The organism is Streptomyces sp. NPDC032091 (genome assembly GCF_055580265.1).
Map to the genome: position 1 here is coordinate 1 of NZ_JBVILR010000016.1, position 113,274 is coordinate 113,274.

The window sequence follows — 113,274 nt, forward strand, 5'->3', positions numbered from 1 at the left end:
CCCCCCCACACCCCCCCCCCCCCCCCCCCCCCCCCCCCCCCCACCCCATCCCCCCCCCCCCCCCCCCCCCCTCCCCCCCCCCCCCCCGCCCCGCTCGGCTCCGGACCGGCGCTCATGGCGGCGAACCCGTCCCCCCGCCGGATTCCGGAAGGGTCCCTGAAGGACAACTCGGTGTGTGGTACCGCCAGTTGGCCGCCCGCATTTTTTCGTCGCTTTTCGCAACGTCCCCACGAAAGCTACACACAGGCACCACCATGTGACGCGACGGATGCGTCGACGACTGGTTTCTGAGGGGGAGGCCGGCGTCGCGCAAGGGGGGCGTCCGCCGCTTCGTGCGCGCCGCGCTCACCCCTGCCCGGGGAGGGGACTTTCACCGCATGAAGCGAAGCAGGCGCAGCATACGTACCGCCGTCTTATCGGTGGGAGCGCTCATCGCGGCCGCCGGACTGCCGGCCGGCACGGCCCACGCCGCCGCCACCACGCCCCGCGTGGACCTGCGGGTCCTGGTCGTGGCCGACGGAGGCCCGGCCGTCCAGGCCATCACGGCGGAGCTGGACTCCGCGGGGACGCCGTACACGCAGGTCGACCTCACCCGGCCGGACCGGCCCACCATCGACGCGGCCTTCCTCGCCGACACCGTCGGCGGCCGGCCCCGCGCGAAGTTCCAGGCGGTGGTCCTGCCCAACGACAACCCGTTCGCCGCCGGCTCCGCCGAGATGGCCGCGCTCGCCGCCTATGAGCAGACCTACGAGATACCCCAGGTCGACGCCTACACCTACGCCCGCCCCCAGGTCGGACTCCAGTACTTCGTCGCCGGCGGCTACGCGGGCAGCGTCGACGGAGTCCAGGCGGGGGTCACCGCCGCCGGCCGCTCCGGCCCCTTCGGCTACCTCGAAGGCGCCGTGCCGTTCGAGGACAACTCGCCCACTGTCGGCGAGAGTTACGCCTACCTGGCCCAACCCGCCCCCGGGGCGGACTTCACCCCCTACGTCGACGCACCCATCCCCGGCACCGCCCGGCGCGGCTCCCTCGTCGGCGAGTACAAGCACGACGGCCGGCGCGAACTCGTCGTCACCTTCGTCTACAACCGCTACCAGCAGCAGTACCGGCTGCTCGCCCGCGGCATCGTCGAGTGGATGACCGGCGGCGTCCACCTCGGAGCCTCCCGCAACTACTTCTCCGTGCACGTCGACGACGTCTTCGCCGCCGACGACCGCTGGGACACCCGGCTCAACTGCACCCCCGGCGACGTCGACTGCGCGGGCGGCGCGGGCGGCACGCCCAACCCGATCCGGATGACCGCCGACGACGCCGAGTACGCCAAGAACTGGCAGGCGGCCCGCAACTTCACCCTCGACATGGTCTACAACGGCGCGGGCAGCCTCGACCAGCGCGAGGACAACAACGGCGTCGACCTGCTGGCCGACAAGCTCCAGGCCGACCGCGACCGGTTCCGCTGGATCAACCACACCTACACGCACGCCTTCCTGGGCTGCGAACAGGACGTCAGCGTGGTGCCCTGGCGGTGCGCCGCCAACCCCGACGGCAGCACCAAGTGGGTCAGCCGGACCACCATCGACAACGAGATCGTCCTCAACCGCCTCTGGGGCCAGAGCTTCGGGCTGCCGCTGCAGAACGACGAACTGGTCACCGGCGAGCACTCCGGCATGGCCGTCCTGCCCCAGCAGCCGCAGGACAACCCGAACCTCGCCGCCTCCCTCACCGGCAACGGCGTCAAGTGGGTCGCCTCGGACAACTCCCGGGACCCCGAACAGCGCCAGGTCGGCTCGGCCCTGACCGTGGCCCGCTACCCGATGAACGTCTACTACAACGTCGGGAAGGCCACCGAGGCGGCCGACGAGTACAACTGGATCTACACCTCCCGCGCCCAGGGCGGCAGCGGCATCTGCGAGGACCACTCGGATACCACGACCTGTCTGCCCGCCCCCCTGGACACCGCCACCGGGTACGCGCAGAAGATCGTGCCGGCGGAGACCCGCACCGCGCTCGGACACGTCCTCGCCAACGACCCGAAGCCGCACTTCATCCACCAGTCCAACCTGGCCGAAGAGCGCCTGGCCTACCCGGTGCTGAACGGGGTCGTCGACGGCTACGACGCGCTGTTCGCCGCCAACACCCCGCTGGTGAACGAGCGGATGAAGGACATCGGCGCCGAACTGAGGCGCCGCGGCGCCTGGAAGAGCGCCGTCCAGGCCGGCCAGGTCACCGCCTACCGCGTCGGCACCGCCGTCACCGTCGTCGCACCGGCCGGCCTCGACGTCACCGCGACGCTGCCCGCCGGCACCCGGCTGGGCGCCGCCGCCTTCGGCAGCCCCTACGCGGGACGGGTCTCCGGCTGGACGACCTCCGCCGGCAGCGCCCTGGAGCTGACCCTGCCGTCCTCGGCGCCCGCCGCGCCGTCCGCCGTGGCCGCACCCCGGCCGGCGCCCGCCACCGCACCGGCACCCGGCACCGACGTGCCGCCCGCCGTACGCGAAGGCGCGGCGGACACCGGCCGGCGCTGAACCGGCGTCCCGCCCGTCCGGGCCGCCCAGCGCGGCCCGGACCGGCCCGACCACCCCCACACACCGGCCGTGGAGCACACCCATGCACGCTCAAGCCGGCGTGCGGCGCCCCGGCGCGCCGCACGTCACCCTGCTCACCGAAGGCACCTATCCGCACAGTCACGGCGGGGTCAGCGTCTGGTGCGACCAACTCGTCCAGGGCATGCCCGACATCGACTTCGAGGTCACAGCCGTCACCGGCACCGGCCGGGAACCCGTGGTCTGGGACCTGCCCGGCCACGTCCTGGACGTGCGGTCGGTCCCGATGTGGGGCGCTCCCCCCGAGGGCCGCGCCCCGCGCGGCCGCGGCCACCGCAGGCTCTCCGGCGCCTACGAGCGGTTCCTCACCGCACTGCTCGACCCCCGCGCCGAGGCCGGGTTCGCCCCCGCGCTGTCCACGATGGCCCGGGCCGCCTCCGACGGGGCCCTGAGCCCCTTCCTGCGCGGGGACCACGCCGTCGCGGTGCTCGCCGCGGTCTGGAACCGCCCGGGGCTCACCGTGCGCGAGGCCCGGCCGACCCTGCACGACGCGCTCACCGCCACCTCCCTGCTGGAGCACGCCCTGCGCCCGCTCGCCGCCCCGCTCCCCGAACACGGCGTGGCCCACGCCGTCAGCGGCGGCGTCGCCGTCCTGCCCGGGCTGGCCGGACTGGAACGGCACGGGGTCCCGCTGCTCCTCACCGAGCACGGCGTCTACCTGCGCGAGCGCTACCTCGGCTACCGCACGGCCCCCTACCGCTGGCCCGTCAAGGCCGTCGTCCTCGGCTTCTTCCGGCTGCTGGCAGAGGAGAGCTACCGGCGGGCGGCCCTGGTGACCCCCGGCAACCGCTACAACCGGCTGTGGGAGGAGCAGGGAGGCGCCGACCCGCAGGCCATCCGCACCGTCTACAACGGCGTCGACCCCGCCGCCTTCCCGCCCGCCGGCCCCGAACCGGACGTGCCGACCCTCAGCTGGGCCGGCCGGGTCGACCCCATCAAGGACCTGGAGACCCTGATCCGCGCCTTCGCCCTGGTCCGCGAACGGGCCCCCGAAGCCCGGCTGCGCCTGTTCGGCGGGACCCCGCGCGGCGGGGAGGCGTACCGGGAGCGGTGCGAGGCCCTCGCCCGCGACCTCGGCCACGCGGACGCGGTCACCTTCGAGGGCCGGGTCGACGACATCAAGGACGCCTACGCGGCCGGCAACGTCGTGATGCTCTCCAGCATCAGCGAGGGCTTCCCCTTCACCCTCATCGAGGCCATGTCCTGCGGTCGGGCCACCGTCTCCACCGACGTGGGCGGGGTACGGGAGGCGGTCGGCGAAGCGGGCCTCGTCGTGCCGCCGCGCGATCCGGCGGCCATGGCCGAAGCCGCCCTGGAACTCCTCGGGGACTCCGCGCGGCGCGCCGCGATGGGCGAGGCGGCCCGGCTGCGGGTCATCGAGCAGTTCACGCTGCGGCAGACCATCGACACCTTCCGCTCCATCTACCTGGAACTGCCCGGACTCGACCGCACGCCGCTCACCGAAGCCGGCCGCGCCCCCGTCCCGGCGAACGCCGCCGCCACCCCGCTGCCCGCGCCGGCCGTCCTCACCCCGGTGGCCGTCGCCGCCGGCCGGGCCCGCAGACAGGAGCGGGCCCGGCCGCCCGCACCCGTCCGCACGCTCACGTCCGACGGGCGGCAGGCCCGCGAGGCCGAGGCCACGGCGGTCACCGGCACGGGGAGCCTCGCCGGATGAGCGGGCCCATGTCACTCGAACCCGGCGGGGCGCACCAGGACACCCTCGCCCTGCGGCTGGCCGACACCTCGGCGCCGGCCCGCCGCGCGTGGACCGAGACCACCCTCACCCTCAGACTGCCCGGCCCGAACGAGGAGGAGGTCAGCCGGCTGGCGGCCGAACTCGCCGACCGCGTCGGGCCGGCCGTCCACCCGTACGAGGTGGCCGCCCTGCTGGAGGCCGAAGGACTGTCCGCCGAGGTGATCCGCGAGCGGTACGGACACCCCAACATCTTCTCGCTCGCGGCCGCCCTCTACGAGCGGGTGCCCCGCGTCTTCCCTGAGCCCGCCCGGCCGCCGGATCCGTGGCGGCCCGACACCGTACGGTGCCTGCTGCGCGGGGTGCTCTTCGCCCTCCCCGGGCTGGCCTACCTGCTGACCGCGCCGCTGTGGAACCCCGGCCGGCACGCCGCCGGGCCGATCGTCGCGGGGATCGTCTCCTGGGCCTGGGGCCAGGCCCTCGGACACCGCGCCTACCTGCGCATGGTGGCCGGACGCCGCGAGGCGGCCCGGACCCTGCTGGTGGGGGCTCCGCTCGGGGCGGCCGCCGCCACGGCGGCGGGGGCCGCGGCCGCCGGGGGCACGGCCGTGACCTGGGCGGTGGCCGCGCAGTCGCTGTACCTGGCCGCCGCCGGGATCCTGCTGGTCCTGGGCCGCGAACGGCTGCTGCTGGCCGCGCTCACCCCGCTGGTCGCGGGCACCGCCGTCCTGCCCTGGTGGGAGCCGGGCCCCGTGATCCGCACCGCCCTCCCGGCGGCGGCGCTCCTCGCGACGCTGGGCGCGGTCGCCCACGTGCTGCGCGGCGCGTACGCCACCCCGGCGGCCGCGGACGCCGGCTCCCGGCCGCCGCTGCGTCGGTCCCTGCCCTACGGGCTGTTCGGTCTGGCGGCGGCCGTACTGGTCCTGGTGGAAGGACGGGCGGAGCCGTACGCGGTGATCGCGCTGACCGTGAGCATGGGGCCGGCCGAATGGCTGCTCTACCGCTTCCGCGGGCTGTCCGTCACCGCGCTGGGCGCGGCCTCCACCCCCGCCGGGTTCCTGCTGCGGTCCACCGGGGTCCTGGGGCTGTGCCTGGCGGGCTACGTGCTGCTCCTGCTGCCGGTGGCACTGCTGACCGGCGCCGCCCCGGCGGCCCTGCTGCTGCTCGCGGCGACCCTGTGGACCGCCCTGCTGCTCCAGGCCTTCGGCATCGCCTGGCCCCCGGCGGCCCTGTGCGGGGCGGCGGCGGCCGCGGCGGGGGGCCTCACCCTCCTCGCGCCGGCCGCGGGACCGCACGCCCTGACCCTGTCCTGCGGCCCCGCCGCGCTGGGGCTGGCCGCCTGCACCCTGTGGATCCTCGGACGCCCGGCCCGGCACGCCTGACCCCCCGGGCCCACCACCCGCACCAGACCGCACCACGCCACACCACCCGCACCAGACCGCACCAGACCGCACCACGCCCGGCACCAGACCGCACCGCCCCGCACGCCACCCGCACCCGTACGCATCGCCAACCCACCTGAAAGGTGCACCAGTTGACCTCCGCACCGCTCGCCGCCGTCACCGGAGCCGAGGGCTTCATCGGCTCCCACCTCACCGAGGCCCTCGTCGCCCGCGGCTACCGGGTCCGCGCCATGGCCCAGTACAACTCCTTCTCCTCCTACGGGTGGCTGGAGACCCTGGCTCCCGACGTCCTCGACCAGGTGGAGATCGTCCTCGGCGACGTCCGCGACCCCGGATCCGTCCGCGGCCTCCTCGAAGGCGCCGACGCCGCCTACCACCTGGCCGCCCTCATCGCGATCCCGTACTCCTACCGGGCCCCGCACAGCTACGTCGACACCAACGTGACCGGCACCCTCAACGTGCTGGAGGCCGTCCGCGCCCTGGGCACCCCCCGCCTCGTGCACACCTCCACCAGCGAGACGTACGGCACCGCGCAGACGGTGCCGATCACCGAGGACCACCCGATCAACACCCAGTCCCCGTACGCCGCTTCCAAGGCCGGCGGCGACCGGCTCGCCGACAGCTACCACGCCAGCTTCGAGACCCCGGTGGTGACGCTGCGCCCGTTCAACACCTACGGACCGCGCCAGTCGATGCGCGCCGTCATCCCCACCGTCATCGGCCAGGTCGCGGCCGGGGAACGCGTCATCACCCTCGGCGACCTGCGGCCCACCCGCGACTTCAGCTTCGTCAAGGACACCGCCCAGGCCTTCCTGGCGGCCGGCACCGCACCCGCCGCCACCGTCGTGGGCCGCACCTTCAACTCCGGTACCGGCAGCGAGATCTCCGTCGCGGACCTGGTCACCCTCATCGGCAAGGTCATGGACGTCCCCATCGAGGTCCGCGAGGACGGGGAGCGGCTGCGGCCGCCCGCCTCCGAGGTGATGCGGCTGGTCGCCGACGCGAGCCGGCTCACCGCCGCCACCGGCTGGCGGCCGCGGCACACGCTGGAGGAAGGCCTCGCGCAGACCGTCGAGTTCTTCCGCGACCCCGGGAACCTGGCCCGCTACAAGACCGGCATCTACAACATCTGACAGGTCTCGCGCATCCGACACGTCTCGCACAACCGACCGTCGGGCGGCCCGCCGACGATCTCCACTACCCCACGGCACTCAACCTCCCCCCACCCAACCCTAGGAGGAGACCCATGTACGCAGTGATCCTGGCGGGCGGCAAGGGCGTCCGGCTCCGGCCCTACACCACGGCCCTGCCCAAGCCGCTCGTGCCCATCGGCGACCAGCACGCGATCCTGGAGATCGTGCTGCGCCAGCTGTCCACGGCCGGATTCACCCGGTGCACCATCGCCATCGGACACCTCGGCGAGATCATCCGGGCCTACGTCGGCGACGGCTCCCAGTGGGGCATGAGCGTGGACTACGCCACCGAGGAGAGCCCGCTCGGCACCATGGGCCCCCTGCTCAACCTGCGCGACCGGCTCCCCGAACACTTCCTCGTGATGAACGGCGACGTGCTCACCGACCTCGACTACGCCGACGTGCTGCGCCGGCACGAGGCCTCCGGCGCGCCGCTGACCATCGCCACCTACCCGCGCAAGGTGCGCATCGACTTCGGGGTGCTGACCACCGACGCCAGCCGCGTCGTCGGCTTCACCGAGAAGCCCAGCATGGACTACCACGTCTCCATGGGCGTGTACGGTCTGAGCCGCTCCACCCTCGACCACTACACGCCCGGACTGCCCCTCGGATTCGACGAACTCGTCCTCGACCTGCTGGGCAGTCAGAACCCGCCCCACTCCTATGCCTTCGACGGCTACTGGCTCGACATCGGGCGCCCCGACGACTACGACCGGGCCAACGCCGAGTTCACCAGCCGCAAGTCCTTGCTGCTCAAGGGAGCCTGAGCACCTCATGCGCATTCTCGTCCTGGGCCGGACCGGCTACCTGGGCGCCCATGTCGCCGACCGCCTGCGCGCCCTCCCTGGCGCGCGGGTGTTCGACGGCGGACGCGCGCCCGGCGCCGACTTCGGCATCGACCTCGCGGCCGACCGGCCGCAGCGGCTGGCGGAGGTCCTGGCCGCCGCGGCGCCCGACGCGGTGGTCAACTGCGCGGGCGCGACCGGCGGCGACGCCGTGACGCTCGCCGAGGTCAACGCCCGCGGCCCCGCCGCCCTGTGCGCCGCACTGCGGGCGGCGGCGCCCGCGGCACGCCTGGTGCACCTGGGCTCGGCGGCCGAGTACGGGCCCGGCGAACCCGGCACCCGGGCCGCCGAGTCGGCCGCCACCCGCCCGGTCGGCCCGTACGGGGCGACGAAGCTGGCCGGCACCGTCGCCGTCACCGCCTCCGGGCTGGACGGCGTCGTCCTGCGGGTGGGCAACCCGGTGGGGCCCGGCGCCCCGCCGAGCGGGCTGCCGGGGCGGATCGCCGCCCTGCTGCGGGAAGCCGGGACCGCCCGGGAGGCGGTGCTGCGGCTGGGCGACCTGTCCGCCCACCGCGACTTCGTCGACGTGCGGGACGTGGCCCACGCGGTGGCGCTCGCCGTCACCGCCCCCCGGCCGCTGCCGCCCGTCCTCAACATCGGCGCCGGCCGGGCCGTCCCCGTCCGCGACCTGGTGCGGGGCCTGGCCGACCGGGCGGGCTTCCGCGGCCGGATCGAGGAGGACGACGGCGGCTCGGCCCGTTCCGCCCAGGTGTCCTGGCAGTGCTCCGACGTCACCGCCGCCGCCGAGGCCCTGGGCTGGCACCCCGAGCACACCCTCGGCGACTCCCTCGCCGCGCTCTGGGCGGCGACCGCCCCGGCGGGATCCCTGACGCCATGACCCTGCTCGTGCCGCTGTACGTCCACCCCGCCGAGGACCCCGGCGCCTGGCACCGGCTCATCACCGGCGCCGCCGGAACCTACGGGGTGGTGCTGAACCCGGCCGACGGGCCGGGCGAGCGCCCCGACCCGGCGTTCGCCGCGGCCGCCGCCGCCCTGCGGACGGCCGGGGCCCGGCTCCTGGGCTACGTGGACACCCAGTACGGGGCGCGCGGCCAGGTCGAGATCGTCCACGAGATGTGCCGCTACCAGGAGTGGTACGCGGTCGACGGCTGCTTCCTCGACCGCACGGCCCCCACCCGGGAGGAACTGCCCGGCGCCCGCCGGCTGATCCGCTCGCTACGCCGGCTCGGGGCCGGACCCGTGGTGCTGAACCCGGGCGTCCACCCCGTCGCGGGATACGTCCGCCTCGCGGACCTCACCGTCACCTTCGAAGGCCACTGGTCGACGTACGTCTCCTCCTTCACCCGGCCCGACTGGACGGCGCGGCACGCCCCCGAACGGTTCTGCCACCTCGTCTACGGGGTGCCGGAGGCCCTGGTCCCGCTCGCCGTACGCACCGCGCGCGAACGCGGCGCGGCGGTGTCCGGGCCGGTGACGGGCGAACTCCCCAACCCCTGGAAACAGTTGACCCCCGCACTCACCGGGAGGGAACGATGAGCCGCACCCTGCCGGCCCGCCTCGGCCTGCTGACCGTCGTCACGGCGCTGGTCCTGACGGGCTGCTCCGCCGCGGACGACGACGGCGACGACGACGCCGCACCCGACCCGTCCGGCCCCACCGCGACCCGGGGGCCGGGGTCCGCCTCGCCGGGTCCGGGCCCCTCGGGCTCCCCCTCCGCCCCCGGATCACCGCCCGCCCCGTCCTCCTCCGCCCCGGGCGACCCGGGCAAGGCCCGCTGGACACCCCGGCCCGGACTGGCCTGGCAGTGGCAGCTCGACGGACGCTCCGACCCCTCGGTCGACGTCCCCGTCTACGACATCGACGGGTTCGAGAACTCGGCCGCCGACGTGGACCGGCTGCACCGGGACGGCCGCAAGGTCATCTGCTACGTCAACGTCGGCGCCTGGGAGGACTTCCGCCCGGACAAGGACGCCTTCCCCACCACCCTGTTCGGCAAGCCCAACGGCTGGAAGGGTGAACGCTGGCTCGACATCCGCCGCGTCGACCAGCTCCGCCCGCTGATGGAACGGCGCTTCGACATGTGCCGGGACAAGGGCTTCGACGCGGTGGAGCCCGACCTGGTGGAGGCCTACGGCAACGACACCGGCTTCCCGCTGACCGGCGAGCACCAGCTCGCGTACAACCGCATGATCGCCGAGATCGCCCACGCGCGCGGGCTGTCCGTCGGCCTCAAGAACGACCTGCCGCAGATCCCCCAGCTCGAAGGCGCCTTCGACTTCGCGGTCAACGAGGAGTGCGCCCAGTTCGGTGAGTGCGAGGCGCTCAGCCCCTTCATCAAGGCGGGCAAGGCGGTCTTCCACGTCGAGTACAAGGGGACGCCCGCGGGCTTCTGCCCCGAGGCCCGCCGGCTCAAGCTGTCCTCGATGATGAAGAACCCGGAGCTGGACACCTGGCGCAAACCCTGCTGAACCCCTGACGCCGCGGGCCGCGTCAACCGCGGGCCGCGCCGTCACTCCCCCGATCCCGCGCGGGGCCGCGCGGGGCCGGGGGACACCCGGATTCCAGTGCCGGCGGGGCGCGCGGCCGGGCGGAGGCCGGCGCGTGCGCCGGTACGGACTTCCCGGTGCGCGGAGCGCGCCCCCTTTCGGTGCCACCATGCGTCGCGAACAGCGGGTCAAGCGACGAGAGGTTGGAACGTGACGCCTCAGGCGACCGGGAACCCCACCCGGCAGCTCTCCGACGGGCAGCGGGGGAACACCCCGGGCGACCCCGGAACCCCCGGCGGCGGCCCGGGCGCCGGACCCGCGCGGCCGGGGACGCCCCCGGCCACCGTCACCGCGGTCGCGGGCGCCGTGGTCGCCGACCGTGCCGACGGCACCGATCGCACCGATCGCACAGACCACACGGGCCGCACCGACACCGAACTCCTCATCGCCGCCTCCGTGCTGCTCGCCGACGCCGCCCTCGCCGCGAAGCGGGCCGGAGCCGGCCTCACCGGCGCACTGACCGGCGGCCGCTTCGCCCTCCAGGCCCTGCGCCGCCCCACCTGGGCCCTCGGTACGGCCCTGTCCTGCGTACGCGCCGTGACCGGCCCGGCCGGCCTCGGCTTCGGCGCCAACGGCGGGTTCGTCGGCGAACTCGCCCGGATCGCGGGCAACGTGACCCGCCGCCGGCCCGCCGCGGTCGCCATGGCGGTGGACGCCTTCGCCCTGCGCATCGAAGCCGCCACCGTCACCCACCCCAACCTCGACTCCCCGCACGCCCGCCGCCTCACCGGCGCCCTCGTCGCCGGCGACCGGCTGGAGGCGGCGCGCGCCCTGCACGCCCTCGTGGAACGGCTCGGCGTCACCCGCGCCCTCACCACCGTCAGCCCCGTGATCATGGAACTCCTCGCACTGACCGGGCTGCTGGACGAGAACCCCGTCAACGACGACTTCTCCTGGGTGACCCTCGCGGGCGGCGTCCCCACCACCGACCCCTTCCTCGGCCTGCCCAGTTCCCTCCTCAAGTACCTCAATCCCGGCCCCGGCCGGGCCGAACGCGCCGACCCGGACCCGATCCTCGCCAAGGTCCTCGGCACCTCCCGCAACGACATCGTCAGCTACGTCAACGACATCGGCGCCCTCGGCAACCACGGCCTGGTCCTGCTGCGCCGCGTCGCCTGCGCGGACGGCGCCGTACGGCATGTGCTGCTGCTCCCCGGAACCAGCTTCGCCCTCCTCAGCAACAGCACTCCACAGGACCTGGTCGGCGCCTTCGACGGCCTGCTGCGTACCGACACCACCTACACCCGGGCGGTGAAGAAGCTGCTGATCCGGGCCGGTGTGCCGGCCGATTCGGAGCTGATGCTGATCGGCCACAGCCTCGGCGGCCTGACCGCGATGAACCTGGCCGCCGACGTGGACGTGGCCTCCGAGTACCGGATCACCCACGTGGTCACGCTGGGCTCCCCGATCGACAGCAAGCGGCCCGCCGACCACACCACCCGGGTCGTCAGCCTGGTCAACAAGCACGACGTGATCCCGACGCTGGACGGCCGCGGCCCGGCGTCCCCCAACGACATCCCGGACGACTGGGTGGAACTGGCCTGGCTCGACGAGTCGTACGACTACCCGCTCTCGCACGCCCCGCAGGCCTACTCCGACAGCCTGCGCGGCGAACTGGGCCGGCACCGGGACCGGGTCAACGGGCTGATCCGGTGCTACGACGGCGAGATCACCGCCAACCAGCCGTACATGCTGCGCGACAGGTGACCCGACCCGCGCCCCCCGCGCCCCCGTCGGCATCCGCGCCCCCGTCCCCGCCCCCGTCGGCCCCCGCCCCCGTCGGCCCCCGCGCCCCCGCCGCCGTCCCTGCCCGCGTCCGTACCCCCGCCCCCGTGCGACCCGAGGGAGAACGCCCCCCGATGACCACCCCCGCCACCGCCCGGCCGCTGGAGAACGCGGTGTTCAGCGCGGCCATGCTCGCCCACCGCCTGCCCTGGGCGGACGCCCCCGCCCGCGCCCTCGGCCTGGACTCCCTCACCCGCGAGGGCGCGGCCCGCGGGGTGCTGGGGCACCTGCGCCGCAGCCGCTCCGGGCGGCCCGTCCGGCTGCGCACCCCGTTCGGCACGTTCCTCGTCCCGCTCGGCCCCGCCGACACCGCCGGGCTCCTCGCCTCGGGCGCCGCCTCCGGCGCCCTCGCCCCCGCCGTACGCCTCGACGCGGCGGGGCGCCGGCACGGCCTGCACCCCCACGTCCCGCTCCCGCCGGACGCCGCGCCGCCCGCGGCCGTGTTCGCCGGGCCGCTCGCCGAGGAGCTGGAGCGGGTCGCCGCCACGCCCCGCGACGACCACGCGCTGCCCTGGGAGATCTGGCGGCCCGGGCTGCTGCGCGCCGCCCGCCGGGTGGTGGCGGGCGCGGCGGCGGCGGACGACACCCTGCTCAGCGAGGTGCTGCCGAGGACGGCCGCGGCCGCGGGGACCCCCGCGTACGACGGCCGGGCGGCCGCGCTGCACCGCCGGCTGGCCCCCTACCTGGCCGACCCGGACCCCGCCTCCGTGGCCGCGCGCCTGGCCCGGGGGACGGCCGCCGTACCCGCCGCCCGTGCGGAGCCGGGCGTGACGGCGGCGGGGGAGGGCCGGCCGGAGGCGGCGCTGGCGCACACCCTGGCCGTGGTCTCCGAGGCGGCCGTCACCACCGCCCTCCAGGCCCTCGCCCTCGGCGCCGCGGGCGTCCCCGACGCGGCCGCGAGCCCGGCCGGGGCCGTGGCGCTCGCCCTCGCCCACTTCCCGCCGGTCGAGGCAGCCCTCCACCCGGTCCGGACCCGCTTCGTGTGGGACGGACTCGCCGTCGGAGCGGGGACCGAGATCCTGGCCGCCCCCGCCTGGCTGCGGGACCGCCCGGACGCCGGAGCCGCCGCGGACTGCCCGGAGGCGGACGCGGCCCCGGACCCGGGCGGTGACGGCACCCTCCGGCACGAGGGGACCTCGCCGTTCTGCGGATCCGCGACCGGCTGCGCCGCCACCGCCTTCGCCGTCCGCGTGGCCGAGGAGATCGTCCGGTTCTTCACCGCGGCCGGAGCGCCGGTCCTGCTGTCCCCGGCGCTCGCCCCGGACCGCATGCCGCTCACGCTCGCCCCGCACACCCTGCGGGTGGCCGTGCCCGCCGCCGGCGCCGTCCCGCCGGCCGCGCCCGCCGCCGGCCCCGCCTCGTACGCGGTCCTGGCGCGCGCCGAGGCCGACCGCCTCGACGGGCACGCCCGCGCCCTCGCCGCCTGCGCCGCCGAGCCGGGCTGGAACGGCGACGAGACCGGCGAGCGCTTCCGGGCACGGCTGCTGGAGCACGCCGAGCGCTGCACCCGGGCGGCCTCCGACGTCCGTGCGGCGGCGCGCCACCTCGGCGACTGAGACGGACTCCTCCCGGCGGGCGGGGCGGCCACGAGGCCACCGCGCCCGCCGCGCCCGCTACCCCACGAGGGAGTCGCGCCGTTCGCGTTCCCGCTCGACCATGTCCTGCACGGCGTCCTGCACGTCCGCGCACAGGCGCCGGGCGGCGGCCGAGCGGTCCCCGAACGCCCGGGGCCGCTCGGGCGGCAGGATCGGCTCGCCGATGGTCATCAGCCACTTCGCCGGCAACGGGAACGGCGAGGTCAGCGGGAAGTACGGCAGGTCCAGGAACCTCGCCAGCGCCGGCAGCTCCCCGAACTTCGGGGAGGACTCCTCGGCCCCGATGACGCAGACGGGCACGATCGGCGCCCCGGTGTGCAGGGCCGCCACCGCGAACCCCGGGCTGAACGGCTGGAGCCGGTAGCGGTCGCGGAACGGTTTCTCCAGTCCCGCGACCCCCTCCGGGAACACCGCGACCAGCTCACCGTCGCCCAGCCTCTTCATGGCCGCCCGCGGGTCGATCGGTACGGCGCCCTTCCGCGCGGCGTACGGGCCCAGCACCGGCAGCCGGAAGACGAACGGGGCGGCGAGCACGTGCAGGGGGCGCCGGAGCGACCTCAGCAGGGCCTTCTGCAGGACGAACGCGTCCAGCCCCCAGGCCCCCGAGTGATTGGCGACCAGCACCGCCGGCCCGTCGGCGGGAATGTTCTCCAGCCCCAGCACGTCCAGCCGGAACCAGTCGTCGATGAACCATTCGAGCAGCCGCTCCCAGGCGTTCTCGCCGGCATCCCCGAGCAGCTTGCGCAGGAAGCGCAGTTCGCTCCCGGCGACCTCGATGACATCGGCCAGGTTCTCGGACACGAGATGGCCTCCCCTTCTCCGCGCGGTACCCCGACGAGCCCTCCCGACAAGGGCTTTCAAGGGCTTTCACGGTCAACGGCGGCAACGGCCCGGCGATCACGAGGACATGGCGATTTCCCCAATCGACTCTTCGTTCGCCCGTTCCCCCGTAGTCCCGCGCGGCATGTCCCGCGCCACGCAATGATCTTCGGCTCGTTGACCGGGTGGACCGTTCACCTCCACCCGTCGACACACCCCAGGAGACCCTTCATGGCCGAGACCACCCTTCCTGTGATCCTCCTCGCGGATCCCGATCCGCTCCGCCGCCACGAGACGGCCGAGCTCGTGCAGCACTGGTACCGGACGTCCTTCCGCGTCCTCCAGGTCGGCGCGCTGGCCGAGGCGGAGCGGGTGCTGCACGCCCTGGCCGGGCAGGACGTCGCCGTCCCGGCGGTGGTCACCGACGAGGACCCCGGCGCCTGCCCCGAACGCCACCCGGCCACCCGCTGGCTGCGGCTCACCGACGGACCGCCCGCCGCGGCCCCGGGCGTCACGGTCGTCCAGCGGACGGCGCCGGCGGCCGGCCCGGACCTCGCCGAACGGCTGCGGGCCGCCCTCGACGACTCCCTGTGCACCTGGAACGCCGAACGCCGCGGCGGCCTGCCCACGGCCGAGGTCCGCGGCTACCGCTTCTCCCCGGCCGCCTACGCCGTCCGGGATTTCCTCGGCCGCAGCGACGTCCTCTTCCGGTGGGTGCCCGAGGAGGAGCTGCGGGACGCACCGGTGACCGTCAGGCTCGGCGACGGCACCGAACTCGTCGACCCCCCGATCAGCGAACTGGCCGACCGGCTCGGCCTGATCAGGCCGGCCGAGCGCGAGCACTACGACGTCGCCGTCATCGGCGGCGGCCCCGGCGGGCTCTCCACGGCCGTGTACGCCGCCGCGGAGGGCATGAGCGTGGTCGTCATCGAGGACGACGCGCCCGGCGGCCAGGCGGGATCGACCTCCCGCATCGAGAACTACCTGGGCTTCCCCGTCGGACTCACCGGCGGCGACCTCGCCCAGCGCGCCCTCCAGCAGGCCCGCCGCGTACGCGTCGAATGGCAGCCCACGCGGGTGGCGACCCGGCTGATCCCCGCCCAGTCCGGCCACCACACCGTCGAGTTCGTCAAGGCGGGCACCACCGAGACCGCATCCGTCTCGGCGGCGGCCGTCGTGGTGGCCACGGGCGTGGAATGGAACCGCCTCGTGAGCCCCGGCACCGACCGGCTCCTCAACTCCGGCGTCTACTACGGCGCTTCCCTCTCCGACGCGCCCGCCACCGCCGGCGAGGACGTCCACATGGTGGGCGCGGGCAACTCCGCCGGACAGGCCGCCCTCTACTTCGCCCGCCACGCCCGCTCCGTCACCCTCCTCGTCCGGGGCACCGACCTGGGCGCCTCCATGTCGAACTACCTGGTCCAGCGCATCGAACGGACCCCGAACCTGCACGTCCTGCTGGGCACCGAGGTGGCCGAATGCCTGGGCACGACCACCCTCACGGGCCTGCGGCTGCGCGAGCGCACCGGCGCCGAACGCACCGTCCCCGCCCAATGCCTGTACGTCCTGATCGGCGGCCGCCCCTCCACGGACTGGCTCGACGGCGCCCTGGAACTCGACGACCGCGGCTACGTCCTCACCGGCGCCGAGGGCGCGGGCCGCGAGGCCCTCCCGATGGAGACCAGCCTCCCGGGCGTCTTCGCCGTCGGCGACGTCCGCTCCGGCTCGGTCAAGCGGGTCGGCGCCGCGGTCGGCGAGGGCGCCGCGGTGGCCCACAGCCTGATCACCTACCGCCGCCGCCACACCGACCGCTTCCAGGACGCGGGAACGTCCGCCGGCTTCTGAGGCCCCGGAACGGCTTCCGAGGCGCCGGGTCCGGATCGACCCGCGAGCCGCTCGGGGAGAAGTGAGGAAACCGCCACCGGAAGCCCATGCGTCGGCATAGGCTGCGTGAATAACCGCAGACCGGGCCGGGGTGACCCGTAGTGCGGCGGAGGTGTCATGGGTGGGGACCCGCGTGTGTCGTCAGCGGTCGGTGGACGTTCCGATTCGCCCGCGCCGTCATCGGCGCGGGTCGCGACGGAAGTGCCCGGCCCGTACGGCGACCGAGCCCTGCTGACTCCCGTCATGACGAGGGGGTTCGACGCGGTCCCCGAGGCGGAGCGGGAGCGGCTGCTGCGCTACCTCGAAGCGGTGGCCGTGGCCCGCCCGGCGCCGTTGCACACCGCCGTCGCCTTCAACGCCGTGTACTTCGGCTACGACACCGGCGGCGACGGCTACGGCAGAAGTCCGCTGCGCCTCGACGACTTCCCTGTGATCACCTTCGGCGAGGGGGCTCCGGTCCTCCCGGTCGGGGCCATGGTGTGCGTGGCCACCGGCTCCGACCCGCTCTTCGCGGAGATCGTCTACAAGGAGGGGGCGCACCCGGAGGTGGGTGCGCTCGGCGACGTACCCGCGTGGGTCTCGGGGGCGCCCGCGGGCGCCGAGGGGCCCGGCAGGCCGGGGCAGGACGCGACCCCGCGGCGGAGGGAGCTGCTGGTCCCGGACCTGCACGCCTTCGGCCCGGCCCTGAGCCTGTCGCCGGCGCAACTGCACCGCCTGCGCACGCGCCGGCGGTGGATCAACGGGGACGGCCATGTCGTCGTCGACGTCTGCTATCCGTCCCGGGAGGCCGCTCGGAGCGACGACCTGGCGGCGTACGCGGACCACCTCCTGACCACGGCGCGGGGGCAGTTGCTCAGCCCGTTCGTCCCCGTCTCCCTGGCCGCACTGGTCGGCAGCACGCGCGACGACGCTCTGCGGGCCGGCCTCCTCGGTCTCCTGGACACTGTGCGAGGAATACTGAATTCCGGGGACACGCTGCGCACATGGGGCCAGTACGCCATGACACGGACCTCCCTGGCGGACGGCTGGCGCGCCTCCGGACCACTGGGCGGGGACGACCTGCGATCCCTCACGGCAGCGGTCGAACACGCTGCCACGCCCCCCAGGCGGCGCCACGGCCTCGCCGCGCCGGTCACCGTCTACACGGCGGTCGGGCCCCGGCTCCGCGCCTTCCCCGGCGCAGCGGAACCGCTGAGAGGAGTGGGGTACGCCGCCGCCGTGTGCCGGGCGAACCTGGCGCTCGCCGACGTCGTGCGGGGCGGGAGCGACCGGGGCCGCTTCGCCAACGGCGCCCGGATCACACTGGACGACGCCTTCGAGGGCGGCGGAGTGTGGCGGTCCCACCACCCCGGTGACGCGGACGCCCCCGGAGATCCCCTCGTGCCCGCCGGCAACGGCTGGGCGTCGACGACTGGCGCGCCCACCGCCCCGGAGCCGGATCCCGAGCCGCGGGCGGAGGTGGAACCCGTCGACCTGCCCCTCGCCGACGAGGCCTCCCTTGGTCGCGGCGAACTCGTGCGGGCCGACTCCGAGGAGATCGTCTGGCGATCGCCCCTCCGGCTCGGCCACCTCATCGGCGGCTGGCTTCCCTTGCACTCGGACGTCACGCGGGAACTCCGCCATCTCCCCGGCGGGGACGGTACGCCACGCCTCGCACTCGACCATGCCCCCCAGGGGTTCCCGGAGAGCAGGACGGTCCAGGACGTCACCGCCGACCTCGGCGGGGACACCGGCCGGCTGACCGGAGTCACCTGGCCCGGCGACTTCTTCCCCGGCTTGGTACTGGAGTTTCGCTGGCTCCGTGGTGGCACACTGATCCGCGTCGCCACGGCACCGCTCGATGAACCGGTACGGATCGACGGCCGCGTCATCGGCCACTGTTACGACCCCCGCGTCCTCACGCGGGAGGACGCGCCGGGCAGCGGCCGGGACGGCGACACGGCCGCAGGCCTGGGCCCGCGGCAGCTCGTCATGCGCGCCGTGCGCCGGTGCGGACTCCTCACCCTGGACGGGCACGCCCTGCTGGACCGCTCGGTCCTGCCGCGTGCCGCCTACGGCCGCCGGCCGGCTCGGTCCCAGGCCCTCGCCCTGGACGCGGCCGTCATGGAGCTCTTCGCCGAGGGCCTCCTGGAACCGGCCCTCGGCAGCCGTGACCCCTGGGGCCAACCGCACTACCCGGCACGCGCCGGAGAACCGTCCGTTGCGCTCGTCGGATACCGGCCCCCGAGGTTTCGGGTCAGGCGCCCGTGGGGCGGTACGGAAACGGACGGCGCGGGGCTGCGCGGACGGCAGTTCGTCCCCGGCCATCTGCGCCGCCTGCGGCCGGGGTCCTCACCCAGCGACGTCCAGCGCGCGGCCTTCCGGGAGCACTGCCGCAGGCTCGGCAAGGCCGACGGCTGGGAACTGCCCTACGGATACACGTTCGTCACCGAGCATGTGCGCGGCCACTGACCGGCCCTCGCACATCGAGCACGGAACCAGCAGAGAAATCGGAGTACGTCTGTATGCACGACCGCTACCGCGTCATCGCGGAGCCGCCCCTGTCGCCGCCCCGTACCGCGGCGGAATCCCTCGAAGACCTGGCCGGAGCCCTCAACGCCCTGGAGCACCAGGCGGTCGTCGCCCTGAACGGTCTCACCGTCGGCATGGTGGAGCTCGCCTTCAACTCCTTGTCGCACAAGGACCGGCAGGACCTCCTCAGCAGCCTGGGGATCCGCATGGCGGCCCCCCGCCGGGCGGGCGCGGCCCTCTGCAAGGACGTACTCGCGAGATTACGGCGCGAGGGCCGGCAGCACAGCTGCACCTGCGGGGTCAGGGCGCTGACCCACACCGTGATGAAGCAGATCGGCGGCTTCGTTTTCGCACGGGACGACGAGACGGTGTCCGACCCGGTCGCCCGGTGGGGTGCGACCCTGGTCCGGGCGACGGTGTTCGCCTGGTGCAACGCCTCCGTCGCGGACGCCCACATCCTCGCATGGGCGGCGGACCAGGACTGGTTCGTGGCCGCGGCCGACGGGAGCGGCGCGGCGCGACTCGCCGCGGTCGGTGACGCGGCCCGGTCCATCGTGGCGGCCCACCCCTCCTTCGGCCCGGGCGGAGTCGCCCCCGAAGGCGAGGGGGAGCCGGACCCGGAGTCGGCCTGCCGCCGGCTCCAGGAGGCCCTCGGCCGCGCCGGGCAAGCCCTCCGGAACGTCACCGAGGCCATTGCGGACGGCCGTCCGCCGAAGGAGGAGGAGGAGCTGGCACCGCTGACCGCGCTGGGCACGGCCTTCGACGACACCGAGGAGGTGTTCCGTGCCTCGGGGATCGAGGGGGTCGCCCGCCGTCTGGAGGACATGACGCACGCCGCCCACGCGTACCGGACCGCGCGGGAGTGCGACACCCGCACCCGGGAGACCCTGCGGGAGCTGCTGACCGTCACGGGCCGGCCGGACAGCCTCGCGGCCCCCGCCGCCGAGGCCGTCCGGGAAGAGGGCCGCCGACTGCTGGACGCACCCGTCTGGGAGGAACCGGAACGGCAGCGGGGTGCCGCCCTCGCGGCCCTGGCCAGGCTCATCCGCCTCGGGCGCCAGGCGGACGCCGCGGCGGAGATTTTGGCCCTGCAGGAACAGGTCGTGCAGGTGCTGCCCGGCTGTGCGACGGCGGTCATCATGGCCCCGGAACTGACGTTGACACCGCCCGTGGACGGCCGTCCCGGACCGCTCGCGGCGGAGGCCCCCGGCGACGCCCCTGCCGGGACCGGGCCCCTCGGCGGTGCGACGGCCGGCCTGGACGCCGCCGGAGAACCGGACGGGCCGACGGCCGCGAGCCCGTCCCCCGCCCACTCGGCTCGGGCGGTTGCGCCCCGCCCCGCCACCGGCCCCGACGCGGCCACCGCGGGTGCCACCCCCCTCCACACCGCCCCCGTACCCACCCCGTCCCCCGCCGTGGCCGCCCCGGCGCCGGCCGGGCCCGCCCCGGCATCCGCCGGGACCCACCTGGCATCGGCCGGCACCTCCCCGGCCTCCGTCGCCCCGGCTTCGGCGCCGGCCGGGTCCGTTCCGGCACCCGCCGGGATCCCGGCACCCACCGAGACCCACCCGGCACCCGTCGGGACCCGGCCGGTGCCGGCCGTTCCGCCGGACACCGCTGCCGAGCCGCACACCGCCGTCGTGCTCCCGCGGCCGTCCGAGGCCGCTCCCGGCGACACCCGGCGCCATGACGTGCTCGTCGCACAGGTCCCGGCCGCGCGCACCGGCACCCGGGCGGCGGAGACCGTCGAAGAGCACGCAGGCGAGAGCGAGGACGCCGCCGAGCGGGCCCTGGCCCGGCTGGTCGTCGAGCGGCGCTTCGGGCTCGCCCAGCACGTGGCGGCCGCGGGGGGCCTGCCCGCGCCGCAGGTGGCGGCATTCCGTCTCGCCGGTGCGGCCGCGCTGCTCACGTCCGGCGACAGCCGGGGAGCCAGGCTGACGGCGGACCTGCTCCAGCAGTACGGCGGATACGCGGGCCCGGACGCCGAGGGGAGCGAACTCGTCCTGCTGCCCGCCCTCCTGCGCACGGCGCTGATCACCGGCGACCACATGGCCGGGGCTCAGCTCAAGGCCCTGGTCCCGCGCCTCCCGGACCGGCTCGGGGAGGTGGCGACCGCCGTCGCCGACCGGGCACTCAGCGGTGCTCTCATGATCGCCTCCCCCCTCGTCGTGATCGCCGACGTATCCGGTACGGAGGCACGGCTGCGGGAGTTGCGCGAGCAGTGCCGGGCCCTGCTGGCCCCGCAGAGGCTGCGGTTCGCCCGGGCGACCGAGATCGCCAAGAGGTGGCTTGCCTCCGACGACGGCATGCTCGGAGTGCTGCTCATGACGGTGGTCCGCGACGACCGCGACACGATCCAGCAGGTCCGGGAGCAGGCCGAACGGCTGTCGAAGCTCGCCGAGGTCAACAACGAGATCGACCGCATGGACCGCAAGTACCGTTCCCCCAGCGGAAAGCCGCTCCAGGGCTCCGGACGCCAGGATCTGGTGCACCTCATCGAGCGGGCCGTCGGCCTCCTCAAGGAGTGGTGCCTGGCAGTCGACGGCATCCGTCGCGGCGACCGGTCCGATGGCAGCCGGGCCGTCAAGGAGATCTCCTCCCTGCGCCAGTCCCTGTTGGACGGCAAGGAGGAGGTGCTCGCGGAACTGGAGCAGCTGGCACGGCGCTCGGCGGCCGTCGCCGCCGCTGCGGCATGGGCGGCTCGCACCTCGATGGAGGAGCTCTTCGCCCTGCTGGCCGGGGACACGGCGACCACCCGGCCCGGCGGCGGCCTGGTCGCCCCCGAACTCGTGCTGGACGCCGAGCTGCTGAAGATCTGCGACACCCCGTCCGAGCGACCCCCGCTCGACCGGCTCCTCACGGCCGTCGACCGCGGCTGGCGGGAAGCCCTCGACGAGCGGCTCGACAACGACGCGTTCACCGCCGCCCGCCGGATCGTCGAGCTGGCCGGACGCCGCACGCTGCCGGCGACGGCGGCGGGCGAGCCCACCCTCCCCGAGCTCGGGGAGATCGAGGCTCGGGAGCAGGCGCGGCGTGCGGACCTGCGCGGACAGCACGTCGAACTCATCGCCGAGCTGCACCGGGCGCAGGCCGACGGGGCCGTGACCGACGACCAGGACCTGCGCCTCCAGGAACTTCTCGCCGACGCCGGCGGCCAGCTCGACGCTGTCGACGCGCACGACCTGATGGAGGTCCGGCGAGCCCTCGACACGGTACGGAGCGATCTGCCGGCGTTCCGGCGGCAGGCCGCCGACCGGATCCGGGCCCGGCTGGACGCACTGGACATCACCGCCGAAGAACGCGCCCAGGTCCTGCGGCACTTGGACACCGGCGGCCTGCCCACCGCCGCCGACCTCGTCTACTTCCTGGAAATCGGCGAGCCTGTTCCGGAGATCGAGGGCGGGGAGTCCCACCTGACCGAGTTCTTCCCGGCCGTACCGGACGGACTGCCCAAGGGCATCGACCACGGTCTGGTCGAGCTCGTCCGCTCCGGTGGCCGGCATGGGACCGTACCTGTCCTGGACTACGCCAGCCTCTCCACGGACGAGGCAGTGCTCGCGTCCGACGCCCTGGAGGCGTGGCGAGAGCTGGGCGGCACCGAGCCGAAGGACCGGCTCGAAGTCTCCGCCCGGCGCCAGCTGCTCCCCGCCCTCCGGCTCCTGGGATACGACGCCAAGAGCGCGAGGCCCCTGGACGAGCGCTCCCACCACCGGCGCGAATACCGTCTGTTCGAGGTGACGGACGTCGAGGTCAATGGCCGGGCGAAGGCCCCCGCGTTCGGTTCCCAGATCCGGGAGCAGGGCGGCAGCCTCCGCGTCCTGATGGTCTGGGGCCGGCCGCCGGCGAAGGTCGTCATGAGCCTGGCCGCCCGGGACACCAGCGGTGCGAGCCTGCTGGTCGCCTACTTCGGCACGCTGGGCCGCGAGGCACGGGTGGAACTCGCCGTCGGGTCGGACCGGTTGCAGCCGCTGCTGGTCGTGGACGACGCCGTCCTCGCCTACCTCGCCGCCCGGGGCAACCGCCAGGTCAGCACGGCCACCCAGACCCTCCTGCCGTTCTCCGGCGTCAACCCGTACATCAGGGAGAAGCGCGGCCGCATCGGCGGCGAGATGTTCTACGGCCGGGACGCCGAGCGGGTGAGCATCCTGGACCCGCAGGGCACCCAGGTCATCTTCGGCGGCCGAGGCCTGGGCAAGTCGGCGCTCCTCAGCGACGCGGGGGAGCGATTCGAGAGGAAGCGCCCCGGCTACCACCACGTCGTGCACGTCAACCTCGACCAGGAGAACATCGGCAAGGGCAGCTCCCTGGGGCCCGGGTCCCTGTGGAGCGTGCTCGAACGGGAGCTCCGGGCGGCCCAGCTCCTGGGCGGACCCCCGGTCCGCAAGTCGAAGTTGGAGGTCGCCGAGCGGGTGCGGGCGGGCATCCGCGCCTGGCTCGACGGGGACTCGCGCCGCCGCCTGCTCATCCTGCTCGACGAGTGCGACCAGTTCTTCGAGGCCGACGCCCCCCGCTTCGACCAGACCAAGAAGCTCAAGGGCCTCGGCTCCGACACCAAGGACCGCGCCAAGGTCGTGTTCGCCGGACTGCATTCGGTCCAGCGGTTCTCGAAGCTCGCGAGCAACGGCCCGTTCGGCCATCTCGCGCAGACACCGAAGGTGATCGGCCCGCTCGCTCCTCAGTCCGCCGCCGAACTGCTGGTCGAGCCGATGAGGGCGCTCGGCTTCGAGTTCCAGGACATGGACCTCGTGAACAGGGTGCTCGGATACTGCTCCTACCAGCCGTTCCTGCTCCAGATGTTCGGTCACCGGCTGGTCGAGTTGATGCACCGCAAGCGGTCGCGACGCGGGGTCGAGGGGCCGCCGTACGCGGTCGAGGTGGCCGACATCGAGGTCGTGGAGTCCGACACCGGTCTCAGGGACGGCATCTCGGCGGCGTTCAAGGACACGCTGAGCCTCGACCACCGCTACGACGTGATCGCCAACGTGCTCGCCTACCACGCCCGTCACCACGGACTGGAGATGCGGCTCAGCGACGCCGAACTCCGGGAGGAGTGCGAGACGTTCTGGCGTGCCGGCTTCAAGAAGCTCGACACCGAGGGCTTCCGTGCCTACCTCTCCGAGATGGTGGGCCTCGGCATCCTGGCGCCCAACCACGACGGTCAGGGGTGGCACCTGCGCGGCCCGAACGCCCTGCGCATGATCGGTACCTCCCACGAAGTGGACGCGCGGCTGCTGCGGGCCGATCAGGACTGCGAACTGCAGGAGAGCATCGTGCAGGAGGACCGTCCCGAGCTGCCCGACAAGCGGCCGGCCCCGCTCACGATCACCCAGCTGGACGATCTCCTCGGTGAACGGTCCAACCAGACGAGGGTCGTCCTCGGGACCGCGGCCACCGGCATCGCCGACGTCGGGGACACCCTGCGCACCGTCGCCGGACGCATCGCCGACTGGAAGCTGCCGCCCGTCGGCAAGCCCAGCGTCTACAAGCAGGAGCTCACCGGCGGCCTTCCCCGGGAACGGCGTGTCGTCATCAGCGACTTCGCCAACTACCCGGCCCGACCGGAGACCTGCCGCGAGGCCGTGGATCTGGCCGAGACCCTGCTGCCCATCACCCCGGGCGTGACCCGTGCGGTGGTCCTCGTCACGGATCCCGCCCAACTGGCCCTTTGGCGCAGCCTGCTGACGGGCACCGAGCCCACGGCGGCCGCGCCGGTGGTGCTGCGCCGCCACGATCGGCGCAGCCTGCGCCTGTGGTCCCAGCGGGTCGAGATGTTCCACACCGAGGACCGCTTGGACCGCCTCCACGAACTGACCAGCGGATGGCCGTCGCTGGTCGGACGGGCGCGCCGGCTTCTCGACGAGCTGGGGGACCCCGAGGAGGTCCTGCGGCGGATGGCCGGCGTGTGCTCGGACAGGGCGGAGGGCCGGGCTTTCGCCGAGGCGACGGGCGTCTACGCGGACCCGCTGCTCGCGACGGGCTACCGGGCCCTCGACGAAGCGTTCAAGGACGGTCCGTTCGATCTGGAGGAGGCGGTGACCGCCGTGGCGGTCCAGATCGAGGACGAGGACGAGGCCCGCTGGATCGTCGCCTGCCTCGACGCCCTCCAGGTGTTCGACCGGGAGGACGGCCAGATGCGCCTGGAGCCCCTGCTCCGCCGGTGCGTGGCGCTTCCGGTATGACCTTTCCCACGGCCTGACGGGCACCCGCTCTTCAGGCCGTGGGGTGCCATTCGCACAGGAGGATCGTCGCGTCGTCGTACAGGCGCTGGTCCTGGTGGGTGAGGACGTCCAGGACCAGGCGGCGGAGGGCCTCGGGGGCCGTGGTGCCCGAGGCCATCGAGCGGATCACGGTGTCGGTCAGGCGGTCCTCGCCGAACAGGTCCCCGGTGGCGGAGCGGGCCTCGGTGACGCCGTCGCTGTAGAGGAGGACCCGGTCGCGGGGCTGGAGGCGGGCCCGGTGCAGCGGGGGCGGGGTCGCGGTGTGGAAGCCGAGGCCGAGGGGCAGCTGGGGCGGGCGTTCCAGGGCCGCCGGTACGACGTGTCCGTCGCGGATCAGCAGGGGCGGCGGGTGGCCGCAGTTGATCCAGGCGAACTCGCCCCGATGGGTGTCCAGTTGGGCCAGGATCCCGGTCATCAGCCGGTCCGGGACCCACTGGTGGAGGGTCCGCTCGATGGTGACGGCGATGTCCGGCAGGGTGCCGCCGGCGCGGCGGGTGGAGCGGCACGCGGCCAGGCCCGCAGCGCTGGCGCCGCCCGCCGCCAGGTCGTGCCCCATGGCGTCCAGCAGCGTCAGGTGGAGCAGTCCGTCGCTGAAGTTGTGGTCGAAGGCGTCGCCGCCGATGTCGTACGCCGGTTCGAGGACGGCGGTGGACGTGGCCTGGCTGGTGCCGATCGTGCGGGGCGGCAGGAACGCCCACAGCAGTTCCGCCTGGAGCGTCATGGGCCGGCTGCGGGTCCTGACGACGAGGAGGTCGTTGTGGGTGGACTTGGAGACGACGATCAAAGTGGCCAGGGCCGCCAGCGTCCGGCACACGTCCAGGTCCTCCTCGTCGAGCTCCGAGCCGGTCGCCCGCAGGACCCCGATGCGCTCGATCCCGTCGACCATCGGCACCCAGGCGATGGTGCCGTCGCGCGACAGCTGGACGTGCTGGGCCCGGTAGGCCAGACCGGCCAGCGAGGCGTCGATGTCCAGGGCCCCGGCCAGCGCGTCGGCCCGTTCGGCCTCCCCGGTGGCCGGGCGGTCGGCGGCGAGCTGGGGCAGGGCCATGAGCCGCGCCTGCTGGAGGTCGGCCAGGTACAGGTGCGCCCCGGTCAGGCCCAGCCGCCGTGCGGCCCCGTCGATCAGGGCCGGTATCTGGCGGGCCGAGGCCTCGTGCGAGCGGTCCAGCACCCAGGCCAGTACCTCACCCGTCCGGTCGGCCGGCACCTGGCTCACCCCGCCGTTCGCGGGCGGCCCCGGGTCACTGCGCTCTCCATGCGCGGGCCTCCGCTCGTCGTCAGGCCGTCGCCGGTGCCCGCCCGCGGCGGTGCGGCCGGCGGCCGCGGATCAGCCGGGCCTCGACGCGGCCCGCGACCTCGCGGGTCTCGAAGGCCGGCTGCGGGGCCGTGGCCGGCCCCTCGACGTTCCAGCCGTCCGCCAGCCGGAACAGGCTGCCGTGCCAGGGGCAGCGGACGCAGCCGTCCTCGATCTCCCCTTCCGACAGCGGGCCGCCCATGTGGGAGCAGCGGTCGGCCAGGGCGCGGACGGTGCCGTCCTCCTCGCGTACGACCAGGACGTCCACCCCGTCGACGCGGGCGAGCGCGGCCCGGCCGACGGGGAAGGCGGCCGCCGCGCCCAGGTCGTGCCACCCGTCGCGGACCTGGTGCCCGACCTGTTCGGCGTGGTTGGCGCCGGCCGCCTGCCGGTAGGCCAGGTGGCCGCCGAGGGCGCCGGCCGCGCCCACCGTGGCGAGCCCGGCCATGGCCAGGGCCCGGCCGCGCAGGTCCCGGCCGCGGCCGCGGGCGACGAGGGAGGCGGTGTAGAGGGCGACCCCGGCGGTGTTGGCCAGGGCGTGCACGAGGCCGGTACGGGCCTGCTCGGGCGGGAGCTCCGCCCAGTCCGCCCAGCCGGCCGCGGCCGCCGGCGCCGCGCCGGCCAGTCCGACGCCGACCAGCAGGGCAGCGCCGCGGCGCTGCCCCGGGAGGAGGTCCAGCACGGCGGCCGAGAGCCAGGTCCCGATCGGTACCTGGACGAGCAGCGGGTGGGCGGGGTGCCCCAGCGGGCGGCCGTGGAGCAGGTCGCGTGCCGGACCCAGCGGCAGGGCCCGGACGGCCTTGCGGAGCGCGTCGATCACGGCGTCGGTCTGCGGGGCCTGTTCGAGCCGCTCGACCGCCGACAGCAGCGGGCCCGGACCTGGTGTCCTACGGTGCGTGTCCATGGGGCCGCGTCTACCCGGGGCGCCCGGAGCCATGTCCGCCCTCCGCCACCCCTCCGGCTCGGGCCCCGGAACCCGGGTGGCGCGCGCATGGCGGGGCGGGGGACGGGGCAGGGGCGGGCGGGGGACCCAGTACAGGCCAGAGCTCAGGGAGAGCCTCCATGCCGGAACCGGACCTCGGTGACTTCGCCGTCGTGCAGGACGGCCCGATGTACGTGGTCACGGCGGCCGCCGACGGGCTGCGGGCCGGATGCCTCGTCGGGTTCGCCTCGCAGTGCTCGATCGATCCGCCGCGCTTCGTCGTGTGGCTGTCGGTCGAGAACCACACGTACGGGGTGGCGCGCCGCGCCCGCTACCTCACCGTGCACGTACTGGGCCGGCACCAGGAGGCCCTCGCCCGGCTCTTCGGCGGACGGACCGGGGACCGCACGGACAAGTTCGCCGGCATCGGCTGGCGGCCCGGGCGGGAGGGCAGTCCGGTCCTGGCGGGGGTGGCGGCCTGGTTCACCGGGCGGATCGAGGCCGTCGTCGCCGGGGGCGACCACGAGGGCTTCCTGCTCGCACCGGTCGAGGACGGCGGCGTGCCCGCCAAGGGATCCGCCGAGGGGTCCGCCGCCCGGCCGCTGCGGTTCGGGGACGTACGGGACGTCGAGGCCGGACACCCGGCCTGACCGCCCGCCCGGGTGTCCCGTGGCGGGACGGCGTCCCCCTTCAGGCGGGCAGTTCCCCGGCCGGGTCGGCCCCGGGCCCGGGGGAGCGGTCGGGCGCGCGGCGGCCGGGACCGGATGCGGAGGCCAGGGCGCGCTCCAGGTGCGCGTGCAACTCCACGAAGCCGGAGGTGCGGTTGAGCTGCACGACGGGGTCGGTCAGCCGGTGGGGTCCCACGAGCAGCAGGCGCCGGCCACGGGCGGACAGGGTGCGGCCCAGCTCGGTCAGTACGGCGGCGGCCGTCGGCGTCATCAGCGCGAGGCCCCCGAGCTCGATCACGTACGCGGGAGTACCCGGATCGGCGCCGTCCAGTGCGTAGCGCAACGCCGAGCGGTCGTGCGCTTCCACGGTGCCCTCCAGGAACACCACCCAGAGCCCGTCGTCGGCGTCCGGCACCTCCAGCCGGGCCCGGCTCACCTCGAAGCCCTGGCCCCGGCCCCGCTCCGGACCCGGCGTCGCCGTGCCGTGCACCCGGGCCCGGGGGGCCGCACCGGCGGGGTCCGCGCCGGGGGCGGGCGGGCCGGCCACGTCCAGCAGGCGGCGGACGGCGGGCGCGGCGGCGGTGAGCCTCAGGGGCCGGTGCCGTCGGGCGGCCTCGCGTTCGAGGTCGATCAGCGCGTTCAGCCCCGAGCAGTCGCGGAAGCGCACCCCGGCGACATCGAGGCTGATGCCTCCGGGGCAGGCGTCGAGAGCGGCCAGCAGCGCCAGGCGGAGCTCGTCGGCGCGGTCGGCGTCGACCTCGCCGGTGATCCGGACGGCGGCGCTGTCCGGGCCCTCGCGCCGGACGGTCACGGCCATCGGCCCGTCGTCGGGCCGCTGCCCGTCGCGGGGGACCTCGGGGTCGGTGGAGGTGCTCATGGAATCTCCATAAGGCCCGAAGGGTAGATCTGACCGGATTTTCGCCAGATGTTCCGCGTACGTCAAGATTTACCGTAACCAACGCCAAGTGATCCTTTCATGGCGATACAGGGCATAGTGGGGGTATGGAACCGGCCAGGGAGCGTCGGCTGCGGGACCGGGCCGTCGACCGGCGGCGCAACCGGTACGCGATCGTGCCGGGCGGGCGGTTCCGCCACCCCGCCGAAGCGCCGCCCCCGGGGTCGCCGCCCGCCGGGCCCGGCCCGGGCGGAGCCGGGCGCTGAAGGCCGGGAGGTGAGGGCCGTGCCCCTGGACCGGTCAGGGCAGGGCGACCCCCGGGCCCACGGCGACCCGGGGAGCCGTGCGCCCACCGGCGGGCCCGGCGCCGTCGTGCGCGCCCTGGTGCGCAGGCTGGACGGCGTACCCGCCGAGCACCTGCCCGCCCGGCTCTGCGAGGCCGTCCTCGGCCTGCTGCCCGTGAGCGGACTCGCCATGTCCCTCGGCGGCGACGGCGGTGAAGGCGGGGGCGGCAGCCCGCTCTGCGCGAGCGACGGGATCGCGCAACGGCTCGTGGAGCTCCAGTTCACCCTCGGGGAGGGACCGGGAGTGCGGGCCGCCGAGGTCTTCGCCCCGGTGCTGGCCCCCGACCTGGCCGGCGGCCCGGACGCGCACCGCTGGCCGCTCTTCGCCCCGCAGGCCGTCGCGGCGGGGGCCCGGTCGGTGTTCTCGCTGCCGCTGGGCACCTCCACGGTGCTCCTCGGCACCATGGACCTCTACCGCGACACCCCCGGCATGCTCAAGGCCGCCGACCTGCGCGCGGCCATGCTCACCGCGGACGCCGTGACGGTCCTGCTCGTCACCTTCGACCACGGGCCCACCCCCGTGGAGGGGGTCGCGGCCTGGCTCCACGACGCCGAGAACCACCGGACCGAGGTCTACCAGGCAGCCGGAATGATCATGTCCCAGCTGCGGCTGGGCGCCGACGAGGCGCTCGCGCTGCTGCGCGCCCGGGCCTTCCGCGAAGGCCGCACCGCCACCGAGATCGCCCGCGACGTGATCGGCCACACCACGGACTTCCGGGAGAACGACTAGGGCCAGGAGGTCTCCCGGCGCGGGACCACCACCACTTCGGGCACCGCGCTGCCCACCGGCACGGAGAGCGCGTACATCACGGTGTCGGCCACGATGTCGGGGCTCTGCAGGAGCGAGACGTCGGTGTCGGGGAACCGGTCCATGATGAAGGCGGTCTCCATGCCGCCCGCGATCACCCCCGTGATCCCGATGCCCAGGCAGTCGCGCTGCGCCTCCTTGAACAGGGTGTGCGTGAACGCGCGCAGCCCGGACTTGCTCGCCGAGTAGGGGCCCGCCTCCGTCCAGGTGCGGTTCGCCGCGGTGGAGAGGATGTTCACGATGTGGCCCCCGCCCCCGGCCACCATGCGGCGGTAGGCCTCCAGGCACAGGTACATCGGGCCCAGCAGGTTGGTCGTCACCACCCGGGTCACCTCGTCCGCGGTCAGCTGCGCCGCCGACTTCGACACGTCCACCGCGGCGCAGTTCACCAGGACGTGGAGGGCCCCGCCCGCGCCGTCCAGCCCGTGGAACACCTCCGCGACCCGCTCGGGCCGCCGCACGTCCATGTCCACGTACCGGGCTTGCGCGCCCCGCGCCCCGAGGTCTTCACAGAGCCCCTCCGCCAGGTCCCGCCGCACGTCGGCCACCAGGACCTCCGCCCCGGCCGCGGCGAGCCGGCGGCACACCGCCGCGCCGAGACCGCGCGCTCCGCCGGTCACCAGGGCCCGCCTGCCGCGCAGATCGAGCCGGGGGGAGTCGTCCATCACGATCACGAGCCTTCCGTCGCCGGTCACCGGGGCGCCGAGCGGGCGCGGGCGCGCGTCGGCCGTGTCTGCGCTTCCACTGTGCGGCGCCGGGCCCCGGGCGGCACGCCGGGGTGGGCCACCCGGGTGCGGGCGGGCGGCCGCCCCGGGGTCGTGCGAGGGTCGTGCGAGGGCCGTGCGAGAGTCGTGTGAGCAAGCACACGGGAAGTTCAACGGGGCGCCCGGCCGGGCGTGTTCGGGGGTCGTGGAGTCCCGCGTGACCCCGGTCACGCCCGGTGGGCCGGAGGGGTCTGCCAGCATGGCCAACCGGGACGATCCGGCCCCGCCGGCCTCGCCTGGGCGCAGGCCGTGTCCGGGTCCGGGCCCGCGCCCCCTTCCCGCGGCCGCGCCGCCCCGCTCCGCCGCACCCCCGCCCTGCCCCTACGCCGCTCCCCGGTACCGCCTTGCCTTCTGTCACGCCGGCCGCCCCCGCCGCCGCCCCCGCCCGCACCCCCTCCGACCGCTCGCCCTGGCGGGCCCTGCGCCACCGCGGCATGCGGTGGTGGGCCGCCGCCAACTTCGTCTCCAACGTCGGCACCTGGACCCAGCTGACGGTCCAGAACCTGCTGGTGCTCCAGATCACCGGCTCGGCCGCCGTCACCGGACTGTCCGTCTCCCTCCAGGCCGCCCCCGGCCTGCTGCTGGGACTGGCCGGAGGGGCCGCCGTCGACCGGTGGTCCCACAAGGCCACCGCCGCCGTCTGCCAGGCCCTGCTGGCCGCGGTGGCGTTCGCGACCTGCCTCCTCGTGGCCCTGGGCCGGCTGGACCTGCCCGCGCTCATGGCCCTGGCCCTCGTCACCGGTGTGGTGGCCACCGTGGACGGCCCGGCGTGCTCGCTGCTCGGCAACGGCCTCGTCCCCGCCCGGGACGTGCCCTCGGCCATCGGCGTCGGCTCACTCGTGCACAGTGCCGGACGCCTCGTGGGCGCCGCGCTGGCCGGGGTGACGGTGGCCGCCTTCGGCACGGCCGCCGCCTACGCCGTCAACGGGCTGTCGTTCCTCTTCGTGGCCGGCGTGATCCCCTTCCTCCGGCCCGCCCCGGAGTCACGGCCGCCGGCCGCGGCGGTCCCGGTGGAGCGGGAGGAGCCGCAGGAGGCGCCCGGGGTGGCGGCCGGACTGCGGTACTTCCTCGGGCGGCCCCGGCTGGTCGCCCTCGCCGCCATGAACGCCGTCAGCGCCCTGTTCGGACGGAACTACTCGCTGACCCTGGTCGTGCTGGTGACCGGCCCGCTCGCCGGGGACGCCGCCACGTTCTCCTGGGTGTCCACGACGCTGGCGGCGGGCGGGATCGTCGGCGCCGTCCTCGGGGCCAGGCTCCGGCGGCCGCGCGTACGCCTGGTCGCCCTGCTCACCGCCGCCGGGGCACTGCTCCAGGTGCTCGCCGGGTTCGTTCCGTCGACGGCGCTGCTCCTCGTGCTCGTCCTGCCGATGGCGGTGGCCGAATCGGTGGGCGACACCGCCCAGTCCACCCTGCTCCAGACCGACCCGCCGGCCCGGATGCGGGGGCGGGTGCTCGGCGCCTGGTCGACGGTCCGCACCGGGTGGGGGCTGGCCGCGCCGCCGTTGCTGGGGCTGCTGATGGAGCTGTTGGGCGTACGGGCGGCCCTGGTGGCCGGCGGACTGGTGATCGCCGCGGCGATCACCGGCGGCTGGCTCACCCGCCGGGGCACCCCCGCCCGCCTTTCCGCCCCGCCGCTGACGGCGGCCCCCGCCCCGGCCTGACCCGGACCGCCCGGACCCGGACCGCCTGACCCGGCCCGGGCCGCCGGCGGGAGCCGGACCCGGGTGGGCGGTTCAGGCGCGGGGGACCGGTTCGGGGAGGGCGCGCAGCGTCGCCAGGACCTCCGCCACCGGGATGCGCAGCAGCCGGGCGTCCGGGACCCGGCCGTGGGCGTCGCCGGGCCGCAGCGGGTCGTCCGCCGGTCCGGGATGCCACAGGACGCGGTGCGGGCCCCGCGCCGGCGGGCCCCACAGGCGGGGTGCCACCGGCCCGAACAGCACCACCGACGGCGTCCGCAGCGCAGAGGCCAGATGGGCCACCCCGCTGTCGCCCGCCACCACGCACCGGGCGTGCGCGACGACGGCCGCCAGCCGCGCGAAGGGCAGGTCGCGCTCGCCGCCCAGTACCGCCTCCGCACCGAGCCCGGCGTACTCGGCCACCCGTCTCGCCAGCGGCCCCTCGCCCCGCCCGGCGACGACCGCCACGCGGTGCCCGTCGCGGGCCAGGGCCCGGCCCACCGCGGCGAACCGCTCGGCCGGCCAGCGCCGGGCCGCCGCATCCGCTCCGGGGTGCAGCACCACGGCCCCCGGGACCGGTGAGGGTTCGGCGGGCGGCGCCAGACACAGGTCGTCGGGGTCGGCGTGCAGCCCGTACCAGCGCAGCAGCCGGCACCAGCGGTCGCGCTCGTGCTCGTCGGCCCGCCACCGGGGCCCCGGCCACCCCGGCTCGCCGGGCGGCGCGAACACGTACAGCCGGCGCGGCCGCAGCCCCGCCAGCAGCAGCCGGGTCGGCGGCCCGCAGCCGTGCAGGTCCACGGCCAGGTCGGGCGGCGGCCCCGGCCAGGCCAGGGTCCCGGGCACCCCGCGCCCCGGGGCCTGCGCCGGCAGGAGCCGGTCGACGACACCGAGGGCGCGGACCGCGTCGGCGAGCCGCTCCGGGGCCGCGAGCACCAGCTCGTGGCCCGGCAGCGCCGCCCGCAGGGCCCGCAGCGCCGGAACGGCGGTCAGCAGGTCCCCGAGCCCCAGCGCCCGCAGCACCGCCACCGTCGGCCGCCCCGCACCACCCCGCGCCCGGGTGCCCCGGCGAACCGCCCCGTCCCGCCCTCCGCCCGGGGCGGGCGGTTCGGGGCGGGCCGGGGCGCCCGGGAGGCCGGTGGCGGGGTCTGGGGTGGCGGGGGTCATGGGATGTCGGGGGCCGTCGGGGCCGTCGGAGCGGGTGGGGTGGGTGGGGCGGCTGGGCCGGGTGAGGTCAGCGCGGCTCGGTGCGCCAGGGTCGTCGTGGAGCGTCCGGCGAGGTAGGGGAGGACGACGGCCTGACCGCCCCACGCGCGCACCTCGGCCGCCTCCGGGAGGTCGTCCACCGCGTAGTCGCCGCCCTTGACCCACACGTCGGGCCGCAGCACGGCCAGCAGCGCGGCCGGAGTCCGTTCCTCGAAGGCCACCACCGCGTCCACGCTGCCGAGCGCCCCGAGCACCCGCATCCGGTCGGCCAGCGGGGTGAGCGGCCGGCCCGGCCCCTTGAGGCCTGCCACGGAGGCGTCCGAGTTCACGCACACGATCAGACAGTCGCCGATCCGCCGGGCGCTCTCCAGCAGCCCCACGTGACCGGCGTGCAGCAGGTCGAAGCAGCCGCCCGTGGCCACCACCGTGCCGCCGCGCGAGCGGACCTCCCCCGCCAGCGCCAGGGCCTCCCCGAGCCCGGCCGCCGCCGCCCCCGCACGGGCGGGCACCGCACCGGAACCGCCCCCCACCGACGTCCCCGAGGCGCCGCCGGCCGCCACGAAAGCAGTGGCCGCCGTCACCGCGTGCCGGACGGCCTCCTCCGGCAGCGCCCCGTCCGCGAGCGCGGCGGCCGCGTGCGCCGCGAAGCAGTCCCCGGCCCCGCACGTGTCCCCGGACGCCCGGAACGGCGCCGGCACCAGCAGCGGCGCCTCCGCGTACGGCCGGGTCAGCAGGGCCCCGCGTTCGCCGAGCGTGACCACCACCGAGGCCGCCCGCCAACGGGCGGCCAGCAGCGCGCCGCGCCGCGCGTACGCGCCCAGCGAGCCCGCGCCGTCCTCCCCGGGGCACAGCGTCCGCGCCTCGGCCGCGTTCGGGGTGACCAGACGGGCACCCGGCACCGGCGGACCGCCCCGCGGATGCGGGTCCCACACCACGGCGCCCCGTCGCGCGGTCCCCTCCAGCAGCGGGCGGAGCGCGTCGGCCGCACCCCGGCCGTAGTCGGCGACCAGCACCGTGCGCGCGGCCGCCAGCGCCCGGGCGCACTCCGGCGTGGGCGCACCCGGCCGGCCTCCGCCCCGGTCGATGCGCACCAGCGGGCGTCCCCCGGCCAGCACCCGGGTCTTGACCGGCAGCGAACCGTCGAGCGGCAGCTCCACCAGCGTGACCCGGCCCCGCAGCGCCCGGCGGACCCGGCGGCTCGCCGCGTCCCGGCCGAGCGCCGTCACCAGGACCACCTCGCGCCCGGACCGGGCCGCGAGGACGGCGGCGAGGCCGGCCCCGCCGGGCCGGAAGCTGTCCCCGGTGACGTCGACCACCGGGGCGGGGGCGTCGGGTGCCAGGCGGTCGGCGATCCCGGTGATGTCCCGGTCGAGCAGCACGTCCCCCACCACGACCAGCGGCCCCGGCGTCCTCACGGCTTCGTCCCGTCCACGACGCGCACCCGCCGGACGGCGCGGGCCGCCTCCGCCGATGTCCCCTCCAGCGCGGCGTCGAACGCCTCGCAGAGCAGGTGCACGGCGACCAGATGGGCCTCCTGCACCGTGGCCGTGGTGGCGGCGTCCACGCACAGCGCCTCGTCGGCGGCCTGCGCCAGCGGGTTCGGAACGCGGCCGGTCAGCGCCCACACCCGCATGCCGCAGCTCCGGGCCGCTGCCGCCGCCGACAGCAGGTTGCCGCTGCTCCCGGATGTCGACAGCAGCACCAGGACGTCGCCCGGCCGGCCGTGGGCCGCGACCTGCCGGGCGAAGACCTGCTCGTAGCCGTAGTCGTTGCCGATCGCCGTGAGGCTGGACGTCTCGGCGTGCAGCGCGATCGCGGAGAACGGCGGGCGCTCCCTGCGGTACCGGCCGACGAGTTCGGCCGTCAGGTGCTGGGCCTGGGCCGCGCTGCCCCCGTTGCCGGCGGCCAGCAGGCGTCCGCCGTCGCCCAGGACGCGGGCCAGCGCCGCGCCCCAGCGCTCCAGCAGGTCCGCGCCGTCGTGGCACATGCCGTCCAGGGCGGCCAGCAGGGCGGAGCAGTGGTCCCGGACGCCCGTCGCCGAGGGGGCGGCGGGACGTACGGAGGACTGGTGGGTGTAGGGGTTCATGGTGTCGGGCCGTCGCCGGGCGCCGGCCCCCACCTCCTTCCGGAAGCGCTACGGGTTCACGCGGCCGCGGTGCGGGCCGGGCCGGTCCGCGCGGTGGCGGGGGAGCGGCGGGCGGAGCCCACCGAGCGGTACGAGCGTTCCGTCGCGCCCGCCACCCGGTCCCAGCCGTAGAGGGCCAGCGCCCGGGTGCGGGCGGCGGCCCCGTAGGCCTCGCGGACCGCCGGTTGGGCCAGCAGCTCCGCCACGGCGCCGGCCAGGGCTGCGGGGTCGCCGGGCGGGACCAGCAGACCCGTCTCCCCGGGGACGACCGTGTCCAGTTGCCCGCCCACGGCGCTGGCCACCACGGGCCGGCCGCAGGCCATCGCCTCCAGGGGCACGATGCCGAACGGCTCGTAGTCCGCGGGGCAGAGCACCACGTCGGCGCTGCGCAGCACGGCCGGGACCTCGTCGCCGGTGAGCCCGCCGAGGAAGCGGACGCGGTCCGCGACCCCCGCCTCCCGCGCCAGCCCGCACAGGCGCCGCGCCTCCGGGTCCTCGTCGAGCCGGCCGGCCGGCGGCCCGCCGACGACGACCAGCTCGGCGTCCGGGATCAGGGCCAGCGCCGCGATGGACACGGCCGTCCCCTTGCGGGGCACCAGGCGGCCCAGCTGCACCAGCCGGTGCCGGTAGCGGGGGCTGCGCCCGGCCCGGGGCCCGTCCGGGCGGAAGCGCTCCGGATCGACGCCGCAGGGCACCACGTCGGCCCGGCCGGCCGGGACCCCCATGTGCACCAGTTCGTCCACCTCGTCCCGGCAGGTGGCCAGCACCCGGTCGCACCGCAGCCCGATGTCGCGCTCGTAGGCGATCCGCTGCGGCGGACTGGTGTCGCAGGACCCCTGGTGGCGGCGCTTGACCGTGCCCAGGGCGTGATAGGTGTGCAGGAACGGCAGCTTCAGGTCCCGTACGGCTACCAGCGAGGCGACCCCCGACATCCAGAAGTGCGAATGCACCACATCGGGCGGGCGCTCCCGCCACTCGCCCAGCAGCCAGGTGCCGAACGCGCCCATGTGGGGCAGCAGGTCGTCCTTGGCCACGTGTTCCGGCGGACCGGCCGGCACGTGGTGGACCCGTACCCCCGGCCGGAGCTCGACGACGTCGGGCAGCTCCCGCGCGTCGCGCCGGGTGTAGACCTCCACCTGGTGGCCGCGGTCCGCCAGGGCCCCGGCGAGACACGCCACGTGCACGTTCTGGCCGCCCGCGTCGACCGTGCCCAGGGAGGCCAGCGGGCTCGCGTGCTCGGAGACCAGGGCGACCGACAACGGCCGGGGGCCCTGGGAGCGGATGGTCGAAGTCATGAACGCACCTCCGTCAGCAGGCGCTCCCAGTCGGACAGGAAGCGCGGGAGGCCGTACCGGCCCAGCGCGGCACGGCGGGCCCGGATGCCGTCCTCGCGGGCGGCCTCCGGTTCGTCGATGTAGTGGCGGGCGGCCCGGGCCAGCTCCTCGGGCCGGGTGGACAGGGTTCCCGCGCCGGGCGGTACGGCCTCCACGGCCTCGGTGGTGGCCAGGGCCACCACCGGCATGCCCAGGTGCATGGCCTCCAGCAGGGACAGCCCGAGGGAGGTCCAGCGGACCGGGTGCAGGTACAGGCGCCGCTCGGCCAGCGCCGCCAGCAGCCGGGCCTGGGGCAGGTCCTGGGCCCGGCAGCGGTCGGCGCTCAGGCCCAGGTGCGCGGCGAGGGCGTCGGTGCGCATGCCGAACACGTCCAGCGGGGCCGCCTCGGCGAGGGCCGGCAGCAGGTCGGTGCCGGTGAACCGGCCCCGCCGGACGGGGTCGTTGACGACGACGGCGGCCCGGGGGAGCCGGCCGGTGTAGCGGTGCCCGGGGTCGACGATCCCATGCTCGATCACCTCGGCGCGGGTGCTGCCGCTGTCCCAGAACAGTCGGTTGAAGTGGGTGACGTGGACGAGGGTGACGTCGTCGCGGTCGGCGACGGGGTGCCGGCTGCGGGGCACCTCCCCGGCCGGGGTGTTGTGCTCCAGGTAGACCGCGGGCAGGTCGCGGCCCGGCCGGCGGCCGCCGAGCCACTGCTCGGCCAGCCGCCATTCGTGGGGGCGCTGGAGCACCACCACGTCGACGGGTGCGGACGCCAGCTCCCGCGGGGTCACCTCCCGGACAGTGGCGGGCCAGTCGAAGGTGCGGGCGCGGCCGAGGCCGTCCGGGCCGCGGTCGGGGGTGACGGGAACGAGGTAGGTGTGCGGGCCCTGGACGAACGCGGTGGTCCAGGAGCCGTGCACGTGCCACAGCAGGATGTTCACGGTGCCGCTCCTTCGTCGGCCGTGCCCGGGCCGGCGGGGCCGGCCAGGAGCGTGTCCACCGCGGCGAGCACGTCCTCGTCGCGGACCGAGTCCAGACAGGGGTGCCCGGCCACGGGGCACACCCGGGCCCGGGTCCCGGCGCAGGCGGCGTCCTGGTCGCCCAGCAGCACGTGCGGGACCCCGTACGGGCGCCAGCGCTCGGGCGGGACGACCGGGGCGAACAGGCAGGCCACGGGCGTCCCGACGGCGCAGGCCAGGTGGGCCGGGCCGGTGTTGCCGGTGACGACGGCCCGGGCCGCGGCCAGCACCCCCGCGAGTTCGCCGAGGTCGCGGGTGCCGCCGCCGAGGTCGAGGGCGTGCCGTCCCGCCACCTCGGCGGTGAGCGGACGCTCGTCGGCCGCGCCGGTGACCACCACGCGGTGACCGGCCCGGTGCAGTGCGGCGACGGCCCCGGCGGCCCGTCGGGGGCTCCACGCCCGGGCCGGGACCGCCGCGCCGGGGTGCACCACGAGGTAGGGGCCGGGGCCGGTGAGCCCGGTGGTGTCCGGGGGCGCCGTGATCCGCAGCCCGCCGTCGTCCCCGGGCGGCAGCGGGAAGCCGAAGTCCCGGGCCAGGTCCAGGGCGGCCTGGGCCTCGTGGCGTCCGGCCCGCCGCCGGTGGCGCAGCGACAGCAGGGAGCCGGGGTAGTCGACGCAGTCGGCCGCGACCTCCGGAATGCCGGCCATCGCCAGCAGCAGGGCGGCGGGCAGCGGGCTCTGGTGGTACGAGACGAGGACGAGCGCCCGGTCGAAACGGTCGCCGGCCAGGGCGTCGAGCAGCAGGTCGCACTCCTCGCGCGAGGTCCGCGGCGGGTCCAGGCCCACCCAGGCGGCCTCGTGGACCAGGACGCGGTCCACGCTCGGCAGCAGTGCGGCGGCCGGGGCGCCCTGCGGTCCGCACAGCAGGGCCGTGTACGAGGACCCGGCCGCGACCGCCCGGACGGCGGGCCCGGCGAGCAGGACGTCGCCGGCGCTGTCGAGGCGGGTCACCAGGGTGCGGGGGGCGCGGGTCACCACGGCTCACCTCCCGGGCGGCGGGGCGCCAGGGCCAGGCGCACGGCGGCCAGCAGGTCGCGGGCCGTGTGCCCGGCGGCCTCCCGGACCTCCTCCGGGCGGGTCGCGGCGGTGGGCACCAGCACGCCGGTCGCTCCCGCGCTCCGGGCGGCCGACAGGTCGGCGCCGATGTCGCCGATGACCACCGTGTGCCGGGGGGCTGCGCCGAGGGCCGCGCAGGCGGCCAGGACGAGTCCGGGGGCGGGCTTGCGGCAGCCGCAGCCGTCCTCCGGCCGGTGCGGGCACACGGCCCACAGGGCGAAGGGGCCGAGGAGGGAGTCCACCCGGGCGGCCACCGCCTCCACTTGACGTCGCGTCAGCAGTCCGCGGCCCACCCCCGACTGGTTGCTGACCACGCCGACGGCGACCCCGCTCGCCCGCAGCAGGCGCAGGGCCCGCCGCGCGGTGGGCATGGCCTCGACCCGTGCGGGGTCGCCGTTGTAGGGGACGTCCACGACCAGCGTCCCGTCCCGGTCGAACAGCACCGCCTGCGGCAGCCCGCGCCATCGCGCGGACCCGGGTCCGTGGCCCCGGCCCTCCGCCCCGGACCACAGCCAGGGCCCGTCACCACGAGGCCCACCGCCGCCGCCCGCGACGGCCCGCCGGGCGCCCGGGCCCGTCACGCCGCACCACCCGGCTCCGGGGCCCCCGCCGGGCCTGCCGGGAACCACGAGCCGCCCTCCGGGGCACCCCCGGCCGCGCCGGCAGGGCCCGACGGCGCCGTCGGGCCGGCGTCGGGGGCCGGGCCCGCGTCGGCGGCCGACGGGTTGGCACGGGGCGTGGCCCCGACCGGGGCGGTCGGGGGCGGGGCGGCCGGGGGAGTGGGAGGGACGCGGCGATGGGCCGCTGTGCCGCGGAGCCAGTGCCAGGTGGCCGCCGGGGGGATGAGGAGGCTGGTCAGGGCCATCGTGAGGAGCTCGGAGCGGTCGCGGGGTCCCGGCAGGACGCGGGCGGCGGTGAACTCCGCCGTCCCGGCCAGCCAGGCCGCCGCGCACCAGCCGGCCGCGCCGCGGCGGCCCAGCAGCGCACAGGCGGCCGCAGCGGCTCCCGCGGCGGTCACCGCGAGGTGCGCGGGCCGCCGGCCGAGGCGGGCGCCGGCCCGCGACCGCCAGCGGGGGCCGTGCAGCCGGCGCATGAGGGCGTCGTCGGCGTTGCCGGCCTGGACGCGGACGGAGACCCAGCGGTCCGCGGGGCGCACCGGGTGGCGGGTGCGGCGCGTCCCCTCGGCCAGCGTCCAGCCGCCCGCGAGCAGCCGCAGAGCCAGGTCGGCGTCCTCGCGGAAGGCCCGCCGGAACCTCTCGTCGAACCCGCCGGCCGCCCGCAGCGCCCTGGTCCGCACCGCCATGTCGGCCGTGATCCAGCGTGCGCCGGCCAGCCCGGCCGTGCAGCGCTCCCAGTCGGTGGGGCGCCGGCCGTCCGGCAGCGGTACCTCGATACGGGCACTGACCGCCGCGGTGGCGGGCCCGGCGGCCGCGAGGTCGCGCGCCAGTTCCTCGCCCCACGCCGGCCCCGGCACCACGTCGTCGTCCAGGAACACCACCCACGGCACCGCCCCGGCGGCCCGCCACCCGGTGTTGCGGGCGGAGGCGGGGCCGCGGGCGGCGCCGGCGAGCACCACCGTACGGGCCTCCAGCGCGGCCGGGACCTCCAGCGGCGGCGAGCCGCCCGGTCCGGGCCGGTCGTGCACGATCACCACCCGGACCGGCCCCGGCCCCCGGGCGGCCGCCAGCGCCTCCAGGCAGGCCCGCAGCTGCGGCCGGCCGACGGTGGGCACCACGACGGCGTAACGGGCTTCCGGGGCAGGGCCGTTCATCCGGACCACCCCTCGGACGGCGTCGCGAACATCCGGCCGCGGCGGACCGCGAACGGGCCGATCGCCAGCAGGTCCACCGGGGTGGAGCCGAAGCACTCCAGCGCGTCGCGGGGGTCGTCGACCATCGGCCGCCCGGCGGTGTTCAGGCTGGTGTTGACCACCACCGGCAGCCCGGTCCGCTGCTCGAAGGCCCGCAGCATCCGGGCCACCAGCGGTTCCCGGGCCGCGTCCACGGTCTGGATGCGGGCCGTGCCGTCGACGTGCACCACCGCGGGGAGCCGCTCGGCCCAGCCCGGCCGCACGTCGTGCACGAACAGCATGTACGGGCTCGGCAGCGGCCCGTCGAAGATCTCCGCGGCCCGGTCGGCGAGCACCATGGGGGCGACCGGCCGGAACTGCTCCCGGCCCTTGACGTCGTTGAGCCGCTCCAGGTTTCCTGCGTGCCCGGGGTGGGCCAGCAGCGACCGGTGCCCCAGCGCCCGCGGCCCGTACTCCGAGCGCCCCTGGAACCAGGCGACGACGGCGTTGTCGGCGAGGGCGCCGGCCACGGTGTCGGCGATGTCGGCGGGCCGGTCGAACGGTACACCGGCGGACTTCAGCCAGCCGGCCAGTTCGGCGTCGGACCACTCCCGGCCGAGGTCGGCGCCGTCCATCGGGGCCACCTCGTCGCCCGCGCCCGCCGCCAGCAGCAGGGCGCCGCCCAGCGCGGTGCCGGCGTCCCCGGCGGCCGGCTGGACCCACACCCGGGAGAAGGGGCCCTCGCGGGAGAGCCGCGCGTTGGCCACGCAGTTGAGGGCGACCCCGCCGGCCAGGGTGAGGACCTCGTCCCCGGTCCGGCCGTGCAGCCACCGCGCCAGGTCCAGCAGGGTCTCCTCCAGTACGGCCTGGGCGGCGGCCGCCGTGTCGGCGTGCGCCTGCGTCCACGGCTCGTCGGGGGCCCGGGGCGGACAGTGGTCCGCCCACTCCACCCCGGTGGCCCGGAAGCCCCCGTCACCCGTGGGGAAGACGTGGCGGCGCAGCTCGGGCAGCATGCGCGGGGTGCCGTGCGAGGCCAGCGCCATCACCTTGAACTCGTCGCAGGAGCGCAGGAACCCGAGGTGTGCGGTGAGCTCCTCGTAGAGCAGGCCGAGCGAGTGCGGCAGGTCCTGGGCGAACAGCGGCTCCAGTACGGAGCCCCGGCGGCGGGCGGCCAGGTGGGAGGCCCGCTCGCCGCGCCCGTCGAGGACCAGCACCGAACTGCGGTCCGCGGCGTCGGCGGCGAAGGCGCTCGACGCGGCGTGGGCCATGTGGTGCGGGACGAACCGCACCCGGGCCGGGTCGAGGCCGGGCAGGGCCGCGGCCAGGAAGTCCGGCGCCTGCCGGGCGTAGGTCTGGCGCAGGTGGTCCCACGGGTCGTCCAGGCCCATCTCCTCGGCGGGCAGGGCGAGTCCGGGATCGTAGGAGTAGGCGACGGCGTCCAGGTCCCCCGGTCGCAGCCCTGCCTTGCGCAGGCACCAGCGGGCCGCCTCGACCGGCAGTTCCCAGGCGGAGAACGGCACCGGCCGCTTGCCGTGCTTACGTCTGCTGAACCGTTCCTCCTCCGCCGCGGCGACCGTCCGCCCGTCGACGAGGAGCGCGGCCGCGGGGTCGTGGAAGAGCGCGTTGATTCCCAGGACGCGCATGGTCACCCGACCTCCGTTGCGTGGCGGGCGGCCTGCGAACGGAACCAGCCGATGGTGCGGCGCAGGCCCTCCGTCATGTCCACCTCGGGTTCCCACTGCAGCTTGCCGCGGGCCAGGGTGATGTCCGGGCAGCGCACCGCCGGATCGTCGACCGGACGGTCCACGTAGCGGATCTCCGAGGCGGAGCCGGTGAGTTCGATGATCCGGCGGGCCAGGTCCGTCATGCTGATCTCCTCCGGATTGCCCAGGTTGACCGGCCCGCGCAGGCCGTGCGCGGCCGCCGCGAGGATGCCGGCCACCGTGTCGTCGACGTAGCACAGGGAGCGGGTCTGGCGCCCGTCGCCGGTGACCGTCAGCGGTATGCCGTCCAGCGCCTGCCGCACGAAGGTCGGCACCGCCCGCCCGTCGTAGCCGCGCATCCGCGGGCCGTAGGTGTTGAACAGCCGGACGATGCAGGTGTCGGTGCCGTGCACCCCGGCGTGCGCGGTGGTCAGCGCCTCGGCGAACCGCTTCGACTCGTCGTACACGCTGCGCGGCCCGACCGGGTTGACGTTGCCCCAGTACTGCTCGCTCTGCGGGTGCTCGCGCGGGTCGCCGTACACCTCCGAGGTGGAGGTGAGCAGGAAGCGCGCGCCGCTGCGCCGGGCCAGTTCCAGGGCGTTGCCGGTGCCCAGGCTGCCGGCCTCCAGGGTGTGGAGCGGCAGCCGCAGGTAGTCGGCGGGCGACGCGGGGCAGGCGAGGTGCAGGACGAGGTCCGGCGGCCGCTCCACGGTGAACGGCCGGCCGGCGTCGGCCCGGCACAGGGTGAAGCCGGGATGGTCCAGCAGCCCGGCGACGTTGTCCGGCAGCCCGGTGCTGAAGTCGTCGACGCAGGTGACCTCGGTACCGGCGGCGAGAAGGGCCGCGCACAGGTGCGATCCCACGAATCCGGCGCCGCCGGTGACGACGGCGTGCTTCCAGCGGCGGTCCGGCGAAGAGGGGGCCATGAGGATCTCCTGGGGTGGAGCAGCGGGGGAGCCCGGGGCCGCCGTCGGCGGCCGCGGTGCGTCCTCGGAGCGCCCGGGGAGGGGCGGCGCGGGCCGCTCCCCACCCTGCCCGCGATGGCGCGGTCCGGCACGGCGGGGACGGCATCGGAGTGAGGCGGAGGGAACGGCAGGCGCTCCACGCGGCTCTCATGTCCTGTGCGGAAGAGGGGAGTTGGGATACGAGACCCATCGACTCGGTGGCTGGTGATGTTTCGTTCTGCCGTCCCCGGACCCGCGAAAGCCGCTGGTGGCGGGGGCGCTGTCCGGGGAACGAAGCGGGCCGCGGCGGGCGCGCGGCGGTTCAGGGCCGGCGCCAGGCGTCGCTGTCCAGGTGCGAGCCGGCCATGGGCCCCATTCGGAGCATGCCGCCGTCCACGGACCACGAGGCGCCGGTGACGTAGGACGCGCCGGGGCCGCTGAGGAAGGCGACGACCGCCGCCACCTCCCGGGCGTCGCCGGGCCGCCCGAGGGGGATCCCCGGCCGTACGGCCGCGTGGACGTCGGCGTCCTCCTGCCCGGTCATGGGCGTGGCGATCTCACCCGGGGCCACCGCGTTCACCGTGATCCCGTACGCGGCGAGCTCCAGGGCCATCACCTGCGTGAGCAGACCGAGTCCTCCCTTGGCGGCGCAGTACGGGGCGGTGCCCACCCGCGGCTGGTGCTCGTGCACCGAGGTGATGTTCACGATCCGGCCGCCGCGGCCCTGCGCGATCATCCGCCGGGCCGCCCGCTGACCGCACAGCAGCGGTCCGACGAGGTCCACGTCCAGCACCCGGCGCACGGTGTCCACGTCGAGGTCCAGGAAGGGGGCGGACACACCGGTCCCGGCGCAGTTGACCAGCACGTCGAGGCCGCCCAGCCGCGTCGCGAGCTCGTCCACGACGGCCGCGGCGGACGGCAGCCGCGTCAGGTCCATCCGTGCCACGGCGGCGCCGCGCCCGCAGCGGGCCACCTCCGCCGCGGTCTCCTGTGCACCCGCCTCGTCGCGGTGCCAGGTGATGCCCACGTCCAGGCCGAGGTCGCGGGCGAGGGCGGCCGCGACGGCACGGCCGATCCCGGAGTCGGAGCCGGTCACGACGGCGGTCCGCGGTGCGAAGGCCCACGGGCCGCGGGCCGTCGTCACGGCAGCCGCCCCGGTGTGTGGGTGATCGCCCTTTCCCGGAGGGAGCCGCAGGGGCGCCGGAGGGTCGGTCGTCTCCGCATGGCAGGCACCGCCTCACGTACCGCGCACGCCGCCCGCGCGCGGCTGCGGGCGGGGCGGCGCGACGTCGGGCAGCGCCTGCCCGGGCCGCACGGGTCCATGCGGGGGGCCGCGCGGCACTTCCTCCCTCTCGACTCGCTTGCGCCCGGCGGGAGATGGGGGAGGGGGCGGGGCCGTCGCCGCTGCCGGCCGCATGGCCGGGAGCGGGACGGGTAGGCGCCTGCGCAGCACATCGGACGAGGACACCAGGGAGGTGTCGGCCGTGAAGACGCAGGCGGACCCCCAGCCGACCAGTCGCAGCATCGAGCCCGAGGAACGCATCCGGACGTGCCGTCCGGCGCTGCTCCGGAGCGACCGCTGCCCGGAGCCTGCGGACCCGTACGAGGACGCCGGCTTCGAGCCGAACGTCGTCCGGGGCGAGGACTGAGCGGCCCCCCCGAGGTCCTCCCGATCTCGCCCGACCCGCGCCGCCCGGCATCGCGCACCGCGCCGCGTCGGCGGAGCACCGGGGACGTCACGTACCGGCGCCCCGCCGACGCGCCGCGTCCAGCCCCGGCGGTAGACCGGCAAGAGGGCGCGCGGCGGGCCGCCCAGGGGGGACGTGGCGCCCCCCCTCGGTCGCGCGCTGAGCCGTCTGGGCGTTTCTCGCCCCGGCCGCCTCGGGGAAGCGGGTGCGGGCGTGCGGGACCGGGCCGGCCGGCGGGGCCCGGAGGGCGGCGCCTCGGTCTGTGGCCCGGCCGCCGTACGGGCGGCCGGGCGGTGGCTCAGAGGGCGATCACGATCCCGTACGCCAGGAAGAACAGCGCCACGAGGACCGCCAGCAGCACGATGGCCACGAGCGGCCCCTTGGACCAGCCCCGCTTGAGCGGGCGGTGGGGTCCGGCTCCCGAGGCGGTGCTCGCCTCGGCGGGAGGGGTCTCACCGGGCGGCACCGAGCCGCCGGGTTCCAGACCGGTGGTGTTGCGGGGGTCGGGGTCGGGGGATTCGGCAGTCATGTCCGGCGTGTCCCCGCAATTCGGGCGGCCATGCCCCGCCACCCCCACTTCCCCGGCGGAGCGCCCCGCCCGGTGTTCGGCGGCGCGGCGCGGGCAGACGCGGCATCAGGACCCGGCGGAGCCGCCCCCGGACCGGGGCCGCCCCGCGGCCGTCCGACCGACCGACGAAAGGTGCTGTCCATGACCGAGTTCGGCTACTTCCTGGCGTGTGAGGAGTTCACCCCCGCGCAACTGCTCGACCAGGCCCGCCGGGCCGAGGAGGCCGGATTCACCCGGCTGGCGATCTCCGACCACTTCCACCCGTGGAACGACGCCCAGGGCAACAGCCCCCTGGTGTGGTCGGTGATCGGCGCACTGTCACAGACCGTCACCCTGCCCGTCACCACCCTGGTCACCTGCCCCACCGTCCGCGTGCACCCCGCCGTCACCGCCCAGGCCGCCGCCACCTCCGGCGTCCTGCTCGACGGCCGCTTCACCCTCGGCGTCGGCACCGGCGAGGCCCTCAACGAACACGTCCACGGCGACCGCTGGCCGCCGTTCGCCGACCGGGCCGCCATGCTGGAGGAGGCCGTCGCGATCATGCGCAGGCTCTTCACCGGCGAGCTCGTCAGCCACCGGGGCGCCCACTACACCGTCGAGAACGCCCGCCTGTACACCGTGCCGGACACCCCGCCGCCGGTCCACGTCTCCGGCTTCGGGCCGAACGCCGCCGAGCTCGCCGGGCGGATCGGCGACGGCTACGTCCTCATGAGCCCCGAAAAGGAGCTGATCGACGCCTTCCGGCAGGCCGGCGGCGCCGGGAAGCCGGTGGTCGGCGGGGTGAAGGTCTGCTGGGACGAGGACCGCGACCGGGCCGTCGACACCGTCCACCGCCTCTGGCCCAGCCAGTTCCTCCCGGGCGAGCTGGCCCAGATCCTGCCCACCCCGGCCCATTTCGAGCAGGCGACCGAACTGGTCACACGGGAACAGGTCTCCGAGGCCGTCGCCTGCGGCGACGACCCCGAGGCCCACATCGAGGCGGTCCGCGCCTACGTCGACGCCGGGTTCGACGAGGTCTACATCGGACAGATCGGGCCCGACCAGGAGCCGTTCTTCGAGAACTACCGCACGAAGGTCCTGCCCGCCCTCGCCCCGGCCCGATAGCCCCGCCATGCCCGCGGCCCCGCACCCGCCCGGCCCGCACCGGCCCGGCCCGCACCCGCCCGGCCCGCCGCTGCCGGGTGCGATGCTCGACGAGCTGGCCGAGTGGGTCGCGATCCCGTCCGTGTCGTCCGACCCGGAGCGGGCGCCGGACGTGGCCCGCTCCGCCCGCTGGCTCACGGACGCCCTGCGCAGGACCGGCTTCCCGTACGCCACGACCTGGGAGACGCGGGGCCTGCCGGCCGTCCACGCCTGCTGGCCCGCGGCAAACCCGGCCGCACCCGTCCTCCTCGTCTACAGCCACCACGACGTCCACGCGGCGGACCCCGCCGAGTGGACGGTCACCGCGCCGTTCCGGCCCCTGCTGCTCGACGGCCGGTGCTACGGACGCGGCGCCTCCGACGCCAAGGGACAGATCCTGGCCCACCTGTGGGCGCTGCGCGCGCACGTCACCGGCGCCGCCCCGGCGGTCACCGTCAAGTACCTGATCGAGGGGGAGGAGGAGACCGGCTCCCGGCACCTCGCCGACCTGCTCGCCGACCACGCCGGCGAACTCGCCGCCGACGTGGTCATGGTCTCCGACACCATGCTCTGGTCGCTCGGGCGGCCCGCGGTCTGCACGGCGGTCCGGGGCTCCGTCACCGCCACCCTCACGGTGCGCGGCGCCCACCGGGACCTCCACAGCGGGGCCGTCTCCGGCGCCTCCTCCAACGCGGCCGCCGAACTGTGCCGGCTGGTGGCCGCCCTCCACGACCGCCACGGCCGGATCACCCTCCCCGGCTTCTACGACGCGGTGGCCGGCCCCGGGCCCGATCCAGCCGCCTCCCCGGACGGCCTCACCGTCGACGAGGGCGCCTGGCTGGCCGACACCGGGACCTTCGGCGCCGGGGGCGAGGCCGGGTACACCCTGGCCGAGCGCCTGTGGACCCGGCCCTCCGCCGAGGTCGTCCGGCTCACCGCGGGCCCCGCCGGCCGGCCGGCGCTCGGCCTCCTCCCGGCGGAGGCCACCGCGGAACTCCTCGTCCGGCTCGTCCCCGACCAGCGCGCCGACCGGGTCGCCGGACAACTGCGGGCCTGGCTGGCCGCGCACCGCCGGCCCGGCTACCACTACCGGCTGGACATCCCCCCGACCACCTCCGACCCCTACCGGACACCCCCCGGCCACCCCGCCCTGGCGGCCCTCGACCGCGGCGTCGGCCACGCCTACGGCGCCCCGCCCCGGCACATCGGCAACGGCGGGGCGGCGCCCGCGGCGCAGCTGGCCCGGGCCTGCGGCGCGCCGGTGCTGTTCTTCGGCACCGGGCTGCCCACCGACCGCTGGCACGGCCCCGACGAACGGACCGACACCGACGCCCTGCGGATCGGGGTCCGTGCCCTCGCCCGCTTCCTGCACGAGCTCCCGGTTCGGCCGGACGCGCCCGGGTAGGCGCCGCTGCGAGGCAGCCGCCGCCGGCCCCGGCGGCCCGGCCCCGTACCCCAGCAGTCCCTCGAACCTCCGGGAGAGAGCATGTCCGAGACGTACGAGCCCGACCAGACCGCCGACCGGGGCACCGCGCCCGAGGTGCCGGGCCGCCCGGGAGCCGCCGCACCCGGCGTCGCCGAACCCGCCCGGCCCCATCCGCCGCTGCCGCCCAAGGCCGACCAGGAGGGCCCGGAGACCGTCAGCCCCACCGGGCAGGCCACCGGGAACCAGCCGGCCCGCGAGGCCCAGAGCGGACCCTTCCTGACGACCGCGCAGGGCACCCGGCTCCCGGAGAGCGACCACTCCCTGAAGGCCGGCCCCCGCGGGCCCGTCCTCCTCCAGGACCACCACCTGCGCGAGAAGATCACGCACTTCGACCACGAACGGATCCCGGAGCGCGTCGTGCACGCGCGCGGCGCGGGCGCCCACGGCGTCTTCCGCGGCTACGGCGCGGCCGGCGAGGTGTGCAAGGCGGCCTTCCTCGGCCGGGACGTCGAGACGCCCGTCTTCGTCCGGTTCTCCACCGTCCTCGGCTCCCGCGGCTCCGCCGACACCGTGCGCGACACCCGGGGCTTCGCCGTGAAGTTCTACACCGAGGAGGGCACCTTCGACCTGGTGGGCAACAACATCCCGGTGTTCTTCATCCAGGACGCGATCAAGTTCCCCGACGTCATCCACGCCGCCAAACCGCACCCGGACCGCGAGATACCGCAGGCCCAGAGCGCGCACGACACCTTCTGGGACTTCGTCTCCCTGCACACCGAGGCCACCCACCACACCCTGTGGAACATGTCCGACCGGGGCATCCCCCGCTCCTACCGGATGATGGAGGGCTTCGGCGTCCACACCTTCCGGCTCGTCAACGAGGCGGGGGAGACGGCACTGGCCAAGTTCCACTGGAAGCCGAAGCTGGGCGTGCACTCCCTGACCTGGGAGGAAGCCCAGATGATCGGCGGCATGGACCCGGACTTCCACCGCCGCGACCTCTTCGACGCGATCGAGTCCGGCGCCTTCCCCGAGTGGGAACTGGGCGTCCAGGTCTTCCCCGACACCCCCGAGCAGACCTTCGAGGGCATCGACCTCCTCGACCCCACGAAGATCGTGCCGGAGGAACGCTGCCCCGTGCAGCCCGTCGGCCGGCTGACCCTGAACGCCAACACCAAGAACTTCTTCGCCGAGACCGAGCAGGTCGCCTTCCACCCCGGGCACCTGGTGCCGGGCATCGACATCACCGACGACCCGCTGCTCGCCGGGCGGCTCTTCTCCTACCTGGACACGCAGATCAGCCGTCTCGGCGGCCCCAACTTCGCCCAGATCCCGATCAACCGCCCGCACGCCCCGGTCAACGACATGCTGCGCGACGGCATGCACCAGACCGCCGTGCACACGGGCGTCGCCCCGTACCGGCCCAACAGCCTGGACGGCGGCTGCCCCTTCCTGGCCGGCGCTGACGCGGCCGCGTACATCGAGGCACCGGTGCACGTCCCCGCCGCGGACAAGAGCCGCGAGGCCGCCGCCTCCTTCTCCGACCACTTCAGCCAGGCGCGCCTGTTCTGGCTGAGCATGAGCCCGCCCGAGCGCGAGCACATCATCGCCGCGTACACCTTCGAACTGGGCAAGTGCTACGAACCGGCTGTGAAGGAACGGATGGTGGGCGTCCTCGCCAACATCGACCCCGAGCTGTGCGCCGAGGTCGCCGCCGGACTCGGCCTGCCCGCCGCCGAACCCACCGTCCCGCTCGCCGACGTCGAACCCAGCCCCGCCCTCTCCCAGCTGGGACGGGCCTGGCCGGTCGAAGGCCGGGTCATCGGCATCGTCGCCGACCCGGACGGCGACCCGCGGGAGGTGCGCGCCGTGCAGCGGGCCGCCCGCGCGCAGGGCATGCTCCCGCTCGTCATCGCCCCGACCGGGGGCGCCCTCGACGGCGACGGCGGGCCCGTGGGCGTCCAGCGCACCTTCGCCACGGCCCGTTCGGTGGAGTACGACGCCGTCGTCCTCGCCGGCGCGCCGAGCCCCGCCGCCGACGCCGACGGCGCCCGCGACGCCAAGGCCGGCACCCCCGGCACCCCGGAGCTCGACCCCCGCGTGCTGCTCCTGGTCACCGAGGCCTACCGGCACGGCAAGGCCATCGCCGGCTGGAACGGCGGCGAGCGGGCCCTGGAGGCCGCCGGCATCGGGGCGGACGAGCCCGGCGTCATCGTCGGCGACTCGGGCGAGTCGGTGCTGGACGCACTGGCCGGGGCCCTGGAGAAGCACCGGGTGTGGGAACGTTTCCCCGCCTGACGCGGACGGCCCGCCCGGGAGGCCCTTGGAGCGGCACACCGCTCCAAGGGCCTCCCGGCGGCGGGGACGTCGCAACAGGAGGCCCCAGGGGCACGTCTCAGGGACGGGGACGGGAGGGGGCGCCGCCGGCACCGTCGCGGTCCAGCGGCCCCCACCGCCCCACCTGCCGCCCGACCTCGGCGTCGGCCTCGTCGATGACGCGGGCGTCGATCCAGCCGAGCGGCTCCACCTGGTGGACGAGCGGCTCGTTGTCGGGCCCCCGCCCCGCCTCACTGCCGCGCAGCACCCACGGGCGGACCCGGCGGTCCTTGACGCGCGGCAGGTGCGAGTAGTCGTACAGCCGGCGCGCCACCCAGGTCCGCAGCGGCCGGTCCCCCCACCACGGCTCGATGTCCAGCGGGTTCGCCGACAGACCGGGCAGCGGGGCGCCCGTCAGGTCGTCGCGGCTCCACGGCGACGCCAGGTCCGCGACCGGCCCCATCGACCAGCGCACGTACAGCCCGCCGCCCTGGGCGGCCAGCAGGCCCACCAGCTCGTCGAGGGTTCCTATGGTCGCCATGCCCTTCTGCGGGCCCGAACGGGTCATGCCCGGCGGCTACCCCGCCCACCCGGCCTCACGCGCGGGCAGGGGTCGGCCCCGGGAACGCACGCGTCCCCGGGGCCGCTCCGCGCCGGGCGTCTACGTCTCCTCGTCCGGCCGCTCCTCGACCACGTGCATGGCGGCCTCCTCCGCGGAGGCGGCCCCGCCGTTGATCCCGGCGTCCCGGGCCACGACCGAGATGTGCCGTACCGGCGGCCCCTCCTCGGCCGGGGCCATCCGCCCGGCCCGGTCCCGGCCCGCCGTCGAGGCGTCGCCGTGGGGATCGCCGCTCATGTCGTCGCCCTCACCGCCGCCCCCGCCGGCCCCGTCCAGGTCCTCCCCCGGAGCGGCCTCCGAACCGAGGGCCGCGTCCGCGCCGTCCGGCTCGGGCTCCTCCTGGGCGAGCCGCTGGTCGAGGGTCTCCCCGGCGTGCCGCTCCCCGGCGGTGGTGCCGTACCGGGTGGCCGCGAGGGGCCGGCCGGGCGGCGAGTAGCCGGTGTCCAGGGTCTGGTCCAGATCCGGTTCGCCGAGGGCGTTCTCCATGTCGGGCTGTGATTCGCCGGGTTCCGCCTCCTGCGCGGGCTGGTACACCTCGTCCCCCCGGGCTTCGTTCTCGCTCATCGCCGTCGCTTCCTCTCCGGAGCGCTCTCACCGCTGCCCCCGCGCGCGGCGGGACGGCCGGTGTCGAACAGGTCGAGCAACCGCTCCATGACCTCGTCGAAGTCCTGCCACGGGCCCGCCGGCTCCGCGTCGGCCCGGCGGACGGTCGCGTCCGGTCGACTGCTTCCCTTCGCAGACATCGCTGCCTCCTCTCGGACGCGCGCGTCTTCCCCGGATCCGGCCGCCCATGCCGGGCGAAAGGGTGACCGCCGCAGGCCCATGAGCGCGTGTCCAGCGGGTAGGCGCGGGGCACGGCCGGCAGGGGCCGGCCCGTCCCCCCGAGGAACCGAAAGGAGAACGCCATGCCCCGTGGCTCCTCCCCCAAGCGGGAACGGCAGTACGAGCACATCAAGGACTCGGCGCTCGACCGCGGCGAGTCCACGAAGCGGGCCGAGGAGATCGCCGCCCGCACGGTGAACAAGGAGCGTGCCCGCTCCGGCGAGTCGAAGACGGCCAGCCGGTCCTCCACCGAGGACATGTCCTCGTCCAAGCGCGGCGGCCAGCGGTCGCACAGCGGCTCCCAGGGACCGACCAAGGAGCAGCTCTACAACGAGGCCAAGCAGCGCAACATCAAGGGCCGTTCCCACATGGACAAGGCCGAGCTGAAGGAGGCCCTCGGCCGCTGACCCCCACGTGCCCGGGCCGGCCCCGTTTGGGCGGGCCGGCCGGGGTAGACGCCGGGAAACCGGCCGGCGGCCGACCCGGCACCGGCCGTTTCCCCCAGGAGGCCGGCATGCGCCCTTCACGCTTCGTCATCGCGGCGGCGGTGGTCACCGTCGCCATGGGCACGTTCACCCCCTCGGCCCTCGCGGCCGGGCAGGCGGGGAACGACGACCAGAAGTTCGTCGTCACCGTCCACCAGGGCAACCTGGCCGAGATAGCCGCGGGCACGGACACGGCGATGAACGCCCGGCAGACCTGCGTCAAGGACGTGGGCCGCACCCTGGTCAAGGACCACACCAAGCTGGACGCCGACCTGACGGCGCTCGCGGAGAAGATGGACCTCACGCTCCCCGCCAAGCCCACCGAAGCCCAGCAGGAACAGCTCAAGGAGATCCAGGACAAGGCCGGCTCGTCCGCCTATGACACGGCGTGGCTCAAGGCCCAGTCGGACGCCCACCAGGCCACCCTGAAGACGATCGACGACGAGATCGCCCATGGGAAGGACGCCCAGGTGGTGGCGGCCGCGAAGAAGGCGCGCCCGGTGGTCGCCGAGCACCTCGACATGGTCCGCGGCGGCACCTGCCACGTGATGGGCTGACGGGGGTTCGGGCCGCGCCGACGGGGCAGACGCCCCACGGGCCCGCGGGGCGCGTCGTGATCTTCCCCCCGGTCCACGACCCCCGCGGTCCCGCCCGGCCCCCCTCACCTCCCCCGGGGCCGGGCTTCCCGGCGTTCACACGCTCGTCAGGATCTGGGGCGCCAGGTTCTTGATCATGGTGTTGGTCCAGCGCATCTGGCGCAGCGTCTGCGGGTGGCAGGCCGAGGCCAGCTCCAGCAGCCGGGTCTCGCCCGCCGCCCGGGCGGCCTGGGCGAGCATCTCCCAGTACAGGGAGTTGCCGGTCGCGGCCAGGTGGAGCGCGCGCAGGTCCCGCAGGAGCAGCAGGCCGGCCTCCGGCCGGTGGCCCAGGGCCTCGGCCGACTTCTCCCGCAGGGCCGACATCAGGGCGGAGGCCTGCGGCCCGGCGGGCTCGTCCAGGTCCAGGCCGTAGTGCCGGCCGGTCTCCGCCAGGCGCCGGCAGTGCTCCTCGGACCAGCGGACGAGGTCCTTCGCGACGTGGTGGACCTCGTGGTCCGTGCGGTGGCGTTCGGCGACGACCTCCAGGTCGTGGGCGAGCCTGCGCTCGCCGTGGTGCAGCGCGCGGAGGGTCAGCGTGATGCCGTCGATGCCTTTCACCGGGCACCTCCCGTGGAGCCGTCGGAGCCGGAGGAGTCGTGGGCGCCGCCGCTGCCGCCGTCCGGCTGCGGCAGCTCCAGCACCCGGGCCGTCGGGCCGCCCCTCGTGGGGGGCACCGCGCCGGCCGTCGCGGGGGCCGACGCGGTGGTGGTGGGGGCGGGGGAGGGGCGGCCGTCGCCCTTCTCCACGAGGTGCACCGCGGCGGCGGCGGTCTTTGAACAGGGGCTGCTTGGACACCGGGTCCCAGTCGGTGACCGTGGTCTCGTTCGCCGCCCGGCCGGGGACGGCGCCGTCGGGGCCGGAGCCCGCGGGCGTGTCCCAGTAGCCGTAATGGAAGGGCACGAACAGCAGGCCCGGACGGATGTCCGTGATCCGCAGGCGGCCGCGCAGGGAGCCGCGGGCGTTGGAGACCTCCACCAGGTCCCCCTCGCCCAGACCCCGGGCGTCGGCGTCGGCCACGGACATCTCCACCCACACGTCCGGCGCCGCGGCGTCGAGCTGAGGGGTCCGGCCGGTCTTCGTACGGGTGTGGAAGTGGTAGAGGGTGCGGCCGGTGGTCAGCTGGAACGGATGGTCCGCGTCGGTCGTCTCGTGCGGCGGAAGGTACTCGGCGGCCTTGATCACCGCCTTGCCGTCCGGGTTGAGCGCACGGTACTCGACCACCGACACCGCGGCGCCGGTGACCAGGTCCTTGCCGTAGGACTCGCAGACGTCGGGGTGCGCCCAGTCGATGCCGGCCGAGTAGAGCCGGTCCGTGCCCTCGGGGGCCGACGCGGTGCACGGCCACTGGATGCCGCTGCCGCCGCGCAGTTTCGCGTAGGACAGCCCGGTGTAGTCGCAGGGGCGCCCGGCGCCGCACCGCTTCCACGCCTCGAACGCGGACTCCGGGTCGTGCCAGGAGACCAGGGGGGCGCCGTCCTTGTCCCGGAAGTCCATGCGCCGCGCGTAGTCGAGGAAGATGTCGAGGTCCGGACGGGCTCCGCCGGGCGGTTCGACGGCCCGGTCGGACAGGTGCACGGTGCGGTCGGCGTTGGTGAAGGTGCCGGTCTTCTCGCCCCAGGTCGCGGCCGGCAGCACGACGTCGGCGAGCTGCGCCGTCTCCGTCAGGAACAGGTCCTGCACGACGGTGAACAGCCGCCGCTGCGACAGAACCGAACGGACGCGGGCGAGTTCGGGCAGGGAGACCGCCGGGTTGGTGCCGCTGATCCACAGCATCCGCAGCGAACCCTGTTCGGCGTAGCGGAACATCTGCAGGGCGTGGGTGGGTGGCGCGTAGTGGGGGATGGCGGAGGGCTCGACGTTCCAGACCTTCGCCAGGTCGGCGACGTGCTCCTCGTTCTCCCAGTTGCGGAATCCCGGCAGGTCGCCGTCGGCGCCGCACTCACGGGTGTTCTGCGCCGTGGGCTGCCCGTTCATCTGGAGGACCCCGGCGCCCGGCCGGCCCAGCATGCCGCGGACCAGGTGCAGGTTGTTGACCTGCACGGCCGCGGCCGTCGCCTGGTGCGACTGGTAGACGCCCTGGAGCACCGTCGACAGCAGCCGGTCCGCGGTGCCCAGCAGTTCGGCCGCCTCCATGATGTCCGCGGCGCGGACGTCGCAGATGTCGGCCGCCCACTGCGGACCGCACGGGGCGACGGCCTTCTCCAGCTCCTCGAAGCCGACGGTGTGCGCGTCGATCCAGTCGCGGTCGGTGTGCCCCCTGCGGATGACCTCGTGCAGGAGGGCGTTGAGCAGGGCCACGTTGGTGCCGGCGCGGGGCGCGAGGTGCACGGCGGCCCGGCGCGCGACCCGGGTGGGGCGCGGGTCCACGCAGAGCAGCCGCGGCGGGTCGGACCCGTCGAGCCGGTCCAGGATCCGCATCCACTGCACGGGCTGGGTCTCGGCGATGTTGTGGCCGAAGAGGGCGATGACGTCGGCGTGGTCGATGTCGTCGTAGCTGCCGGGCTGGCCGTCGCAGCCGAAGGTCTCCTTGAGCGCCTGGGCCGCCGTGGCCGTGCACAGCCGGGTGTTGCCGTCCAGGTGGTGGGTGCCGATGCCGCCGCGGGCCAGGACGGCGAGGGTGTAGTACTCCTCCAGGAACAGCTGGCCGGAGGTGTAGAAGCCGATCGAGCCCGGTCCGTGCCCGGAGAGCAGGTCCCGGGAGCGGGAGACGACGAGGTCCATCGCCGTGTCCCAGTCGGTGGGTGTCAGCCGCCCGTCGCGGCGGACCAGCGGGGTGGTGAGGCGGTCGGGGGAGGCGTTGGCCTGCCAGCCGAAGGCGTCCTTCGGGCCGAGCCGGCCGCGGTTGACGCGGTCCACGACCCGTCCGCGCACACCGACCATGGCGCCGCCGCGGACGGCGATGTCCATGGCGTCGCCGTCCGAGTGCAGGATCGAGGCGGTCTGTACCCACCGCTCGACCTCCTGCGGCTCCACCCCCTCGGCCAGGTACGCGTCCTGCCGGGCCGGCCACGCCTGGTGCCGGCCGTACGGCGTGCGGCTGCCCCAGGGCTCGGCGATCCGGTCCACCCGCCGTGCGTCCCGCTGTCCGTCGTCCATGGTCGGCGGCTACCCGGCGGCCGCGCCGGTACTCGTTCCCGCAGGTGTGCGGCCGTCCCCGCACCCGCGGTCCGGGGGCGGACCGGAAGAATTCCGGCGGACCGCCCCCCGCGGCGTCCCGGGCCTGGTCAAAAGGGGGTCGCGTGCGCAAGGATCACGGCCGCACCACGCACACACCTCCCACCCCCCCCGTCCCAGGAGGATCTGTATGGCTCGCCGCATATCCCGCGGCCTCATCGCCGCGGCCGCCGCCACCGTGGCGACGTTCGCCCTCGCCGGCCCGGTTTCCGCCCGGTCCGCCGGCACCGCTCCGGCCGGCCCCGCCCTGCCCCAGGGCCGGATCTTCATGGTCAACCCCGTCCAGTCGTCCGGCGACCAGTCGCTGACCGACGGCAAGGACGGCAACGCCGCGGTTCCCGCGTCCGCCTACACCCTGGCCGCGCTGCGCAACCTCGACGCGAGCGGCACCCTGTCGGGCAAGTGGGCCACCGTACGGTCGGAGACCGGCGGCGCGGCGAGCGTCGCGGACGCGGCCACGTACAGCCGCAATGACGACCGGTTCGAACAGGTGATGGCGTACTTCTGGGTGAACCAGGCGCAGGAGTACCTGCAGAGCCTGGGCTTCGGCAGCGAACTGCCCGGCGCCAACGACCGCGCGCAGCCCGTCCGGATCAACCAGTGGGGCGCGGACAACTCCTTCTTCTCCGACAAGAAGGCCGAGATCCGCTTCGGCAAGGGCGGCGTGGACGACGCCGAGGACGCCGAGGTCATCGTCCACGAGTACGGGCACGCCGTGCACAACGCCCAGGTGCCCGGCTTCGGCACCTCCCCGGAGGCCGGCGCGATCGGCGAGGCCTTCGGCGACTACCTGGCCGTCTCCGTCGGCGCGTACGCGGACGAGGCGTACGGCTGGCCCCGCCGGACCGACCTGGCCTGCGTCGCCGACTGGGACTCCGTCGACTACAGCGCGGCCCCGCACTGCCTGCGCCGCGTCGACGGGAACAAGGTCTACGCCGACCGCGTCGGCGAGGTCCACGCGGACGGGGAGATCTGGTCCCGGGCGCTGTTCGACATCCGGCAGGCGCTCGGCGCCCGCACGGCCGGCCGGATCATCGTGAACGCCCAGTTCGGCTTCCGCCCGGACACGAGTTTCCAGGACGCGGCGCTCACCACCGTCGCCACCGCGCAGCGCATGTACGGCGCGGACGCGGCGGCCGCCGTACGGGCGGCCTTCAGGGCCCGGCAGATCCCGGGGGTGTAGCCGCGCGGAGGTGCCGCCGGCCCGGGGCCGGCGGCACCTCGCAGGGGGCGGGACGCTCAGGCGTTCAGCAGGCGGTTGAAGAACGAGCGGTAGTGCTGGAGCGCCTGGCGCAGGTCCTCCGTCGCCACGTCGTCACCGCGCTGCCACTGCCCCTCCAGGTCCTGCTTGTGCGAGGCGAAGGTGCCCGCCAGGCTCTGCATCACCTCGGCCACCAGTGTGTCCGCCGAGGTGACCGCCTCACGCGGATCGTCGACGAAACGCCCCTGGATCTCGGCCCAGGCGGTCCGGAAGCGCTCCGTGTCCCCGGTGTCGAGCAGCGGCTGACCGTCGCCGCTCCCGGCCGCGGTCCCGCTGCCGTCCGCTCCGGCTCCGGCCGCCGATCCGGCCGACCCGTCGAGGGACTCCTCGTCCCGCCGGTCCATCGGCTCGTCGTCCACCGAGCCGTTGTCCGTCCGGCCGCCCAGGCCGTCGGGGTCGTCCAGGCCGTCACGGTCCGCCTCGTCCCGCCCGGCGGCGGACCCGCCGGACAAGGACTCCCCGGTCGCCTCGCCCGGGTAGGTCGGAGGCCCCGCGTCCGGTCCGCCGGCGGCGCCGGGTCCCGCGAGGTCCTCCGTGCTCAGGGGGCTTCCGTCCCGCCGTATGTCGTCGTGGGTGCCCATGTCACCGGCTCCTCTGATCCGTCAGCAGTTCGTCGAACAGGGCGCGGTAGTGCACCATCGCCGCGCGCAGTTCCTCCGTCGTCGCCCGGCCGTCCGTGCTGCGCGCCCTGATGTCGTGCGCGGCCCGGTAGTGCTCCAGCGTCCGCCCGTGCTCGACGGACAGGTCGCGGACGGCGCCGTGGTACCCGTCGGTGGGGTAGCCGCGCTCCTTCATCAGCTTCGTCACCAGGTCGTCGGCCTCGTCGACCGAGCCCGCCGGCTGGTCCACGAAGTGCACCTGGACCTCGCTCCACCGGTCGGCGAACTCGCGCCGCCGCTGCGGAGGGAGTTCCCGGATGTCGAGCTTGTCGTGCCGGACCTCGCGGGCGTGCAGATCGCGCTCGGCCGCCAGCACTCCGCCCTTCTCCCGGACCGTGCGCTCGTACTCCGGCCCGAAACGGTGGCGCAGGTGGCGCCGCCGGGTGAGCACCGCGAGGGTCACGGTGATGGCGAGCACCACGACCACGGCGGCCACCACAATGGCTATGAGTGTGCTTGTCGACATCTCGGTCCTCCGTCCCGGGTGAATACGTCGCCCGTAGGACGCGGCTGCCCACCTCCCGGGTGGACAAACCGCCCGCCGCCGGTCCCTCGGCCCACCGCTCCGCTCAGCCGAGCGGCGTGTGGGCGGCCGGCACCGCCTCGCCCGGCGGCACGGGCCCGGGGGCGGTGCCGTCCCCGAACGGGCGGCCGCCGAGGGCGTCGCGGCCGTGCGGTGCGAGCCAGCCCGACGGGTCGGGGCCGGCCGGCACGATGCCGGTGGGGTTGATGTCCGTGTGCACCAGGTGGTAGTGCCGTTTGATGTGGTCGAAGTCGACGGTGTCGCCGAAGCCGGGCGTCTGGAACAGGTCGCGCGCGTACGCCCACAGCACCGGCATCTCGCTCAGCTTGCACCGGTTGCACTTGAAGTGGCCGTGGTAGACGGCGTCGAAGCGCACGAGCGTGGTGAACAGCCGCACGTCCGCCTCCGTGATGTGGTCCCCGACGAGGTAGCGGGACGCCGCCAGCCGCTCGGACAGCCAGTCGAGCCGGTCGAACAGCCGCCGGTAGGCCTCCGCGTACGCCTCCTGCGAGCCGGCGAACCCGGCCCGGTAGACCCCGTTGTTCACGTCCCGGTAGACCACCTCGTTCACGGAGTCGATCTGCGGGCGCAGCCGCCACGGGTAGAGCGACGGGGCGCCCGCCCGGTGGTGGGCCGTCCACTGGAGCGACAGGTCGATCGTGAGCTGCGGGAAGTCGTTGGTCACCACCCGCCCCGTCGGCACGTCCACGACGGCCGGCACGGTGATCCCCCGGTCGTAGCCGGGGTCGCGGGCGAAGTAGGCCTCCCGGAGCCGCTCGATGCCGAGCACGGGGTCGCGTCCGCCCGGGTCGAGGCCGAAGTTCCAGCTGCGCTCGTCGTGGACCGGCGAGGCCACCGCCATGGGGAGGGCCTCCTCCAGTCCGAGGAGCCGCCGGACGATGATCGCCCGGCTCGCCCACGGGCAGGCCCGGCTGACGACGAGTCGGTAGCGCCCGGGCTCCACCCGGAAGCCGTCCCTCCCGTCGGCGGTGATCCGCGTGGTCAGGTACCGGCTGTCGCGGGAGAACTCCTTGCCGGCGGTCACGTAAGCCACCCCCGGCGCCTACCCGGGAACGGGCGCGGTGAACGCGCCCCGGCAGGGTAGACGCCCGACATGTCCTCTTCCTTCCCCCTCGTCGACAGCACCCTGCCCCTGCTCGCCCGCGGCTACCGCTGGGCGCCCGGGCTGCGCCGCCGCCACGGAGGCGGCCCGGCCGTCCGCACCCGGCTGATGGGACGGCCCGCCCTGCTGCTCCACGGGCCCGAAGCCGTCGAGTTCTTCTACGACGAGCACCACGTCCTGCGCCACGGCGCCCTCCCCGGACCCGTACTGGACACCCTCTTCGGCCGCGGCGCGGTCCACACCCTGGACGGCGCCCGCCACCGGGGCCGCAAGTCCCTGTTCGTCTCCCTGCTGATGGCGGACGGCGCGGTGGACTCCCTCGTCGCCCTCGCCGGGAAGCACTGGCTGCGCGCCGCCGAGGACTGGCGCGGCCGCGAGGTGGTGCTCTTCGACGAGGCGGCGGCCGTCCTCGCCGGGGCCGTGTGCGAGTGGGCCGGGGTGCCCGTCGCCGGGGAGGACGCGCGCCGGCTCGCCGAGGACTGCACGGCCATGGTCGACGGGTTCGCGACGGCGGGGCCGCGGCACTGGAGGGCGCGCCGGGCCAGGGCCCGGCAGGAGGCGGCCCTCGCCGGGGCCGTCGAGGCCGTGCGCGCCGCCGGCGGCCCGTCCTCAGGCGGCCCGTCCTCCGGCGGCCTGTCCCGTGGCGGCCCGGGTGTCCTGGAGGCGGTGGCCGGCCACCGGGACTCCGACGGCCGGCCGCTCGACCCGCACACGGCGGCCGTGGAACTGCTCAACGTCCTCCGGCCGACCGTCGCCGTCGCCTGGTTCACCGTGTTCGCCGCGCACGCGCTGCACCGCACGCCCCGGCTGCGGGCCGAGCTGCACGCGGGCGGCGGGCCGTACGCCAGGGCCTTCGCCCACGAGGTCCGCCGCTTCTACCCCTTCGTCCCCTTCGTCGGCGGCCTCGCGGCGCGCGACCTGCGCTTCGGCGCGGAGCCGGTGCCCGAGGGCGCGCTCGTCCTGCTCGACGTCCACGGCCACCACCGCGACCCCCGGCTCTGGCCCGACCCCCACCGCTTCGACCCGCTCCGCTTCCTGGGACGCGAGCCCGGCCCGGCCGAGCTGATCCCGCAGGGCGGCGGCGACGCGCGCACCGGGCACCGCTGCCCCGGCGAGGACATCACGGTGGGGCTGCTGACCGCGCTGGCCCCGGCGCTGGCCGGGCTCGACGCCGACGTCCCGGAGCAGGACCTGCGGATCCCGCTCGGCCGCATCCCCACCCGCCCGCGCAGCGGCTTCGTGCTGTCCGTCCCCGCCGACCGGTGACCCGGCCGTCCGGGCGGCTCACCACAGCCGGTCGACCTCCCCCGGGAACAGGCCGATCCGGCTGTGGCGGAACGCCGCCTCGGCGCGCCGCCCCCGCGGGGTGAAGAAGTCGGCCATCGTGACCTTGTCGAAGCCGGGGCCGTCGCTGGGGAAGGGGGCGTCCGGCGTGCCGCCGACCAGCACCGCGCCGGGCAGGACCCGCCAGCCCGCACTCTCGTAGAAGGCCCCCAGCGGCCGGTCGCAGGTGAACAGGCCCAGGTCGAGCCCCCGCTCGGCCATCGCCTCCCGGGCGGCGGCCACCAGGCGCCGGCCGTGCCCGAGGCCGCGGCTGTCCCGGCGCGTGACCACCGTGCTCAGGCCGCCCGCGACATGGCGCAGGCCCGCGTGCGCGATCTCCTTGGACAGCACGTCCAGCGCGGCCAGCACCCTCCCGTCCGCGACGAGCAGCATCGACACCGGCCGCAGCGCCGGATCGTGCACGGGCTCCCCGGGCGGGACGGCGCACGCCCCCGGCGGGGAAGGCCACGCCTGCTCCTGGAGCTCCCGGACCTGTACCCGCAACGGGAGTGGAGTGGAAGCTTCCGGGAAGGAGAGAATGCGCATGCGCCGATCTTCCCGCACGTGCTGTGAGATGGCTGTGAAGCGACGGACGAGGGGGGTCCGGCGTGCGGGAAGAGTGCCGACAAGTTCTATATTCGTACGAACCATCCACGCGCGGCGGCCCGGCTGCGGTGATCAGGGGGGACGACAGGCATGGCCGACACCGACACCGCGCCGGGCACCCGGGCGGAGTCCCGCAGTGCCCGCAAACTCCGGCGCAAGGCCCGCAGCCGCAAGCGCCTGGGTGTCGGCATAGCCGTCGTCGCCCTCGGCGGAGCGGCGGCCACCGCGTACGCCCTCACCCTGGGCGGCGCCCCCGCCCAGGGCGAGGCGAAGCTGGCCGCCACGGAGAGCGCGGCCGAGGCGGCCGCCGCCGCCAAGGGGGCGGAGCAGCCCTGGGACGGCAAGGTCAAGGTGCTGGGCGACGGCTCCACCTCATACACCGGGCCCCAGCCGAACCAGCTGAAGCCCGAGAAGCTCAAGCCCGGTGAGAAGCCGCCGCAGTTCGTGGTCTTCTCCTGGGACGGCGCCCTGGAAGGCGACGACCACCTCTTCTCGCACTTCCGTCAGGTGGCCAAGGAGAACAAGGCCCACATGACCTTCTTCCTCACGGGCATCTACCTGCTGCCCGACGACAAGAAGGCGCTCTACAAGCCGCCGCAGCACCCGCAGGGCGCGGCCGCCATCTCCTACCCGACCGTTCCGCACGTGAAGTCCACGCTGGGCCAGCTGCGCGGCGCCTGGACCGACGGCAACGAGATCGGGTCCCACTTCAACGGGCACTTCTGCGGCCCCAAGGGCGGCGGCGACTGGAGCCCCGACGAGTGGAAGAGCGAGATCGACCAGACGTACGCGTTCGTCAAGAACTGGAAGACGAACACGGGCTTCACCCAGGAAGCGCCCCTGCCCTTCGACCCCGACCGCGAGGTCGTCGGCGGCCGCGCCCCCTGCCTGGAGGGCCAGAAGAACCTCCTGACCGCGATCAAGCCGTACGGCTGGCGCTACGACGCGAGCTCCTCGGGCGACTTCCAGCTGTGGCCGTCCAAGATGAACGGCATCTGGAATTTCCCGCTCCAGCTCGTGCCCCTGCAGGGCAAGGAGCTCCAGGTCCTCTCCATGGACTTCAACTTCCTCTACAACCAGTCCGGCGACAGCACCAAGGGCGACCCGGCGAAGTACCCGGGCTGGGAGGCGCAGACCCGCGGCTCGTACATGAACGGCTTCAACCGCGTCTACAACGGCAGCCGGGCGCCCATGTTCATCGGCAACCACTTCGAGGACTGGAACGGCGGCATCTACATGCAGGCCGTCGAGGACGTCATGCGGGACGTCTGCCCGCGCCAGGACGTCCGCTGCGTGTCCTTCAAGGAACTGTCGGACTGGCTCGACGCCCAGGACCCCAAGGTCCTCGCCCAGCTGCGGATGCTCGACCCCGCGCAGGCGCCCGACTGGAACACCCTGGTCAAGTAGCGGGACGGGGGCGGGGCCGCGGCGAGGACGCCCCGGCCCCGCCCCCCTCTACTTCACCGCCCTGATGTAGTCCGTCCACACCCGCACGGCCCGCTCGCTGCCCGGCGTCCCGGGCGCGTCGCCGCCCAGCCCGGTCAGCGGCAGCGCGATCAGGTCGGTCAGCGCCATCCGGTAGACGACCACCGCGGTCGTCTCCTTCTCGGTGTTCGCCACGAACCAGCCCGCCGTGTTCGCGGCGGTGGTCCCGGTCTTGCCCGCCGCCCCGGGGTGCGCCTTGGCCGCCGTCTTCGCCGACCCGTCGGTGACCGCGTCCCGCAGGGACTCCGTCACGGAGCGGGCCGTCTTCGCCGACATCGCCCGCACCGGCTTCGGCGCGTCCAGCGGGACCGCGGCGCCGTTGCGGGTGGCCGAGCGCACCGAGTACGGGTCGGTGTGCATGCCGTCGGCCGCGAAGTCCGCGTAGGCGCCGGCCATGCGCAGGGCGCTGGGCTTGGAGTTCTCCCCGAGGGAGAACGTCGGGATCCGGGTCCCGAGGCTCGACGGCAGCAGGCCGGCGCGCTCCGCGAACGTCTCCACCCGGTCGAGCCCGACGTCGAGCCCGAGCTGGAGCATGGGGGTGTTCACCGAGTTCGCGACGGCCTGCCGCAGGGTCACCTGCCCCCAGCTCTTGTTCCCGTCGTTGTGGCCCTTGACCACCTTGCCGCTGCGGTCCCAGTACGGGCCCTCGGGCGTCTGCACGGTCACCTGGTCGTTTCCGTCGTAGACCGTCGAGGGGGAGACGGGGGTACGGTCCTTGCCGCGCGTGCGGACCACCCCCTCCTCCAGCGCGACGGCGTAGACGAGCGGGGTGAACGCGGTCCCGACCGGGATCGTGGTCGCGTTCGCCTGGTTGAAGCCCTGCTTGAGGTAGTCGGGGCCGCCGTAGACGGCGAGCAGCCGCCCGTCCGGGGCGACGCTGGCCGCGCCGATCTTGGCGTGGGTGTCGGTGCCGGGCCGCTTGTCCGGGTCGAAATCCTTCTGGGCCTTCTGCACGGCGTCCGTCAGCGCCGCCATGCGCGACTGGTCGAAGGTCGTGTAGATCTGGTAGCCGCCGAGGTCGAAGTCGGAGTCCTTGATGTGCCCGGCCTTGACCGCGTAGGCCTTGGCCATCTCCACCAGGTAGCCGTTCTGGGCACCGGGCGTACCGGCCGTGCCCGGGCCCGAGGGCTCGGGGAACTTCGTGTACGTGGCCCGCTCCGCGGGCGTGAGCCGGCCGGTGTCCACCATGCGGTCCAGGATCCAGCTCCAGCGCTCCACGGCCCGCTTGTGGTTCTCCTCGCCCAGCGCGGGGTCGTACAGCCCGGCGCCCTTGAGGAGGGAGGCCAGGAAGGCGCCCTCGCTGGCGTTGAGCTTCGAGACGTCCTTGCCGTAGTACGCCTGGGAGGCGCGCTGGATGCCGTAGGTGCCGCGCCCGAACCAGCTGGTGTTGAGGTAGTCCTGGAGGATCTGGTCCTTGCCCGTCTGGTTGTCCAGCTTCAGGGCCAGCAGGATCTCGGTGAACTTCCGGGACAGGGTGCGGTCCTGGTTGAGGTAGGCGTTCTTCACGTACTGCTGGGTGATGGTGGACCCGCCCTGGGTCTCGCCGCCCGTCAGCGCGGCGCGCACGGCGCGCAGGACGCCGGAGGGGGAGACCCCGGGGTCCGTGTAGAAGCTGGAGTTCTCCGCCGCGAGCACGGCTCCCTGGACTTTGGGGGGCACCTTGTCCAGGGGCATCTCCTGCCGGCTGACCCAGCCGGTGCGGGCCATGGTGGAGCCGTCGGCCCAGTAGTAGACGTTGTCCTGTTGTGTGGCGAAGGAGTTGAGGTCGTCGGGTATGTCCGTTGTGGCATACGCGATGCCGACGAAGGCGACGAGGCCCGTGAACAGGTACAGGCAGGCGCCCAGCCACTGGCGCCAGGAGGGTATCCAGCGCCGCCACCCGCCGTGGCCGGGGCGGGGGTAGGCCGGCCGCATCCGGCGCAGCAGCGGGCGCGCGCGGGCGGCCGCGGGCGCGAGGGCCCGCGCCAGACCCGGCGCGAGTTCCCGCAGCCGGCCCGCTCCCGCGCGCCGGCGGCGGCGCGACCCCGAACCGCCGCGGCGGCCCGGGGAGGCCGCTTCGTCGGCGTCCGAGGACGCGCGTCTGCCCCGAGACCGGCCTCTTCCGCCCGTATCCTGCCTGGCCACTGCGGATGCTCCCTCTTCCGTGCTTTCCCGGACACCCTAGATGCATTTGCTGTGAGCCGTCCGAGGTGCCCACGCCCGGCGGCCCCCGGGGCCGGGAGGTCCTCCCCGGTGACGAAGCGGAGTCGGACGGCTGCACGCACGAGCGGGTCCGACCGGGCATCCGGTGACAAAGCGGAACGCGCCGAATCAGTCGCCTGGTTGTGCGAAAATTCCGTCCTCCCGGTCCGTGTGGACCGGGTGACAAGGGGAAAACAGTGATACCTAAGAGGTTCAGGCCCGCCGCCATCGCGGCCCTGACCGTGGCCGTGGCGTCCGGGGGCTTCTTCGCCTACTCGGCGAACGCCGTCTCCGGGCCGGCAGAGGCCGACCAGGCCACCACCGAGACCTTCGCCCGCCTCGCGGACGACGTGCTCTCGCAGCGCACCCAGGCGCTGGTGGAAGGCCAGACCGTGCGCCACGGCCACGGCCAGGGGGGCAAGAAGAAGGCCCGGCTGTCCGACGGGCTGAAGAAGGACCAGGACGCGGCGATCCAGTCGCTGCGCGACCGCAAGACCCGGCTGGCGCAGCTGGGCGAGGTCTACAGCGGCGCCGACACCAAGGTGACGGTCGAGCGCGCCACGGTGACCGGGGGCAAGGCGACCGTCCAGGTCACCGAGCAGACCACCCTCACCTACAAGAAGGTGCACGGGGACGAGCCGGCCACGACGGACTTCAAGACGCGCTACGAGCTCAACCTCACCAGCAGGAAGGGCGGTGACTGGGAGCTCCAGACGATCAAGTCCCAGGAGAACGGCCCCGTCGCGGTCAACGAGCCCGTCGCCGCCAAGGCGGCCGTCGTCACGGACGACGGCAACCAGTACCCGGACGGCACGCCCGCGTCCACCACCTACCCGTCCACGGCCAAGCCCAAGACGCTGACCGGTGGCGCGTACAACTACACCGCCATGGCGCAGTACGCGGAGAAGTACTGGAGCAACTACAACCCGGCGTACCGCAAGTTCAGCGGCAACGGCGGCGACTGCACCAACTTCATCAGCCAGGCGCTGAACGCGGGTGGATGGAAGCCGGTACCCGGCACCTCGACGGACTACCGCAACTGGTGGTACGACGGCGCCCGCCAGTCGGACTCGTGGGTCGGAGCCAACGAGTGGGCCTGGTTCACGCTCTCCAACCAGCGGGCCGCCAACCTGGCCAACGTCTACCAGCTGGACGTCGGCGACATCCTGCAGGCGGACTTCAACCGGGACGGGTCCAAGGACCACTCCATGATGGTGACGTACCGCAGCAGGGCCGGAATGCCTTACCTGACGTACCACTCCACCAACACGTACCGGAAGTCGCTCGCGAGCATCCTGGCCTCTTACCCGAACGCCAGGTACTTCGCGTACCGCACCTGACGGACGGCCCTGACGGGCACCCACGGGCCCCTCCCGCCGCGCGACCACCGCGACGGGAGGGGTTTTTTTGTGCGCGCGGCCGAAAACCGCTGGTAGGCGCCGTAAACATCCCGCTCGGAAAGATCACTGCATCGAGGTAATGACCATGGCGTTTCAGGGTCGACCGGCGGAACGGGCCGTTACTGTTCCTCAGGATCTGGACGGATTCCCGAATATTCATCCTCTTTTTCCAGTTTGTACGAAGGAGAGCTCGTCCGATGACCATTGACACCAGCCCCGAAGCAGAGCTGCAGGAACCGCCCCAGCAGCGGAGCCTCAGCACCGCCGCAGCGCGCAACCTTGCCACCACCACCAAGTCCGCCCCGCAGATGCAGGAGATCACCTCCCGGTGGCTGCTGCGCTCGCTCCCCTGGGTGGAGACCAAGGGCGGCACCTACCGGGTCAACCGCCGCCTCAGCTACACCGTCGGCGACGGCAGCATCGACTTCGTCCAGGACGGAGCCAGCGTCCGCGTCATCCCGCAGGAGCTCGGCGAACTCGCCCTGCTGCGCGGCTTCGACGACGTCCAGGTGCTCACCGCCCTCGCGGACCGCTGCGTCCAGCGCGACTTCCGGGCCGGCGAGGTCCTCGTCGAGCGCGGCGCCCCCGCCGACCAGATCCACCTCATCGCCCACGGCCGCATCAGCCAGACCTCCGTCGGCAAGTACGGCGACGAGGTCGCCGTCGCCGTCCTCGCCGACGGCGAGCGCTTCGGCGAGAACGCCCTCCTCGACGCCGACGCCACCTGGGACTACACCGCCACCGCCGACACCCCCGGCACCCTGCTCACGCTCTCCCGCGCGGAGTTCGCCGCCGTCCTGGCACAGGCGCCCCACCTCCAGGAGCACATCCGCAGGTTCAGCTCCCTCCCGCTCCAGCGGCAGAACCGCCACGGCGAGGCCGAGATCGCCATGTCGGCCGGCCACACCGGCGAGGCCGAACTGCCCGGCGCCTTCGTCGACTACGAGCTCAACCCGCGCGAGTACGAACTGTCCGTCGCGCAGACCGTCCTGCGGGTCCACACCCGGGTCGCCGACCTCTACAACGGGCCGCACAACCAGACCGAGGAACAGCTCAGGCTCACCATCGAGGCGCTGCGCGAGCGCCAGGAGCACGAGCTGATCAACAACCGCGAGTTCGGCCTGCTCCACAACGCGGACTTCAAGCAGCGGATCCAGACCCACTCCGGACCGCCCACCCCGGACGACCTCGACGAGCTGCTCTGCCGCCGCCGCGGCACCCGCTTCCTCTTCGCCCACCCGAAGACAATCGCGGCGATCGGGCGCGAGTTCAACGCGCGCGGCCTGTACCCGGACCACGTCGACCTCGGCGGGCAGCAGGTCCCGGCCTGGCGCGGGGTCCCGATCCTCCCCTGCAACAAGATCCCGATCACCAAGGAGAACACCAGCTCCATCCTGGCCATGCGCCCCGGCGAGGACAACCAGGGCGTCATCGGCCTGCGCCAGACCGGCCTGCCCGAGGAGTACGAGCCGGGCCTGTCGGTGCGCTTCATGGGCATCGACGAGCGGTCGATCATCTCCTACCTGGTCTCCACCTACTACTCCGCCGCCATCCTCGTGCCGGACGCGCTCGGCGTACTGGAGAACGTCCAGATCGCCCGCCGGCGCGACTGACGCCCCAGGCCACGACGGCCCGTACCCTCCCGGGGCCGACCCAGCGCGCCCGGGAGCCGGGCCGGCCCCACCACCTCACCAAGGAGCCACGGATGCCCGATCCCGGGCCTTCCCCCCTGCAGCCGGGCCCGCCCGCACCGGCGGCCCGCTTCGGGGCCCCGGCCCTCGCCGACGCCCTCGCACCCGTCCGCGCCGACGGCGCCGCGGCGGCCGCCGTCCTCGCACGGGCCCTGCCCTCCCGGCCGGTGCTGCCCTTCGGAACCGCCCCCGCCCCCGCGGCCCCGGCCGCGCACCCGCCGGCGCCCGCCGCGGCCGCGCACACGCCGGCCGCCCTGGAGCGGATCCTGCGCGGCCCCGCCGGCCTGGGCACGGAGGCCCTGCACTGGGCCCGGCCCGCGCAGCCCCCGGCCGGGATCCCCGAGGGCCCGCGGCCCGCGGCCCCGGCGGAGATGCGGCCGATCCCGGGCCTCTACCACCACCCGGTGCCCGAGCCGGACCCCGTCCGGGTGGAGGAGCTCAGCCGGCGCATCAAGAGCTGGGCGGTGGACGAGGTCCAGGCGTTCCCGCCGGAATGGGAGGACCAGTTCGACGGCTTCTCCGTGAGCCGCTACATGGTCGCCTGCCATCCGGACGCCCCCACCCTCGACCACCTGATGCTGGCCGCCCGGCTGATGGTCGCCGAGAACGTCGTCGACGACGCCTACTGCGAGGACGGCGCCACCACCCCCGACGTCGGCGGCCGGCTGCTCCTGGCGCACACCGCCCTCGACCCGGTCCACACGACGAACGAGTACCAGCCGGCCTGGGCGCGGTCGCTCACCTCGGACGCCGCCCGCCGCTGCTACGCGTCGGCCATGGACTACTTCGCCCGCTCGGCGACCCCGTCCCAAGCCGACCGGTTCCGCCACGACATGGCCCGGCTGCACATGGGGTACCTCGCGGAGGCCTCCTGGGACGAGACCGAGTACGTCCCGGAGGTGTGGGAGTACCTGGCGATGCGCCAGTTCAACAACTTCCGCCCCTGCCCCACGATCACCGACTCCGTCGGGGGCTACGAACTCCCGGCGGAGCTCCACGCGCTGCCCGCCATGCAGCGCGTGATCGCCCTCGCCGGCAACGCCACCACCCTCTCCAACGACCTCTACTCCTACATGAAGGAACTCAGGAGCCCCGGCAAGCACCTGAACCTGCCGGTGGTCATCGCCGAGAAGGAAGGTCTCTCCGACAAGGAGGCCTACCTCAAGGCGGTCGAGGTGCACAACGACCTCATGCACGAGTTCGAGGCCGAGTCCGCCGCGCTCGCCGCGGCCTGCCCCGACCCGCGCGTCGCCCGCTTCCTCAAGGGCGTGGCCGCGTGGGTCGACGGCAACCACTACTGGCACGCGTCCAACACCTACCGATACACCCTGCCCGATTTCTGGTAAACGAGGGGACTTATTCCATGACCAGCACCGTCAGCACCACCCCGTTCATCCCCGCTCCCGTGACCCCCTACCAGGGCGACATCGCCCGCTACTGGAACGAGGAGGCCAGGCCCGTCAACCTGCGCCTGGGCGACGTGGACGGCCTTTACCACCACCACTACGGCATCGGCGCCGTCGACCACGCCGCCCTCGGGGACAGCGCGGACAGCGCGTACGAGAAGAAGCTGGTCGCCGAACTGCACCGGCTGGAGTCGGCCCAGGCCGAACTCCTCCTCGACCACCTGGGCGCCATCGGCCGCGACGACACGCTCGTGGACGCCGGCTGCGGCCGCGGCGGCTCGATGGTCATGGCCCACCAGCGCTTCGGCTGCAAGGTCGAGGGCGTGACGCTCTCCGCCAAGCAGGCCGACTTCGGGAACAACCGCGCACGCGAACTGGGCATCGAGGAATCGGTTCACTCCCGGGTCTGCAACATGCTCGACATGCCCTTCGAGACCGGACAGGCCGCCGGCTCCTGGAACAACGAGTCCAGCATGTACGTCGACCTGCACGACCTGATGGCCGAGCACTCCCGCATCCTGGCGGTCGGCGGCCGCTACGTCACCATCACCGGCTGCTGGAACCCGCGTTACGGTCAGCCCTCCAAGTGGGTCTCGCAGATCAACGCCCACTTCGAGTGCAACATCCACTCCCGCCGCGAGTACCTGCGCGCCATGGCCGACAACCGCCTCGTCCCGCAGGCCGTGATCGACCTGACCCCGGACACCCTGCCCTACTGGGAGCTGCGGGCCACGTCCTCCCTCGTCACCGGGATCGAGGAGGCGTTCATCGAGTCCTACCGCGACGGCTCGTTCCAGTACGTCCTGATCGCCGCCGACCGCGTCTGACCCGCGGGAACGCGAACGCCGGGCCCGTCCGCGACGGGCCCGGCGTCCGCGGTGCGTTCAGGCCTTCGGTGCGTTCAGGCCCGCGGTGCGTTCAGGCCTTCTGCAGCGTGGCCACCAGGCCCGCGACCAGCCGCGCCCGCTCGGCCATCGCGTCGACCACCACGTACTCGTGGTCCGCGTGGGCGCCGCCGCCGACGGCCCCGAGGCCGTCCAGCGTCGGCACCCCCAGCGCGGCCGTGAAGTTGCCGTCGCTGCCGCCGCCCACCGCCCGCGCCTCGATGCCGGGCAGCAGCCGCTGTGCCACTGCGAAGAGGCCGGCCGCCGCCGACTCGGGCATCGGGGGCCGGGTGATGGACCCCGCCACCGTGATCCGCGCCCCGGGCAGGTGCGGGGACAGCGCCGCGAACGCGGACTCCACGCGCTCCCGTTCCGCGGACGTCTCCACCCGCACGTCGACCACGACGGTGGCCTCCGCGGGGACGACGTTCTCCAGGGTGCCCGCGGCCGCCACCGTCGGCGTGACGGTGGTACCGGCCTCGGGCCGGCCCAGCGCCTCGATGTCCAGGACCTGGTGGGCCGCCTCGACCAGGGCGTTGACCCCGGCCGCCGGCTCCAGGCCCGCGTGCGAGGCCCGGCCGGCGATGGACACCCGGAAGGCGCCGCAGCCCTTGCGCCCGGTCTTCAGGCCGCCGCCGTCCGCCGCGCCCTCCAGCACCAGGACGGCGCCGCAGGCCAGGGCGCGCTCCTCCAGCAGGGCCCGCGAGGAACGGGAGCCGACCTCCTCGTCCGCGGTGATCAGGACCTCCACGCCGGACCGGTCGGCCAGCGTCGCCAGCCCGTGCACCGCCTGCACGATGCCGCCCAGCATGTCGAACACCCCGGGGCCGCAGACCCGGCCGTCCCGGACCGTGAAGGGGCGGCGCTCCAGGGTCCCCAGCGGGAACACCGTGTCGTGGTGGCCGAGGAGCAGCACCTTCGGCTCGCCCCCGCCCGACCAGTGGACGTGTGGACCGGCCTCGCTGTCGACGAGGACCGCGTGGCCGCCCAGCCGGTGCTCGATGATCCCGGCCACGGCTTTCGCCGACGCCGCGAGGGCCTCCACGTCGCGCGAGGGGGACTCGACCTCGACGAGCGTGCGGAGGTCCTCGATCATCGCGTCGACGTTCACACCGGTGCCCTTCTGCTTCGTCACGTCGCACAGAGTAGTACTCCGTGTGCCGAGGCGGAGATCCGGCCCGGGCCCCGATGGCCGCCCCGGAGCCGGCCACGGCGTCAACGACGGCTCCATTCCTCCGCCAGGAGTCGGTAGGAGCGGATCCGGTCCGCGGGGTCGTGCGTGATCGTGGTGATCAGCAGCTCGTCGGCCCCGGTGGCGTCCCGGAGCCGTTCCAGATGGTCCGCCACCGTCCGCGGCGAGCCGGTGAACTGCGTCTCCACCCGGTCGGCGACCAGCGCGTGGTCGGCCTCCGACCACCCCGCCGTCAGGGCGCGGGCCTCGTCCGGGGAAGGGAAGGGGATCGCGCCCTCCCCGGTGCGGATGGAGTGCACCCAGGGCGCGTACCCGGCGGCCAGCTCCCGGGCCGCGTCGTCGTCCGGGGCCACGACCACGTCGGCGGAGACGCTGAGGTACGGGCGTTCCAGTCCGGCCGACGGCTTGAACGCGGCCCGGTAGGCCTCCGCGGCCTCCAGTACGGTCGCCGGGGTGACGTGGTAGTTGGCCGCGAAACGCAGCCCGTTGCGCCCGGCGGTCTCCGCGCTCGGGCCGCCGCCGCTGCCCAGGACCCACACCTCCACGTCCGCCCCCTCGCCGGGGACGGCCCGCGCGGCGACGCCCTCGGCGGAGCGGTACTCGCCGCCCAGCAGCGCGAGGACGTCCTCGACCTGCTCCGCGTAGTCCTGCGGGCGGGCACCCGGCAGGTTCAGCAGCTTCTGCTGGAGGGCCACGCGGGGGTGGCCGAGCAGCGCGGCGAACGAGAACCGCCGCGGGATCCGCAGACCGTTCGGGGTGTACCCCTCGAAGGGGGCGGGGCCGGCCGGACGCGGCGCCGGGACGCCCCCGGAACGGCCCAGGCCCAGGTCGAGGCGGCCCGGGTGGAGGGCGTCGAGCAGGCCGAACTCCTCCACGGTGGACAGCGCGGTGCGGTGGCCGAGCTGGACGGCGCCCGAGCCGATCCGGATCGAGGAGGTGGCCGAGGCGGTCAGCGCCAGCAGCACCGCCGGGGAGCTCCCGGCCACGCCCGGGTTGAGGTGGTGCTCGGCGAACCAGTAGCGGGCGTACCCGGCGCGCTCGGTCTGCCGGGCCAGGTCGATGCTCTGGCGCAGGGCGTCGGCGGCGGTGGAGCCGGAGGGGATCGGGACGAGGTCGAGGACCCCGAGGGGCGTGCGGGACATGACGGGGTCTCCTTGCGGGCCGGGTGACGGGGGACCGGAGCGGGGGCCGGCCCCCGGGGGGCTGCGGGCGGCCGGGGGCCTCACGGCGTGCCGGCTGCGGGTACGGCGAGCCCGAGGTGCTCGCGCAGGGTGGTGCCCTCGTACTCGGTGCGGAAGACGCCGCGTTCCTGGAGCAGCGGGACGACGGTGTCGGCGAAGCCCTCCAGGCCGTCCGGGGTCAGGTGGGGGACCAGGATGAAGCCGTCGGCGGCGTCCGCCTGCACCAGCGCGTCGATCGAGGCGGCCACGGTGGCGGGGGAGCCGACGAAGGTCTGCCGGCCGGTGGTCTCGATGACGAGCTCGCGGATGGACAGGCCCTTGGCCTCGGCGAGTTCCCGCCACTGCCGGGCGGTGGCGAGCGGATCGCGGTACATCCGTACGCTCGCCCGCCCCTGGGCCACCGTGTTCTCGCCGGGCACGGGGTCGACGTCGGGCAGCGGCCCGTCGGGGTCGTAGCCGGACAGGTCACGGTTCCAGACCTGCTCCAGGTGGGCGATCGCGGTGGGCCCGCTGACCTGGAGGAGGCGTACCTCGTGGGCGAGTTCGCGGGCCTCGGCGTCGGTGTCGCCGAGGACGAAGGTGGCGGCGGGCAGGATCAGCAGCTGGTCGGGGCGGCGGCCGTAGCGGGCGAGGCGCCCCTTGACGTCGGCGTGGAACGCGCGGCCCTCCTCCAGGGTCCCGTACCGGCTGAAGATCGCGTCGGCGCGGGCGGCGGCGAACTCGCGCCCCTCGTCGGAGTCGCCCGCCTGGAAGACGACCGGCCGGCCCTGGGGGCCGCGCGGCACGTTGAACCGGCCCTCGATGTCGAAGTGCCGGCCCCGGTGGACGAAGGCCCCGGCCCGCGCGTCGCGCAGGAAGTCGCCCGATACGGGGTCGGCGGCGATGGCGTCGTCGTCCCAGGAGTCGAACAGCTCGCCGGCGGTGTCCAGGAACTCCCGGGCACGGGTGTAGCGGTCCTCGCGGGGCAGGAAGCCGCCGCGCCGGAAGTTCTCGCCGGTGAAGGCGTCCCAGGAGGTCACCACGTTCCAGGCCGCGCGGCCCGCCGACAGGTGGTCGAGGGTGGCGAACTGGCGGGCCACCTCGTAGGGCTCGTTGAAGGTGGAGCTGATGGTGCCGGTCAGGCCGATCCGCTCGGTGACGGCGGCCAGCGCGGCCAGCACGGTGAAGGTGTCGGGCCGCCCCACCACGTCCAGGTCGTGGATCCTGCCGCCCCGTTCGCGCAGGCGCAGCCCCTCCGCGAGGAAGAGGAAGTCGAACTTCGCGCGTTCCGCGGTCTTCGCGAAGCGCACGAAGGAGTCGAACTCGATGTGGCTGCCGGCCGCCGGGTCGCTCCACACGGTGGTGTTGTTCACCCCGGGGAAGTGGGCGGCGAGGTGGATCCGCTTGAGCGGCTGGGTGCTCATCGTGTCCTTCCGTGTCCTTTCAGGTGCTTCCGGTTCGGGACGGCCGGTCCGGCCGCCGGACCGGCGCTCAGGCCGGGGCCGCGGCGGCGTACCGGTTCGCGGGGCGTTCCAGACCCAGCAGCCCGCGCAGCGAGGCGGCCCCGTACGCGGTCCGGAAGGCGCCCCGCCGCTGGAGTGCGGGGACCAGGGCGCGGGTGATCAGCGGGAGGTCGTGGGCGAGGACGGCCGGCCGCAGCCGGAAGCCGGTGAGGCCCGCCTCCCGCCATTCCAGGAGCAGGCCGGAGAGTTCGTCGGGCGTTCCCGTGAACACGGCCGCGTCGGCCGGGGCCGGGAGCCCGGCCAGTGCGTCGAGGCGCTCGCGGCGGTCGGCCGCCGCCGCCCCGTCGGCGTCCAGGAAGACGGTGAGGTCCCCGAAGACGTGCCGCGGGCCGGCGGCGGCCGCCGCGGCGCGCGCCTCCTCGGGGTCGCGCGGGGTGACGTACACGAGGTCCACGTCACCCGGCCCGGGAGCCACCGTGCCGGCCGAGGCCGTGACGAGGGGCTGCCCCTGCGGCGGGCGCGGGGTGATCGAGGGGCCCCGGACGCTGAAGTGCCGTCCTTCGAAGCCGATGGCGTGGAGCTTGTCCCGGTCGACGAACCGGCCCGTGGCCACGTCGCGGATCTCGGCGTCGTCCTCCCAGCTGTCCCACAGCGCGCGGACCACCTCCACGTGGTCGGCCGCCTCCCCGGCCGCCTCGCCGACGGGCACCGGGAAGTTCCGCCTCCCGAAGTGCGCGGCCTCGTGCGGCAGCGACGAGGTCTGGACGCGCAGACCCGCCCGGCCCCGGCTGACGTAGTCGAGGGTGGCGATCGCCTTCGAGACGTGGAAGGGCTCGGTGTGGGTGGCCGTCACGCTCGGGACCAGCCCGATGTGCCGGGTCAGCGGGGCGACGCGGGCGGCGGTGAGCACCGCGTCCAGCCGCCCGCGCACCTGGTCGGTACGGTCGTCGGGCTCGGTGGGCGAGGACGACTGGAGGGCCAGGGCGTCCTCGAAGGTGACGAAGTCGAGCAGCCCCGCCTCGGCTTCGGTGACCACGTCGGCCCAGTAGCGGGCCGTGAAGAGTTCCGCCGGGCGGGCACCCGGCTCGCGCCAGGCCGCCGGGTGCCAGCCGGCGCCGTCCAGGGCGACGGCGAGGTGGAGTTCGGGCATGCCGACGACGCTACGCAGGGGGTGTGTACCGTACAACGACCGTGGTGTTACAGGGATTTGGCAGTCGTGTTGCCGCCCGCGCCCCGGCCGGGGGCGGCCGGGGCGCGGGCGGGTCTCAGGCGGCCACGGTCTCCCGGGCGGCCGCCTCGCGCGCGGGCGGGGCCAGACGGCCCGTCCGGTGCAGCCCGTACAGGGCGGCCGTGCAGCCCAGCCCGAGGGCGAACAGCGCCAGCCACGGCAGCGCCGACATCCCCGCGGCGCGGGCGGCGTCCAGCGCTGCCCCGGTGAGCAGGTTGCCCAGCGCGATGCCCACCCCGCAGACGGTGTTGTACAGCCCGTAGTGCGTGGCGACCAGGCGGTCCCCGGAGAGGCGGACGATGGTGTCCATCTCGAAGGGGTAGGCGATCATCGTCCCCACCGCCAGCAGCAGTGCCGACAGCGCCGGCGGCACCGCCGCCAGCAGCCGGACCCCCGTCACCGACCCCGGCACCGGCAGCGCCGTGGCGGCCAGCAGCGGCAGGAAGGCCGCCCCCATGGCGAACAGCCCCCAGGCCAGCGCCCGGCCCGGCTCCATCCTGGCCTTGCACCAGGCGGTGACCCGGGTCTGGAAGAGGATCGTGCCCAGTCCGGAGACGGCGAACAGCACCGCCACCGCCGCCGTGCCGAAGCGGCCCTCCCCGCCGATGCGGCGGACCTCCAGCGGAAGCGCCATGTACACCTGGAAGTTCATCACGTACGAGCCGATCATGGCGACCGAGAACAGCAGGAACGGGCGGTTGCGCAGGATTCCGCGCCACTGCGCCAGCACCCCCTCCCGGGGCCCCGGCGCGCGCCGCGCGCCGTCGTCGCCGCGCCGCTGCGGCAGGGCCCGGATCTGTACGAGGCTCAGCACCGCGAAGATCCCGGCCGCCACCAGGCAGGTGACCCGGAAGTCGACTCCGGTCAGCACCATGCCCACCAGCGGGCCCAGCAGGATCCCCGCCTGGTAGAAGACGTTGAACAGGGCGAAGGCCTCGACCCGGCGCTCGCCCGCGTCGGCCGCCAGGTAGGCGCGGCTGGCCGGGTTGAACAGGGCTCCGGCCAGGCCCGTCGCGGCGGAGGCGGCGAGGAGGGCGGGCACGGAGTCCACCAGGCCGAGGGTGGCGAAGCCGGCGATGCGCAGCGCCAGCCCCGCGACGATCATCGGCTTGTAGCCGAAACGGTCGGCGAGGGTGCCGCCGATGAGGAACATGCCCTGCTGGCTGAAGTTGCGGACGCCGAGGATCAGCCCGACCGTCCAGCCCGCCAGCCCGAGCGGTCCCGCCAGATGGGTGGCCAGATAGGGCATGAGCATGTAGAAGCCGAGGTTGATGGTGAACTGGTTCACCATCAGCAGCCGGACGCTGCGCTCGTACGTCCGGACCTGCGCGAGGGTGCCCTTCATCAGGCGGGCACCTCCGTCCGGGACAGGGTGAGCGGGTCGACCACGGTGGCGCAGCGGGTCCAGCGGGTGACCTCCTTCTCGTCCAGCCGCCCGATCGTGTCGGGTTCCGGCGCGGGCGGGGCGTCGAGCAGGCCGTGGGCCGCGCAGTAGTCGTCGTCGTACACGGTGCCGAGGTAGCGCTGGGGGCCGTCGGGGAAGACGGCCGCGATGCGGGTCCCCTCGGGCAGCGTGCGGGCCAGCCACCCGGCGACCAGGGCGACCGCGCCGACGCTCCAGCCGCCGGTGGCGTAGTGGGAGGAGGCCAGCTCGCGGCAGGCCCACACGGCCTCGCCGGGGGCGACCCAGTGCACCTCGGAGAACTGCTCGTAGGCGACGTTGCGGGGGTAGATGCTGGAGCCCAGGCCGCGCATCAGGCGGGTGCGGGCGGGCTGGCCGAAGATGGTCGAGCCGACGGTGTCCACGCCCACCACCTTGAGCTCCGGGTAGAACCCGCGCAGGACGCGCGAGACGCCCGCCGAGTGGCCCCCGGTGCCGACGCTGCACACCAGGACGTCGATGTGGCCAAGCTCGGTGGCCAGTTCGAGGGCGAGCGGGGTGTAGGCGGTGGTGTTGTCCGGATTGTTGTACTGGTCCGGGCACCAGGAGCCGGGGTGCTGCCCGAGCAGTTCGGCGACCCGGTCCCGGCGCGCCTGCTGCCAGCCGCCGGTCGGGTGGGACTCGGGGACGACGTCGACCCGCGCGCCGTACGCGGTCAGCAGCCGGGTCATGGAGGGTTCCAGGCCGGGGTCGGTGACCAGGGTGACGGGGTGTCCGTGGACCATCCCGGCCAGGGCGAGGCCCAGGCCCAGGGTGCCGCTGGTGGACTCGATGATCCGGGCCCCGGGTGCCAGGTCGCCCCGGGCGCGGGCGCGTTCGACCATGTGCAGGCCGGGGCGGTCCTTGATGCCGCCGGGGTTGAAGCCCTCCAGCTTCGCCCAGAACCCGCGGCCCGCCGGGGACAGGGGCTCGCAGACGCGCAGCAGCGGGGTGTTGCCGACCAGTCGGGAGAGGGTCGTGCGGGCGGGAGGGGTGACGTCGGTGGCCGAAGAATGCATGGTTCCGCTCTCGTTTGGTGGTGCGTCGGTGGTCGCTCTCGGGAATGCCGTGCCGGGGCAGGGCGGTGTTCGCCCGTGGGGCATACGTCAGCCTTTGCGAACGGGCTTACGGGAGCGGCCTAGAGCCGCCATCGACAGACGATGGTCAGAGTGGAACGTCCCGAGCGGACCCGGGAGGGTCCGCCGGAGCCGGGCGGTGCGGCCGGGCCTGCGGCCGCGGCGGGCCCCGGCGCCGCCTGGGGCCGGGCCGCCGGGGCGGGCAGGGGGGTGTCGGACCGGGTGGCCGGGGCCGGGTCGGAGGGGGAGCAGCCGAAGCCGTGGGCCGGGTCGGGGTGCGGGTGTCCTTCAGTCCTCGTGGGCCGGGACTGGAGCGCGGCTCCGGCGGCGGACGAGCCGTCCGCGACGGGCGCATGCGTGGCGGAGGAGCAGGAGAGGGCCGCGAGCACGAGCGCGCCGAGCAGGGTGAGGAGCAGCAGGGCGGAGCGGGGCGTACCGGGATGAAACGGGCGTACGTGGGGGTGGGCGGCCACAGTTCCTCCGTGTGGCGGGCGCCCCTCGGCCCGGCGCGAGCGCGAGCGGGGACGGGGGCGGGGCGGCGGGGGATCGCGGGGGACGCCTCCCGGGCGCGGATGTGCGTCCGGGGGCGCCGGCGGCGTGGATCCCGGGCCTATACCCGCAGGACGGCGGAGCCTCTCGCGGCCGGCGGGTCGGCGTCGTCCGAGGGCCCGGCCGGCCGGGCCGCGCCGCGGCTCCCGGGCCCGCCCGCGGGGGCGCGGTCCCCGAGGGGGGCCGCCGGGGCGGGCGGCGCACCGACGGCCGAGCCCGCCCGGGGGGTCAGGGGTGCGCACTCGTGCACCGGGTGCGCGGGATCGTGCCGCCCGACGGCAGCCGCCCCGGCGCCGGCCGCCGGGGGCGCGGTGCCGGGGCGTGCCACGAGGCGGCCGAGGGCCGCGGCGTAGGGGGGTGCGATGTCGCCGGCGGCGAAGGTCGCGTGCGCGGTGGCGGCCGGGCCCGCTGCGACAGCGCGGCCCGGGGCGTGGGCCGCGGCCGCGGGGGCGGGGTTCAGGTGTGCGGCGGTGGGCTGGGCGGAGAGGGCGGTGGCCGGGCGGGGGGTGGAGTGGTCGCTCGTCGGGTGGGAGCCCCCCGTGCCGTGGGCGCAGACCAGGCCAAGGAGCAGCAGGGTCAGGCCGAGCAGCTGCGACAGGCCCGCGGACGGGCGGGTCCGCGGCGTGCGGGGCGACCGGGCTGTGACCACGGCGTGATCCTAGCGTGTCCCCCGCGTGATGACGGGACGCGAACCGGACAATCGCCGACCGGGCCCGCGCCCCGTCAGGGCCCCAGCTCCCGCACGTCCAGCGGGACGCGCCGGGCGTTGCGCCGCCGGACGGCCTCCAGCTCGGCCTCGAGGGGGCTCGGCGGCACCGTCAGGACGGGGCACGGCGCGTGGGTGACCACGTAGCGGGCCACCGACGGCCGCAGGGCGCCCAGCAGCCGGCCGCGCGGACCGGCGCCGACCACCAGCAGGTCCTCCTCGTCCCGGACGGCATCGACCAGTGCGGCCCCGGGCAGGCCCCGTACCGCCTGCCCGGCCAGCGGGACGCCCGGACCGTCCGGGCCGAAGGCCGCGTCCAGGGCCTCGCGCAGCCGCTCGACCGCCGCGGCCCGGCAGGCGCGGTCGGCGGAGCAGGCGCCGGAGGCGCGGCCGCCCAGGCCTCCGCCCGGGGCCTGCCAGGCCAGCACCGCCCACAGCCGCGCACCGCGCGACCGGGCCTCGGCGGCGGCCCGGTGCAGGGCCGTCAGGCTTCCGGGACTCCCGCTCACACCCGCCACCACGCGTCGCCGCACCGTCGCCCCTCCCCAGCCGTCCGCCCGCCGGGATCCGGCGGGCCGTGTCCGGGTTCCATTCAACGGCAGGTCCGGCCCCGGGGCCGTCAGCGATCCGTAGGGACCCGGGCCCGGGGCGTCAGGATCCCGTCAGGACGCCGCCCCGCGCGCCCCGGGGCGGCCGGGCGGGGCGGCGTCAGCCGGGCCGGGGGTGGCGCGGACCAGGAGGAGGGAGCCCTCGTACGAGCTCCGCGCGTGCGCGCCGGAGTCCGGGACGCGGCGGAGCTCGCCGAAGCGCTCGCCGTGGCGGGCCTCGTCGAGCCCTTCCGTGCGGTCCGGCGGGACCGGCACCGTCAGGACCGACCCCGAGCCGCCAAGGGCCGCCGCGACGTCCTCGACGCGGGGGTGGCGCGGGGCCTCGGTGTCCAGGACCCGGGCGCGTTCGCGTACAGCCGGAAGTCGGGGACCGGTTCCGGGGCGCGGGTGAGCACGGCCACCGGGCCCCGGGTGACGCGCCGCATCCCGCGCAGCCCCGGGTGGCGTCGCAGTACCTTCATGGCCGGCCGGGCCCGGCCGCCTGCCGCTCGCGCGCTTCCTCAGGCCGTCCCGGCCGTCGGCGCGGGGACGGGGAGCCGCAGGACCAGGCGGGCGCCGCCGGCGGGGGATTCCCCGGCCGTGAGGGTACCGCCGTGGTGGGTGGCCAGGTCACGGGCGATGGCCAGGCCGAGTCCGGCACCCCCGTGGTCCCGGCTGCGGGCGTCGTCGAGGCGGGTGAACCGCTCGAAGATCCGCTCCCGGTCGGCGGGCGGGATGCCGGGCCCGTCGTCGCGGACCTCCAGGACGGCCGTCCGCGCCGCCGGCGGCCCCGAGGCGCGCAGGGCGACCTCCACCCGCCCGGCGGCGAACCGCTGGGCGTTGTCCAGCAGGTTGGTGACCACCCGGGTCAGCCACAGCTCGCTGCCCTCCACCACCACCCCCGCCTCGGCGTCGACGCGGACCGGGACCCGGTCGCCGAGGCGCGCGTCCACCGCGCCCCGCACCAGGTCGCCCAGGTCCAGCCGGACGGAGTGCGCCGGCTGGGCCGCGTCGATGCGGGCGAGCAGGAGGAGGTCGGAGCAGAGGTGCTCCAGCCGGTCGGTGTCCTCCAGCGCCCCGCTGATCAGCTCCGGCCACAGCTCGGGGTCGCGGACCGCCAGGGCCACCTCCAGCTGGGTGCGCAGCACGGTCAGCGGGCTGCGCAGTTCGTGCGAGGCGTCGGCGATGAACTGGCGCTGGCGGATCCCGGAGGACTCCAGGCGGTCGAGGGTGCTGTTCATCGTCCGTGCCAGCCGGGCCACCTCGTCGCCGGTCGGCGGCACCGGGACCCGGCGGTGCAGGTCGCGGTCGCTGATCTCGGCGACCTCCGCGCGGATCGCCTCCACGGGCCCGAGCGCGCGGCCGGTGACCCGCCAGGTGACCAGGGCCACGAGCGCCAGCAGCAGGGGCCCGCCGACGACGAGCGCGGCGGTGGTGGTGTCGTCGGCGGCGTCCACGTCACGCAGCGAGGTGCCGACGTACACGGTCACCAGGCCGTCGGGGGTCTGGGTGGTGACCTGCACGACCCGCTGGCGGTGCTCGCCGCCCAGCGGGCGGATCCGCCAGGTGTGGAAGGCCGTGCCGGGGCGCCCGGACCCGGCGGGCCCGAGGGCGGGCAGACCGGCCAGGTTCGGGGTCGCCCGCAGCACCCGGCCGCGGGCGTTGACCACCTGGACGAAGTCGGCGCCGTGCAGGGGCGCCCGCATCCGGTCGAGGCGGCCACCGGCGGCGAGCTGCGCGACGGCCGCCGCCTGCTCCTCCGCGTCGCGCTCGGCGTTGCGCAGCATGCCGGAGCGGAGCAGTCCGAGCAGCGCGACGGAGGCCAGGGCCAGGGCGGCGGCCACCACGACGACGGCGCCGGCGGTGGCCCGGGCGCGGACGGTGGTGGGCCACAGGCGGCGCAGCGGCGACCGGCACCGGCGCGGCAGGGACCGGCACCGGCGCAGCAGCGGCGTCAGGACGCTCGGGCGGCGCCGCGCCGCGGGGACCTCAGCCACCGTCGGCCGCCAGCCGGTACCCGACGCCGCGCACCGTTTCCAGGGCGGACCGGCCGAACGGGGCGTCGATCTTCCGGCGCACCGCGCTGACGTGCACCTCGACCACGTTCGGGTCCCCGTCGAAGGCGCTGTCCCAGACCTGCTCCAGGATCTCCCGCTTGGGCACCACCTCGCCGGGCCGCCGCGCCAGGTACTCCAGGACCGCGAACTCCCGCGCGGTCAGCCGTATCTCCGTCTCCCCGCGCGAGCACAGGTGCCGGGCCGGGTCCAGCAGGAGGTCGCCGAGGCGGAGCGTCTGCGGGCCGCGGCGGCCCGTGCGCCGGCCCAGCGCGCGCAGCCGCGCGACCAGGACGAGGTAGGAGAAGGGCTTGGAGAGGAAGTCGTCGGCGCCGGTGTCCAGGGCCTCGGCCTCGTCGTACTCCCCGTCCTTGGCGGTGAGCATCAGGATCCCGGACTCGTTGCCGGCGGCGCGCAGCCGGGCGCAGACCCGGTAGCCGTTGAGGCCGGGCAGCATGATGTCGAGCACGATCAGGTCGTAGTCGTGTTCGCAGGCCATCCACAGCCCCTCCGGGCCGTCGTGGGCCACGTCCACCGAGAACCCCTCGGACTGCAGGCCCCGCTGCAGGGCGGCGGCCAGCCGCCGTTCGTCCTCCACCACCAGTACGCGCATGCCGACCAGGGTCTCAGGCCCGGCCCGGGCTTTGCTGAAGAGGTCTTCAGCAGGCTTCAGGTGGGCTTCAGCATCGCCTCGGCAGGCTCTGCGACGAGCCGGGTGCGGTGCCCGGTGGTTTTCCGAGGAGTCCCGCCATGTCAGAGTCTTTCCCGCAGCCCGAGCACACCCCCGAGCCGCAGGCCGGCGCCGGTGACGCCGCCGTCGACGCCCCGGCCGGGCGCAAGGGCCGCCTGGGCCGCGTGGTGCCCCGCGGCGCCGGCGCGCGCTGGGCGGTGGCCGGAGCGGCGGCCGTGGTGATCGTCGGTGGCGGGGCCGCGGCCGTGGCGGTCGGCGCCCACCACCACGGCCACCCCGAGGCGGGCGGGAAGGACGGCCGCACGGGCTGGTCCGCGCCCGACCACGAGGGCGGCCACGGCGGCCACGGCGGGCACGGCGGGCGCGGCCCCGAGGGCGAGCGCCCCCACCCGAAGAACCCGAAGGTCCGGGACGGGGCCGCCGGGGCGCGCGGGGAGTTCGCGAAGAAGGCCCCGGCGGCCCGCGCCCCGCTGCCCGCGCTGCCGATCGACCAGGCGGCGCAGAAGGCGGCCGCCGCCGTCCCCGGCGGCAAGGTCGAGTCCCTGCGCGTGATCCCCCAGGACGGCGGCGGCAGCGCCTGGCAGGCCGTGGTCCTCGGCCCGGACGGCGTCCGCCACGCGGTCATCCTCTCCGGCTCCGACGGCACCCCCACGGCGAACACCCCCCTCACGAAGAACTGACCCCCGCCTCAGCGTCTCCTGCCCCGGTCCCGGCACCTGCCGGGGCCGGGGTCCGCGCGTCCCGGGGGCCGGGCGGGGCGGGGGCGCGCAGAATGAAGGGGGGCCCGGCTCCCGCCACGCGGGCGGGCGTGCCCCGGGCAGAGGAGGCCGCTCGTGCCGTCGGACCAGCCGGAGGACGCGTGGGCGCCCGGGCCGATCCGGTCCGAGCCGGGCTCGCTGCTGGAGCACGTGCCCGTCGCCGTCCTCGGCCTCGACACGGCCGGCGGGGTCCGCTACTGGGGCCCGGGGGCGCAGGACCTCTTCGGCCACCCGGCCGCCACCGCCCTCTCCCGGCCCGCCGCCGCCCTCTTCCCCGCGTCCCCCGGGGGTCCGGGGCCGGCCGAGCGGCTGGTGGAACGGGCCCTGACGCTCGGCTACTGGCGGGGCCGGCTGCCCGCCCTGCACCGCGACGGAACCGTCTTCGACTGCGGGTTCCGGGCCTTCCCCGTCACCGGCGCCGCCGACGGCACGGTGGTCATGGCCCTGGCCAGCAGGGGTGACGAGCTGGACCGGGTGAAGACGAACCTCGCCTTCCTCGACGCCCTGTTCGAGACCTGCCCCATCGGCCTGGTCATGCTCGACGAGGACCTCCGCTACGTCCACCTCAACCAGGCCCTGGCCGACATGGACGGGATCCCCGTCCGCGACCACCTCGGCCGCGACACCGCCGAGATCATGCGCACCGCCGACGGCGGGGAGTTCCGCCGGATGCTGCGCGCCGTCGCCGACGAGGGGCGCCCCCTGGTCGGCGTCCTCGTGGGGATGCGCACGCCCGGCCGGCCCGACGTGGACCAGGTGCGCTCCGTCAGCCTCTTCCCCCTCAGCGGCGCGGCCGGCAGCCGGCCCGGGGTCGGCGGCCTGCTGATCGACGTCACCGACCGCGAGCGGGCCCGGCTGGAGGCGACCGCCGCCCGGCGGCGCCTGGCCCTGCTGGACCGGGCCAGTGCCCGCATCGGCACCACCCTGGACGTGGACACCACCGCCCGCGAGCTCGTCGACGCCGCCATGCCGGAGTTCTGCGACGGCTCCGTCGTGGAGATGGTCGAGTGGATGTACCCCTCCGAGGCCTTCGACCCGGACCTTCCCCTGATCACCCGCCGGATCGCCGCCGGCACCGTCCTGCCGCCCCCCGCCCCCGCGCTGCTGTCCGCCCTGGACCGGGTGACGTACCCGCCCGGCTCCAGCATCCACCGGATGCTGAGCACCGGCCGCCCGCTCCGCGTCACCGTCGACGAGGAGTTCGCGGCCCGGACCGTCGGCGACCCCGAGCGCGCCCGGCAGCTCCTCGACAGCGGACTCGGCAGCATCGTCATCGCCCCGCTCATCGCCCGCGGCCACGTCCAGGGGTTCACGGTGTTCGGCCGGTCGGCCGGCCGCCCCGCCTTCACCGGGCAGGACCTCGCGCTGGCCGGCGAACTCGCCTCCCGCGCCGCGCTCTGCCTGGACAACGCCCGCCTCTACAGCCGGGTCCAGGAGATCTCCCTCACCCTCCAGCGCGCCCTGCTGCCCACCGCCCCGGACGTCACCGCGCACGTCAGCGTCGCCCACCGCTACCTGCCCGGCAGCCGCGCCACCGAGGTCGGCGGCGACTGGTACGACGTCATCGCGCTGCCCGACGGGCGGGTCGCCCTCGTCGTCGGCGACGTCATGGGCCACGGGGTCCCGGCCGCCGCCTCCATGGGCCGGCTGCGCATCACCGCCCGCGCGCTGGCCGGCCACAGCCCCGACCCCGAGGGCCTGCTCACCGAACTCGACGCCGCCGCCCGGGACGCCGGCATCGAACTGGCCACCTGCCTCTACGCCGTCTACGACCCCCGCACCGGCCGCGCCCGCATCGCCAACGCCGGCCACCCCCCGCCCCTGGTGCGCCACCCCGACGGCACCGTGGAGACCCTCGACCACGTCCTCGGCGTCCCCCTCGGGGTCGGCGGCGTCCCCTTTCGCTCCGCCCGCGCCGACCTCCCCGACGGAGCCGTCCTGGCCCTGTACACCGACGGCCTGGTCGAGGCGCGCGGCCAGGACATCGACGCGGGCCTCGACGCCCTGCGCGCCGAACTGGCCCGGGCCGCGGGACCCCTGGAGCGGGAGGCCGACCGCATCCTGGCGGCCCTGCTGCCCCACGGGACGACCGACGACACCGTCCTCGTCCTCGCCCGGCTCGGCCGGGCGGCCGCCGGGGACGCGAAGCCGCCCGAGGATGACGCGAAGTCGCACGAGGATTGAGAGGCGGACATGGAATTCCTGCGCCCCGCGGACTGGCGGGAGGCGCTCGCGGCGAAGGCGGAGCACCCGTCCGCCGTGCCCATCGCCGGCGGCACCGACGTGATGGTCGAGATCAACTTCGACCACCGCAGGCCCGAGTACCTCCTGGACCTCAACCGGATCGCCGTCCTCCACACCTGGCGGACCGAGGGGGAGGCGGTGTGCCTGGGCGCCTCCGTCCCCTACACCCGGATCATCGAGGACCTTCGCACCCCCCTGCCCGGCCTCGCGCTGGCCTCGCGCACCGTCGCCTCCCCGCAGATCCGCAACCGCGGCAGCGTCGGCGGCAACCTGGGCTGCGCCTCGCCCGCCGGGGACGCCCACCCCGCGCTGCTCGCGGCCGGCGCCGAGGTGGAGGCCGAGTCCGTCCGCGGCTCCCGGCTGATCCCGGTCGACTCCTTCTACACCGGCGTCAAACGCAACGCCCTCGCCCCCGACGAGCTGATCAAGGCGATCCGCGTGCCCGTCGCCGACGGCCCGCAGCAGTTCTCCAAGGTCGGCACCCGCAACGCCATGGTCATCGCCGTGTGCGCCTTCGCCCTCGCCCTGCACCCGCGCACCCGCTCGGTCCGCACGGGCATCGGCTCGGCCGCCCCGACACCCGTCCGGGCCCGCGCCGCCGAGGAGTTCCTGGAGGCGGTGCTCGCGGAGGAGGGCCTCTGGGACTCCCGAGGAGCCCTCGGACCCTCGGCGGTCAAGCAGTTCGGCGACCTCGCGGCCGCCTCCTGCAACCCCATCGACGACGTCCGCGGCACCGCGCGCTACCGCCGCCACGCGGTCGGCGTCATGGCCCGCCGCCAGCTCCTGTGGACCTGGGAGGAGTACCGCGCCGGCCGTGTCTGAGGCGGGTCAGGACCCTTCCAGCAGGCGGATCGCCTCGGCGCGCATCTCGACCTTGCGGATCTTGCCCGTGACGGTCATGGGGAACTCGTCCACCACGTGCACGTACCGCGGGATCTTGACATGGGCGAGCCGGCCCGCGCAGTACGCGCGCACGGCCTCGGCGGTCAGCGGCTCGGCCCCCTCGCGCATCCGCACCCAGGCCATCAGCTCCTCCCCGTACTTGGCGTCGGGGACGCCGATGACCTGGACGTCCAGGATGTCGGGGTGGCCGTGGAGGAACTCCTCGATCTCGCGCGGGTAGAGGTTCTCGCCGCCCCGGATCACCATGTCCTTGATCCGGCCGGTGATGCTCAGGTACCCGTCCGCGTCCATCACCGCGAGGTCGCCGGTGTGCATCCAGCCCTCCCGGTCGACGGCCTCGGCGGTCTTGTCCGGCTCCCCCCAGTAGCCGATCATCACCGAATACCCCCGGGTGCACAGCTCGCCCGGCGTGCCGCGCGGGACCGTCCGGCCGGTCCGCGGGTCCACCACCTTGACCTCCAGGTGCGGGCCCACCCGGCCGACGGTGGAGACCCGACGCTCGACCGAGTCGTCCGCGCGGGTCTGCGTGGACACCGGCGAGGTCTCCGTCATGCCGTAGCAGATGGACACCTCGGTCATCCCCATCCGCTCGATGACCTCGTTCATCACCTCCACCGGGCACGGCGAGCCCGCCATGATCCCCGTCCGCAGGCTCGACAGGTCGTACCCGTCGAAGCCGGGCGAGGCCAGCTCGGCGATGAACATGGTGGGCACCCCGTACAGGGAGGTGCACGCCTCCGCCTCGACCGCCGCCAGCGTGGCCGCAGGGTCGAAGGCCGGCGCGGGGACCACCATCGCCGCGCCGTGGCTCGTGCAGGCCAGCGCCCCCATGACCATGCCGAAGCAGTGGTAGAAGGGCACCGGCACGCACACCCGGTCCGCCTCGGTGTAGCCGCAGAGCTCGCCGACGAAGAACCCGTTGTTGAGGATGTTGCGGTGCGAGAGGGTGGCCCCCTTGGGGAAGCCCGTGGTCCCCGACGTGTACTGGATGTTGATCGGGTCGTCCGGGTGCAGGGCGGCCTGCGCCCGTGCCAGCACCGCCGGATCGCCCCGCCGGCCGCGCTCCAGCAGCCCGTCCCAGCCCGGCCCGTCGAACAGGACCGTGAACTCCAGGTCGGGGCAGCGCGGCCGGACCTCCTCGACCATCCCCGCGTAGTCCGAGCTCTTGAAGCGCTCCGCCGCCACCAGCAGCCGGATCCCGGACTGGTTCAGCACGTACTCCAGCTCGTGCGAGCGGTACGCCGGGTTCACCGTGACCAGGATGGCCCCGATCTTGGCCGTGGCGTACTGCACGAGCGTCCACTCGGCGCGGTTGGGCGACCAGATCCCGACCCGGTCCCCCCGCTCGATCCCGAGGTCCAGCAGCCCGAGCGCGACGGCGTCCACGTCCGCGGCCAGCTCCCGGTAGGTCCACCGGCGGCCGGCGGCCACATCGACGAGGGCGTCGCGGCCGGGGAAGCTCCGCACGGTGCGGTCGAGGTTGTCCCCGATCGTCTCCTCCAGGAGCGGCACCTCGGCGCTTCCGGACGCACAACTCGACGCGACGGACACACGTACCTCCTGGACGGGGGAGCCGCGGCGGCGGCGACGCGCGCCCGGCACGCGGCCCGGCACCCGCCCATGATCGCGCCCCGGGGCCCGTCCCGCCAGATCCCCGGGGGAGGGTTTCACGGGCCACCGGAATCGAGCAGGCGTTCGAGCGGAGGAGTAGGCTGGAACCATGCACGCACTCCAGGGCTCCCTCTTCGACCAGACCGACGAGATCCGCCTCGGCCCCCTCACCGGGCTGGAGCGCACGAGACTGGGTGCCGGGGCCTGGGTCGACCGGCTCCCCGGATGGCTGACCGGCGCCGACGCGCTGTTCGAACGGCTCGCGGCCGAGGTCCCCTGGCGCGCCGAGCGGCGCCAGATGTACGAACGCGAGGTGGAGGTGCCCCGGCTGCTCGCCTTCTACGGCCCAGGCGACCCCCTCCCGCACCCCGTGCTCACCGAGGCCCGCGACACCCTCGGCCGGCACTACGCCCCCGAACTCGGCGAACCCTTCGTCACCGCCGGGCTCTGCCTCTACCGCGACGGCCGCGACAGCGTCGCCTGGCACGGCGACCGCAACGGCCGCTCCGCCACCGAGGACACCCTCGTCGCGATCCTCTCGGTCGGCGACCCCCGCGACCTCGTCCTGCGCCCCCGCGACGGCGGCCCCACCCTGCTGCGCCTCCCGCTGGGCCACGGCGACCTCGTGGTGATGGGCGGCTCCTGCCAGCGCACCATGGAACACGCCGTCCCCAAGACGGCGCGCGCCGTCGGCCCCCGCATCAGCGTCCAGTTCCGGACCCGCGGCGTAATGTGAGGCCATGCGCAGCCGGAGCCTTCCGCAGGGCTGGTGGGCCGCACTCCCGCCCGCCGCGGGCGGCGCCGTCATGGCCGCCGGGATCCTGTCCGTCGGACTGGAACTGACCGGCCGCCACCTCCTCTCCCTCGCCGCCCTCGCCGTCTCCGCCCTGCTGTGGCTCGTCCTGGCCGCCGACTTCGCCGCCCGGCTCGCCGGCGACCGCGGCCGCTTCCGCTCCGAGGCCGACACCCCGGCCGCCCTCACCGCCGTCGCCGCCACCACCGTCCTCGGCACCCGCCTCTCCCAACTCGGCCGGCCGGACACGGCCGCCGCCCTGCTGGTCCTGGCCGCCCTGCTGTGGCCCGGGCTGCTGCTGTCCGTCGTACGGCACTGGCGGCGGCGCATGCCCGGCGTGGTCTTCCTCGTCTGCGTCGCCACCCAGGGCCTCGCCGTCCTGGCCGCCGCCCTGGCCGCCGTCCACCGCCTCGACTGGCTCGCCCGGGCCGCGCTCGCCTGGTTCTGCCTGGGCGTGCTGCTCTACCTTCTCGCCCTGCGCCGCTTCGACTTCCGCGAGGTGCTCCGCGGAGCGGGCGACCACTGGGTCGCGGGCGGGGCACTGGCCATCACCGCCCTCGCCGCCGCCAAGCTCAGCCTCTCGCCCGCGGGGACCGGCGGCGCGGCCCACACCGCCCTGCGCGCCGCCACCCTGGCCGCGCTCGCCCTCTCCCTCCTCTGGTACGCCGTCCTGCTGGCCGGCGAGGTCCGCAGCCCCCGCCCCCGCTACGACATCCGCCGCTGGTCCACCGTCTTCCCCCTCGGCATGACCGCCACCGCCTGCCTCACCGCCGCCCCCACCACCGGCGTGGCCTGGCTGCGCCCGCTGGGCGAGGTCCTGCTGTGGGTCGCGGTCGCCGCCTGGGCCCTCACCTTCGCGGCCTTCCTGCTGTCCCGCCGCCGCTCCCGCCCGGGTCCCGTTCCCCGTCCCGGCTGACGGCGCCGGGCGTGTCACAGCCCCGCCACAAGCCGGTGACCAGTCGAAATTGGGTACCGGGCCGCACCTCCCGCACGTGAGAATGAGGCATCTCGAACCGGGAGGAACCCATGAGCCAGGACCGCCTGACTCTCCATGACCTGATGCCCGCACAGGCGCTCGCGGAAGCCGTCGACGCCGGGTACGTGACCCGCAAGCGGCACCCCGAACTGCCGCTGTCCATCTACACGTACACGCGCACCGCGCAGTACGAGCGGGTCTGGAACCAGGTCACCGTGCGCTGTCGCGGCCTCGTCGCCGACGACGCCACGGGAGCCGTCGTCGCGCTGCCGCTGCCGAAGTTCTTCAACGTCGGCGAGCACGAGTCGGGCCAGCCGTACGCCCCCGCCCTGCCCGACGAGCCGTTCGAGGTCTACGACAAGGTCGACGGCAGCCTCGCCGTCGTCTTCCACTACGCGGGCCGGTGGCACGTCGCCTCCAAGGGCTCCTTCATCAGCACCCAGGCCACCTGGGCGCAGCGCCGCCTCGACGCGTGCGACACCGGGGCCCTGGTCCCCGGCACCACCTACCTCGCGGAGATCCTCTACCCGCAGAACCGGATCGTCGTCGACTACGGCGACCGCCGGGACCTCGTCCTGCTCGCCGCCTTCGACCGGGCCGGCACCGAGGTGCCGCTCGCCGAGGCCGCCGTCCACTGGGAGGGCATCGGCTCCGTCGTGAAGGCGTGGCCCGCCATGCCGCTGCCGGAGCTGCTCGCCCTCGCCGAGTCCAACACCCTGCCCGGCGGCGGCTCCGCGACCGGCACGGACGCGGAAGGCTTCGTCCTGCGGTTCGCCTCCGGCGTCCGGGCCAAGGCCAAGCTCTCCGAGTACGTACGCCTGCACAAGGTGCTGACCGGCGCCACCGAGCGGGACGTCTGGCGCAGCCACGGCATCCAGCGGTTCGCCGGGACCTCCGTCAAGCGGCTGGCCCAGGGCCTGGGCCTGTCCGTCGCCGAGCTCGGGGGCATCCGCTCCCAGGGCGGCCGGCCCCTGGACGCGCTGCTGGAGCAGGTCCCCGACGAGTTCGACAGCTGGGTGCGCGAGGTGATCGCGGGCCTGGAGGAGGAGTTCGAGCGGAGGGAGCGGGCCATCGACGAGGCCTACAAGCGGTACGAACACCTGGCCGACGACCGCGCCGCCTTCGCCCGCGCCGTGCGGGAGCTCGGCGACGGCGACCTGCGCGCCGCCCTGTTCATGCGGCTGGACGGCCGCGCCACCGAGCTGTTCACCTGGCGGGCCGTGCGGCCCGTCACGGCCGACCCGTTCACCAACGACGAGGAGAACTGACACCGTGTCCGAAGAGACCGTACGCCCCGTGGTCCACGTCATGACGGGGTTGCCGGCCTCGGGCAAGACGACCGCCGCCCGCGCCCTCCAGGCCGAGGCCGGCGGCCGGATGCGCCGGGTCAACCTCGACGACCTGCGGGCCATGCTCGACCTGCCCGACCCCGAGCGGGGCCGCTCCTACCGGCACGAGCAGACCGTCCTCACCGTCCAGGACGCGGCGGTCGCCGCGGCCGTCGCCGACGGATTCGACGTGGTCGTCGACAACACCCACCTGACCTCGCACATCCCCAAGCGGCTCAAGGCGGCGGTGGCCGGCCGCGCCACGTTCGCGGTGCACGACTTCACCGACGTGCCCGTCGAGGAGTGCCTGCGCCGCGACGCGGCCCGGGAGCGCCCGGTCGGCGAGGAGGTCATCCGGATCCTGGCCGACAAGCACGCCAAGGCCCGCAAGGGCGGCTGGCGGCTGACCGCCGAGTGGCTGAACGACCAGCCGCCGGTGCGCCCGTACGTCGCGGACCCGGCGCTGCCGGCCGCCGTGATGTGCGACATAGACGGGACGCTGGCCCTCACCGGGGACCGCGGCCCGTACGACTTCACGCGCTGCGAGCTCGACCTGCTCAACGAGCCGGTCCGGCACGCCCTGGAGGCCTTCCGGTGCGGCGGGGACCGGATCGTGCTGCTGTCGGGACGCGGCGAGGAGCACCGGCCGCAGACGGAGTCCTGGCTGCGCGCGCACGACGTGCCGTACGACGAGCTGTGGATGCGCGCGGCGGGGGACGCGCGCCGCGACGACGTGGTCAAGGCCGAGCTGTTCGACGCGCACGTGCGCGACCGCTACGCCGTCCGCGTCTCGCTCGACGACCGGGACCGGGTGGTCGCGGTCTGGCGCCGGATGGGCCTGCCCACCTGGCAGGTCAACTACGGCGACTTCTGACCGGGGCCCCCGGGCACACCGCCGCGCACGCCGGTACGGAGGCGGCGTGCGCGGCGGCGCGGGCGGGCGCGGTCAGTCGCGGCACCAGCGGACGGGCTTGAGGTCCTTGACGTAGCGGGCCGAGACCCAGTCGTGGTCGTACCCGTCGCGTCCCCTGGCCTCGCGGACCTTCTTGCGGCCCTCGCCGTCGCCGTCGTCCGCCCAGTCGTCGCGGTCGTCGTCGCCGGGGTCGATGAGGTACCAGAGGTCGTTCCCGGCGACGTCCTCGCCGCGGGTCTTGCACTTCAGCGCGAGCGTCTCGCCCGGGTACACCTTGTACTGCAGGCGCGCGTGGGTGCTCGGCCTGCTGCGGACGCTCAGCGGGCCGCGCGAGACCACCTTCCCCAGCGAGTAGCGGTGCTTGTGGTGGCCGTCCTCGTCGTAGGAGGGGTCGTCGCCGTCCCTCTGGTCCCCGGGAGCGTGGTAACGGGCTCCGCCGTGGGCCGCCGGGCCCTGGTCCGCGGAGGCGGCGCCGCCGCCGACCAGGCCGAGCGCCAGGCTTCCGGCGGCCAGGGCGAGGATGGTCCTGGTGGGCTTGAGCATGAGCGGCTCCTCTGGGAAGACTCCCGCCCCGCCGCGCTGCGCGGTGGGACGCGGCGGCCCGGCGGCCGCCAGGGACGACTATGACGAGGCGGGCCGCGGGGGTTCCCGGCGACGCGCCGCCGTTTAGCCCGATATGCCCAACCGGTTCCCGTGCCGCGCGGCCCAGCGGATGCGGGCGGCCGCGCCCGGCGCCACAGTGGGCCCCATGGGTATCGAAGACTACGGAGGCGGCCCCGGCGCCCATGAGACCGGCGTCCTGGTCGTCACGACCAACGACGTGCCCGGCTACCGGGTCGAGCAGGTCATCGGGGAGGTGTTCGGGCTCACCGTGCGCTCCCGGCACCTCGGCAGCCAGATCGGCGCCGGCCTCAAGTCCATGATCGGCGGCGAGCTGAAGGGCCTCACCAAGACCCTCGTGGAAACCCGCAACCAGGCCATGGACCGGCTCATCGAACAGGCCAGGGCGCGCGGCGCCAACGCGGTGCTGATGATGCGCTTCGACGTCACGGACGCGGCCGACGTCGGGACCGAGGTGTGCGCGTACGGCACGGCCGTCGTCCTGGTGCCCGCCGGGGGCTGACCGGTAAGTCCAGGAGGCGGCGGTGCTTTGTCCATGGGCCCCGGCGCCCGGGGTCCGCAAGCTGGCAGGCCAGTGAGCGGACCACCGGGCTCCGGAGGGAGTCGTGCGGTCCTCCCGTACGTGCACAGGAAGCGCCGACTCCCGGAGGCCCGATGCGCACCCCCCTCTGGCCGGCCGCAGCCGCGGTCGCCGCTCTCCTCGCCACCCTCCTCGTGCCCGGCCCGGCCGCCGCGGCCGCGCCCGCCGCCGCGCCCGTGACGATCACCTCGCCCGAGCTGTCCGTCACCGTGGACCCCGCCTTCCCCCGCGTCGTCGACTACACCCGGCGCGCGACCGGGGACGTGCTCCACGGCAACGAGGACCCCCTGAGCACCGTCCTCGTCAACGGCACCGCGTACACCCCGGCCGTCACCTCCGTCCCCTCCGCCTCGGGCGTGGACTACGCGCTGGCCTTCGCCGGGGTGACCGTACGGTCCCGGATCTCGGTGACCGGATCCGTCGTGGAGTTCCGGGTCACCGCCGTCGAGGACACCCCCGCCCTGCGGGTGCGGAGCTTCGAGATCCCGGAGCACACCCTCGTCAGCGTCCGCAGCGACCAGCCGGGGGCCGCGCTGGCCACGGCCACCTCGCACACCGCCACCACCGGGACCGGCGACACCTTCACCCCTGTCACCGCCTCCACGCCGGTGGACCCCGCTCCCGCCACCGTGATGTACGGGCTTCTCAGCACCGGCCGGCTGGCCGCGGCCGTCGACTCCAACTCCCTTTACGACACCCCCTCGGGCGGTACCGCCCGTGACAACGGCCGGATCGGCAAACGGGTGACCGACCACGGCGCCTACCGCCGGGCCGGCCTGTGGAGCGGGGCCTGGCTCTACCGGGCCCAGGGCGCCGCCGACACCGACACCGAGCCGCTGCCCTACGTCCGGGTCGCCGTCACCGCCGACCGCAACGCCGACTCCGTGGTCGACTGGCAGGACGCCGCCATCGCCTACCGGGACATCTGGACCCCGCCCACCGGCTGGCAGGACACCGCCCGCCGGGTCGTCCAGCGCATCCCGTTCAACTTCGCCTCCCAGGCCACCCACCCCTTCGCCCAGACCCTCGACGAGACCAAGCGGGTCAGCCTCGCCACCGACGGCCTCGGCCAGTTCGTCCTGCTCAAGGGCTACGCCTCCGAGGGCCACGACTCGGCGCACATGGACTACAAGAACATCGGCGCCAAACTCGGCGGCGCCGAAGGCCTCAACGCCCTCACCACCGCCGGCCACGCCTGGAACGCCGACTTCGGCGTGCACGTCAACGCCACCGAGGAGTACCCCGTCTCCGCCACCTTCGACCCCGCCCACCAGAGCGGCGGCCTCGGCTGGGACTGGCTCGACCAGTCGTACCGCGTCGACACCCGCGAGGACGGCCGGTCGGGGGAGCGGCTGAAGCGGCTGTCGGACCTCAAGGCCGCCGCGCCGGGGCTCGACTTCCTCTACGTCGACGTCTGGTACGGCGACGGCCAGGTCTCCCGCAAGCTCCAGCGCGAGGTCGCCGGCCTCGGACTCCAGCTCGCCACGGAGTTCCCCAACACCCTCACCGAGCAGTCCCTCTGGCACCACTGGGCGGCCGACGTCGACTACGGCGGCAGCGACCTCAAGGGGATCAACTCCACCATCGCCCGGTTCATCGCCAACCACGCCAAGGACGACTGGATCGCCCGCGATCCCCTCCTCGGCGGCGCCGAACTCGCCGCCTACGAGGGCTGGCAGGGCAAGACGGACTACCCCGCCTTCCTGAACACCACCTTCGGCGTCGACCTGCCCACCAAGTACCTCCAGGAATCACCGATCGCGAAGTGGACCGCCGACACGGTCACCCTGGAGAACGGCACCTCCGTCACCACCGCCGGGGGCACCCGCCGCATCACCACCGCCGGCCGCACCGTCCTCGACGGCTCCGCCTACCTGCTCCCGCGCGACGGCAGGCTCTACCACTGGAACGACGCGGGCGGCCCCACCACCTGGACCCTCCCCGCCGGCTGGCGCACGCCCACCCTCCACCGGCTCACCGACACCGGCCGGCAGCTCGTCGGACCCCTCGCGGTCGGACCCGGCAACCGGATCACCATCGACGCCGCCGCCCGCACCGCGTACGTGGTCACCGACGGCGCCGCCCCCGCGCGGCCCGACCCGCGCTGGGGCGAGGGCACCCCGGTCCAGGACCCCTCCTTCAACGCGGGCGACCTCGGAGTCTGGAACCCCGCCGGCACCGGCGCCGCCGTCACCCGCAACGACCGCGGACAGAACGAGCTCACCTTCGCCCCGCAGACCGCCCCGGCGGTCTCCCAGCGGCTCACCGGTCTGAGCCCGGGCACCTACGCGGCCTCCGTCTGGGTCTCCACCCCCGCCGGCCGGGCCGCCACCCTCGCCGTCACCCCGGCGGGCGGCGCCCCCGCCGCGTCCGTGTACGCCGACTCCTCCCCGCTGGTGAACGACCTGGGCGGCAGCGAGAAGAACGGCACGACCATGCAGCGGATGAAGGTGCTCTTCGACGTGCCCGCCGGACAGTCCACGGCCCTCCTCGCACTGTCCGCCGCCGCCGGACCCGGCACCGTCCGGCTGGACGACCTACGCGTGGTGCGCTCGGCCCGCAGCCCGCTGGGCGGGCACACCTACGCGGAGGACTTCGAGAACCTCGACGCCGGCTGGGGCCCCTTCGTCTTCGGCGGCGCCGGCGGCTCGGCCACCGACCCGCGGACGCACATCGCCCAGCGCCACGCCCCCTACACGCAGGCCGGCTGGAACGGAAAGCTCGTCGACGACGTCATCGGCGGGCAGAACTCCCTCAAATCGCACGAGGAACGCCCCGGCCTGGTCTACCGCACCCTCCCGCAGACCCTGCGCTTCACCCCGGGGCACGCCTACCGGATCGGCTTCCGCTACGAGAACGGCTTCGCCGGGGACTACCGGTTCATCACCGGCTCGGGCTCCGCGGAGACCGCCACCGCCCTCGGCCAGGCCCGTACCGCCACCGCCTTCACCCAGGCCTTCACCGCGGGAGCCGACGCCTGGATCGGCGTGCGCAAGGTCAGCGCCGAGGGCTCCCACGACGAGGCCGACCTCATCCTGGACGACCTCACCGTCGACGACCTCGGACCGGCGGGCCCCGGCGAACTCCTCGTCCCGCAGAACAAGATGAGGGTCAGCGCCGTCGACAGCCAGGAGACGGCGGGGGAGAACGGCAGCGCCGCCAACGTCCTCGACGGCAAGGCCGCCACCCTCTGGCACACCCAGTGGTACGCCGCCACCGCGCCCCTGCCGCACGAGATCACCCTCGACCTCGGAGCGTCCTACCCGGTGTCCGCCCTCCACGTGCTGCCCCGCCCGACGCAGAGCAACGGGCGCATCGCCGACTACGAGATCCACACCTCCGCCGACGGGATCACCTGGGGCCCGGCCGCCGCCACCGGGACCTGGGCGGACGGCGCCGCCCAGCAGGACGCCGCCTTCACCCCGCGGGCCGCCCGCTACGTGAAGCTGAGGGCCACGCGGGAGGTGAACGGCAACCCCTGGACCTCCGTCGCCGAGCTCAACGTCGGCTACCGGCCCTGACGCTCCGGGCCCGGTCAGTGGACCCGGTAGACCTGGCCCGTCTGCGCCCCCTCGACCGACCGCACGTAGGCCGTCGCCGCGCGGGCCGCGGAGACGGCCTCCATGCCGGCGAAGAAGGGGCCGTAGGCGGGCAGGGACTCCTCCAGGACCGTCGGGCTCACCGCGTTGATCCGCTGCGGCGGCAGCTCGACCGCCGCCGCCCGCACGAAGGCCTCCACCGCGCCGTTCGCCGCCGAAGCGGCCGCGCCGGCCACGATCGGCTGCTCCGTGAGGATGCCGCTGACCAGCGTGAACGAACCGGTCGGGGCCAGGTGCGCGGCGCCCTGGCGGACCAGCTCGATCTGGCTGAGCGCCTTGCCCCGCAACGTCGCCGCGAAGTCGTCCGCGGCCAGCTGCCCCAGCGGGCGGAACACCGCCTCACCGGCCGCGACCGCCACCGCGTCCAGCGGGCCCGCCTCGGCGTACAGGCGGGCCACCTGCTGCGGGTCCGTGACGTCGGCCACCAGATCGCCGCCCGAGCGGCCCACCCCGACCACCTCGTGACCGCGCGCCGCGAGCGCCTTGTGCACCGCGGTGCCCAGCGTGCCGCCCGCGCCGACCAGCAGAATCCTCATCCCGACCTCCAGGGGAACCCGTCCCGGGGGAACGTCCTCCGGGCACCACCGACGTTAGGGACCGCGCCGCCCGTCCGGAAATGCCGTCTGGGCAGCGACTATGCTCCCCAGGCATGGACGATGTGGAACTGCGCCACCTCAGGGCGCTGGACGCGGTGGCCGGGGCCGGCACCATCACCGCCGCCGCGGCCCGCCTGCACATGACCCAGCCCGCCCTCTCCCGGACCCTGGCCCAGCTGGAGACCCGCGTCGGCGTCCGGCTCGTGGACCGCTCGTCACGGCACCTGGCCCTCACCGAAGCCGGCGCCACCCTGCTCGGCCACGGCCGGGCGATCCTCTCCCACCTCGACGCCGCCCTCGCCGACACCCGGGCGGTGTCCCGCCCGCTCCGGCTCGGCTACACCTGCGCGGTGCTCGGGCAGCAGACCGTACCCCTGCTGCGCGCGTGGCGCCGTACCCACCCCGCCACCCCGCTCGACGTGGTCCGGCGCGACAACGGCACCGCCGGCCTCGCCACCGGCGACACCGACGTCGCCGTCCTGCGCACCCTGCCCGACGACCCCCGGCTCCGCAGCGAGGCCCTCTACACGGAGGACCGGGTCGCCGCCCTGCCCGACGACCACCCGCTCGCCGGCCGGGACCGGGTCCTGCTGGCCGAACTCACCGCCGGCCCCCGGCCGCTGCCCCTGGCGGTGTGGCCCGAGGCCGGCACCGCCTCGCCGGAACTGTGGCCGCCACAGGCCCGTCCCGCCCGGACGGTCGAGGTCGGCAACGTCGACGAATGGCTCAACCTGATCGCCACCGGCGGCGCCTTCGGCCTGGCCGCGGCGGGCACCGCCGAGAGCCACGGCCACCCGGGCGTCCGCTTCCTCCCCGTCTCCGACGCCCCGCCCGCCACCGTCTACGTGGCCTACCCGCACCACCCCACGCACCCGGGGACGCCCGAGTTCCTGACGGCGGTCCGGGAGGCGGTGACCGGCTAGAGACGGCCCGGTTCCCCCGTTCCCGCGTACGGCGGCCCGTACGGCGGGCATGCTGCGCGGGGAGGCCCGGGACCGCCCGGGGACCGACGACGAGGGGCAGGCCGCACGATGACCGGTCGCAAGACCGCCGCAGAGGTGTTCGACGCGCTCGCGGGGCGCTACGAGGAGGCGTTCGGGGCGATCCCCGCCCAGCGGGAGGCCCTGGAGTGGCTCACCGGGCGGCTGCCGCGCGGCGCCCGCGTGCTCGACGTCGGCAGCGGCACCGGCCGCCCCACCGCCGAGACCCTGGCCCGCGCGGGCTGCGCCGTCACCGGTATCGACGTCTCCGCCGAGATGGTCGCCCTCGCCCGTACCCGGGTGCCCGGCGCCCGCTTCGAACAGGCCGACGTCCGCACCTACGCGCCGCCCGGCGGCGACGGCTTCGACGCGGTCTGCGCCTTCTTCCCCCTGCTGATGATGGACAAGGCGGAGGTCGCCGCCTCACTGGAGCGGATGGCCTCCTGGACGGCGCCCGGCGGCTACCTCGTCGTCGCCACCGTCCCCGGGGACATCGACGCCCTCGACATCGAGTTCATGGGGCACCGGGTCACCGTCAGCAGCCTCTCCGCCGAGGAGTACGTGCACCGGATCGAGGCCGCAGGGCTGGAGGTCCTGCGCCACGAGACCGCCCTCTACCACCCCGCCGGCAGGCTCGCCGACCCCGAGGAGCACCTGTTCTGCTACGCCCGGCGGCCCGTGGCCTGAGACCCGTACCCCCTGCTGGGCACGGAACCGCACCGGGGCCATGCCCACCCGGCGGCTGAAAAGCCGGCTGAAGTAGGCGGGGTCCTCGTACCCGACCCGCCGGGCTATCCCCGCCACCGGCAGATCGGTCCGGGCCAGCAGCTCCTTGGCCCGGCTCACCCGGATCCCGAGGAGGTACTCCTTGACGCCCTCGCCGGTGCTGCGCCGCACCGCGCCGCGCAGCTCCGGCAGGGTGATGCCCAGCCGCGCCGCGTGCCCGGCCACCGAGATCGGCAGCAGCGCGTCCCGGGCCAGCGCGTCGATCACCGCGTCCCCGTGCCGGGACACCTCCGCCCGGGCGTAGCGCAGCGCCACCAGCAGGCCGTGCACCTGGGCCGCCGCCTCCACCTCCAGCAGCGGCCCGCCGCGCCGGGCGGCCCGTACGATCCCGTCGACCGCGTGCTCCACCCCGGTGGTCCCGCCCAGCGGCACCACCGGCCGGTCCGGGGTGATGTACCCGAGGTCGGTGTACGCGCCGACGCCGGAGCCCGTGAAGTCGACGAAGCACTCGTCCCAGCCGCCGCCCTCCGGGTCGGGGGCGTAGTGGTGCTCGACCCCCGGCACCAGCCACAGCAGGGCGGGCGCGGCCACGGGTTGCGGCGGGCGCCCGGCGTGCCGGAACCAGCCGCGGCCCCGGGTGACGACGACGGCCACGTGATGGCCGAGGACCCGGGGCCCCACGACGGGCAGGGCGCCCCGCTGCACGCCCACGCCCAGGCAGACCAGGCCGAGCCGGCGGTGGACGGGGGCGGGGGAGAAGTACCGCATCCAGCTGCTGTACGCGGGCTGCTGGCTCGGGGAGGTGCGCGGCGGCGTCGGCATCTGCGGATTGTGATCCACGCCGCCTCCCCCATCAAGGCCCCGCAGCGGCCCGCCCGCCACCCTCCGTGCGGGGCCGGCGGGTCACGGCGTGTGCGCCGGACGGGTGCGGGCGTCGGCGCCTTCCGCGCGCGGTGCCGGTTCGCCGGCGCCGCCGGGCTCCGCGGCTCCGGCCGGCCGTGCGGGCTCCGCGGCTCCGGCCGGCCGCGCGGGTCCCGGCGGCGGGGTGCCGGTGCGCGGCGTGCCTCCCGTGGGCGTCGGGCCCTCGGCGGGGGCCGGCCGGGGCGCCTCGGCGCGCAGGCCCGCCGTCAGGCCGGCGATCACCACCGCCAGGCCGAGCCAGACCGCCGGGCCGGGCGCGCCGCCGCCCGACAGGATCCCCGCCCCCGCCGCGGCGAGCGGGGCGATCCCCGTCAGCAGACCCGCCCGGCCGGAGCCCACGGCCGCCACCGTGCGGTACCAGAGCAGGAACGCCACCGCCGTGACCATCACCGCGAGGTAGCCCACCGCCGCCCACCGGACCGCACCCAGCTCCGCCACCGCGAACGGCGGCTCCGTGCACACCGCCAGCCCCGCCAGCATCACCGCCCCCATCCACACCGCGTGCAGCGACACCCCCCACGCCCCGTGCCGGGCCAGCACCGGCACCGCGAGCAGGGTGAACCCCGCCTCGCAGGCCAGCGCCAGCGCCGCCCAGCCCACCCCGGCCGCGTCCGTGCGCCCGGTCCCCTCGACCAGCACGGCCCCCGCGACCACCACCGGCGCCGCCAGCAGCACCCGCCGGCTGGGCCGGCGCCGCTCCAGCAGCGGGCCGACCACCCCCAGCAGGACCGGGACGGAGGCCACCGCGACCGCGATCACGGCCGGCTCGGCATGCGCCACACCGCGTACGACGGCCACGTTGAACAGCACCAGGCCGGTCGCCGCGATCCCGGCCAGCCACAGCCATTCCCGCCCCCGGGGCCGCAGCAGCGGCACCCGGGCGGCCCGGGCGAGACCGAGGAGGATCAGCGCGGCGGCGGCGTAGCGGACGGCCTGGGCGCCGAACAACGGCGCCCCGGTGAGCGACCGCGAGACGGTGACGCTGCTGCCGACCAGCACCATGCCGACGGCGCCGGGAGCCAGGTCGCGCACGGCGCCGCGGCGGGGAACGGGGGAGGCGGGGATGCTCATACCGACCAGCCTGGGGGCACAATGGCCCGGTGAGCAGGTCCAAAGAAGGCCCCGACGACAGGTCCACAACCGCCCCGGCCCGCCCGGCCGGTACCGGCTCCGACTTCCTCCAGCTCGACATCGGCCAGGCCCCCGCCGGCGGTCGCACCGCCTGGCTCGCCGGCCGGCTGCGCGCTGCCATCGCCGACGGCACCCTGCCCGTCGGCAGCCGGCTGCCCGCCAGCCGGGTCCTCGCCGCCGAACTGCGCGTCTCCCGCGGCGTGGTGACGGAGGCCTACCAGCGGCTCGCCGAGACCGGGCAGGTGGCCGGGCGCGGCCGGGGCGGGACCGTGGTCGTCGCCGCCCCGCCGCCCGCGCGGCCCGCCCCGGGCGGAGCCGCCCCGCGCTCCGCCCCGCGCGGCGGGCCCCCGGTGGACGCCCTGCGCGCCGTGCCCCCGGTGGACGCCCTGCGCGCCCTGCCCTGCCGGATCGACCTCTCGCCCGGGGTGCCCGACCTCACCGCCTTCCCGCGCACCGCCTGGCTCCAGGCCGAGCGCCGGGTCCTCGCCGGCCTCACCGCCGCCGACTTCGGCTACGGGGACCCGCAGGGCGCACCCGCCCTGCGCGCGGCCGTCGCCGGATGGCTGGCCCGCAACCGGGGGATCCGCGCGGACCCCGGCGAGATCGTCGTGGTCGCCGGGGTGGCCCAGGCCCTCGGGCTCCTCTCCGGGGTGCTGCCCGGGGCGGGCGTGCGCCGGGTGGCCGTGGAGGACCCCGGCTCGCTCGGCGCCCGCGGGCAGCTGCGGTACGGCGGGCTGGACACCGTCGGGGTGCCGGTGGACGGGGCGGGACTGGACGTGGCCGCGCTGCGGGCCAGCGGCGCGGGCGCGGTCCTGCTGACCCCGGCGCACCAGTTCCCCACCGGCGTGGTGCTCGACGGGGAGCGGCGCCGGGACCTGCTGGACTGGGCGGCGGCCGGGGGACTGGTCCTGGAGGACGACTACGACGCCGAGCACCGCTACGACCGGGCCCCCGTCCCCGCCCTGCGGGCCCTGGCCCCGGAGGCGGTCTGCTACGCGGGCAGCGTGTCCAAACTGCTCGCGCCCGCGCTGCGGCTGGGCTGGCTGCTGGTCCCGCGCCGGCTGCGCGACGAGGTCGTGGACGCCAAGCGCTACGCCGACCTCGGCAACCCGGTCCTCGCCCAGCTCGTCCTGGCCCGGCTGATGGACTCGGGCGAACTGGAGCGCCACCTGCGCTTCGTGCGCCGCCGCCACCGCCGGCGCCGGGACGCGATGCTCGGCGCCGTCGCCCGCCACCTGCCCGGCGCCCGGGTGCACGGCGCGGCGGCGGGCCTGCACCTGATGGTCACCTTCGACGGCGCGGACTTCCCCGACACGGACCTGGCCGACGCCGCACTGGCCCTCGGCGTCAAGGCCCACCCCCTCTCCTGGCACCGGCTGACCCCCGGCCCGCCGGGCCTGGTCCTCGGCTACGCGGCCGGGGCGGCCGGCGAGATCGAGGAGGGGGTGGCCCTGCTGGGCCGGGCCCTGCGGGGGTCCGTCCCGGACCGGCGGCGCTGACACCCCCGCCCGGGGCCTCCGCGACGACCCGTCCGGCGGGTGCGCGAAAAGTTTTCCGGGAACGGCGGCAACCGATCGCGCACTCGGACGTCGTGCGGGGGTGAAGGGCCAAGTTCCGGGCCCTCGACCCGACCGTGGAGATGCACCGTGAAGAACCTGAAGCGCGTTCCCCAGTCCACCCGCCGGGCGGCCGCCGTCGCCGCCGCCGGGGCGGTCGTCGCCCTCGGCGGGCCGGCCTTCGCCGCGCAGGGGGCTTCCGCCACGCCGGCCCCGGCCGCCACCTCCGCGGCGCCCGCCCCGGTTCCCTCGCAGCCGGCCAACGGCGGGCCCACCGCCGTGCCTTCGCACCCCGCCGGCAGCGCCAAGCCGAGCCCGGTCCCGACCCACCCGGGCGGCAGCGGCCGGCCGTCGGCCTCGCCCTCGCTGCCGCCGGGCGCCCAGCCCAGCCCGTCCGTGTCGCAGCCCGGCAGCGCGCAGCCGTCCGCGGCGCCCGCTTCCGGCGAGGGCTCCGAGCTCGCGCATACTGGCTCCTCGGCGACCACCGTCGCTCTCGGCGCCGGAGCGGCCGGGCTGGTCGCCGTCGGCGCCGGAGCCCTCTACACCGTGCGGCGCCGCGCCGGCAACTGAGGACACCCGTGCTCGCACTCGCACCCTCCGCCCGCCCCGCCACGCCCGTATTCCCCCGGGCGTGGCGGGGCTTGTGGCGGTGGCTCACGCGCCGAGAGACCTCCGCCCCGCCGGCCGGCCCGGGCGCGCACCCCTACCCGTACACCTACGCCCCGGCCGGCCGGGACCCGGGCGATCCCGCTCCCGCGCCGACCGTCAGCGAGCTCTACCACGCCCACCGGCTGTCCATGGTCCGCCTCGCGGTACTCCTCGTCGACGACCTGGGCACCGCCGAGGACGTGGTGCAGGACGCCTTCACCGCCCTGTACCGCCGGTACGGGGAGCGGATCGCGGAGGTGGACAACGCCCTGGGCTATCTGCGCACCGCCGTCGTGAACACCGCGCGCTCCGTGCTGCGCCGCCGTCGCACGGCCCGCGCGTGGAACCCGCCGGTCACGGCCGACGTACCCTCCGCCGAGGCGTCCGTCGTCCTGGACGAGGCGCACCGCGAGGTCCTGGCGGCCCTGGGGCGGCTGACCCCGCGCCGCCGCCAGGTGCTGGTGCTCCGCTACTGGGCCGACCTCAGCGAGGCGGAGATCGCCGAGACCCTCGGCATCAGCCGGGGCTCGGTGAAATCGAACGCCAGCCGCGCCCTGGACGCGCTCGAACGGATTCTGGAAGGACGGGTATGACCGGCGAACGCCCCGTGGAGCGCCGGCTGCGCCAGGCCCTGGAGGCCCGGGCCGAGGAGGTGACCGTCCGCGCGCTGCGCCCGGCGGATCCGCCCGGCCCGCACCTCGCGGCCCCCCGGCTTTGGCTGCGCCGCTCGGCCTGGGCCCTCGCGGGCCTGTCCGGGCTCGCGGCGGCCGCCCTGGCGGCCCACCTGGTGCTCGGCCCCGACCAGGCGCCGGTCCGCCCGGTCCCGCCCGCCGCGCCGCCGGAGCTCACTCCGCTCCCGAGCCCGACCCCGAGCGGGCCGTCGAGCCCGTCGCCCTCGGCGGTGCCCTCGGTGCCGCCGTCGCAGTCGCCGGGCCCCCGCGTCACGCCGGCCCCGAACCCGAGCCCGCCGCCGTCGGGCGGTCCGTCCTCTTCGGCGCCCCCGGCCACGCACGGCCCGGCCCAGGGGTCGGCCGTGCCCTCCCACGGCTCGGGCGCCGCGCAGCCGACGGCGTTGCCGAGCCCACCGCCCACGAAGGGGTAGCGACAGGTCAGAAGGTGATCGTCCGGCCCTCGGCGGACGCCTGGCGGGCGGTGTAGGCGACGCCGTGCACCGTGAGGCCCGAGGGGTCCCAGAGGGTGATGGTGCCGCCGTGGTCGCCGAGCCGGAAGCCGTCGCCGTCGCCGCCGTCGACGGTGAGCGCGGCACCCGCACCGAGCCGCCCGGAGGGCAGGGGGAGCGGGTGCCTCCCCTCGTCGACCAGCCGCCAGCCGGTGAGGTCCACGGCCTCGGCGGAGGTGTTCAGCAGCGTCACGGTCCCGGCCGCGGGTGCCGGTCCGGCCGGGTTGACCAGGGCGGCGACGATCCTCAGGGGTGCGTCCTGGGCGGCGAGCCGGCCCGGGGAGCCGGGGATCGCGTGGCCGGTGACGGGGTCGGTGTGCCACTTCTGGGACTGGAAGGCGAGGAACACCGCCACCCACCGGTCCTCGGCGGGCAGGTGGAAGAGCATCCCGCCGTCCTGCCAGACCCCGTCCTGCGGCTCGAAGCCCTTGCTGTTGCCCTGGTTCATGTGGATCTCGTGCACGCCGTCGGAGGGCTGGAAGCCGAACTCCGCGTCGTGCTTGCCGGGCTCGGGGCCGAAACGGTCCCCGAAGACGTACAGGGCGATCGTCTGGTCGGCGAGGGCACGCTGGACGTAGTGGTCGAACAGGTCGGACAGGTCGTTGTCGACGCCGGGGAGGTCCGGGGGCAGCACCCGCATGGCGGACGGGTCGAAGAGGTTGCCGCGGACGAAGTCGAGGGCGGCGCCGCCGGCCCGGCTCTCCAGTCCCTTCCAGCCGCTGCCCGCCGCCGGGAGCCGCTCGGTCAGCGGATGGCGGAAGTCGTCGACGACCACGTACATCAGCTCGTGCGGCGCGACCTTCGACCGGACGTTGACGGCGGCCCGGTAGTGGGTTCCGGCGTCGTCGCGGAGGTGGACCTCGTAGTGGGGTGAGTCGGTGCCCCCCTCGCGGTGCCGGTCGACGGCCCGTGCGGCCAGGACTCCGTAGTTCTGCAGGGGCATGCGTCATCCTCCACCATGCTCGCTTCGCCGGACCGCTCCTCACCCTGGCATCCGGCCCGCGCGCGCCGTAAGCCGCCGGCCGGGGGAAAGGCCGGGCACGGGGGCGTTTCCGGTTCCGTCAGCGGCGCGGGGATGGTTCTTGAATGGTTGCTCATGTATGTTGGCCCCATGCCCCGCCCCCGCGAGTTCGAACCCGAAGCCGTACTGGACCAGGCCATGCTGCGGTTCTGGGAGCGGGGGTACCGGGCGACCTCCATCGAGGATCTGGTGAAGGCGACCGGAGTGAAGCCCGGCAGCCTCTACGGGGCTTTCCCCGGCGGCAAACACACTCTGTTCCTGAAATCGCTGGAGCGTTACTCGAAGCTGGTCGTCCCCGAGAAGCTGGGCGCACTGGAGGCACCCGATGCCTCGGTGGCCGAGATCCGGGGCTACTTCGACGGGCTCGTGCAGGACCTGCTCAGCCCCGAAGGCCGCCAGGGCTGCCTCCTCGTCAACACGGCGATCGAGCGGGCCGCCGAGGACGACGGGGCGGCTGCCGTCGTCCGGGGCCACCTGGCCCGGCTCGAACGCTGCATGACCCACGCCCTGGAGAACGCGGCGCGCAGGGGGCAGGTGCGTGCGTCGGTGGACCCCGCGGGCAGCGCCAAGCTGCTCGTCGCCACGTGTCAGGGACTGATGGTCGTCGGTAAGGCCAATCCCGACGGAACACTCCTGCGGTCGATCGTCGACAACGCCTTCGCCGCCCTCGTCTGACCCCCGGCGTCCGGGCCACCCGCGCGGTGGCCCTTTTTCGGCGCCGATACTTGAATGATTACTCAAGAATGGAACCCGCGCATGAAGGCCATCGTCATCTCCGCCCCCGGCGGCCCCGAGGTCCTGACCGCCACCAAGCTTCCCGACCCGGTGGCCGCCGAAGGGGACGTGCTCGTCCGCGTGGCGGCGTTCGGGCTGAACCACGCCGAGTCCTACATGCGCAGCGGAGCATGGGGAACCGTGGCGGCCGTTCCCGGGATCGAATGCGCCGGGGTGGTGGAACACGACCCCTCCGGCCGGCTCCCCGCCGGCACCCGCGTGGTGGCGCTCCTCGGCGGGATGGGCCGCACCCGCAACGGCAGTTACGCGGAGCTGGTGACCGTCCCCGCCACCAACGTGGTGGCCGTGCGGTCGTCGCTGGGCTGGGCCGAACTCGCCGCGATACCGGAGGTTTACGCGACCGCCTGGAGCGGGCTGTTCGGTACTTTGGACCTGCGTCCCGGCGAGACGGTCCTGGTGCGGGGAGCGACCTCCTCGCTCGGCCAGGCCGCCGTCAACCTGGCCGTCGACCAGGGCGCGAAGGTCCTCGCCACCACCCGCAACCCGGAACACGCCCCGCTCCTGAAGGAACTCGGCGCCGACGACGTCCTCATCGACGACGGCGCGCTCGCCGTCGGGATCACCGGGCGGGGGCTCGCCGTCGACGCGGTGTTCGACGTCGTCGGCAACAGCGTCCTGCGCGACTCCCTGGCCCTCGTCGGGCCCAGAGGCCGGGTCTGCCAGCTCGGATTCCTCGGCGGATTCGAACCGGTCCGCGACTTCGACCCGATCGCCGACCTCCCCAGTGGTGTGCGGCTGAGCTTCTTCGGCAGCGCCTTCGTCCTGGGAACTCCCGCGTTCCCGCTCTCCGACGTACCGCTCGACGAGATCTGCGCCAAAGCCGCGTCCGGAGCCCTGCTCGCCCGCCCCAAGCGGGTCTTCGGCTTCGACGAGATCGTCGAAGCCCACCGGGTCATGGAGGCCGGGGAAGCCCTCGGCAAGATGGTGGTCGTCCTCGACTGACACCGCTCGCGGCGCGCGGAGCAGGACGCGAGGAGCGGACGCGTCAGATCCGGCTTCCTGGGCAAGCGCGGCACAACGCGACAGAGACAGCCAAGGCTCTACGGAGGAGTTGAGACATGACCGACGACATGTGGGCCTACCGCTCCGGGATCATCCACCCGACGGGCGAAGACCTGACGGGCTACGGCGTGGAAGCCGTCGACGGGCACATCGGCAAGGTCGACCGGCACTCCCACGAGGTCTCCGACGCCTACCTCGTGGTCGACACCGGAGTGTGGATCTTCGGCAAGGAGGTCCTGCTCCCCGCGGGGACGATCGTCCGCGTGGACAGGGAGAACAAGACGGTCCACGTGGACCGCACCAAGGACCAGATCAAGGCGGCTCCGGAGTTCCACTCCGACAACCACCTGCGCGAGCCCGACTACCGCCAGGAGATCAGCAAGTACTACGGCAGGAGCTAGACGCAGGTTTTATACATCCCTATCGCACAACCGTATGGATGCGGGATGGCGTGGGCCCACGAGAGGGCCCGACGGGTTCCGGGCCGCCCCGGCCCGGACCGTGGGCTCACGCCACAGGGGGACCATGCAGCAGCAGACCGTCCTGATATCCGGAGCCAGCGTGGCCGGTGCCACCCTCGCCTACTGGCTCCTCCAGCACGGGACGTACGTGGGCCCGGGCCGGACCGCCCTCGCCTACACCACCGCACACGACAGCAGCAGCGGCTGCCGGCCGAGGCGTACCGCGGGGAGGGCTGGGAGGTACCGCGGTTCCTCAAGGTCCTGCCCGCCGCCCCCGACTTCTACTTCGACTCGCTCAGCCAGGTGCACATGGACAGCTGGTCCACCGGCCGGGTGGGCCTGGTCGGCGACGCTGCGTACTGCGCCTCCCCCGCTTCGGGGCAGGGCGCCAGCCTGGCGATGGTGGGCGCGTACGTCCTCGCCGGTGAACTCGCCGCGGCGGGTGGCTCCGCGGAGGGTTTCGCGGGCTACGAGCGGGCCGTGCGGCCCTTCGCCGAGGCCAGCCAGAAGCTCGGTCCCGCGAACGTCAAGCGGATGGTGATGGGCAGCCCCGCACAGGTGCGGATCTCCTTGCTGATGCTGCGCCTGCTCCAGCACCTGCCCGGCAAGGACCGCATGATGGCGAAGGTCCTCGAACCCATCCAGCGGGCGGCCAACTCCATCGAGCTCACGTCGTACTGAGTGCCGGCGCTGCTCACCCGGACCCGAAGGGGCAGAGCCTCGGGCTCAGCGACGGTCTGGTGGACGCTCGTCAGCCGCGCAGGTTCTCGATCGCCGTGACCAGCGGGGCCAGTTCCGGGCGGGCGGCCGCCTCGTCCAGGGCCTCGCGCAGGGCGGCGGCGTTGGTGGGGCGGGCCTCGGCCAGGAGGTCGAGGCCCGCCCGGCTGACGTCGGTGTAGATACCGCGCCGGTCGGTGTCGCACAGGTAGCGGTTGAGCAGGCCCCGGTCCTCCAGCCGGCTGACGAGGCGGGTCGTCGCGCTCTGGCTCAGCACCACCGACTCCGCGACCTGGTGCATCCGCAGGTGCCCGCCCGGGCCGTCGTGCTGGCGGCTGAGCACGTCCAGCAGGGAGTACTCGCGCACGCTCAGCCCGTGGCCCGACTGGAGGGCCCGCTCCAGGTGCGCCTCGATGCGGCCGTGGAGGAGGGAGAGGGCGCACCAGCCCTGGGCGAGGGGGGTCGGGGCGCTGTCCGTGGCCGTCATGGGGTCCTCCGTCGTCGAGGCGTACGCGTACCGCGTGCGCGTGCGCGTACCCCCAGGATAGGGGACGCGTGCAATAGCCCGCGTTTGCAATTATCCCGCGTCTGCAATTAATGTGGACGACTGTAAACGGCTGGCGCAATCTCCCGGCCGCATCCCCGCACCCCCGCAATGAACCCCCACCCCCGGAAGGCCGCACGTCATGCCTCTCGCGCTCCTCGCCCTCGCCATCGGGGCCTTCGGGATCGGCACCACCGAGTTCGTGATCATGGGCCTGCTGCCCGAGGTCGCCGCCGGATACGGCGTCTCGATCCCGACCGCCGGCCTCCTGGTCACCGGTTACGCCCTCGGCGTCGTCCTCGGCGCCCCCGTGATGACCGTCCTCGGCACCCGCGTCCCCCGCAAGCGGATGCTGATGCTGCTGATGGGCCTGTTCGTCGTCGGCAACGTGCTCTCCGCGCTCGCCCCGGTCTTCGGGGTGATGCTGGCCGGCCGGGTCGTCGCCTCCCTCGCCCACGGCGCCTTCTTCGGGATCGGCGCCGTCGTCGCCGCCGGACTCGTGGCGCCCGAGCGCAAGGCCGGCGCCATCGCGATGATGTTCACCGGCCTGACCGTGGCCAACGTGGTCGGCGTCCCGCTCGGCACCCTCGTCGGCCAGCACCTCGGCTGGCGCGTCACCTTCCTGGTCGTCGCCGCGCTCGGCGTGGTCGGCCTGCTCGGCATCGCCCGCCTCGTCCCCGAGCTGCCCCGCCCCGAGGGCGTACGGATCCGCCACGAGCTGGCCGCCTTCCGCAACGCGCAGGTCCTGCTCGCGATGGCCATGACCGTCCTCGGATTCGGCGGCGTCTTCGCGGCGATCACCTACATCAGCCCGATGCTCACGCACGTAGCCGGCTTCGCCGACACCTCCGTGACCTGGCTGCTCGTCCTCTTCGGCCTCGGCATGGTCGCCGGGAACCTGATCGGCGGCCGGTTCGCCGACCGGGCGCTGATGCCGATGCTGTACGTGTCCCTCGGCGCCCTGGCCCTCGTCCTGGCCGCCTTCACCCTCACCGCCCACAGCAAGGCGGGCGCCGCCGTCACCGTCACCCTCATCGGCGCCCTCGGCTTCGCGACCGTGCCGCCGCTGCAGAAGCGGGTCCTCGACCAGGCCGCGGGCGCCCCCACCCTGGCCTCCGCCGTCAACATCGGCGCCTTCAACCTGGGCAACGCCCTCGCCGCCTGGCTCGGCGGCCTGGTCATCAGCGCCGGCTTCGGCTGGACCGCCCCGAACTGGGTCGGCGCCGCCCTCGCGGCCTCCGCCCTGGTCCTCGCCCTCGTCTCCAGAGCGCTGGAGCGGCGTACGGCCCGCCGCGCGCCGGACGGCGGCTGGGTCGTCGCGGCGGGAACCCCCGCCGCCCCCGCCCCCGCCCCCGCCCCCCACTGATCCCCCTCCGATTCCCTTCCGATCCCCCCACCCCACCAGGAGCACCCCCATGTCCCGCACCGCCACCCGCGCCGCCGTCTCCCCGCTGACCACCGAGGACGCCGAACTGCTCGTCACCGAGGCCCGCGCCGCCGCCGAGGCGGCCGGGGTCGCGGTCAGCGTCACCGTCCTGGACGCCGGCGGCCACCTGCTGGCCTTCCGCCGCGACGACCGGGCCGTGCTGATCTCCGGCGAGACCAGCACCCGCAAGGCCTACACCGCCCTCCAGCTGAACGCCCCCACCGCCGACCTCACCGAGGCCGTGCTGCCGGGCGGCCCCTTCCACTCCCTGCCCACCGCCCTCGACCGGCCGCTGCTGTTCATCGCGGGCGGCCTCCCGGTCCACCGCGACGGCCACCTCATCGGCGCCCTCGGCGTCGGCGGCGGCGCCCCCGAGCAGGACCACGGGTTCGGCGGGGCAGCCCTGGAGGCCCTCGCCCGCACCTGAGCCCGCCGGCCCGGGGCACCCCCTTCCGCCCCGGGTCGCGCGCACCCGTCCCCCGTGCCAACTTGGTACGGGGGACCGGTGCATCATGCGACAGACGACCAGAAGGCTCCGAAGAGGACGGACCATCGCGACGGCAGCGGCCGCCGCCCTGGTCTCCTTCGCCGTACCGGCGTGTTCCGCCGGGGCCGAGGAACACGGCGCCGCCCCCCGCGCCACCGCCCCGCGGGGCAGCCCCGCGACCGGCGCCTCCGCCACCCCGACCCCGCCGCCGGCCTCCTCGTACCCGCTGTCCAGCGCCCCGCGCACCGTCCCCTCCGTACGGGAGCACACGCCCGCCCGGGGTCCCGGCTGGAAGCCCGCTCCCGCCGCGCGGGTCCTCGTATCGCCCGCCGACAGCGCCGCCCTCGCCGACGAGGGAAGGCTGCTGGCCGGTGAACTCCGCCTCGGGTACGCCGAGTCCGACCAGTCGCAGCCGGGCGACGTACGGCTCGCCCTCGGCGCGAAGGACTCCGGCCCGCCCGAGTCGTACACCCTCACCGTCCAAGGCGGCCGGGTCACCGTCACCGGCCCCGACGAGGCGGGCGTCTTCTACGGCACCCGCACCCTCAAACAGGAGATACGCGGCGCCGGTTCGGCCCCCGAGGGCATGGTGAAGGACGCCCCGGCCAAACCGCAGCGCGGGCTCAACCTGGACATCGCCCGCAAGAACTTCAGCCCCGGCTGGATCGAGGACCGGCTGCGCGAGATGGCCGACCTCAAACTCAACCAGCTCGGCCTGCACTTCTCCGACGACCAGGCCTTCCGGATCGCGTCGGACAGCCACCCGGAGATCGTCTCCACCCCGCACCTCACCAAGGCCGACGTACGGGAGATCACCGCGCTCGCCGCCCGGCTGCACATCGCGGTCGTCCCCGAGATCGACTCGCCCGGCCACCTCGGCGCCGTCCTGCGCGCCCACCCCGAGCTGCAACTGCGCGACGCGGCCGGCCGGGCCGTCAAGGGCGCCGTGGACATATCCGACCCGGCGTCCGCGAAGCTCGTCGACGACCTGCTGCGCGAGTACCTGCCGCTGTTCCCCGCGGGTGCCTGGCACCTGGGCGCCGACGAGTACCAGGCCCTGGTCGTCAAGGACCCGCAGGCCTCCTTCCCGCAGCTGGCGAGCGCCGCACGGGCCCGCTACGGGGCCACGGCCCGGGTACGGGACCTCGCGACGGGCTGGCTGAACGACCGGGCGGCGGTGGTCCGCCCCTCGGGCAAGGCCCTCAAGGCGTGGAACGACGGGATCTTCAAGGACGGCATAGCCCGGGCCGCCCCGGACATCCAGGCCGAGTACTGGACCGGCAAGGAGAACGGCGCCCGGCCGCCGGCGGAGTACCTGGCCACGGGCCGCAAGGTGGTCAACCTCAACGACGAGTACCTCTACTACGTCCTCGGCGAACCCAACCAGTTCACCTACCCCACCGGCAAGCGGATCTACGAGCAGTGGACCCCGCTCGTGCTGCGCGGCACCGCCCCCGTCCCCGCCTCGTACGACGCGCAGATCCTCGGCGCCCGCCTCGCCGTCTGGTGCGACCTGGCCGGCTCCCAGACGCCGGCCCAGGTGGCCGCGGGCATCCGGATGCCGCTGGCCGCGCTCTCCCAGAAGCTCTGGGACCCCCGCCCGCCGCAGGCCCCCTGGAGCGAGTTCCAGTCCCTCGCCGGCCGCCTGGGCCC

At 75.2% G+C, this 113,274-nt stretch carries 96 protein-coding genes and 2 pseudogenes (1 of these 98 only partly in view); 52 read left to right on the forward strand and 46 right to left on the reverse strand.

Annotated elements, in window-relative coordinates; all coding sequences use genetic code 11:
• Positions 1–377 precede the first annotated feature (377 nt).
• The 10 genes from ACZ5NJ_RS24155 to ACZ5NJ_RS24200 all read left to right on the forward strand — a co-directional run bounded on the left by ACZ5NJ_RS24155 (position 378) and on the right by ACZ5NJ_RS24200 (position 13,585).
• Positions 378–2,525 (forward strand): hypothetical protein, encoded by a 2,148-nt coding sequence (locus ACZ5NJ_RS24155; RefSeq protein WP_468767267.1) that lies wholly within the window; start codon positions 378–380, stop codon positions 2,523–2,525.
• An 82-nt stretch (positions 2,526–2,607) separates the two neighbouring features.
• Positions 2,608–4,278, forward strand: a complete 1,671-nt coding sequence (pelF, locus tag ACZ5NJ_RS24160; RefSeq protein WP_468767268.1) for a GT4 family glycosyltransferase PelF — start codon at positions 2,608–2,610, stop codon at positions 4,276–4,278.
• Entirely contained in the window at positions 4,275–5,678 is a 1,404-nt protein-coding gene (locus ACZ5NJ_RS24165) for a hypothetical protein (RefSeq protein ID WP_468767269.1), read from the forward strand. Before pelF ends, ACZ5NJ_RS24165 begins: the two co-directional genes overlap by 4 nt.
• A gap of 152 nt (positions 5,679–5,830) precedes the next feature.
• Positions 5,831–6,832, forward strand: coding sequence for a GDP-mannose 4,6-dehydratase (locus ACZ5NJ_RS24170; protein ID WP_468767270.1), 1,002 nt, complete (start codon positions 5,831–5,833; stop codon positions 6,830–6,832).
• 113 nt (positions 6,833–6,945) lie between these two features.
• Entirely contained in the window at positions 6,946–7,659 is a 714-nt protein-coding gene (locus ACZ5NJ_RS24175) for a nucleotidyltransferase family protein (RefSeq protein WP_468767271.1), read from the forward strand.
• 7 nt (positions 7,660–7,666) lie between these two features.
• The gene (locus tag ACZ5NJ_RS24180) at positions 7,667–8,575 is read left to right on the forward strand and encodes an NAD-dependent epimerase/dehydratase family protein (RefSeq protein WP_468767272.1); all 909 of its coding nucleotides are present in this window, start codon (positions 7,667–7,669) and stop codon (positions 8,573–8,575) included.
• Positions 8,572–9,234 (forward strand): spherulation-specific family 4 protein, encoded by a 663-nt coding sequence (locus ACZ5NJ_RS24185; protein ID WP_468767273.1) that lies wholly within the window; start codon positions 8,572–8,574, stop codon positions 9,232–9,234. Before ACZ5NJ_RS24180 ends, ACZ5NJ_RS24185 begins: the two co-directional genes overlap by 4 nt.
• Entirely contained in the window at positions 9,231–10,166 is a 936-nt protein-coding gene (locus tag ACZ5NJ_RS24190) for an endo alpha-1,4 polygalactosaminidase (RefSeq protein ID WP_468767274.1), read from the forward strand. Before ACZ5NJ_RS24185 ends, ACZ5NJ_RS24190 begins: the two co-directional genes overlap by 4 nt.
• 228 nt (positions 10,167–10,394) lie before the next feature.
• Complete coding sequence (locus tag ACZ5NJ_RS24195; RefSeq protein ID WP_468767275.1) at positions 10,395–11,951, forward strand: lipase family protein; 1,557 nt, start codon at positions 10,395–10,397, stop codon at positions 11,949–11,951.
• Between the two features lie 152 nt (positions 11,952–12,103).
• Positions 12,104–13,585 carry a hypothetical protein gene (locus ACZ5NJ_RS24200; RefSeq protein WP_468767276.1) on the forward strand — a complete coding sequence of 494 codons (1,482 nt, stop codon included), beginning with the start codon at positions 12,104–12,106 and terminating at the stop codon, positions 13,583–13,585.
• Positions 13,586–13,642: 57 nt separating this feature from the next.
• Here ACZ5NJ_RS24200 and ACZ5NJ_RS24205 read toward each other — a convergent pair whose 3' ends face one another.
• A complete protein-coding gene (locus tag ACZ5NJ_RS24205) occupies positions 13,643–14,425 on the reverse strand; it encodes a lysophospholipid acyltransferase family protein (RefSeq protein WP_468767277.1) in 783 nt (260 codons plus the stop codon).
• A gap of 249 nt (positions 14,426–14,674) precedes the next feature.
• On the opposite strand from ACZ5NJ_RS24205, the gene ACZ5NJ_RS24210 reads away from it, so the two are divergent.
• The 3 genes from ACZ5NJ_RS24210 (at position 14,675) to ACZ5NJ_RS24220 (ending at position 25,017) form a co-directional block, all read left to right on the forward strand.
• A complete protein-coding gene (locus ACZ5NJ_RS24210; protein WP_468767278.1) occupies positions 14,675–16,288 on the forward strand; it encodes an NAD(P)/FAD-dependent oxidoreductase in 1,614 nt (537 codons plus the stop codon).
• Between the two features lie 282 nt (positions 16,289–16,570).
• Positions 16,571–18,778 carry a hypothetical protein gene (locus ACZ5NJ_RS24215; protein ID WP_468767279.1) on the forward strand — a complete coding sequence of 736 codons (2,208 nt, stop codon included), beginning with the start codon at positions 16,571–16,573 and terminating at the stop codon, positions 18,776–18,778.
• A 53-nt stretch (positions 18,779–18,831) separates the two neighbouring features.
• On the forward strand, positions 18,832–25,017 hold the full coding sequence (locus ACZ5NJ_RS24220) for a hypothetical protein (protein ID WP_468767280.1): 6,186 nt from the start codon (positions 18,832–18,834) through the stop codon (positions 25,015–25,017).
• Between the two features lie 31 nt (positions 25,018–25,048).
• On the opposite strand, the gene ACZ5NJ_RS24225 is transcribed toward ACZ5NJ_RS24220, so the two are convergent.
• Together ACZ5NJ_RS24225 and ACZ5NJ_RS24230 are read right to left on the reverse strand one after the other, a co-directional pair.
• Positions 25,049–26,272 (reverse strand): PP2C family protein-serine/threonine phosphatase, encoded by a 1,224-nt coding sequence (locus ACZ5NJ_RS24225; RefSeq protein ID WP_468767281.1) that lies wholly within the window; start codon positions 26,270–26,272, stop codon positions 25,049–25,051.
• A gap of 61 nt (positions 26,273–26,333) precedes the next feature.
• On the reverse strand, positions 26,334–27,254 hold the full coding sequence (locus ACZ5NJ_RS24230) for a Rieske (2Fe-2S) protein (protein WP_468767282.1): 921 nt from the start codon (positions 27,252–27,254) through the stop codon (positions 26,334–26,336).
• A 158-nt stretch (positions 27,255–27,412) separates the two neighbouring features.
• On the opposite strand from ACZ5NJ_RS24230, the gene ACZ5NJ_RS24235 reads away from it, so the two are divergent.
• The gene (locus tag ACZ5NJ_RS24235; protein ID WP_468767283.1) at positions 27,413–27,922 is read left to right on the forward strand and encodes a flavin reductase family protein; all 510 of its coding nucleotides are present in this window, start codon (positions 27,413–27,415) and stop codon (positions 27,920–27,922) included.
• A gap of 40 nt (positions 27,923–27,962) precedes the next feature.
• Here the strand turns inward: ACZ5NJ_RS24235 and ACZ5NJ_RS24240 are convergent, their stop codons facing one another.
• The gene (locus ACZ5NJ_RS24240) at positions 27,963–28,817 is read right to left on the reverse strand and encodes an STAS domain-containing protein (RefSeq protein ID WP_468767284.1); all 855 of its coding nucleotides are present in this window, start codon (positions 28,815–28,817) and stop codon (positions 27,963–27,965) included.
• 125 nt (positions 28,818–28,942) lie between these two features.
• On the opposite strand from ACZ5NJ_RS24240, the gene ACZ5NJ_RS24245 reads away from it, so the two are divergent.
• The gene (locus ACZ5NJ_RS24245; protein WP_468767285.1) at positions 28,943–29,101 is read left to right on the forward strand and encodes a hypothetical protein; all 159 of its coding nucleotides are present in this window, start codon (positions 28,943–28,945) and stop codon (positions 29,099–29,101) included.
• A gap of 19 nt (positions 29,102–29,120) precedes the next feature.
• Entirely contained in the window at positions 29,121–29,909 is a 789-nt protein-coding gene (locus ACZ5NJ_RS24250; RefSeq protein ID WP_468767286.1) for an ANTAR domain-containing protein, read from the forward strand.
• Here ACZ5NJ_RS24250 and ACZ5NJ_RS24255 read toward each other — a convergent pair.
• Positions 29,906–30,652 (reverse strand): SDR family NAD(P)-dependent oxidoreductase, encoded by a 747-nt coding sequence (locus tag ACZ5NJ_RS24255; RefSeq protein ID WP_468767439.1) that lies wholly within the window; start codon positions 30,650–30,652, stop codon positions 29,906–29,908. The two genes, ACZ5NJ_RS24250 and ACZ5NJ_RS24255, sit on opposite strands and share 4 nt — an antisense overlap.
• 533 nt (positions 30,653–31,185) lie before the next feature.
• Here ACZ5NJ_RS24255 and ACZ5NJ_RS24260 point away from each other — a divergent pair.
• The gene (locus tag ACZ5NJ_RS24260; RefSeq protein WP_468767440.1) at positions 31,186–32,412 is read left to right on the forward strand and encodes an MFS transporter; all 1,227 of its coding nucleotides are present in this window, start codon (positions 31,186–31,188) and stop codon (positions 32,410–32,412) included.
• A 72-nt stretch (positions 32,413–32,484) separates the two neighbouring features.
• Here ACZ5NJ_RS24260 and ACZ5NJ_RS24265 read toward each other — a convergent pair whose 3' ends face one another.
• From ACZ5NJ_RS24265 to ACZ5NJ_RS24315, 11 genes are all read right to left on the reverse strand, one after another.
• Positions 32,485–33,591, reverse strand: a complete 1,107-nt coding sequence (locus ACZ5NJ_RS24265) for a glycosyltransferase family 9 protein (RefSeq protein ID WP_468767287.1) — start codon at positions 33,589–33,591, stop codon at positions 32,485–32,487.
• Positions 33,588–35,045 carry a PfkB family carbohydrate kinase gene (locus ACZ5NJ_RS24270; protein ID WP_468767288.1) on the reverse strand — a complete coding sequence of 486 codons (1,458 nt, stop codon included), beginning with the start codon at positions 35,043–35,045 and terminating at the stop codon, positions 33,588–33,590. The genes ACZ5NJ_RS24265 and ACZ5NJ_RS24270 overlap by 4 nt, the downstream gene beginning before the upstream one ends.
• Positions 35,042–35,716, reverse strand: coding sequence for a D-sedoheptulose-7-phosphate isomerase (locus ACZ5NJ_RS24275; RefSeq protein ID WP_468767289.1), 675 nt, complete (start codon positions 35,714–35,716; stop codon positions 35,042–35,044). The genes ACZ5NJ_RS24270 and ACZ5NJ_RS24275 overlap by 4 nt, the downstream gene beginning before the upstream one ends.
• A 56-nt stretch (positions 35,717–35,772) precedes the next feature.
• The gene (locus tag ACZ5NJ_RS24280; RefSeq protein WP_468767290.1) at positions 35,773–37,050 is read right to left on the reverse strand and encodes a glycosyltransferase; all 1,278 of its coding nucleotides are present in this window, start codon (positions 37,048–37,050) and stop codon (positions 35,773–35,775) included.
• Positions 37,047–38,012 carry a glycosyltransferase gene (locus ACZ5NJ_RS24285; RefSeq protein ID WP_468767291.1) on the reverse strand — a complete coding sequence of 322 codons (966 nt, stop codon included), beginning with the start codon at positions 38,010–38,012 and terminating at the stop codon, positions 37,047–37,049. The genes ACZ5NJ_RS24280 and ACZ5NJ_RS24285 overlap by 4 nt, the downstream gene beginning before the upstream one ends.
• Positions 38,009–39,064 (reverse strand): glycosyltransferase family 9 protein, encoded by a 1,056-nt coding sequence (locus tag ACZ5NJ_RS24290; protein WP_468767292.1) that lies wholly within the window; start codon positions 39,062–39,064, stop codon positions 38,009–38,011. The genes ACZ5NJ_RS24285 and ACZ5NJ_RS24290 overlap by 4 nt, the downstream gene beginning before the upstream one ends.
• Positions 39,061–39,726: an HAD-IIIA family hydrolase gene (locus ACZ5NJ_RS24295; RefSeq protein ID WP_468767293.1), complete on the reverse strand. Its 666-nt coding sequence runs from the start codon at positions 39,724–39,726 to the stop codon at positions 39,061–39,063. Before ACZ5NJ_RS24295 ends, ACZ5NJ_RS24290 begins: the two co-directional genes overlap by 4 nt.
• A complete protein-coding gene (locus ACZ5NJ_RS24300; RefSeq protein ID WP_468767294.1) occupies positions 39,723–40,916 on the reverse strand; it encodes a glycosyltransferase family 2 protein in 1,194 nt (397 codons plus the stop codon). Before ACZ5NJ_RS24300 ends, ACZ5NJ_RS24295 begins: the two co-directional genes overlap by 4 nt.
• Positions 40,913–42,577: a carbamoyltransferase family protein gene (locus ACZ5NJ_RS24305; RefSeq protein ID WP_468767295.1), complete on the reverse strand. Its 1,665-nt coding sequence runs from the start codon at positions 42,575–42,577 to the stop codon at positions 40,913–40,915. The genes ACZ5NJ_RS24300 and ACZ5NJ_RS24305 overlap by 4 nt, the downstream gene beginning before the upstream one ends.
• Before the next feature lie 2 nt (positions 42,578–42,579).
• Positions 42,580–43,563 (reverse strand): NAD-dependent epimerase/dehydratase family protein, encoded by a 984-nt coding sequence (locus ACZ5NJ_RS24310; protein WP_468767296.1) that lies wholly within the window; start codon positions 43,561–43,563, stop codon positions 42,580–42,582.
• 340 nt (positions 43,564–43,903) lie between these two features.
• Entirely contained in the window at positions 43,904–44,725 is an 822-nt protein-coding gene (locus tag ACZ5NJ_RS24315; protein WP_468767297.1) for an SDR family oxidoreductase, read from the reverse strand.
• Between the two features lie 340 nt (positions 44,726–45,065).
• Between ACZ5NJ_RS24315 and ACZ5NJ_RS24320 the strand changes: the two genes are divergently transcribed.
• Entirely contained in the window at positions 45,066–45,230 is a 165-nt protein-coding gene (locus ACZ5NJ_RS24320) for a hypothetical protein (protein WP_468767298.1), read from the forward strand.
• A gap of 337 nt (positions 45,231–45,567) precedes the next feature.
• Here the strand turns inward: ACZ5NJ_RS24320 and ACZ5NJ_RS24325 are convergent, their stop codons facing one another.
• Positions 45,568–45,798 carry a DUF6480 family protein gene (locus ACZ5NJ_RS24325; RefSeq protein WP_395513393.1) on the reverse strand — a complete coding sequence of 77 codons (231 nt, stop codon included), beginning with the start codon at positions 45,796–45,798 and terminating at the stop codon, positions 45,568–45,570.
• Between the two features lie 180 nt (positions 45,799–45,978).
• Here ACZ5NJ_RS24325 and ACZ5NJ_RS24330 point away from each other — a divergent pair, with 180 nt between their 5' ends.
• From ACZ5NJ_RS24330 to ACZ5NJ_RS24340, 3 genes are all read left to right on the forward strand, one after another.
• Complete coding sequence (locus ACZ5NJ_RS24330) at positions 45,979–46,941, forward strand: TIGR03557 family F420-dependent LLM class oxidoreductase (RefSeq protein ID WP_468767299.1); 963 nt, start codon at positions 45,979–45,981, stop codon at positions 46,939–46,941.
• A 7-nt stretch (positions 46,942–46,948) separates the two neighbouring features.
• Positions 46,949–48,364: a M20/M25/M40 family metallo-hydrolase gene (locus tag ACZ5NJ_RS24335; RefSeq protein ID WP_468767300.1), complete on the forward strand. Its 1,416-nt coding sequence runs from the start codon at positions 46,949–46,951 to the stop codon at positions 48,362–48,364.
• 81 nt (positions 48,365–48,445) lie between these two features.
• Positions 48,446–50,683 (forward strand): catalase, encoded by a 2,238-nt coding sequence (locus ACZ5NJ_RS24340; RefSeq protein ID WP_468767301.1) that lies wholly within the window; start codon positions 48,446–48,448, stop codon positions 50,681–50,683.
• 97 nt (positions 50,684–50,780) lie between these two features.
• On the opposite strand, the gene ACZ5NJ_RS24345 is transcribed toward ACZ5NJ_RS24340, so the two are convergent.
• From ACZ5NJ_RS24345 to ACZ5NJ_RS24355, 3 genes are all read right to left on the reverse strand, one after another.
• Complete coding sequence (locus tag ACZ5NJ_RS24345; protein ID WP_468767302.1) at positions 50,781–51,269, reverse strand: DUF6098 family protein; 489 nt, start codon at positions 51,267–51,269, stop codon at positions 50,781–50,783.
• A 93-nt stretch (positions 51,270–51,362) separates the two neighbouring features.
• Positions 51,363–51,884: a DUF5709 domain-containing protein gene (locus tag ACZ5NJ_RS24350; protein WP_468767303.1), complete on the reverse strand. Its 522-nt coding sequence runs from the start codon at positions 51,882–51,884 to the stop codon at positions 51,363–51,365.
• On the reverse strand, positions 51,881–52,063 hold the full coding sequence (locus tag ACZ5NJ_RS24355) for a hypothetical protein (RefSeq protein WP_468767304.1): 183 nt from the start codon (positions 52,061–52,063) through the stop codon (positions 51,881–51,883). The genes ACZ5NJ_RS24350 and ACZ5NJ_RS24355 overlap by 4 nt, the downstream gene beginning before the upstream one ends.
• 162 nt (positions 52,064–52,225) lie before the next feature.
• On the opposite strand from ACZ5NJ_RS24355, the gene ACZ5NJ_RS24360 reads away from it, so the two are divergent.
• Both ACZ5NJ_RS24360 and ACZ5NJ_RS24365 read left to right on the forward strand, forming a co-directional pair.
• Entirely contained in the window at positions 52,226–52,549 is a 324-nt protein-coding gene (locus ACZ5NJ_RS24360) for a plasmid stabilization protein (RefSeq protein ID WP_468767305.1), read from the forward strand.
• Positions 52,550–52,656: 107 nt separating this feature from the next.
• Positions 52,657–53,184 carry a DUF4142 domain-containing protein gene (locus ACZ5NJ_RS24365; RefSeq protein ID WP_468767306.1) on the forward strand — a complete coding sequence of 176 codons (528 nt, stop codon included), beginning with the start codon at positions 52,657–52,659 and terminating at the stop codon, positions 53,182–53,184.
• 135 nt (positions 53,185–53,319) lie between these two features.
• Here ACZ5NJ_RS24365 and ACZ5NJ_RS24370 read toward each other — a convergent pair whose 3' ends face one another.
• Positions 53,320–53,820 carry a hypothetical protein gene (locus ACZ5NJ_RS24370; protein ID WP_468767307.1) on the reverse strand — a complete coding sequence of 167 codons (501 nt, stop codon included), beginning with the start codon at positions 53,818–53,820 and terminating at the stop codon, positions 53,320–53,322.
• A pseudogene (locus ACZ5NJ_RS24375) lies at positions 53,817–56,358 on the reverse strand (molybdopterin oxidoreductase family protein). The gene ACZ5NJ_RS24370 and the pseudogene ACZ5NJ_RS24375 overlap by 4 nt, the downstream one beginning before the upstream one ends.
• Before the next feature lie 208 nt (positions 56,359–56,566).
• Between ACZ5NJ_RS24375 and ACZ5NJ_RS24380 the strand changes: the two are divergent.
• A complete protein-coding gene (locus tag ACZ5NJ_RS24380; RefSeq protein ID WP_468767308.1) occupies positions 56,567–57,619 on the forward strand; it encodes a M4 family metallopeptidase in 1,053 nt (350 codons plus the stop codon).
• Between the two features lie 56 nt (positions 57,620–57,675).
• Here the strand turns inward: ACZ5NJ_RS24380 and ACZ5NJ_RS24385 are convergent, their stop codons facing one another.
• From ACZ5NJ_RS24385 to ACZ5NJ_RS24395, 3 genes are all read right to left on the reverse strand, one after another.
• Entirely contained in the window at positions 57,676–58,278 is a 603-nt protein-coding gene (locus ACZ5NJ_RS24385; RefSeq protein WP_468767309.1) for a hypothetical protein, read from the reverse strand.
• A gap of 1 nt (position 58,279) precedes the next feature.
• Positions 58,280–58,822 (reverse strand): hypothetical protein, encoded by a 543-nt coding sequence (locus ACZ5NJ_RS24390; protein WP_468767310.1) that lies wholly within the window; start codon positions 58,820–58,822, stop codon positions 58,280–58,282.
• A 103-nt stretch (positions 58,823–58,925) separates the two neighbouring features.
• On the reverse strand, positions 58,926–59,933 hold the full coding sequence (locus ACZ5NJ_RS24395; protein ID WP_468767311.1) for a glutathione S-transferase family protein: 1,008 nt from the start codon (positions 59,931–59,933) through the stop codon (positions 58,926–58,928).
• A gap of 60 nt (positions 59,934–59,993) precedes the next feature.
• On the opposite strand from ACZ5NJ_RS24395, the gene ACZ5NJ_RS24400 reads away from it, so the two are divergent.
• The gene (locus ACZ5NJ_RS24400) at positions 59,994–61,268 is read left to right on the forward strand and encodes a cytochrome P450 (protein ID WP_468767312.1); all 1,275 of its coding nucleotides are present in this window, start codon (positions 59,994–59,996) and stop codon (positions 61,266–61,268) included.
• 18 nt (positions 61,269–61,286) lie between these two features.
• Here the strand turns inward: ACZ5NJ_RS24400 and ACZ5NJ_RS24405 are convergent, their stop codons facing one another.
• Entirely contained in the window at positions 61,287–61,871 is a 585-nt protein-coding gene (locus ACZ5NJ_RS24405; protein WP_468767313.1) for a GNAT family N-acetyltransferase, read from the reverse strand.
• 150 nt (positions 61,872–62,021) lie between these two features.
• On the opposite strand from ACZ5NJ_RS24405, the gene ACZ5NJ_RS24410 reads away from it, so the two are divergent.
• Positions 62,022–63,338, forward strand: a complete 1,317-nt coding sequence (locus tag ACZ5NJ_RS24410; protein WP_468767314.1) for a polysaccharide deacetylase family protein — start codon at positions 62,022–62,024, stop codon at positions 63,336–63,338.
• A gap of 48 nt (positions 63,339–63,386) precedes the next feature.
• On the opposite strand, the gene ACZ5NJ_RS24415 is transcribed toward ACZ5NJ_RS24410, so the two are convergent.
• Positions 63,387–65,330, reverse strand: a complete 1,944-nt coding sequence (locus ACZ5NJ_RS24415; protein ID WP_468767441.1) for a transglycosylase domain-containing protein — start codon at positions 65,328–65,330, stop codon at positions 63,387–63,389.
• Between the two features lie 464 nt (positions 65,331–65,794).
• Between ACZ5NJ_RS24415 and ACZ5NJ_RS24420 the strand changes: the two genes are divergently transcribed.
• The 4 genes from ACZ5NJ_RS24420 to ACZ5NJ_RS24435 all read left to right on the forward strand — a co-directional run bounded on the left by ACZ5NJ_RS24420 (position 65,795) and on the right by ACZ5NJ_RS24435 (position 70,921).
• On the forward strand, positions 65,795–66,937 hold the full coding sequence (locus tag ACZ5NJ_RS24420) for an amidase domain-containing protein (RefSeq protein ID WP_468767315.1): 1,143 nt from the start codon (positions 65,795–65,797) through the stop codon (positions 66,935–66,937).
• 257 nt (positions 66,938–67,194) lie between these two features.
• Positions 67,195–68,610: a family 2B encapsulin nanocompartment shell protein gene (locus ACZ5NJ_RS24425; RefSeq protein ID WP_468767316.1), complete on the forward strand. Its 1,416-nt coding sequence runs from the start codon at positions 67,195–67,197 to the stop codon at positions 68,608–68,610.
• A gap of 92 nt (positions 68,611–68,702) precedes the next feature.
• Positions 68,703–70,034 (forward strand): family 2 encapsulin nanocompartment cargo protein terpene cyclase, encoded by a 1,332-nt coding sequence (locus tag ACZ5NJ_RS24430; RefSeq protein WP_468767317.1) that lies wholly within the window; start codon positions 68,703–68,705, stop codon positions 70,032–70,034.
• A gap of 17 nt (positions 70,035–70,051) precedes the next feature.
• A complete protein-coding gene (locus tag ACZ5NJ_RS24435) occupies positions 70,052–70,921 on the forward strand; it encodes a geranyl diphosphate 2-C-methyltransferase (RefSeq protein ID WP_468767318.1) in 870 nt (289 codons plus the stop codon).
• A gap of 91 nt (positions 70,922–71,012) precedes the next feature.
• On the opposite strand, the gene ACZ5NJ_RS24440 is transcribed toward ACZ5NJ_RS24435, so the two are convergent.
• From ACZ5NJ_RS24440 to ACZ5NJ_RS24495, 12 genes are all read right to left on the reverse strand, one after another.
• Positions 71,013–72,074, reverse strand: a complete 1,062-nt coding sequence (locus ACZ5NJ_RS24440; protein ID WP_468767442.1) for a M20 family metallopeptidase — start codon at positions 72,072–72,074, stop codon at positions 71,013–71,015.
• Positions 72,075–72,193: 119 nt separating this feature from the next.
• Positions 72,194–73,312: an LLM class flavin-dependent oxidoreductase gene (locus tag ACZ5NJ_RS24445; RefSeq protein WP_468767319.1), complete on the reverse strand. Its 1,119-nt coding sequence runs from the start codon at positions 73,310–73,312 to the stop codon at positions 72,194–72,196.
• 80 nt (positions 73,313–73,392) lie between these two features.
• Positions 73,393–74,754 carry an NtaA/DmoA family FMN-dependent monooxygenase gene (locus ACZ5NJ_RS24450; RefSeq protein ID WP_468767320.1) on the reverse strand — a complete coding sequence of 454 codons (1,362 nt, stop codon included), beginning with the start codon at positions 74,752–74,754 and terminating at the stop codon, positions 73,393–73,395.
• A gap of 67 nt (positions 74,755–74,821) precedes the next feature.
• Positions 74,822–75,943 carry an LLM class flavin-dependent oxidoreductase gene (locus tag ACZ5NJ_RS24455; protein ID WP_468767321.1) on the reverse strand — a complete coding sequence of 374 codons (1,122 nt, stop codon included), beginning with the start codon at positions 75,941–75,943 and terminating at the stop codon, positions 74,822–74,824.
• Positions 75,944–76,058: 115 nt separating this feature from the next.
• Positions 76,059–77,366 (reverse strand): MDR family MFS transporter, encoded by a 1,308-nt coding sequence (locus ACZ5NJ_RS24460; protein ID WP_468767322.1) that lies wholly within the window; start codon positions 77,364–77,366, stop codon positions 76,059–76,061.
• The gene (locus ACZ5NJ_RS24465; protein ID WP_468767323.1) at positions 77,366–78,460 is read right to left on the reverse strand and encodes a PLP-dependent cysteine synthase family protein; all 1,095 of its coding nucleotides are present in this window, start codon (positions 78,458–78,460) and stop codon (positions 77,366–77,368) included. Before ACZ5NJ_RS24465 ends, ACZ5NJ_RS24460 begins: the two co-directional genes overlap by 1 nt.
• Positions 78,461–78,579: 119 nt before the next feature.
• Complete coding sequence (locus ACZ5NJ_RS24470) at positions 78,580–78,990, reverse strand: hypothetical protein (protein ID WP_468767324.1); 411 nt, start codon at positions 78,988–78,990, stop codon at positions 78,580–78,582.
• A 137-nt stretch (positions 78,991–79,127) separates the two neighbouring features.
• Entirely contained in the window at positions 79,128–79,715 is a 588-nt protein-coding gene (locus tag ACZ5NJ_RS24475; protein WP_468767325.1) for a hypothetical protein, read from the reverse strand.
• 74 nt (positions 79,716–79,789) lie between these two features.
• Complete coding sequence (locus ACZ5NJ_RS24480) at positions 79,790–80,305, reverse strand: universal stress protein (protein WP_468767326.1); 516 nt, start codon at positions 80,303–80,305, stop codon at positions 79,790–79,792.
• A 129-nt stretch (positions 80,306–80,434) separates the two neighbouring features.
• Positions 80,435–80,635, reverse strand: a complete 201-nt coding sequence (locus ACZ5NJ_RS24485; RefSeq protein ID WP_468767327.1) for a hypothetical protein — start codon at positions 80,633–80,635, stop codon at positions 80,435–80,437.
• A gap of 245 nt (positions 80,636–80,880) precedes the next feature.
• A complete protein-coding gene (locus ACZ5NJ_RS24490; protein ID WP_468767443.1) occupies positions 80,881–82,263 on the reverse strand; it encodes a HAMP domain-containing sensor histidine kinase in 1,383 nt (460 codons plus the stop codon).
• 85 nt (positions 82,264–82,348) lie between these two features.
• On the reverse strand, positions 82,349–83,026 hold the full coding sequence (locus ACZ5NJ_RS24495) for a response regulator transcription factor (protein ID WP_468767328.1): 678 nt from the start codon (positions 83,024–83,026) through the stop codon (positions 82,349–82,351).
• A gap of 137 nt (positions 83,027–83,163) precedes the next feature.
• On the opposite strand from ACZ5NJ_RS24495, the gene ACZ5NJ_RS24500 reads away from it, so the two are divergent.
• From ACZ5NJ_RS24500 to ACZ5NJ_RS24510, 3 genes are all read left to right on the forward strand, one after another.
• Complete coding sequence (locus tag ACZ5NJ_RS24500; protein WP_468767329.1) at positions 83,164–83,784, forward strand: hypothetical protein; 621 nt, start codon at positions 83,164–83,166, stop codon at positions 83,782–83,784.
• 153 nt (positions 83,785–83,937) lie between these two features.
• Positions 83,938–86,046, forward strand: coding sequence for a SpoIIE family protein phosphatase (locus tag ACZ5NJ_RS24505; RefSeq protein WP_468767330.1), 2,109 nt, complete (start codon positions 83,938–83,940; stop codon positions 86,044–86,046).
• A 9-nt stretch (positions 86,047–86,055) separates the two neighbouring features.
• Complete coding sequence (locus ACZ5NJ_RS24510) at positions 86,056–86,928, forward strand: FAD binding domain-containing protein (protein WP_468767331.1); 873 nt, start codon at positions 86,056–86,058, stop codon at positions 86,926–86,928.
• Positions 86,929–86,934: 6 nt separating this feature from the next.
• On the opposite strand, the gene ACZ5NJ_RS24515 is transcribed toward ACZ5NJ_RS24510, so the two are convergent.
• Positions 86,935–88,560, reverse strand: a complete 1,626-nt coding sequence (locus tag ACZ5NJ_RS24515; RefSeq protein ID WP_468767332.1) for an AMP-binding protein — start codon at positions 88,558–88,560, stop codon at positions 86,935–86,937.
• Between the two features lie 169 nt (positions 88,561–88,729).
• Here ACZ5NJ_RS24515 and ACZ5NJ_RS24520 point away from each other — a divergent pair, with 169 nt between their 5' ends.
• From ACZ5NJ_RS24520 to ACZ5NJ_RS24535, 4 genes are all read left to right on the forward strand, one after another.
• Positions 88,730–89,356, forward strand: a complete 627-nt coding sequence (locus tag ACZ5NJ_RS24520; protein WP_468767333.1) for an alpha-ketoglutarate-dependent dioxygenase AlkB — start codon at positions 88,730–88,732, stop codon at positions 89,354–89,356.
• 4 nt (positions 89,357–89,360) lie between these two features.
• Positions 89,361–90,329, forward strand: a complete 969-nt coding sequence (locus tag ACZ5NJ_RS24525; RefSeq protein ID WP_468767334.1) for an SLAC1 family transporter — start codon at positions 89,361–89,363, stop codon at positions 90,327–90,329.
• A 110-nt stretch (positions 90,330–90,439) separates the two neighbouring features.
• Complete coding sequence (locus ACZ5NJ_RS24530; protein ID WP_468767335.1) at positions 90,440–91,657, forward strand: RNA ligase; 1,218 nt, start codon at positions 90,440–90,442, stop codon at positions 91,655–91,657.
• A gap of 4 nt (positions 91,658–91,661) precedes the next feature.
• The gene (locus tag ACZ5NJ_RS24535) at positions 91,662–92,591 is read left to right on the forward strand and encodes a phosphatase domain-containing protein (protein WP_468767336.1); all 930 of its coding nucleotides are present in this window, start codon (positions 91,662–91,664) and stop codon (positions 92,589–92,591) included.
• Positions 92,592–92,663: 72 nt separating this feature from the next.
• Here ACZ5NJ_RS24535 and ACZ5NJ_RS24540 read toward each other — a convergent pair whose 3' ends face one another.
• A complete protein-coding gene (locus tag ACZ5NJ_RS24540; RefSeq protein ID WP_468767337.1) occupies positions 92,664–93,173 on the reverse strand; it encodes an SH3 domain-containing protein in 510 nt (169 codons plus the stop codon).
• Positions 93,174–93,378: 205 nt separating this feature from the next.
• On the opposite strand from ACZ5NJ_RS24540, the gene ACZ5NJ_RS24545 reads away from it, so the two are divergent.
• On the forward strand, positions 93,379–93,753 hold the full coding sequence (locus ACZ5NJ_RS24545; RefSeq protein ID WP_468767338.1) for a YbjQ family protein: 375 nt from the start codon (positions 93,379–93,381) through the stop codon (positions 93,751–93,753).
• Positions 93,754–93,905: 152 nt separating this feature from the next.
• Positions 93,906–97,352 (forward strand): endo-alpha-N-acetylgalactosaminidase family protein, encoded by a 3,447-nt coding sequence (locus tag ACZ5NJ_RS24550; protein WP_468767339.1) that lies wholly within the window; start codon positions 93,906–93,908, stop codon positions 97,350–97,352.
• Between the two features lie 14 nt (positions 97,353–97,366).
• On the opposite strand, the gene ACZ5NJ_RS24555 is transcribed toward ACZ5NJ_RS24550, so the two are convergent.
• Positions 97,367–97,966, reverse strand: a complete 600-nt coding sequence (locus ACZ5NJ_RS24555) for a short chain dehydrogenase (protein ID WP_468767340.1) — start codon at positions 97,964–97,966, stop codon at positions 97,367–97,369.
• 113 nt (positions 97,967–98,079) lie between these two features.
• Between ACZ5NJ_RS24555 and ACZ5NJ_RS24560 the strand changes: the two genes are divergently transcribed.
• Entirely contained in the window at positions 98,080–98,949 is an 870-nt protein-coding gene (locus tag ACZ5NJ_RS24560) for a LysR family transcriptional regulator (protein ID WP_468767341.1), read from the forward strand.
• Between the two features lie 108 nt (positions 98,950–99,057).
• Complete coding sequence (locus tag ACZ5NJ_RS24565) at positions 99,058–99,693, forward strand: class I SAM-dependent methyltransferase (protein WP_468767342.1); 636 nt, start codon at positions 99,058–99,060, stop codon at positions 99,691–99,693.
• On the opposite strand, the pseudogene ACZ5NJ_RS24570 reads toward ACZ5NJ_RS24565, so the two are convergent.
• Positions 99,688–100,500, reverse strand: a pseudogene (locus ACZ5NJ_RS24570) (helix-turn-helix domain-containing protein); the annotation flags it as partial. The gene ACZ5NJ_RS24565 and the pseudogene ACZ5NJ_RS24570 overlap by 6 nt on opposite strands.
• A 135-nt stretch (positions 100,501–100,635) precedes the next feature.
• Positions 100,636–101,724 (reverse strand): DMT family transporter, encoded by a 1,089-nt coding sequence (locus ACZ5NJ_RS24575; RefSeq protein WP_468767343.1) that lies wholly within the window; start codon positions 101,722–101,724, stop codon positions 100,636–100,638.
• Positions 101,725–101,753: 29 nt separating this feature from the next.
• On the opposite strand from ACZ5NJ_RS24575, the gene pdxR reads away from it, so the two are divergent.
• The 4 genes from pdxR to ACZ5NJ_RS24595 all read left to right on the forward strand — a co-directional run bounded on the left by pdxR (position 101,754) and on the right by ACZ5NJ_RS24595 (position 105,090).
• On the forward strand, positions 101,754–103,283 hold the full coding sequence (gene pdxR / locus ACZ5NJ_RS24580; RefSeq protein WP_468767344.1) for a MocR-like pyridoxine biosynthesis transcription factor PdxR: 1,530 nt from the start codon (positions 101,754–101,756) through the stop codon (positions 103,281–103,283).
• Positions 103,284–103,430: 147 nt separating this feature from the next.
• On the forward strand, positions 103,431–103,910 hold the full coding sequence (locus tag ACZ5NJ_RS24585) for an LAETG motif-containing sortase-dependent surface protein (protein ID WP_468767345.1): 480 nt from the start codon (positions 103,431–103,433) through the stop codon (positions 103,908–103,910).
• An 8-nt stretch (positions 103,911–103,918) separates the two neighbouring features.
• Positions 103,919–104,581, forward strand: coding sequence for an RNA polymerase sigma factor (locus tag ACZ5NJ_RS24590; protein WP_468767346.1), 663 nt, complete (start codon positions 103,919–103,921; stop codon positions 104,579–104,581).
• Positions 104,578–105,090, forward strand: coding sequence for a hypothetical protein (locus ACZ5NJ_RS24595; RefSeq protein WP_468767347.1), 513 nt, complete (start codon positions 104,578–104,580; stop codon positions 105,088–105,090). The genes ACZ5NJ_RS24590 and ACZ5NJ_RS24595 overlap by 4 nt, the downstream gene beginning before the upstream one ends.
• A 7-nt stretch (positions 105,091–105,097) precedes the next feature.
• Here ACZ5NJ_RS24595 and ACZ5NJ_RS24600 read toward each other — a convergent pair whose 3' ends face one another.
• Positions 105,098–106,111: a DUF2278 family protein gene (locus ACZ5NJ_RS24600; protein WP_468767348.1), complete on the reverse strand. Its 1,014-nt coding sequence runs from the start codon at positions 106,109–106,111 to the stop codon at positions 105,098–105,100.
• A gap of 168 nt (positions 106,112–106,279) precedes the next feature.
• On the opposite strand from ACZ5NJ_RS24600, the gene ACZ5NJ_RS24605 reads away from it, so the two are divergent.
• The 4 genes from ACZ5NJ_RS24605 to ACZ5NJ_RS24620 all read left to right on the forward strand — a co-directional run bounded on the left by ACZ5NJ_RS24605 (position 106,280) and on the right by ACZ5NJ_RS24620 (position 109,128).
• Positions 106,280–106,864, forward strand: coding sequence for a TetR/AcrR family transcriptional regulator (locus ACZ5NJ_RS24605; protein WP_358893796.1), 585 nt, complete (start codon positions 106,280–106,282; stop codon positions 106,862–106,864).
• An 81-nt stretch (positions 106,865–106,945) separates the two neighbouring features.
• Positions 106,946–107,926 carry a zinc-binding dehydrogenase gene (locus ACZ5NJ_RS24610; RefSeq protein ID WP_468767349.1) on the forward strand — a complete coding sequence of 327 codons (981 nt, stop codon included), beginning with the start codon at positions 106,946–106,948 and terminating at the stop codon, positions 107,924–107,926.
• Between the two features lie 116 nt (positions 107,927–108,042).
• Positions 108,043–108,387, forward strand: coding sequence for a PRC-barrel domain containing protein (locus ACZ5NJ_RS24615; RefSeq protein WP_468767350.1), 345 nt, complete (start codon positions 108,043–108,045; stop codon positions 108,385–108,387).
• A 369-nt stretch (positions 108,388–108,756) separates the two neighbouring features.
• Positions 108,757–109,128, forward strand: coding sequence for an FAD-dependent monooxygenase (locus ACZ5NJ_RS24620; RefSeq protein ID WP_468767351.1), 372 nt, complete (start codon positions 108,757–108,759; stop codon positions 109,126–109,128).
• A 70-nt stretch (positions 109,129–109,198) separates the two neighbouring features.
• On the opposite strand, the gene ACZ5NJ_RS24625 is transcribed toward ACZ5NJ_RS24620, so the two are convergent.
• The gene (locus ACZ5NJ_RS24625) at positions 109,199–109,651 is read right to left on the reverse strand and encodes a MarR family winged helix-turn-helix transcriptional regulator (RefSeq protein WP_468767352.1); all 453 of its coding nucleotides are present in this window, start codon (positions 109,649–109,651) and stop codon (positions 109,199–109,201) included.
• A 199-nt stretch (positions 109,652–109,850) separates the two neighbouring features.
• Between ACZ5NJ_RS24625 and ACZ5NJ_RS24630 the strand changes: the two genes are divergently transcribed.
• The 3 genes from ACZ5NJ_RS24630 to ACZ5NJ_RS24640 form a co-directional block, all read left to right on the forward strand.
• On the forward strand, positions 109,851–111,074 hold the full coding sequence (locus ACZ5NJ_RS24630; RefSeq protein WP_468767353.1) for an MFS transporter: 1,224 nt from the start codon (positions 109,851–109,853) through the stop codon (positions 111,072–111,074).
• A 49-nt stretch (positions 111,075–111,123) separates the two neighbouring features.
• On the forward strand, positions 111,124–111,561 hold the full coding sequence (locus ACZ5NJ_RS24635) for a GlcG/HbpS family heme-binding protein (RefSeq protein ID WP_468767354.1): 438 nt from the start codon (positions 111,124–111,126) through the stop codon (positions 111,559–111,561).
• 85 nt (positions 111,562–111,646) lie between these two features.
• Positions 111,647–113,274: the 5' portion of a beta-N-acetylhexosaminidase gene (locus ACZ5NJ_RS24640; RefSeq protein ID WP_468767355.1), read on the forward strand. Its footprint extends 4 nt past the window's final position; only the first 1,628 of its 1,632 coding nucleotides appear in the window; the start codon lies at positions 111,647–111,649; its stop codon lies beyond the right edge, outside the window.

Bases quoted from the DNA above. Each gene is read 5' to 3' on its own strand.
- ACZ5NJ_RS24405 (WP_468767313.1), bottom strand. From the start codon at position 61,871: ATGCGCATTCTCTCCTTCCCGGAAGCTTCCACTCCACTCCCGTTGCGG.
- ACZ5NJ_RS24175 (WP_468767271.1), top strand. From the start codon at position 6,946: ATGTACGCAGTGATCCTGGCGGGCGGCAAGGGCGTCCGGCTCCGGCCC.
- ACZ5NJ_RS24200 (WP_468767276.1), top strand. From the start codon at position 12,104: ATGACCACCCCCGCCACCGCCCGGCCGCTGGAGAACGCGGTGTTCAGC.
- ACZ5NJ_RS24425 (WP_468767316.1), top strand. From the start codon at position 67,195: ATGACCATTGACACCAGCCCCGAAGCAGAGCTGCAGGAACCGCCCCAG.
- ACZ5NJ_RS24235 (WP_468767283.1), top strand. From the start codon at position 27,413: ATGCCGGAACCGGACCTCGGTGACTTCGCCGTCGTGCAGGACGGCCCG.
- ACZ5NJ_RS24365 (WP_468767306.1), top strand. From the start codon at position 52,657: ATGCGCCCTTCACGCTTCGTCATCGCGGCGGCGGTGGTCACCGTCGCC.
- ACZ5NJ_RS24280 (WP_468767290.1), bottom strand. From the start codon at position 37,050: ATGACTTCGACCATCCGCTCCCAGGGCCCCCGGCCGTTGTCGGTCGCC.
- ACZ5NJ_RS24230 (WP_468767282.1), bottom strand. From the start codon at position 27,254: ATGGACACGCACCGTAGGACACCAGGTCCGGGCCCGCTGCTGTCGGCG.
- ACZ5NJ_RS24440 (WP_468767442.1), bottom strand. From the start codon at position 72,074: ATGATCGAGGACCTCCGCACGCTCGTCGAGGTCGAGTCCCCCTCGCGC.
- ACZ5NJ_RS24625 (WP_468767352.1), bottom strand. From the start codon at position 109,651: ATGACGGCCACGGACAGCGCCCCGACCCCCCTCGCCCAGGGCTGGTGC.
- ACZ5NJ_RS24300 (WP_468767294.1), bottom strand. From the start codon at position 40,916: ATGAACGGCCCTGCCCCGGAAGCCCGTTACGCCGTCGTGGTGCCCACC.
- ACZ5NJ_RS24545 (WP_468767338.1), top strand. From the start codon at position 93,379: ATGGGTATCGAAGACTACGGAGGCGGCCCCGGCGCCCATGAGACCGGC.
- ACZ5NJ_RS24265 (WP_468767287.1), bottom strand. From the start codon at position 33,591: ATGACCCCCGCCACCCCAGACCCCGCCACCGGCCTCCCGGGCGCCCCG.
- ACZ5NJ_RS24360 (WP_468767305.1), top strand. From the start codon at position 52,226: ATGCCCCGTGGCTCCTCCCCCAAGCGGGAACGGCAGTACGAGCACATC.
- ACZ5NJ_RS24410 (WP_468767314.1), top strand. From the start codon at position 62,022: ATGGCCGACACCGACACCGCGCCGGGCACCCGGGCGGAGTCCCGCAGT.
- ACZ5NJ_RS24550 (WP_468767339.1), top strand. From the start codon at position 93,906: ATGCGCACCCCCCTCTGGCCGGCCGCAGCCGCGGTCGCCGCTCTCCTC.
- ACZ5NJ_RS24415 (WP_468767441.1), bottom strand. From the start codon at position 65,330: ATGCGGCCGGCCTACCCCCGCCCCGGCCACGGCGGGTGGCGGCGCTGG.
- ACZ5NJ_RS24635 (WP_468767354.1), top strand. From the start codon at position 111,124: ATGTCCCGCACCGCCACCCGCGCCGCCGTCTCCCCGCTGACCACCGAG.
- ACZ5NJ_RS24445 (WP_468767319.1), bottom strand. From the start codon at position 73,312: ATGTCCCGCACGCCCCTCGGGGTCCTCGACCTCGTCCCGATCCCCTCC.
- ACZ5NJ_RS24560 (WP_468767341.1), top strand. From the start codon at position 98,080: ATGGACGATGTGGAACTGCGCCACCTCAGGGCGCTGGACGCGGTGGCC.
- ACZ5NJ_RS24565 (WP_468767342.1), top strand. From the start codon at position 99,058: ATGACCGGTCGCAAGACCGCCGCAGAGGTGTTCGACGCGCTCGCGGGG.
- ACZ5NJ_RS24350 (WP_468767303.1), bottom strand. From the start codon at position 51,884: ATGAGCGAGAACGAAGCCCGGGGGGACGAGGTGTACCAGCCCGCGCAG.
- ACZ5NJ_RS24530 (WP_468767335.1), top strand. From the start codon at position 90,440: ATGAGCCAGGACCGCCTGACTCTCCATGACCTGATGCCCGCACAGGCG.
- ACZ5NJ_RS24210 (WP_468767278.1), top strand. From the start codon at position 14,675: ATGGCCGAGACCACCCTTCCTGTGATCCTCCTCGCGGATCCCGATCCG.
- ACZ5NJ_RS24610 (WP_468767349.1), top strand. From the start codon at position 106,946: ATGAAGGCCATCGTCATCTCCGCCCCCGGCGGCCCCGAGGTCCTGACC.
- ACZ5NJ_RS24185 (WP_468767273.1), top strand. From the start codon at position 8,572: ATGACCCTGCTCGTGCCGCTGTACGTCCACCCCGCCGAGGACCCCGGC.
- ACZ5NJ_RS24605 (WP_358893796.1), top strand. From the start codon at position 106,280: ATGCCCCGCCCCCGCGAGTTCGAACCCGAAGCCGTACTGGACCAGGCC.
- ACZ5NJ_RS24450 (WP_468767320.1), bottom strand. From the start codon at position 74,754: ATGAGCACCCAGCCGCTCAAGCGGATCCACCTCGCCGCCCACTTCCCC.
- ACZ5NJ_RS24335 (WP_468767300.1), top strand. From the start codon at position 46,949: ATGCCCGCGGCCCCGCACCCGCCCGGCCCGCACCGGCCCGGCCCGCAC.
- ACZ5NJ_RS24525 (WP_468767334.1), top strand. From the start codon at position 89,361: ATGCGCAGCCGGAGCCTTCCGCAGGGCTGGTGGGCCGCACTCCCGCCC.
- ACZ5NJ_RS24345 (WP_468767302.1), bottom strand. From the start codon at position 51,269: ATGACCCGTTCGGGCCCGCAGAAGGGCATGGCGACCATAGGAACCCTC.
- ACZ5NJ_RS24460 (WP_468767322.1), bottom strand. From the start codon at position 77,366: ATGAAGGGCACCCTCGCGCAGGTCCGGACGTACGAGCGCAGCGTCCGG.
- ACZ5NJ_RS24555 (WP_468767340.1), bottom strand. From the start codon at position 97,966: ATGAGGATTCTGCTGGTCGGCGCGGGCGGCACGCTGGGCACCGCGGTG.
- ACZ5NJ_RS24180 (WP_468767272.1), top strand. From the start codon at position 7,667: ATGCGCATTCTCGTCCTGGGCCGGACCGGCTACCTGGGCGCCCATGTC.
- ACZ5NJ_RS24215 (WP_468767279.1), top strand. From the start codon at position 16,571: ATGACGAGGGGGTTCGACGCGGTCCCCGAGGCGGAGCGGGAGCGGCTG.
- ACZ5NJ_RS24520 (WP_468767333.1), top strand. From the start codon at position 88,730: ATGCACGCACTCCAGGGCTCCCTCTTCGACCAGACCGACGAGATCCGC.
- ACZ5NJ_RS24330 (WP_468767299.1), top strand. From the start codon at position 45,979: ATGACCGAGTTCGGCTACTTCCTGGCGTGTGAGGAGTTCACCCCCGCG.
- ACZ5NJ_RS24165 (WP_468767269.1), top strand. From the start codon at position 4,275: ATGAGCGGGCCCATGTCACTCGAACCCGGCGGGGCGCACCAGGACACC.
- ACZ5NJ_RS24595 (WP_468767347.1), top strand. From the start codon at position 104,578: ATGACCGGCGAACGCCCCGTGGAGCGCCGGCTGCGCCAGGCCCTGGAG.
- pelF (WP_468767268.1), top strand. From the start codon at position 2,608: ATGCACGCTCAAGCCGGCGTGCGGCGCCCCGGCGCGCCGCACGTCACC.
- ACZ5NJ_RS24255 (WP_468767439.1), bottom strand. From the start codon at position 30,652: ATGGACGACTCCCCCCGGCTCGATCTGCGCGGCAGGCGGGCCCTGGTG.
- ACZ5NJ_RS24305 (WP_468767295.1), bottom strand. From the start codon at position 42,577: ATGCGCGTCCTGGGAATCAACGCGCTCTTCCACGACCCCGCGGCCGCG.
- ACZ5NJ_RS24600 (WP_468767348.1), bottom strand. From the start codon at position 106,111: ATGCCCCTGCAGAACTACGGAGTCCTGGCCGCACGGGCCGTCGACCGG.
- ACZ5NJ_RS24630 (WP_468767353.1), top strand. From the start codon at position 109,851: ATGCCTCTCGCGCTCCTCGCCCTCGCCATCGGGGCCTTCGGGATCGGC.
- ACZ5NJ_RS24620 (WP_468767351.1), top strand. From the start codon at position 108,757: ATGGACAGCTGGTCCACCGGCCGGGTGGGCCTGGTCGGCGACGCTGCG.
- ACZ5NJ_RS24465 (WP_468767323.1), bottom strand. From the start codon at position 78,460: ATGCATTCTTCGGCCACCGACGTCACCCCTCCCGCCCGCACGACCCTC.
- ACZ5NJ_RS24380 (WP_468767308.1), top strand. From the start codon at position 56,567: ATGGCTCGCCGCATATCCCGCGGCCTCATCGCCGCGGCCGCCGCCACC.
- ACZ5NJ_RS24615 (WP_468767350.1), top strand. From the start codon at position 108,043: ATGACCGACGACATGTGGGCCTACCGCTCCGGGATCATCCACCCGACG.
- ACZ5NJ_RS24495 (WP_468767328.1), bottom strand. From the start codon at position 83,026: ATGCGCGTACTGGTGGTGGAGGACGAACGGCGGCTGGCCGCCGCCCTG.
- ACZ5NJ_RS24245 (WP_468767285.1), top strand. From the start codon at position 28,943: ATGGAACCGGCCAGGGAGCGTCGGCTGCGGGACCGGGCCGTCGACCGG.
- ACZ5NJ_RS24575 (WP_468767343.1), bottom strand. From the start codon at position 101,724: ATGAGCATCCCCGCCTCCCCCGTTCCCCGCCGCGGCGCCGTGCGCGAC.
- ACZ5NJ_RS24310 (WP_468767296.1), bottom strand. From the start codon at position 43,563: ATGGCCCCCTCTTCGCCGGACCGCCGCTGGAAGCACGCCGTCGTCACC.
- ACZ5NJ_RS24240 (WP_468767284.1), bottom strand. From the start codon at position 28,817: ATGAGCACCTCCACCGACCCCGAGGTCCCCCGCGACGGGCAGCGGCCC.
- ACZ5NJ_RS24340 (WP_468767301.1), top strand. From the start codon at position 48,446: ATGTCCGAGACGTACGAGCCCGACCAGACCGCCGACCGGGGCACCGCG.
- ACZ5NJ_RS24220 (WP_468767280.1), top strand. From the start codon at position 18,832: ATGCACGACCGCTACCGCGTCATCGCGGAGCCGCCCCTGTCGCCGCCC.
- ACZ5NJ_RS24190 (WP_468767274.1), top strand. From the start codon at position 9,231: ATGAGCCGCACCCTGCCGGCCCGCCTCGGCCTGCTGACCGTCGTCACG.
- ACZ5NJ_RS24510 (WP_468767331.1), top strand. From the start codon at position 86,056: ATGGAATTCCTGCGCCCCGCGGACTGGCGGGAGGCGCTCGCGGCGAAG.
- ACZ5NJ_RS24500 (WP_468767329.1), top strand. From the start codon at position 83,164: ATGTCAGAGTCTTTCCCGCAGCCCGAGCACACCCCCGAGCCGCAGGCC.
- ACZ5NJ_RS24275 (WP_468767289.1), bottom strand. From the start codon at position 35,716: ATGAACCCCTACACCCACCAGTCCTCCGTACGTCCCGCCGCCCCCTCG.
- ACZ5NJ_RS24540 (WP_468767337.1), bottom strand. From the start codon at position 93,173: ATGCTCAAGCCCACCAGGACCATCCTCGCCCTGGCCGCCGGAAGCCTG.
- ACZ5NJ_RS24430 (WP_468767317.1), top strand. From the start codon at position 68,703: ATGCCCGATCCCGGGCCTTCCCCCCTGCAGCCGGGCCCGCCCGCACCG.
- ACZ5NJ_RS24455 (WP_468767321.1), bottom strand. From the start codon at position 75,943: ATGCCCGAACTCCACCTCGCCGTCGCCCTGGACGGCGCCGGCTGGCAC.
- ACZ5NJ_RS24400 (WP_468767312.1), top strand. From the start codon at position 59,994: ATGTCCTCTTCCTTCCCCCTCGTCGACAGCACCCTGCCCCTGCTCGCC.
- ACZ5NJ_RS24390 (WP_468767310.1), bottom strand. From the start codon at position 58,822: ATGTCGACAAGCACACTCATAGCCATTGTGGTGGCCGCCGTGGTCGTG.
- ACZ5NJ_RS24385 (WP_468767309.1), bottom strand. From the start codon at position 58,278: ATGGGCACCCACGACGACATACGGCGGGACGGAAGCCCCCTGAGCACG.
- ACZ5NJ_RS24355 (WP_468767304.1), bottom strand. From the start codon at position 52,063: ATGTCTGCGAAGGGAAGCAGTCGACCGGACGCGACCGTCCGCCGGGCC.
- ACZ5NJ_RS24155 (WP_468767267.1), top strand. From the start codon at position 378: ATGAAGCGAAGCAGGCGCAGCATACGTACCGCCGTCTTATCGGTGGGA.
- ACZ5NJ_RS24325 (WP_395513393.1), bottom strand. From the start codon at position 45,798: ATGACTGCCGAATCCCCCGACCCCGACCCCCGCAACACCACCGGTCTG.
- ACZ5NJ_RS24260 (WP_468767440.1), top strand. From the start codon at position 31,186: ATGCGGTGGTGGGCCGCCGCCAACTTCGTCTCCAACGTCGGCACCTGG.
- ACZ5NJ_RS24435 (WP_468767318.1), top strand. From the start codon at position 70,052: ATGACCAGCACCGTCAGCACCACCCCGTTCATCCCCGCTCCCGTGACC.